At 56.8% G+C, this 112,071-nt stretch carries 117 protein-coding genes and 2 tRNA genes (2 of these 119 cut by a window edge); 66 read left to right on the forward strand and 53 right to left on the reverse strand.

The genetic code is table 11. The features are described 5' to 3' along the window. The 5 genes in view from I9184_RS04830 to I9184_RS04850 are tightly spaced (at most 49 nt apart) and all read left to right on the forward strand, a layout consistent with a single transcriptional unit that may run on beyond the window. Window positions 1-452, forward strand: the 3' end of a protein-coding gene (locus I9184_RS04830) for an alcohol dehydrogenase catalytic domain-containing protein (RefSeq protein WP_209833072.1). The gene continues 529 nt to the left of window position 1, outside the view; 452 of the gene's 981 nt are visible here — the last part of the coding sequence; the start codon falls outside the window, past its left edge; the stop codon is at window positions 450-452. Between the two features lie 23 nt (window positions 453-475). Next, window positions 476-886 carry a universal stress protein gene (locus I9184_RS04835; protein WP_171632352.1) on the forward strand — a complete coding sequence of 137 codons (411 nt, stop codon included), beginning with the start codon at window positions 476-478 and terminating at the stop codon, window positions 884-886. A gap of 49 nt (window positions 887-935) precedes the next feature. After that, window positions 936-1,442, forward strand: a complete 507-nt coding sequence (locus I9184_RS04840) for a sulfopyruvate decarboxylase subunit alpha (protein ID WP_209833075.1) — start codon at window positions 936-938, stop codon at window positions 1,440-1,442. After that, the gene (gene comE / locus I9184_RS04845) at window positions 1,439-1,993 is read left to right on the forward strand and encodes a sulfopyruvate decarboxylase subunit beta (protein ID WP_171228302.1); all 555 of its coding nucleotides are present in this window, start codon (window positions 1,439-1,441) and stop codon (window positions 1,991-1,993) included. The genes I9184_RS04840 and comE overlap by 4 nt, the downstream gene beginning before the upstream one ends. Beyond that, complete coding sequence (locus I9184_RS04850; protein ID WP_209833077.1) at window positions 1,993-3,099, forward strand: alpha-hydroxy acid oxidase; 1,107 nt, start codon at window positions 1,993-1,995, stop codon at window positions 3,097-3,099. Before comE ends, I9184_RS04850 begins: the two co-directional genes overlap by 1 nt. Window positions 3,100-3,151: 52 nt before the next feature. Here the strand turns inward: I9184_RS04850 and I9184_RS04855 are convergent, their stop codons facing one another. Then, on the reverse strand, window positions 3,152-5,197 hold the full coding sequence (locus I9184_RS04855; protein WP_209833712.1) for an ASKHA domain-containing protein: 2,046 nt from the start codon (window positions 5,195-5,197) through the stop codon (window positions 3,152-3,154). 216 nt (window positions 5,198-5,413) lie between these two features. Between I9184_RS04855 and guaB the strand changes: the two genes are divergently transcribed. From guaB to I9184_RS04870, 3 genes are all read left to right on the forward strand, one after another. Beyond that, window positions 5,414-6,862 carry an IMP dehydrogenase gene (gene guaB / locus I9184_RS04860; RefSeq protein ID WP_171632362.1) on the forward strand — a complete coding sequence of 483 codons (1,449 nt, stop codon included), beginning with the start codon at window positions 5,414-5,416 and terminating at the stop codon, window positions 6,860-6,862. 92 nt (window positions 6,863-6,954) lie between these two features. Further along, window positions 6,955-8,112: an RsmB/NOP family class I SAM-dependent RNA methyltransferase gene (locus I9184_RS04865; RefSeq protein WP_209833078.1), complete on the forward strand. Its 1,158-nt coding sequence runs from the start codon at window positions 6,955-6,957 to the stop codon at window positions 8,110-8,112. 110 nt (window positions 8,113-8,222) lie between these two features. Continuing rightward, the gene (locus I9184_RS04870; protein WP_209833080.1) at window positions 8,223-10,514 is read left to right on the forward strand and encodes an ATP-binding protein; all 2,292 of its coding nucleotides are present in this window, start codon (window positions 8,223-8,225) and stop codon (window positions 10,512-10,514) included. 5 nt (window positions 10,515-10,519) lie between these two features. On the opposite strand, the gene I9184_RS04875 is transcribed toward I9184_RS04870, so the two are convergent. Beyond that, window positions 10,520-11,113 carry a sulfotransferase family 2 domain-containing protein gene (locus tag I9184_RS04875; protein ID WP_209833083.1) on the reverse strand — a complete coding sequence of 198 codons (594 nt, stop codon included), beginning with the start codon at window positions 11,111-11,113 and terminating at the stop codon, window positions 10,520-10,522. Between the two features lie 192 nt (window positions 11,114-11,305). On the opposite strand from I9184_RS04875, the gene recA reads away from it, so the two are divergent. The 4 genes from recA to I9184_RS04895 all read left to right on the forward strand — a co-directional run bounded on the left by recA (window position 11,306) and on the right by I9184_RS04895 (window position 16,506). Then, on the forward strand, window positions 11,306-12,373 hold the full coding sequence (recA, locus tag I9184_RS04880) for a recombinase RecA (RefSeq protein WP_209833085.1): 1,068 nt from the start codon (window positions 11,306-11,308) through the stop codon (window positions 12,371-12,373). Between the two features lie 176 nt (window positions 12,374-12,549). Further along, complete coding sequence (alaS, locus tag I9184_RS04885; protein ID WP_209833087.1) at window positions 12,550-15,222, forward strand: alanine--tRNA ligase; 2,673 nt, start codon at window positions 12,550-12,552, stop codon at window positions 15,220-15,222. A gap of 1 nt (window position 15,223) precedes the next feature. Further along, window positions 15,224-15,511, forward strand: coding sequence for a DUF1330 domain-containing protein (locus I9184_RS04890; protein ID WP_152458023.1), 288 nt, complete (start codon window positions 15,224-15,226; stop codon window positions 15,509-15,511). 371 nt (window positions 15,512-15,882) lie between these two features. Then, window positions 15,883-16,506 (forward strand): transglutaminase-like cysteine peptidase, encoded by a 624-nt coding sequence (locus I9184_RS04895; RefSeq protein ID WP_209833089.1) that lies wholly within the window; start codon window positions 15,883-15,885, stop codon window positions 16,504-16,506. Between the two features lie 74 nt (window positions 16,507-16,580). Here I9184_RS04895 and I9184_RS04900 read toward each other — a convergent pair whose 3' ends face one another. The 6 genes from I9184_RS04900 to I9184_RS04925 form a co-directional block, all read right to left on the reverse strand. Continuing rightward, a complete protein-coding gene (locus I9184_RS04900) occupies window positions 16,581-17,078 on the reverse strand; it encodes a hypothetical protein (protein WP_209833091.1) in 498 nt (165 codons plus the stop codon). Window positions 17,079-17,541: 463 nt separating this feature from the next. Beyond that, the gene (gene typA / locus I9184_RS04905; protein ID WP_171632381.1) at window positions 17,542-19,359 is read right to left on the reverse strand and encodes a translational GTPase TypA; all 1,818 of its coding nucleotides are present in this window, start codon (window positions 19,357-19,359) and stop codon (window positions 17,542-17,544) included. A 76-nt stretch (window positions 19,360-19,435) separates the two neighbouring features. Next, window positions 19,436-19,771, reverse strand: a complete 336-nt coding sequence (locus tag I9184_RS04910; protein WP_171632384.1) for an SMR family transporter — start codon at window positions 19,769-19,771, stop codon at window positions 19,436-19,438. A gap of 376 nt (window positions 19,772-20,147) precedes the next feature. Continuing rightward, window positions 20,148-21,311 (reverse strand): HD domain-containing protein, encoded by a 1,164-nt coding sequence (locus tag I9184_RS04915; RefSeq protein ID WP_171723252.1) that lies wholly within the window; start codon window positions 21,309-21,311, stop codon window positions 20,148-20,150. Beyond that, window positions 21,308-21,553, reverse strand: a complete 246-nt coding sequence (locus tag I9184_RS04920; protein ID WP_152458018.1) for a hypothetical protein — start codon at window positions 21,551-21,553, stop codon at window positions 21,308-21,310. Before I9184_RS04920 ends, I9184_RS04915 begins: the two co-directional genes overlap by 4 nt. Next, the gene (locus I9184_RS04925; protein WP_152458017.1) at window positions 21,553-22,206 is read right to left on the reverse strand and encodes an alpha/beta hydrolase; all 654 of its coding nucleotides are present in this window, start codon (window positions 22,204-22,206) and stop codon (window positions 21,553-21,555) included. Before I9184_RS04925 ends, I9184_RS04920 begins: the two co-directional genes overlap by 1 nt. 181 nt (window positions 22,207-22,387) lie before the next feature. Between I9184_RS04925 and I9184_RS04930 the strand changes: the two genes are divergently transcribed. The 13 genes from I9184_RS04930 to I9184_RS04990 all read left to right on the forward strand — a co-directional run bounded on the left by I9184_RS04930 (window position 22,388) and on the right by I9184_RS04990 (window position 33,405). Then, window positions 22,388-22,846 carry an Rrf2 family transcriptional regulator gene (locus tag I9184_RS04930; protein WP_152458016.1) on the forward strand — a complete coding sequence of 153 codons (459 nt, stop codon included), beginning with the start codon at window positions 22,388-22,390 and terminating at the stop codon, window positions 22,844-22,846. Between the two features lie 50 nt (window positions 22,847-22,896). Then, window positions 22,897-23,940, forward strand: coding sequence for a cysteine desulfurase family protein (locus I9184_RS04935; protein ID WP_209833093.1), 1,044 nt, complete (start codon window positions 22,897-22,899; stop codon window positions 23,938-23,940). Between the two features lie 18 nt (window positions 23,941-23,958). After that, window positions 23,959-25,479 carry a Fe-S cluster assembly protein SufB gene (gene sufB / locus I9184_RS04940; protein WP_171204775.1) on the forward strand — a complete coding sequence of 507 codons (1,521 nt, stop codon included), beginning with the start codon at window positions 23,959-23,961 and terminating at the stop codon, window positions 25,477-25,479. Then, window positions 25,479-25,682 carry a hypothetical protein gene (locus tag I9184_RS04945; RefSeq protein WP_152458013.1) on the forward strand — a complete coding sequence of 68 codons (204 nt, stop codon included), beginning with the start codon at window positions 25,479-25,481 and terminating at the stop codon, window positions 25,680-25,682. The genes sufB and I9184_RS04945 overlap by 1 nt, the downstream gene beginning before the upstream one ends. A gap of 49 nt (window positions 25,683-25,731) precedes the next feature. Continuing rightward, window positions 25,732-26,487, forward strand: a complete 756-nt coding sequence (gene sufC / locus I9184_RS04950) for a Fe-S cluster assembly ATPase SufC (protein ID WP_152458012.1) — start codon at window positions 25,732-25,734, stop codon at window positions 26,485-26,487. Beyond that, window positions 26,487-27,767 (forward strand): SufD family Fe-S cluster assembly protein, encoded by a 1,281-nt coding sequence (locus tag I9184_RS04955; protein ID WP_209833095.1) that lies wholly within the window; start codon window positions 26,487-26,489, stop codon window positions 27,765-27,767. Before sufC ends, I9184_RS04955 begins: the two co-directional genes overlap by 1 nt. Further along, window positions 27,767-28,252 (forward strand): YIP1 family protein, encoded by a 486-nt coding sequence (locus I9184_RS04960; RefSeq protein WP_171723257.1) that lies wholly within the window; start codon window positions 27,767-27,769, stop codon window positions 28,250-28,252. Before I9184_RS04955 ends, I9184_RS04960 begins: the two co-directional genes overlap by 1 nt. Next, the gene (locus I9184_RS04965) at window positions 28,249-28,815 is read left to right on the forward strand and encodes a YIP1 family protein (RefSeq protein WP_171632402.1); all 567 of its coding nucleotides are present in this window, start codon (window positions 28,249-28,251) and stop codon (window positions 28,813-28,815) included. The genes I9184_RS04960 and I9184_RS04965 overlap by 4 nt, the downstream gene beginning before the upstream one ends. Window positions 28,816-28,827: 12 nt before the next feature. After that, entirely contained in the window at window positions 28,828-30,048 is a 1,221-nt protein-coding gene (locus I9184_RS04970) for a cysteine desulfurase (RefSeq protein ID WP_209833097.1), read from the forward strand. Window positions 30,049-30,125: 77 nt separating this feature from the next. After that, window positions 30,126-30,202, forward strand: a tRNA-Arg gene (locus I9184_RS04975). A 199-nt stretch (window positions 30,203-30,401) separates the two neighbouring features. Next, window positions 30,402-31,097: a hypothetical protein gene (locus I9184_RS04980; protein WP_209833099.1), complete on the forward strand. Its 696-nt coding sequence runs from the start codon at window positions 30,402-30,404 to the stop codon at window positions 31,095-31,097. Window positions 31,098-31,102: 5 nt separating this feature from the next. Further along, complete coding sequence (locus tag I9184_RS04985; RefSeq protein ID WP_209833102.1) at window positions 31,103-31,690, forward strand: hypothetical protein; 588 nt, start codon at window positions 31,103-31,105, stop codon at window positions 31,688-31,690. 26 nt (window positions 31,691-31,716) lie between these two features. Then, window positions 31,717-33,405: a hypothetical protein gene (locus I9184_RS04990; RefSeq protein ID WP_209833104.1), complete on the forward strand. Its 1,689-nt coding sequence runs from the start codon at window positions 31,717-31,719 to the stop codon at window positions 33,403-33,405. Window positions 33,406-34,321: 916 nt separating this feature from the next. Here the strand turns inward: I9184_RS04990 and I9184_RS04995 are convergent. From I9184_RS04995 to I9184_RS05020, 6 genes are all read right to left on the reverse strand, one after another. Further along, window positions 34,322-35,935, reverse strand: coding sequence for a phage/plasmid primase, P4 family (locus I9184_RS04995; RefSeq protein WP_209833106.1), 1,614 nt, complete (start codon window positions 35,933-35,935; stop codon window positions 34,322-34,324). Further along, on the reverse strand, window positions 35,935-36,216 hold the full coding sequence (locus I9184_RS05000) for a hypothetical protein (RefSeq protein ID WP_209833108.1): 282 nt from the start codon (window positions 36,214-36,216) through the stop codon (window positions 35,935-35,937). The genes I9184_RS04995 and I9184_RS05000 overlap by 1 nt, the downstream gene beginning before the upstream one ends. Before the next feature lie 266 nt (window positions 36,217-36,482). Further along, window positions 36,483-36,839: a hypothetical protein gene (locus I9184_RS05005; protein ID WP_209833110.1), complete on the reverse strand. Its 357-nt coding sequence runs from the start codon at window positions 36,837-36,839 to the stop codon at window positions 36,483-36,485. Beyond that, window positions 36,836-37,072, reverse strand: coding sequence for a hypothetical protein (locus I9184_RS05010; RefSeq protein WP_209833112.1), 237 nt, complete (start codon window positions 37,070-37,072; stop codon window positions 36,836-36,838). Before I9184_RS05010 ends, I9184_RS05005 begins: the two co-directional genes overlap by 4 nt. Window positions 37,073-37,216: 144 nt before the next feature. Further along, window positions 37,217-38,341, reverse strand: a complete 1,125-nt coding sequence (locus I9184_RS05015) for an integrase arm-type DNA-binding domain-containing protein (RefSeq protein WP_209833114.1) — start codon at window positions 38,339-38,341, stop codon at window positions 37,217-37,219. After that, window positions 38,332-38,658, reverse strand: coding sequence for a hypothetical protein (locus I9184_RS05020; RefSeq protein ID WP_209833116.1), 327 nt, complete (start codon window positions 38,656-38,658; stop codon window positions 38,332-38,334). The genes I9184_RS05015 and I9184_RS05020 overlap by 10 nt, the downstream gene beginning before the upstream one ends. A 604-nt stretch (window positions 38,659-39,262) precedes the next feature. Between I9184_RS05020 and I9184_RS05025 the strand changes: the two genes are divergently transcribed. Continuing rightward, window positions 39,263-39,595, forward strand: coding sequence for a hypothetical protein (locus I9184_RS05025; protein ID WP_171723259.1), 333 nt, complete (start codon window positions 39,263-39,265; stop codon window positions 39,593-39,595). 55 nt (window positions 39,596-39,650) lie between these two features. Here I9184_RS05025 and I9184_RS05030 read toward each other — a convergent pair whose 3' ends face one another. Further along, on the reverse strand, window positions 39,651-40,220 hold the full coding sequence (locus I9184_RS05030) for a DUF882 domain-containing protein (protein ID WP_171632409.1): 570 nt from the start codon (window positions 40,218-40,220) through the stop codon (window positions 39,651-39,653). 417 nt (window positions 40,221-40,637) lie between these two features. Between I9184_RS05030 and I9184_RS05035 the strand changes: the two genes are divergently transcribed. The 4 genes from I9184_RS05035 to I9184_RS05050 are packed head-to-tail and all read left to right on the forward strand — an operon-like array spanning window position 40,638 to window position 44,813. Beyond that, on the forward strand, window positions 40,638-42,179 hold the full coding sequence (locus I9184_RS05035; RefSeq protein ID WP_245217975.1) for a L,D-transpeptidase family protein: 1,542 nt from the start codon (window positions 40,638-40,640) through the stop codon (window positions 42,177-42,179). 34 nt (window positions 42,180-42,213) lie between these two features. Beyond that, window positions 42,214-43,305, forward strand: coding sequence for a UDP-3-O-(3-hydroxymyristoyl)glucosamine N-acyltransferase (gene lpxD, locus I9184_RS05040; protein WP_171632414.1), 1,092 nt, complete (start codon window positions 42,214-42,216; stop codon window positions 43,303-43,305). 32 nt (window positions 43,306-43,337) lie between these two features. Further along, entirely contained in the window at window positions 43,338-43,595 is a 258-nt protein-coding gene (locus I9184_RS05045; RefSeq protein ID WP_171723262.1) for an acyl carrier protein, read from the forward strand. Window positions 43,596-43,604: 9 nt separating this feature from the next. Then, window positions 43,605-44,813: a beta-ketoacyl-[acyl-carrier-protein] synthase family protein gene (locus I9184_RS05050; protein WP_171723263.1), complete on the forward strand. Its 1,209-nt coding sequence runs from the start codon at window positions 43,605-43,607 to the stop codon at window positions 44,811-44,813. 56 nt (window positions 44,814-44,869) lie between these two features. Here the strand turns inward: I9184_RS05050 and I9184_RS05055 are convergent, their stop codons facing one another. Next, window positions 44,870-45,478: an invasion associated locus B family protein gene (locus I9184_RS05055; protein ID WP_209833120.1), complete on the reverse strand. Its 609-nt coding sequence runs from the start codon at window positions 45,476-45,478 to the stop codon at window positions 44,870-44,872. Window positions 45,479-45,926: 448 nt separating this feature from the next. Between I9184_RS05055 and I9184_RS05060 the strand changes: the two genes are divergently transcribed. After that, window positions 45,927-47,474: a helicase HerA-like domain-containing protein gene (locus I9184_RS05060; protein WP_209833122.1), complete on the forward strand. Its 1,548-nt coding sequence runs from the start codon at window positions 45,927-45,929 to the stop codon at window positions 47,472-47,474. A 32-nt stretch (window positions 47,475-47,506) separates the two neighbouring features. On the opposite strand, the gene I9184_RS05065 is transcribed toward I9184_RS05060, so the two are convergent. The 8 genes from I9184_RS05065 to I9184_RS05100 all read right to left on the reverse strand — a co-directional run bounded on the left by I9184_RS05065 (window position 47,507) and on the right by I9184_RS05100 (window position 54,459). Beyond that, complete coding sequence (locus I9184_RS05065) at window positions 47,507-47,761, reverse strand: hypothetical protein (protein WP_171115893.1); 255 nt, start codon at window positions 47,759-47,761, stop codon at window positions 47,507-47,509. Window positions 47,762-47,942: 181 nt separating this feature from the next. Then, window positions 47,943-49,256 carry a branched-chain amino acid ABC transporter permease gene (locus tag I9184_RS05070; RefSeq protein ID WP_209833124.1) on the reverse strand — a complete coding sequence of 438 codons (1,314 nt, stop codon included), beginning with the start codon at window positions 49,254-49,256 and terminating at the stop codon, window positions 47,943-47,945. Beyond that, window positions 49,253-50,263 (reverse strand): branched-chain amino acid ABC transporter permease, encoded by a 1,011-nt coding sequence (locus I9184_RS05075; protein ID WP_209833126.1) that lies wholly within the window; start codon window positions 50,261-50,263, stop codon window positions 49,253-49,255. The genes I9184_RS05070 and I9184_RS05075 overlap by 4 nt, the downstream gene beginning before the upstream one ends. 208 nt (window positions 50,264-50,471) lie before the next feature. Then, window positions 50,472-50,801 carry a hypothetical protein gene (locus I9184_RS05080; RefSeq protein WP_209833128.1) on the reverse strand — a complete coding sequence of 110 codons (330 nt, stop codon included), beginning with the start codon at window positions 50,799-50,801 and terminating at the stop codon, window positions 50,472-50,474. A gap of 277 nt (window positions 50,802-51,078) precedes the next feature. After that, entirely contained in the window at window positions 51,079-51,531 is a 453-nt protein-coding gene (locus I9184_RS05085) for a hypothetical protein (protein WP_209833130.1), read from the reverse strand. A 5-nt stretch (window positions 51,532-51,536) separates the two neighbouring features. Beyond that, the gene (locus I9184_RS05090) at window positions 51,537-52,367 is read right to left on the reverse strand and encodes an ABC transporter ATP-binding protein (protein WP_209833132.1); all 831 of its coding nucleotides are present in this window, start codon (window positions 52,365-52,367) and stop codon (window positions 51,537-51,539) included. After that, complete coding sequence (locus I9184_RS05095; RefSeq protein ID WP_152457994.1) at window positions 52,364-53,152, reverse strand: ABC transporter ATP-binding protein; 789 nt, start codon at window positions 53,150-53,152, stop codon at window positions 52,364-52,366. The genes I9184_RS05090 and I9184_RS05095 overlap by 4 nt, the downstream gene beginning before the upstream one ends. A 125-nt stretch (window positions 53,153-53,277) precedes the next feature. After that, complete coding sequence (locus I9184_RS05100; RefSeq protein WP_152457993.1) at window positions 53,278-54,459, reverse strand: ABC transporter substrate-binding protein; 1,182 nt, start codon at window positions 54,457-54,459, stop codon at window positions 53,278-53,280. Between the two features lie 153 nt (window positions 54,460-54,612). On the opposite strand from I9184_RS05100, the gene I9184_RS05105 reads away from it, so the two are divergent. Beyond that, the gene (locus tag I9184_RS05105) at window positions 54,613-55,710 is read left to right on the forward strand and encodes a PQQ-dependent sugar dehydrogenase (RefSeq protein WP_209833134.1); all 1,098 of its coding nucleotides are present in this window, start codon (window positions 54,613-54,615) and stop codon (window positions 55,708-55,710) included. A 96-nt stretch (window positions 55,711-55,806) separates the two neighbouring features. Next, the gene (locus tag I9184_RS05110; RefSeq protein WP_209833136.1) at window positions 55,807-56,334 is read left to right on the forward strand and encodes a GNAT family N-acetyltransferase; all 528 of its coding nucleotides are present in this window, start codon (window positions 55,807-55,809) and stop codon (window positions 56,332-56,334) included. A gap of 9 nt (window positions 56,335-56,343) precedes the next feature. Here I9184_RS05110 and I9184_RS05115 read toward each other — a convergent pair whose 3' ends face one another. Continuing rightward, window positions 56,344-57,348, reverse strand: coding sequence for a GlxA family transcriptional regulator (locus I9184_RS05115; RefSeq protein ID WP_171632453.1), 1,005 nt, complete (start codon window positions 57,346-57,348; stop codon window positions 56,344-56,346). Window positions 57,349-57,517: 169 nt separating this feature from the next. On the opposite strand from I9184_RS05115, the gene I9184_RS05120 reads away from it, so the two are divergent. Next, the gene (locus I9184_RS05120) at window positions 57,518-58,888 is read left to right on the forward strand and encodes a 3-deoxy-7-phosphoheptulonate synthase class II (protein ID WP_171115908.1); all 1,371 of its coding nucleotides are present in this window, start codon (window positions 57,518-57,520) and stop codon (window positions 58,886-58,888) included. A 68-nt stretch (window positions 58,889-58,956) separates the two neighbouring features. On the opposite strand, the gene I9184_RS05125 is transcribed toward I9184_RS05120, so the two are convergent. Next, on the reverse strand, window positions 58,957-59,631 hold the full coding sequence (locus tag I9184_RS05125; protein WP_171632459.1) for a PAS domain-containing protein: 675 nt from the start codon (window positions 59,629-59,631) through the stop codon (window positions 58,957-58,959). Window positions 59,632-59,875: 244 nt separating this feature from the next. Here I9184_RS05125 and I9184_RS05130 point away from each other — a divergent pair, with 244 nt between their 5' ends. The 11 genes from I9184_RS05130 to I9184_RS05180 all read left to right on the forward strand — a co-directional run bounded on the left by I9184_RS05130 (window position 59,876) and on the right by I9184_RS05180 (window position 70,325). Next, complete coding sequence (locus I9184_RS05130) at window positions 59,876-60,766, forward strand: YicC/YloC family endoribonuclease (RefSeq protein WP_209833138.1); 891 nt, start codon at window positions 59,876-59,878, stop codon at window positions 60,764-60,766. 17 nt (window positions 60,767-60,783) lie between these two features. Then, the gene (gene gmk, locus I9184_RS05135; protein WP_152457986.1) at window positions 60,784-61,425 is read left to right on the forward strand and encodes a guanylate kinase; all 642 of its coding nucleotides are present in this window, start codon (window positions 60,784-60,786) and stop codon (window positions 61,423-61,425) included. After that, complete coding sequence (locus tag I9184_RS05140) at window positions 61,422-61,946, forward strand: gamma carbonic anhydrase family protein (protein ID WP_171632463.1); 525 nt, start codon at window positions 61,422-61,424, stop codon at window positions 61,944-61,946. The genes gmk and I9184_RS05140 overlap by 4 nt, the downstream gene beginning before the upstream one ends. 27 nt (window positions 61,947-61,973) lie before the next feature. Further along, complete coding sequence (locus I9184_RS05145) at window positions 61,974-63,014, forward strand: ATP-binding protein (protein ID WP_171632465.1); 1,041 nt, start codon at window positions 61,974-61,976, stop codon at window positions 63,012-63,014. 193 nt (window positions 63,015-63,207) lie between these two features. Then, the gene (locus I9184_RS05150) at window positions 63,208-64,248 is read left to right on the forward strand and encodes a substrate-binding domain-containing protein (RefSeq protein ID WP_171632468.1); all 1,041 of its coding nucleotides are present in this window, start codon (window positions 63,208-63,210) and stop codon (window positions 64,246-64,248) included. A 92-nt stretch (window positions 64,249-64,340) separates the two neighbouring features. Next, a complete protein-coding gene (pstC, locus tag I9184_RS05155; RefSeq protein WP_171632471.1) occupies window positions 64,341-65,813 on the forward strand; it encodes a phosphate ABC transporter permease subunit PstC in 1,473 nt (490 codons plus the stop codon). After that, window positions 65,810-67,141: a phosphate ABC transporter permease PstA gene (gene pstA / locus I9184_RS05160; protein WP_209833140.1), complete on the forward strand. Its 1,332-nt coding sequence runs from the start codon at window positions 65,810-65,812 to the stop codon at window positions 67,139-67,141. Before pstC ends, pstA begins: the two co-directional genes overlap by 4 nt. Before the next feature lie 12 nt (window positions 67,142-67,153). Continuing rightward, window positions 67,154-67,951 carry a phosphate ABC transporter ATP-binding protein PstB gene (gene pstB / locus I9184_RS05165; RefSeq protein WP_152457980.1) on the forward strand — a complete coding sequence of 266 codons (798 nt, stop codon included), beginning with the start codon at window positions 67,154-67,156 and terminating at the stop codon, window positions 67,949-67,951. Between the two features lie 16 nt (window positions 67,952-67,967). Next, window positions 67,968-68,669, forward strand: a complete 702-nt coding sequence (gene phoU / locus I9184_RS05170) for a phosphate signaling complex protein PhoU (RefSeq protein ID WP_171632476.1) — start codon at window positions 67,968-67,970, stop codon at window positions 68,667-68,669. A gap of 12 nt (window positions 68,670-68,681) precedes the next feature. After that, window positions 68,682-69,371, forward strand: coding sequence for a phosphate regulon transcriptional regulator PhoB (gene phoB, locus I9184_RS05175; RefSeq protein ID WP_152457978.1), 690 nt, complete (start codon window positions 68,682-68,684; stop codon window positions 69,369-69,371). Window positions 69,372-69,557: 186 nt separating this feature from the next. Beyond that, entirely contained in the window at window positions 69,558-70,325 is a 768-nt protein-coding gene (locus I9184_RS05180) for an SDR family oxidoreductase (protein WP_209833142.1), read from the forward strand. On the opposite strand, the gene I9184_RS05185 is transcribed toward I9184_RS05180, so the two are convergent. Together I9184_RS05185 and I9184_RS05190 are read right to left on the reverse strand one after the other, a co-directional pair. Further along, window positions 70,301-71,191, reverse strand: coding sequence for an acyl-CoA thioesterase II (locus I9184_RS05185; protein ID WP_209833144.1), 891 nt, complete (start codon window positions 71,189-71,191; stop codon window positions 70,301-70,303). The two genes, I9184_RS05180 and I9184_RS05185, sit on opposite strands and share 25 nt — an antisense overlap. 51 nt (window positions 71,192-71,242) lie before the next feature. Then, window positions 71,243-72,475: a serine hydrolase domain-containing protein gene (locus tag I9184_RS05190; protein WP_209833146.1), complete on the reverse strand. Its 1,233-nt coding sequence runs from the start codon at window positions 72,473-72,475 to the stop codon at window positions 71,243-71,245. A gap of 198 nt (window positions 72,476-72,673) precedes the next feature. Between I9184_RS05190 and I9184_RS05195 the strand changes: the two genes are divergently transcribed. Next, complete coding sequence (locus I9184_RS05195; protein WP_209833148.1) at window positions 72,674-73,303, forward strand: 2-hydroxychromene-2-carboxylate isomerase; 630 nt, start codon at window positions 72,674-72,676, stop codon at window positions 73,301-73,303. 28 nt (window positions 73,304-73,331) lie between these two features. On the opposite strand, the gene I9184_RS05200 is transcribed toward I9184_RS05195, so the two are convergent. Then, the gene (locus tag I9184_RS05200) at window positions 73,332-74,150 is read right to left on the reverse strand and encodes an SDR family NAD(P)-dependent oxidoreductase (protein WP_209833150.1); all 819 of its coding nucleotides are present in this window, start codon (window positions 74,148-74,150) and stop codon (window positions 73,332-73,334) included. A 456-nt stretch (window positions 74,151-74,606) separates the two neighbouring features. Here I9184_RS05200 and aroQ point away from each other — a divergent pair, with 456 nt between their 5' ends. Then, window positions 74,607-75,056, forward strand: a complete 450-nt coding sequence (gene aroQ / locus I9184_RS05205) for a type II 3-dehydroquinate dehydratase (protein ID WP_171632493.1) — start codon at window positions 74,607-74,609, stop codon at window positions 75,054-75,056. Next, window positions 75,053-75,808: an autoinducer binding domain-containing protein gene (locus I9184_RS05210; RefSeq protein ID WP_171632496.1), complete on the forward strand. Its 756-nt coding sequence runs from the start codon at window positions 75,053-75,055 to the stop codon at window positions 75,806-75,808. Before aroQ ends, I9184_RS05210 begins: the two co-directional genes overlap by 4 nt. Before the next feature lie 366 nt (window positions 75,809-76,174). On the opposite strand, the gene tsf is transcribed toward I9184_RS05210, so the two are convergent. The 5 genes from tsf to I9184_RS05235 form a co-directional block, all read right to left on the reverse strand. Continuing rightward, entirely contained in the window at window positions 76,175-77,050 is an 876-nt protein-coding gene (gene tsf, locus I9184_RS05215; protein ID WP_171723283.1) for a translation elongation factor Ts, read from the reverse strand. A gap of 77 nt (window positions 77,051-77,127) precedes the next feature. Then, on the reverse strand, window positions 77,128-77,931 hold the full coding sequence (gene rpsB / locus I9184_RS05220; RefSeq protein ID WP_171723284.1) for a 30S ribosomal protein S2: 804 nt from the start codon (window positions 77,929-77,931) through the stop codon (window positions 77,128-77,130). Window positions 77,932-78,097: 166 nt separating this feature from the next. Next, window positions 78,098-78,952 (reverse strand): 1-acyl-sn-glycerol-3-phosphate acyltransferase, encoded by an 855-nt coding sequence (locus I9184_RS05225; RefSeq protein ID WP_209833152.1) that lies wholly within the window; start codon window positions 78,950-78,952, stop codon window positions 78,098-78,100. Then, entirely contained in the window at window positions 78,939-79,694 is a 756-nt protein-coding gene (locus I9184_RS05230) for a GNAT family N-acyltransferase (RefSeq protein ID WP_171632503.1), read from the reverse strand. The genes I9184_RS05225 and I9184_RS05230 overlap by 14 nt, the downstream gene beginning before the upstream one ends. A 108-nt stretch (window positions 79,695-79,802) precedes the next feature. After that, window positions 79,803-79,985 carry a DUF3553 domain-containing protein gene (locus I9184_RS05235; protein ID WP_050602459.1) on the reverse strand — a complete coding sequence of 61 codons (183 nt, stop codon included), beginning with the start codon at window positions 79,983-79,985 and terminating at the stop codon, window positions 79,803-79,805. A 43-nt stretch (window positions 79,986-80,028) separates the two neighbouring features. Between I9184_RS05235 and I9184_RS05240 the strand changes: the two genes are divergently transcribed. Beyond that, window positions 80,029-80,625: a histidine phosphotransferase family protein gene (locus tag I9184_RS05240; protein WP_209833155.1), complete on the forward strand. Its 597-nt coding sequence runs from the start codon at window positions 80,029-80,031 to the stop codon at window positions 80,623-80,625. Here the strand turns inward: I9184_RS05240 and I9184_RS05245 are convergent. From I9184_RS05245 to I9184_RS05290, 10 genes are all read right to left on the reverse strand, one after another. Further along, window positions 80,622-81,884, reverse strand: coding sequence for a glutamate-5-semialdehyde dehydrogenase (locus I9184_RS05245; protein ID WP_209833157.1), 1,263 nt, complete (start codon window positions 81,882-81,884; stop codon window positions 80,622-80,624). The two genes, I9184_RS05240 and I9184_RS05245, sit on opposite strands and share 4 nt — an antisense overlap. A 32-nt stretch (window positions 81,885-81,916) precedes the next feature. Then, the gene (proB, locus tag I9184_RS05250; RefSeq protein ID WP_209833159.1) at window positions 81,917-83,023 is read right to left on the reverse strand and encodes a glutamate 5-kinase; all 1,107 of its coding nucleotides are present in this window, start codon (window positions 83,021-83,023) and stop codon (window positions 81,917-81,919) included. Continuing rightward, window positions 83,011-84,045 (reverse strand): GTPase ObgE, encoded by a 1,035-nt coding sequence (obgE, locus tag I9184_RS05255; protein ID WP_209833161.1) that lies wholly within the window; start codon window positions 84,043-84,045, stop codon window positions 83,011-83,013. Before obgE ends, proB begins: the two co-directional genes overlap by 13 nt. A gap of 38 nt (window positions 84,046-84,083) precedes the next feature. After that, window positions 84,084-84,620 carry a GNAT family N-acetyltransferase gene (locus I9184_RS05260; protein WP_152457964.1) on the reverse strand — a complete coding sequence of 179 codons (537 nt, stop codon included), beginning with the start codon at window positions 84,618-84,620 and terminating at the stop codon, window positions 84,084-84,086. After that, entirely contained in the window at window positions 84,617-85,225 is a 609-nt protein-coding gene (locus tag I9184_RS05265) for a LysE family translocator (protein ID WP_171723291.1), read from the reverse strand. The genes I9184_RS05260 and I9184_RS05265 overlap by 4 nt, the downstream gene beginning before the upstream one ends. Next, window positions 85,222-85,725, reverse strand: a complete 504-nt coding sequence (locus I9184_RS05270; protein ID WP_171723292.1) for a GNAT family N-acetyltransferase — start codon at window positions 85,723-85,725, stop codon at window positions 85,222-85,224. The genes I9184_RS05265 and I9184_RS05270 overlap by 4 nt, the downstream gene beginning before the upstream one ends. 84 nt (window positions 85,726-85,809) lie before the next feature. Beyond that, window positions 85,810-86,079, reverse strand: a complete 270-nt coding sequence (gene rpmA, locus I9184_RS05275; protein ID WP_058271644.1) for a 50S ribosomal protein L27 — start codon at window positions 86,077-86,079, stop codon at window positions 85,810-85,812. A gap of 11 nt (window positions 86,080-86,090) precedes the next feature. Next, window positions 86,091-86,702: a 50S ribosomal protein L21 gene (locus tag I9184_RS05280; protein WP_171632514.1), complete on the reverse strand. Its 612-nt coding sequence runs from the start codon at window positions 86,700-86,702 to the stop codon at window positions 86,091-86,093. Window positions 86,703-86,921: 219 nt separating this feature from the next. Further along, window positions 86,922-87,722, reverse strand: coding sequence for a DUF2059 domain-containing protein (locus I9184_RS05285; protein WP_171632517.1), 801 nt, complete (start codon window positions 87,720-87,722; stop codon window positions 86,922-86,924). Next, on the reverse strand, window positions 87,722-88,564 hold the full coding sequence (locus tag I9184_RS05290; RefSeq protein WP_171632520.1) for a DUF2059 domain-containing protein: 843 nt from the start codon (window positions 88,562-88,564) through the stop codon (window positions 87,722-87,724). Before I9184_RS05290 ends, I9184_RS05285 begins: the two co-directional genes overlap by 1 nt. 123 nt (window positions 88,565-88,687) lie before the next feature. Between I9184_RS05290 and I9184_RS05295 the strand changes: the two genes are divergently transcribed. From I9184_RS05295 to I9184_RS05335, 9 genes are all read left to right on the forward strand, one after another. Then, window positions 88,688-88,777: transfer RNA gene (locus I9184_RS05295), tRNA-Ser, on the forward strand. Between the two features lie 259 nt (window positions 88,778-89,036). Then, window positions 89,037-89,594 (forward strand): hypothetical protein, encoded by a 558-nt coding sequence (locus I9184_RS05300; protein ID WP_171632522.1) that lies wholly within the window; start codon window positions 89,037-89,039, stop codon window positions 89,592-89,594. Between the two features lie 201 nt (window positions 89,595-89,795). Then, complete coding sequence (locus I9184_RS05305) at window positions 89,796-90,824, forward strand: alcohol dehydrogenase catalytic domain-containing protein (RefSeq protein WP_209833163.1); 1,029 nt, start codon at window positions 89,796-89,798, stop codon at window positions 90,822-90,824. A 75-nt stretch (window positions 90,825-90,899) separates the two neighbouring features. Further along, entirely contained in the window at window positions 90,900-91,775 is an 876-nt protein-coding gene (locus tag I9184_RS05310; protein WP_171168199.1) for a branched-chain amino acid ABC transporter permease, read from the forward strand. 3 nt (window positions 91,776-91,778) lie between these two features. After that, a complete protein-coding gene (locus I9184_RS05315) occupies window positions 91,779-92,876 on the forward strand; it encodes a branched-chain amino acid ABC transporter permease (protein ID WP_209833165.1) in 1,098 nt (365 codons plus the stop codon). Then, window positions 92,873-93,637, forward strand: a complete 765-nt coding sequence (locus I9184_RS05320; RefSeq protein ID WP_209833167.1) for an ABC transporter ATP-binding protein — start codon at window positions 92,873-92,875, stop codon at window positions 93,635-93,637. The genes I9184_RS05315 and I9184_RS05320 overlap by 4 nt, the downstream gene beginning before the upstream one ends. Continuing rightward, entirely contained in the window at window positions 93,634-94,407 is a 774-nt protein-coding gene (locus tag I9184_RS05325) for an ABC transporter ATP-binding protein (RefSeq protein WP_171723298.1), read from the forward strand. The genes I9184_RS05320 and I9184_RS05325 overlap by 4 nt, the downstream gene beginning before the upstream one ends. Before the next feature lie 5 nt (window positions 94,408-94,412). Continuing rightward, on the forward strand, window positions 94,413-96,299 hold the full coding sequence (locus tag I9184_RS05330) for a long-chain fatty acid--CoA ligase (RefSeq protein ID WP_209833169.1): 1,887 nt from the start codon (window positions 94,413-94,415) through the stop codon (window positions 96,297-96,299). 25 nt (window positions 96,300-96,324) lie between these two features. Then, window positions 96,325-97,485 carry an ABC transporter substrate-binding protein gene (locus I9184_RS05335; protein ID WP_152457952.1) on the forward strand — a complete coding sequence of 387 codons (1,161 nt, stop codon included), beginning with the start codon at window positions 96,325-96,327 and terminating at the stop codon, window positions 97,483-97,485. Between the two features lie 70 nt (window positions 97,486-97,555). Here I9184_RS05335 and rpsI read toward each other — a convergent pair whose 3' ends face one another. Both rpsI and rplM read right to left on the reverse strand, forming a co-directional pair. Next, complete coding sequence (gene rpsI, locus I9184_RS05340) at window positions 97,556-98,041, reverse strand: 30S ribosomal protein S9 (protein ID WP_152457951.1); 486 nt, start codon at window positions 98,039-98,041, stop codon at window positions 97,556-97,558. Between the two features lie 6 nt (window positions 98,042-98,047). After that, a complete protein-coding gene (gene rplM / locus I9184_RS05345; protein ID WP_152457950.1) occupies window positions 98,048-98,506 on the reverse strand; it encodes a 50S ribosomal protein L13 in 459 nt (152 codons plus the stop codon). A gap of 243 nt (window positions 98,507-98,749) precedes the next feature. Between rplM and I9184_RS05350 the strand changes: the two genes are divergently transcribed. Then, window positions 98,750-99,115, forward strand: a complete 366-nt coding sequence (locus tag I9184_RS05350; protein ID WP_171632540.1) for a nuclear transport factor 2 family protein — start codon at window positions 98,750-98,752, stop codon at window positions 99,113-99,115. Window positions 99,116-99,118: 3 nt separating this feature from the next. Here I9184_RS05350 and I9184_RS05355 read toward each other — a convergent pair whose 3' ends face one another. Beyond that, window positions 99,119-100,522 carry a PLP-dependent aminotransferase family protein gene (locus I9184_RS05355; RefSeq protein ID WP_209833171.1) on the reverse strand — a complete coding sequence of 468 codons (1,404 nt, stop codon included), beginning with the start codon at window positions 100,520-100,522 and terminating at the stop codon, window positions 99,119-99,121. Between the two features lie 99 nt (window positions 100,523-100,621). On the opposite strand from I9184_RS05355, the gene I9184_RS05360 reads away from it, so the two are divergent. After that, window positions 100,622-100,849, forward strand: a complete 228-nt coding sequence (locus I9184_RS05360) for a DUF1127 domain-containing protein (RefSeq protein ID WP_171632546.1) — start codon at window positions 100,622-100,624, stop codon at window positions 100,847-100,849. A gap of 61 nt (window positions 100,850-100,910) precedes the next feature. Here I9184_RS05360 and I9184_RS05365 read toward each other — a convergent pair whose 3' ends face one another. After that, window positions 100,911-101,354 (reverse strand): PaaI family thioesterase, encoded by a 444-nt coding sequence (locus tag I9184_RS05365; protein WP_171723302.1) that lies wholly within the window; start codon window positions 101,352-101,354, stop codon window positions 100,911-100,913. Window positions 101,355-101,412: 58 nt separating this feature from the next. On the opposite strand from I9184_RS05365, the gene I9184_RS05370 reads away from it, so the two are divergent. From I9184_RS05370 to gluQRS, 4 genes are all read left to right on the forward strand, one after another. After that, the gene (locus I9184_RS05370; protein ID WP_209833173.1) at window positions 101,413-102,198 is read left to right on the forward strand and encodes an enoyl-CoA hydratase; all 786 of its coding nucleotides are present in this window, start codon (window positions 101,413-101,415) and stop codon (window positions 102,196-102,198) included. Between the two features lie 253 nt (window positions 102,199-102,451). Then, window positions 102,452-103,792 carry a methylenetetrahydrofolate--tRNA-(uracil(54)-C(5))-methyltransferase (FADH(2)-oxidizing) TrmFO gene (gene trmFO / locus I9184_RS05375; protein ID WP_209833175.1) on the forward strand — a complete coding sequence of 447 codons (1,341 nt, stop codon included), beginning with the start codon at window positions 102,452-102,454 and terminating at the stop codon, window positions 103,790-103,792. Between the two features lie 37 nt (window positions 103,793-103,829). After that, entirely contained in the window at window positions 103,830-104,444 is a 615-nt protein-coding gene (locus I9184_RS05380) for a methyltransferase domain-containing protein (protein WP_209833177.1), read from the forward strand. Further along, window positions 104,441-105,322 carry a tRNA glutamyl-Q(34) synthetase GluQRS gene (gluQRS, locus tag I9184_RS05385; protein ID WP_209833179.1) on the forward strand — a complete coding sequence of 294 codons (882 nt, stop codon included), beginning with the start codon at window positions 104,441-104,443 and terminating at the stop codon, window positions 105,320-105,322. Before I9184_RS05380 ends, gluQRS begins: the two co-directional genes overlap by 4 nt. Window positions 105,323-105,332: 10 nt before the next feature. On the opposite strand, the gene hisI is transcribed toward gluQRS, so the two are convergent. Further along, window positions 105,333-105,722, reverse strand: coding sequence for a phosphoribosyl-AMP cyclohydrolase (hisI, locus tag I9184_RS05390; protein WP_209833181.1), 390 nt, complete (start codon window positions 105,720-105,722; stop codon window positions 105,333-105,335). 48 nt (window positions 105,723-105,770) lie between these two features. On the opposite strand from hisI, the gene I9184_RS05395 reads away from it, so the two are divergent. Together I9184_RS05395 and I9184_RS05400 are read left to right on the forward strand one after the other, a co-directional pair. Then, complete coding sequence (locus tag I9184_RS05395) at window positions 105,771-106,223, forward strand: iron-sulfur cluster assembly scaffold protein (RefSeq protein WP_171723307.1); 453 nt, start codon at window positions 105,771-105,773, stop codon at window positions 106,221-106,223. A gap of 59 nt (window positions 106,224-106,282) precedes the next feature. Continuing rightward, a complete protein-coding gene (locus I9184_RS05400; RefSeq protein ID WP_171632566.1) occupies window positions 106,283-106,921 on the forward strand; it encodes a MarC family protein in 639 nt (212 codons plus the stop codon). A gap of 183 nt (window positions 106,922-107,104) precedes the next feature. On the opposite strand, the gene I9184_RS21045 is transcribed toward I9184_RS05400, so the two are convergent. From I9184_RS21045 to I9184_RS05415, 4 genes are all read right to left on the reverse strand, one after another. Next, on the reverse strand, window positions 107,105-107,227 hold the full coding sequence (locus I9184_RS21045; protein ID WP_280922462.1) for a hypothetical protein: 123 nt from the start codon (window positions 107,225-107,227) through the stop codon (window positions 107,105-107,107). Window positions 107,228-107,339: 112 nt separating this feature from the next. Further along, entirely contained in the window at window positions 107,340-109,430 is a 2,091-nt protein-coding gene (recG, locus tag I9184_RS05405; protein ID WP_209833183.1) for an ATP-dependent DNA helicase RecG, read from the reverse strand. Further along, window positions 109,427-111,679, reverse strand: a complete 2,253-nt coding sequence (gene ligA, locus I9184_RS05410; RefSeq protein WP_171723309.1) for an NAD-dependent DNA ligase LigA — start codon at window positions 111,677-111,679, stop codon at window positions 109,427-109,429. The genes recG and ligA overlap by 4 nt, the downstream gene beginning before the upstream one ends. Window positions 111,680-111,802: 123 nt before the next feature. Then, a protein-coding gene (locus tag I9184_RS05415) for a response regulator transcription factor CtrA (protein ID WP_152457936.1) crosses the window boundary here: on the reverse strand, window positions 111,803-112,071 show its end. Its footprint extends 448 nt past the window's final position; only the last 269 of its 717 coding nucleotides appear in the window; its start codon lies beyond the right edge, outside the window; its stop codon occupies window positions 111,803-111,805.

The raw sequence follows: 112,071 nt of genomic DNA on the forward strand, positions 1-112,071 counted from the left end.
TGGTCTTGCGGGCAATGGGCGTTGACGATGTGACCATCGCGGAACCAAACCAGCTGCGTCGCAACTACCTGGCGAAAATCGAAAGCTTTGCGCTGGTGGAGTCAGCCAAAGGGACTTACCCGTTGGTCATAGATGCCGTGGGTTACGCTGCGACGCGGTCGGTTGCCTCGGCCAAGGCCGAACCGGGCGGCGTGATCGCGCATGTGGGTTTGGGTGAGGATACCGGTGGTCTGGATGTTCGCCGGATGACCTTGCAGGAAATCACATTCATAGGGACTTACACATACACCGCCAAAGACTTTCGTCAGACGGCTCAGGCGATCTTTGACGGGCGGCTGGGGGCTCTGGACTGGATAGAAGAACGCGCCCTTGCCGACGGAGCGCAAGCGTTTTGCGATATCCGGTCTGGCGCCGTGGCCGCACCGAAGATTATCCTGAGACCCTGGGGATAGAACTGACAGAACTGGAGACCTTCATGTACACGAAAATACTGGTCCCGTTAGCTTTGGATCACGGCATATCGCAACACACGCTGGAAATCGCACGGGCCTTGTCAGGAGAGGGCGCAGAAATAATTGCGCTGCATGTCTACGAGATGCCTCAGGGATCGGTCAGCGCCTATCTGGACAAATCGGTTGTCGCCGAAGGGTTCGAACGGGCCCGTTTGCAACTGTTGCAAAAAGTCGAAGGGCTTGAAGGGGTGAGGGCCGAAATCGTCAAAGGCCATACCGCGCGGTCAATCATCGACTATGCCAGCAGCAAGAATGTCGACTGTATCGTGATCGGCTCGCACAAGCCGGACCTGAGCGACTACTTCCTGGGATCGACCGCTTCGCGCGTCGTCCGCCATGCCCCCTGTGCCGTACACGTGCACCGAAGGGCCTGAATTCCTCAATCGCGCGTCTAGCGCCCCAAACAGGACCAAAAGCTGGATCATGAACATAGACAAAAAGATCACCGACGATCTGCTGGCCAACGATATCTCGTTTGTCACCACTGTCCCGTGCAAGCAATTGGCAGGTGTCATCGCGGAAATCGACGAGCGCGAAGGCATCTATCACATCCCGTCCAACAAGGAAGACGAAGGGATGGGCCTGTGTGCAGGGGCGTGGATGGGCGGCAAGCGGCCCGCGATCATCATGCAGAACACAGCCATTGGCGTGACGATCAATACGCTGGCGACGCTGATCCAGTATTACCGGATGCCGCTGCCGATGCTGATATCGTACCGGGGGGAACTGCGCGAACCGATTGCCTGCCAGGTTGAAATGGCGGTTCACACCAAGGCGCTGCTGGCTCAGCTGAACGTCCCCACCTACCACTTCCACCATCAGGCCGACGTCGAAGAGCTCGACGCGATCCTGAAATATACCTTCATGTGCAACAAGCCGGTCGCCATCCTGACCGACGCCAATTTCTGGGGAGGCTATGGCGACCAATGATCCGTTCTGAAATCCTGAAGGAAATCGCCCCGATCCTGCGTGATCAACTGGTTGTCTGCAACATCGGCATCCCCAGCCAGGAACTGCATGCCATCGACGACCAGCCAACCAACTTCTACATGCTTGGCACCATGGGGCTTGCGTCCTCGATCGGTCTGGGGTTGGCGCTGTCACAGCCGAAGCCGGTGATCGTCATCGACGGCGACGGCTCGATCCTGACCAATCTGGGCACCCTGCCAACGATCGCCAACAACGTGGCGGACAATTACATCTTGCTGATCGTGGACAATGGCTCGTACGGCTCGACCGGCGATCAGCCGACCTATGCGGGGCAGAAAACCTCGCTTGCGAAAATGGCCGAGGCCGCCGGGTGTGAGCGCGTGATCGAATGTGCCGCCGAAGACACCGGGCGCGTACTGCAAGAGGCGCTGGATGCCAAACAGATGACCATCATCGTCAGCAAATGCGAAAGCGGCAATGCCAAGATGCCGCCGATCACGATGGATCCAGTGGTCATCCGCGACCGCTTCATGAAGGCCGTTCAGGCCTGATGGGCACAAGCGCCATCCACAGCGCCGAGGACGCCCGCCGCCTGGCGCGGCGGCGTCTTCCGTGGATGGTGTTCGACTATATTGATGGTGCAGCCGGGGCCGAGATGGGAGCCGGTCGCAATCGGTCCGCTTTGGATGCAATGACTTTGCGCCCGCGTATCCTGCGCGACGTCAGTGAAAGATCTCTGGCAAGTTCGCTGTTCGACCGGCCCGCGAAACGCCCGTTTGGTATCGCGCCGATGGGCATGTGCAATTTGTCCGCGCCGGGTGCCGACTTGATGCTGGCCCGCATCGCGGCACGCCACGAGGTGCCGCTTGGGGTTTCGACTGTGGCCTCGACCGCGATGGAGGATCTGATCGTCGAAGCGGAAGGCCATGCCTGGTTCCAGCTGTATTTCAGCGGCGATGGCAGCGGCACGTTCAAGTTGGTCGATCGCGCCAAGGCAGCGGGGTACGAGACACTGGTGCTGACCGTGGATGTGCCCGAGGTTGGCCGACGCCCGCGCGAGTTGCGTCATGGGTTCAAGATGCCTTTCAAAATGGGGCCAAAGCAGGTGATGGATTTTGCCCTGCACCCCCGGTGGTCCTTGCCGGTCCTGCTGAAAGGCAAGCCGGAAATGGCGAATTTCCGGATGGATGGCTACGACTTCGACCGCACCGAAAGCCGCGCCAAGGCCACGTGGGAGACATTGGCCCGTCTGCGCGACCAGTGGACCGGAAAACTGGTGGTCAAAGGCGTATTGGATGCAGACGACGCGCAAAGGCTCAAGTCAGCGGGCGTGGACGCCATTCAGGTCTCAAGCCATGGTGCGCGCCAGTTGGAAAGTGCGCCCGCGCCAATCACGGTTCTGCCCGAGATACGCAAGGCCGTCGGTCCGGATTTTCCGCTTTTCTACGACAGCGGGCTGCGTTCTGGTGAAGACGTCCTCAAGGCACTTGCGAACGGGGCGGACTTTGCCTTTTTCGGCCGTATCCTTCAGTTTGCAATTGCGGCCGAAGGCGAAAAGGGTCTGGCGCAGCTATGGTCGGTACTCAGCGAAGAAATCAGCATCGCCATGGCCCAGCTGGGCGTCACGTCGCTGGACGAGGTCCGACGCAACGCCTGATGTGGGTGACGGCAATGACCCGAGGTTTCCCACGGGGCATTGAACTGTCGGTTTAACCGCGGCGCCTGCGACGCCGCCCGCCGCCTGCTTCGGTTTCGCCGCCGGTGTTGAAGCTTGGGTTGGGCAGTGTGACAACCTGGGCCAGTTCCGGAAACGGATCCGTCTTGTGCGGGATCGCATTGGCGGCCACGAAATGATCCTGAAACTTCGGCTCAATGGCGGTTTCGATCTTGGTGATCTCGCGCACGACGCGCTCGATCTCGGCGCGCGATCCGATATTGCACAGCGCGATACGTGCGCCGGTGCCTGCGGCGTTGCCCGCGCTCGAGACTTTTTCCAGCGGCGCATCGGGAATCATTCCCAGCACCATGGCGTGTTTGGTCGAGATATGCGCGCCGAACGCACCGGCCAGAACCACGCGATCCACTTTTTCGACCTTCATTTCGTCCATCAGCAGGCGTGCACCTGCGTACAATGCGGATTTCGCAAGCTGAATGGCACGGATGTCACCCTGCGTGACCGTGATGCGGGGGCCGCCTTCGGCGCTGGCATCGTGGATCAGATAGGCGTGTGTGCGACCTTCGGGCACGCAGCGTGCAGTGCCGGTCTGTTCCGCCGATCCGATCAGGCCGCCTTCGTCCAGCAGGCCTGCGATACGCATCTCGGCCACTGCTTCGATGATACCGGATCCGCAGATGCCTGTGATCCCGGTCGTGGCGATTTCCTGATCAAAGCCCTCTTCGTCGGACCATTTTTCAGACCCGATGACGCGGAACCGGGGTTCCTTGGTGACAGGGTCGATCTCAATTCTCTCGATCGCCCCGGGTGCGGCGCGCTGGCCTGAACTGATCTGAGCGCCTTCGAAAGCAGGCCCGGTGGGCGAGGAGCAGGCGAGCACGCGGCTGGTATTGCCAAGCAGGATTTCGGCGTTGGTGCCCACGTCGACGATCAGAACCAGATCCTGCGACTTTCCGGGTTCTTCAGACAGGGCCACCGCCGCGCAGTCCGCGCCCACATGGCCTGCGATACAGGGCAGGATATAGACCTGCGCGCGTGGGTTCATGGTTGTCAGATCCATGTCGCGGGCGGGCAGGGACATGCTTTCCGACGTTGCCAACGCAAACGGGGCCTGACCCAGTTCAACCGGGTCCAGCCCCAGCAGCAAGTGATGCATAACCGGGTTGCAGACGAACACAGTTTCCACGATCAGAGAGGCATCGATGCCTGCCTCTTCGGCAATCGACGTGGCCAGGTCATTGATTGCCTCGCGCACTGCCTTGGTCATCTCTTGATCGCCGCCGGGGTTCATCATGGAATACGAAACACGGCTCATCAGGTCTTCGCCGAACCGGATCTGGGGATTCATGAGGCCGGAGGATGCCTTGACCTCGCCGGTTTCCAGATCGGTCAGATGCGCGGCGATGGTGGTCGATCCGAGGTCGATGGCCAGACCATACAGCCCGCCTTCATGCAGGCCGGGCCAGATTTCGACGATACGCGCCACGCTGTCCTTGTGACCTTTGTGGACCGCCACGGTGACTTCCCATTTACCCTTGCGCAGAACCGGTTGAAGTTTGGACATCAGTGTCAGGTCCGCCGTGACGGCTTCGATGTCCCACTGTTCGCGCAACGCGCGCTCGAGCCGTTCCAGATCGCCGGTGGGCGAATGCATGTCGGGTTCTTCCACCACAACGAAGAAAAGGCGCGTGGCCGGATCCATCGTGATGGCACGCGCGGCTGCCGCCTTGCGCACGACCTGCCGGTGCACCTGGCTTTCCGGCGGTACGTCGATCACCACGTCGCCCTGAACCGAGGCCTGACAGCCCAGACGGCGGCCCGGTTTCAGACCACGTTTGTCCTCATAACGCTGTTCGACGGCGTTCCATTCGCTTAACGCATCCTCTGACACCGTGACGCCGTGCTTGGGAAATTCACCATAGCTGGGTGTGATCTGGCACTTTGAACAGATGCCGCGGCCCCCGCAGACCGAATCCAGATCCACCCCCAATTGACGGGCTGCCGTCAGAATTGGGGTGCCGACGGGGAAGTGCCCGCGTTTGCCGGAAGGGGTAAAGACGACAAGAGGGTCGGTGGTCATCAGTGACATACCTTTTCATATTCGCGCGTATGCCGGGCAAGATATGGGTTTGCGCGAAAAGGGAAAGACCATCTGCGGCACGATCTGCACAACGAGCGTCGTTTTCTTCCACTGCAACGACAACCAGAGCCAAAGAGTTGCCCCCAAGGGCTTTTCCTTTGGTTCAATCCATGTAATAGGGTCACCGCCAAACGGGCTTTTGCATGGGGTATTCAGATGCAGATTCGTGAGGCACTTACCTTTGACGACGTTCTCCTGGTTCCGGGCGCATCTTCCGTGCTGCCGGCAACGGCGGATACGACCACGCGTGTGACGCGCGAAATCACCATGAACATCCCATTGCTGAGTTCGGCCATGGACACCGTGACCGAGGCGCGCATGGCCATTGCCATGGCTCAGGCGGGCGGCATCGGTGTGGTACACAAGAACCTTTCGGTGGAAGAACAGGCCCGCGAAGTCCGCCGGGTCAAGCGGTTTGAGTCCGGTATTGTCTATAACCCGGTGACATTGCGGGTGGATCAGACATTGGCGGACGCCAACGCGCTGGTACAGCGCTACAACTTCACCGGTTTTCCGGTTGTCGACGAGCAGGGCCGCGTGGTGGGTATTCTGACCAACCGCGACATGCGCTTTGCGAACTCGGACGATACGCCGGTACACGCGATGATGACTTCGGAAAACCTGGCGATGCTGCAGGAACCGGCCGATCTGGAAGAAGCCAAAAGCCTGATGCGGGCGCGCCGTATCGAAAAGCTGCTGGTCGTGGATGGTGGCGGCAAGCTGACCGGTCTACTGACGCTTAAGGATACAGAGCAGGCCGTTTTGAACCCAACCGCCTGCAAGGACCGCCTGGGTCGCCTGCGGGTCGCTGCGGCGACGTCAGTCGGGGATGCCGGGTTCGAACGATCCGAGCAATTGGTGGATTCGGGTGTCGACATCATCGTCGTCGATACGGCGCATGGTCATTCTCAGGGCGTGCTGGACGCTGTAAAGCGGGTCAAGACCCTGTCGAACGAGGTTCAGATCATTGCCGGGAACGTTGCAACAGGAGAAGCGACCAAAGCCCTGATCGATGCTGGTGCCGACGCGATCAAGGTGGGCATCGGCCCGGGATCGATCTGTACCACACGGATGGTGGCGGGGGTTGGCGTCCCGCAGTTGACCGCGATCAGCGATTGTGCGGCGGCAGCGGGCGACGTTCCGGTCATCGCGGATGGTGGCATCAAGTTCTCGGGTGACTTTGCAAAGGCGATCGCGGCCGGGGCGTCCTGCGCCATGGTCGGGTCGATGATTGCGGGCACCGACGAAAGCCCGGGCGAGGTGATCCTGTATCAGGGCCGTTCGTTCAAATCCTATCGCGGGATGGGCAGCCTGGGTGCAATGGCGCGCGGTTCAGCCGACCGCTATTTCCAGAAAGATGCAGCCAATGACAAACTGGTGCCCGAAGGCATCGAAGGGCAGGTGCCCTACAAAGGCTCGGCCAGTGCCGTGATCCACCAGCTGGTTGGCGGCTTGCGTGCGGCGATGGGGTATACCGGCTGCGCCACTATCGAAGAGATGCGCAAGAACTGCAATTTCGTGAAAATTACAGGCGCTGGTCTGAAGGAAAGCCACGTCCACGATGTTCAGATCACCCGCGAAAGCCCGAACTACCGGGTCATGTAAGCCATCCAGCAAGACACATGGCACCCGTATACTGGTGCCTATTTGCCACTTGGATCGGCCAGCCGGGCCCATTTCCGCCGAGGTATTCCACAATGACACCCGCCGCCCGTGTTCAGGCCTCGATCGAAATTCTGGATGATATTCTGGCTGGCGCGCCGGTCGAAAAAGCACTCACCGGCTGGGCTCGGCGCAGTCGCTTCGCCGGATCCAAGGATCGGGCAGCCATTCGCGATCACGTATTCGACGCGCTGCGACGCAAGCGCTCGTACGCTGCGTTGGGAGGGTCCGACACCGGGCGCGGTTTGATGATCGGTGCGACCCGTGCGTCAGGCGGGGATCTGGCCGAGTTGTTCACCGGCAACCGTCACGCTCCGATGCCGGTTCAGGAAACGGAAACGGCGCGGGATTTCGCGTCCGAGGCCGAGAGATATGACATTCCGGAGTGGCTGTGGCCTCGGTTCGTTGACTCTCTGAAGGATGCCTTGGTTCCTTGCGCGATGTCATTGCAGAACCGGGCACCCGTTCACCTGCGGGTCAACTTGGGAAAAACCGATCTGGGCGAGGCCATCGACGCCTTGAAGTCCGAGGGTATTGTCGCCCATCCGGTTCAGGTATGCCAAACCGCCCTTGAAGTGACAGAGGGGGCCCGGCGCATTGCCCAAAGCCAGGCCTATGCCCGGGGCCTGGTCGAACTTCAGGACGCTGCAAGCCAGGCGGTTGTGGCCGCGCTGGATCTGCGGCCGGGAATGCGCGTTCTGGATTATTGCGCGGGTGGTGGCGGCAAGGCGCTGGCGCTTGCAGCGCACGAGGGCGTCGAAGTGTACGCCCATGATGTGAATTCCGGCCGCATGAAAGATATTCCGACGCGGGCGGAACGAGCAGGCGCAAAGATAACCATCCTCAACACCGATGACCTTTCAGGTGTTGATCCGTTTGATGTTGTTTTGGTTGATGCGCCGTGCTCTGGCAGCGGATCTTGGCGAAGGGCGCCGGCCGGGAAATGGGCCTTGACCGAGGATCGCTTGCGGGACCTCACCACCATTCAGGCCCGTATTTTATCCGACATTGCGCCTTTGGTGCATCCGGGCGGCCGGCTGGCCTACGCAACCTGTTCGGTTATGAACGATGAAAACGGCGCGATCATAGACGATTTTCTGGATCACTTTTCCCAGTGGCGGGAAACCTTCCGGAAAACGTGGCACGTTACACACGAATCTGACGGGTTCTTTACGTCGCACTTGACGCGCTGAGCTTTTGGCAAATAACAACCTTGGGTAGATTGCTGATTTCCGAACGCCGTTAAGCGGGAATTAACCAATTTTGGCCGTTATAGCCGATAACTTTGCGCCCGAGCCGTTTTATGTCTGACACAGTAGAATTTTTCAGCGACCCATCTCTTGTCCACACGCCCTCGGCATCTCGTCTATGGTCGTTGGTGGCGGTGGCATTACTGATCAGCATTGCCCCCATGGTCGGGTTGTTGCCACCGGATTGGACCATGGGCATGATGGTCGCGGGAACTTCGCTTTTGATTGTGGCACTATGCGTCGTGATCAAAGGCCAGGTCGACGTCAGACATGCGCAACAAACCACTGCCGTCATGGCCGCGTTTGCAGAACAGGACGAGTCACCTTTCCTGATCGCAAATGCCTATGGCGACATTCTGGCATCCAACGCACCAGCGCGGGAACAATTCGGCGCGGCGAAAGGAGCCAGCCTTGAAAACTGCCTCGGTTCGACGTTCTCGACGCCTCAGGTGATTTTGTTGAGGTTGCAATCTCAGGCCCGATCATTCGGTCGGGCCCGGGAAGACTGCGTGATCAGGGGAAACACAAGCAGTGTAACCGTGTTTCAATTGGCTTCCGACATTTTTTGCTGGCGGTTTCAACAGTCAGAACAGGAAAGCTGGCAGTCTCTCAACCTGCCGGTCCTGACCATCGGATGCGCGGATGATGTGGTGTGCCCGAATCCGGCGGCGAAAAAGTTGCTTGGGCTGCGTCCCGGTCGGGTTCGCGACGTCTTCAGTGATGCTGACCCCCGGGTCGGAGCCTCAAACATTATCAAGTCACAGGACGGAATGATACCGGTCGCTGTGACGGAGCTTTCCCGATCCAGCAAGGAACGAAGCCTTGGTTTGGTGCCGCTCATTGAAACTCCGGCGCCCGGGGCCAGCACGTCTTTTGCAGATCTTCCGGTTCCGGGTCTCACCCTGTCTCCGGCGGGGGCCATTCTGAATGCCAACAGGCTGGCGAATAAGTTGCTTGGAAATGAAAGCCTGGAAGGCACGAACATAGCCGACATCATGCGGGGTATGGGGCACCCCATTCTGGATTGGCTGGCGCGGACGGCCGCGCAAGAAGATGCGCAACGATCCGAGTTTCTTCAGTTGACCCGAAAAGACAAGGAAGTCTTCGTACAGGTCACGCTGAGCCGTGTCGTTGTCGATGGCAAGATCTGTCTGATCGCGGTTCTGAATGATGCGACCGAGTTGAAGACTCTGGAGGCTCAATTCGTCCAAGGGCAGAAAATGCAAGCTGTGGGTCAATTGGCCGGCGGGGTCGCACATGATTTCAACAACCTGCTGACGGCCATTTCCGGGCATTGCGACCTGCTGTTGTTGCGTCACGATCAGAATGACCCGGATTATGGGGATCTGGTTCAGATCAATCAGAACGCCAACCGGGCCGCTGCGCTAGTCAGCCAGCTTCTGGCATTCTCGCGCAAACAGACTCTCAGGCCCGAAGTTCTGGATTTGCGCGACACGATCTCGGATCTCATTCACTTGTTGAACCGGTTGGTGGGCGAAAAAGTTCTGCTGACCCTCAGTCATGATCCGGTGTTAAAGCCGGTTCGGGCGGACAAACGGCAGTTGGAACAGGTGTTGATGAACCTTGTCGTAAACGCGCGCGATGCCATGCCAGACGGGGGCGAGATCCGTATCGAGACCGAGGTATTGAACCTGTCGCAACCGCTCAGCAGGGACAGGGCGACCGTCCAGCCCGGCGAATACGTTACGGTCAGGGTCATGGACAGCGGTGTGGGAATACCTGCCGACAAACTGCAAAAGGTTTTCGAGCCGTTCTATACGACAAAGCGTACGGGTGAGGGCACAGGGCTTGGGCTTTCAACAGCGTATGGCATCGTCAAGCAGACGGGCGGTTTCATCTTTGTCGACAGCACGGTGGGTCGAGGCACCGAGTTCACCGTTTTTCTACCGGTTTGCGCCACGGTGGCAGAGGCTGAACAGGACATTCCGGCCCAGCCCGAAACCGAAAGCGCCCGACAAGGAGAGGGCGTCGTGCTTTTGGTTGAAGACGAAGCGCCGGTCCGCGCCTTCGCAACCCGGGCCCTGCGTCTCAAGGGCTATACCGTGCTGGAGGCGGATTCGGCCGAGGAAGCTCTGCGGCTTCTGGAGGATCCATCTTTGAACGTCGACGTATTCGTAACGGATGTGGTCATGCCCGGCATGGATGGTCCGACCTGGGTGCGTAAAGCTCGGGAATCACGCCCGGATGCCCGCGTGGTCTTCGTATCCGGTTACACGGAAGGTGCCTTTGGCGATTCAGAACCCGAGATCGCCAACTCGACCTTCCTGCCCAAGCCGTTTTCCCTCACCCAGTTGACCGAGGCGGTTTTCCAACAGCTGAACTGAGCACCCTACAAGGCTGCATCGTGGAGCGCGAATTCCTCTACGTGTCTTTTGCGAAATTTTTGCCGTGTTTCGGGCGTCAGCGTCAGATCACCCGGTGGTGATACATTCTCTCGTGGCAGGTCGATCTGCATATTCAGTCGCGCTTGCAGGAAGTCGAGAATTTTGTCCTGGTTTTCGTATTTGAAAATATGCGTGGCGCCGCGACCATTGCTGCGGGTACGGAAAAACTGGCTTTGGCTACCAACATCGGCAAAATCCGGACGCGGGTTTGTGATATAGGCCTGCACAAACGTGTCGAAACTCATGTCTCGGGTCGAATGGACGTGACCGATCAGGTCGGCGCGGCTGCGAAATCGATACCAGCTGCCCAGCCAGTCAACGGGTTCGCGAACAACTGCCAGGATCTCCATCTCGGTATCGTACATTTTCCGAAAAATGTTCTGGAAGAACCGATCATACCTGCGCACCGGAGCATGTTTGAGCTCGGGAGGATGAGTGACGACGATATCAGCGCGATCCCGCAACGCCGTGTGATAAGCCGTGCTGCCGGTTTTCGGAACGGCAAGGAAGGCAAGGCGTTCCTCATAGAAAACAAGCATTTAATTGCTCCAATTGTCATCCGGCTATGCGCGCAGATTGTCGTAAAGGACTTCTTAATACAATTGCTGAAGACTAAATCCCGTAAGTTTTTATTGAAATGTTCTTCTTTTGGTCCCATAAGGAACAAGAGGCGAACAAAGCAGCGATTGCCGCCCGATCAAGGGTGTGACAAAAGGGAAGGCGACAGGACAATGGCGGATCTTCTGACAATGAGCGACAAGAAAAACGCAGATAAGCAAAAGGCGCTCGACAGCGCGCTGGCCCAGATCGAACGGCAGTTCGGCAAAGGCTCTATCATGAAGCTTGGCGAAGGCGCCAAACAGGACATCGATGCAAGTTCGACAGGCTCGCTCGGGTTGGATATTGCGTTGGGAATTGGTGGTCTGCCAATGGGGCGGATTGTTGAGATTTACGGCCCGGAAAGCTCGGGGAAGACGACGCTGACGCTGCATTGCATTGCGGAACAGCAGAAACGCGGCGGCGTCTGCGCCTTTGTTGACGCCGAGCACGCGCTGGACCCGCAATATGCGCGAAAGCTTGGTGTTGATCTGGACGAGCTTCTGATCTCGCAGCCCGATACCGGAGAGCAGGCGCTGGAGATCACCGATACGCTGGTGCGCTCGGGCGCGATCAACATGGTCGTGGTCGATTCGGTTGCGGCGCTGACGCCGAAATCCGAACTGGAAGGCGACATGGGTGACAGCAATGTTGGCGTTCAGGCCCGTCTGATGAGCCAGGCGATGCGGAAACTGACGGGTTCGATCAGCCGCTCGAACTGCATGGTGATCTTCATCAACCAGATCAGGATGAAAATCGGCGTGATGTTCGGCAGCCCCGAAACCACCACCGGCGGTAATGCACTGAAATTCTACAGCTCGGTTCGTCTGGATATCCGCCGCATCGGCGCGATCAAGGACCGGGACGAAGTTGTCGGCAACCAGACGCGCGTCAAGGTCGTCAAGAACAAGGTTGCACCCCCCTTCAAGCAGGTGGAATTCGACATCATGTATGGTGAAGGCATCAGCAAGATGGGCGAATTGCTGGATCTGGGTGTCAAAGCCGGTGTGGTCGAAAAGTCAGGGTCATGGTTCAGCTATGGCGACGAACGGATCGGGCAGGGGCGTGAGAACGCCAAACAATATCTGCGCGACAACAGTCGCATTGCCTTTGAGATCGAAGACAAGATTCGGGCGGCTCACGGGCTGGAGTTCGACATGCCTCCGGGCGCAGCCGAGGATGATGACATCCTTGAAGCCTGACGGCCGCTGACGGGGTGCGATACGTTCCCGGTCCGAGGTGTTGTGTTGAAAATACTATGAACAAGGCGGTCCCCCGGGTCGCCTTGTTTCGTTCGGACACGCCTCTGCTGTGGACACTCGTTTGACAGGGGGATAAACCTGCGGGGACCAAGTTTTTTGTGCGCCGAGAGAGCCCTATGCCAACCCTGAACGACATCCGATCGACCTTTCTGAATTACTTTGAAAAACAGGGGCATGAGGTCGTGGCGTCCAGCCCGCTGGTGCCGCGCAACGACCCGACGCTGATGTTCGTCAATTCGGGCATGGTGCAGTTCAAGAACCTGTTCACAGGATTGGAAACACGTGACTACAAGCGCGCCACCACGGCGCAGAAATGTGTGCGTGCCGGCGGCAAGCACAACGATCTCGACAATGTGGGTTACACAGCGCGCCACCATACATTCTTCGAGATGTTGGGGAACTTCTCGTTTGGTGATTACTTCAAACACGAAGCGATCCCATTCGCGTGGGAGCTGATCACTAGGGAATTTGGGATCGACAAGAACCGCCTGCTGACAACGGTCTATCATACCGATGACGAGGCGTTTGAAATCTGGAAAAAGGTCGGTGTTCCCGAAGACCGGATCATCCGCATCGCCACCAGCGACAATTTCTGGCAGATGGGCCCGACCGGCCCCTGCGGCCCGTGTACCGAGATCTTTTATGACCACGGAGACCACATCTGGGGCGGTCCTCCGGGCTCTGCCGAGGAAGACGGCGATCGGTTCATTGAGATCTGGAACGTGGTCTTCATGCAAAACGAGCAGTTCGAAGACGGCTCGATGGTCGAGCTCGACATGCAGTCGATCGATACGGGCATGGGTCTCGAGCGGATCGGTGCATTGTTGCAGGGCAGCCATGACAATTATGACACCGATCTGTTCAAGGCACTGATCGAGGCATCAGCCGATGCAACTGGCGTGGATCCTTACGGGGATCAGAACGTGCACCACCGCGTGATCGCGGACCACCTGCGTTCGACTTCGTTCCTGATTGCTGATGGCGTGATGCCCAGCAATGATGGCCGCGGCTATGTTCTTCGCCGCATCATGCGTCGTGCCATGCGTCATGCGCATCTGTTGGGCGCCAAGGATCCGGTCATGCATCGGCTTGTCCCGTCTCTCGTTCAACAGATGGGCGGTCACTATGCCGAATTGACCCAGGCACAGCCATTGATCGAAGAGACCTTGTTGCTTGAAGAAACGCGTTTCAAGCAGACGCTGGACCGGGGGTTGAGGCTGCTGGACGATGAGGTGTCCGGCCTTTCCGAGGGGGCGCCTTTGTCTGGTGAGGCGGCATTCAAACTGTATGACACCTACGGTTTCCCACTGGACCTGACACAGGATGCGCTGCGCGAAAAAGGCCGGACAGTTGACACCGAAGGCTTTGAAACGGCGATGGCCGAACAAAAGGCCAAGGCGCGGGCTGCCTGGGCCGGGTCAGGTGAAGCTGCGGATCAGGCGGTATGGTTCGATGTTCTGGACAGCGCCGGGGCGACCGACTTCCTTGGCTATGACACCGAGAAAGCCGAAGCTCAGGTTGTGGCACTGGTTGTTGACGGTGCTTTGGTTGACAAGATCGAAGCGGGCGACAGCGGCTGGGTCGTGGTGAACCAGACGCCGTTCTATGGCGAGGCTGGTGGCCAGGTGGGCGATACTGGCGAGATGCGGCGCCTTGAAGATCGCGATCACCTCAGCCGAGTGGAAGACACCAAAAAATTCGCTGATGGGAAGGTCTATGCGCATAAGGTGACGGTCGTCAGCGGTGCCGTTTCAAAAGGCGATGCTGTCGAGCTCGAAGTCGATCATGCGCGCCGGACCGCAATCCGGGCCAACCACTCGGCCACGCACTTGCTGCATGAAGCACTGCGGGAAACGCTGGGCGACCATGTGGCGCAACGCGGCTCGCTGAATGCGGCGGATCGTCTGCGGTTCGACTTCAGCCATTCCAAAGCGCTGAGCCTGGAGGAAATCCGGAAGATCGAGCGTGAGGTGAACGATTTCATCCGCCAGAACTCGGCTGTCGAGACACGGGTCATGACACCGGATGACGCGCGCAAACTGGGCGCGCAGGCACTGTTCGGCGAGAAATACGGTGACGAGGTGCGTGTTGTTTCGATGGGCAAGGCACCTACGGGCAAGGGCCATGATGGCGAAACCTGGTCGATCGAACTGTGTGGCGGTACTCATGTGCGTCAGACGGGTGATATCGGCACCTTTGTCATCCTGGGTGACGGCGCAAGCAGTGCCGGAGTGCGCCGCATCGAAGCACTGACCGGGGATGAAGCGTTCCGTTACCTTTCGGCACAGGATCATCGTCTCGCGCAGGTGGCTTCGGAACTGAAGGCGCAGCCGGATGATGTGGTGGCCCGCGTGAAAAGCCTGCTGGAGGAACGCAAGTCATTGCAGAACGAAGTGGCTCAACTGCGTCGAGATCTGGCGATGGCCGGCGGGAGCGGGCAGGGCGGCGGTGCCGAAGCGCGTGATGTGAACGGTGTGAAGTTCATAGCGCAGGCCCTCAGCGGGGTGTCCGGCAAGGATCTTCCGGCATTGATCGACGAACACAAGGCGCGTCTTGGGTCGGGGGCGGTTTTGCTCATCGCGGATACCGGCGGCAAGGCCGCGGTTGCGGCTGGCGTCACCGAAGACCTGACAGGAACCGTTTCGGCGGTCGATCTGGTCAAGGCCGCAGTAGTGGAATTGGGCGGTAAGGGCGGCGGCGGCCGCCCGGACATGGCCCAGGGCGGTGGACGGGATGCGTCGAACGCGGATTCGGCGATCAAGGCTGCAGAACAGGTTTTGGGAGGGTAAGATGGCTGCACTTTGGATTGCACACGTGACGGTGACCGATGCCGAGGCGTATGGAAAATATGCCGAATTGGCCGGGCCAGCCATTGCCAAGCACGGGGGCACTTTCATCGCCCGTGCGGCGCGTTACGTTCAGTTGGAAGGCAAGGAACGGCCACGCAACGTTGTTGCCCGTTTCCCGTCGCTAGAAGCAGCCGTCGAATGCTACAACTCGGATGACTATCAAGAAGCATTGAGTCATGCGCGCGACGCCAGTGAACGTGAATTGGTTGTGGTTGAAATCACGGAGTGAACGACTGCGTTCACGACGTGTAGCGCGGTTTGCCCGGTAAAGGGGCAGCCAATAGGCAATCATTGGCTTATACCACCACTCGGCCAAGGGAACTCAGCCCGTCAACAGGGGGCTGAGTTTAATTTTTAATTATTTCAATCACTTAACAGGCCACGCTGTCGCGTATTTGCGCGATCGGCACCCGAATTGTGGCCGCGCCACCCAAATTCTTGCGCAAAAAGGTCAGATTGACGGACGAATTTCCGCCCTTTTTCCCCTTCAACTTTTTAGGTGATTGCCTGGGCGGGGTTATTCGCGGATAGTTTCACGAATCGGAATGCGACCCTGTTTGACGTGCAATCGTGCGAAGAACATCGGATTGGGGTACAGGCATGAAACACTTCACAAATCTGGCCAAGCGGTTTGGTGCAAGACTTCTGCCGGTTTCAGTACGGGCCTTCAGCATCAGTTTTTTGGGCGTCTGCACCCTAGCCGTGGCCCCCGTCGCACATGCGTCCGGTAACGGATTTATCCCAAGTGTCGCGGCCTCTCCGCCACCGTCAGGGGCGGCCAATCTGTGCGCTGAGTACAAATGGGCCTGTGCCAAAAAACGCTCCGTATCCCTGTCCAGCCAGCAAGAACTGAAGGTTGTCGAACAGGTAAATCGGCGCGTGAACAGATCGACGCGAGAAGTCACCGATCAATCCCAGTACAAGATGACCGAGCGTTGGGCGCTTCCGACAGCCAGGGGTGGCGATTGCGAAGACTTCGCACTGTTGAAGAAAAGGGATTTGATCCATGCCGGCGTCGATCCAAGTAAACTGTTGATCGCTACGGTTCTGGACACGCGTCGGGTGCCTCATGCGGTGCTGGTGTATCGCTCTTCCAAGGGTGATTTGGTTTTGGACAACCTCACAAACCGTATCAAACCCTGGACGGCAACGCGGTACCTGTTTCTTCGCATGCAAGACCCGAATCGGCCCGGACGTTGGGTTGGTGTGTACGGCCATAGCTGACGAAACCTGGAAATCTTTTTGAGAAACTGAATACCGGTGCAATCGTATCTTGCACCGGTAATATTGCTTCCCAATTAAAACGTTTCGCCGCCGCCTTCGTTTTCGCCGCCGCCTTCGTTTTCGCCGCCGCCTTCGTTTTCGCCGCCGCCTTCGTTTTCGCCGCCGCCTTCGTTTTCGCCGCCGCCTTCGTTTTCGCCGCCGCCTTCGTTTTCGCCGCCGCCTTCGTTTTCGCCGCCACCTTCGTTTTCGCCGCCGCCTTCGTTTTCGCCGCCGCCTTCGTTTTCGCCGCCACCTTCGTTTTCACCGCCAGTGCCGCCACCTTCACCGCCAGTGCCACCACCACCGTCTCCAGCGCCAGTGGTGCCAGCTCCACCGCCTGAACCGCCGCCGCCACCGAAAGCCGGGCTGCTGTCGACAGTCTCATCAGACGGCCCATCTCCGGACCGCTGATCACTTGCGCCGATCGATGCCGTTGGAAAATCAGAAAGCAAGTCTGCAAGTGGTGTGCATTCAGCTCCGACACGCGCCAGAATTTGATCGAAATCGTGCCGGCGCTGAATGTATCGGATCATGCCCGATGTTACAGCGTCGCACTCACATAATACCTGTGCGGATGCTGCGGATTGTCTGGCTGTTTGAACGGTACATGTACCTGCTGCGAAAGCTTCGCCCGCGGGCGAAAACAAAAACGTCGTAGCAACAAAAAACAGCGGGATATTGCGGGACCGGATACCCATTTGGAACTCCTCGAAACTCGATACTTTACTACGTGTTCATATGAACCATCGGAGCGAAGGTGTTTATGAACGACGTCACACAACTGGCACATTTTCACCTTAAACGGGTCTCAATCACAATATGTGGATCGAGGGAGCAGGGGAAAATTAATGCAACCTAAAGAAGAAACATCCCTGTTTTCAGAAGAAAACCGGGCGTATTGCCCGGTTGTCCGTTTTTCATCTTTTGTCCGTTTGGACGCAAAATTGCCACACTTGGGCAATTGTTTCCGATTGCGGTAGCGGTCTGCCAGGTAAATCAGGCCGACTTGGCCATCCGCTTGCGCTCGTGCGGGTCAAGAAAACGCTTGCGCAAGCGCACCGCGTTCGGGGTGACTTCGACCAGTTCATCGTCGTCAATATAGGCAATTGCCTCTTCTAGCGAGAACTGAACATGTGGCGTCAGACGAACCGCGTCGTCCGAGCCACTGGCGCGTACGTTTGTCAGTTTCTTGCCCTTCAGCGGGTTCACTTCCAGATCATTGTCACGAGAATGCTCGCCAATCACCATACCTTGATAGACATCCGTTTGAGGACCAACAAACATCCGGCCACGCTCCTCGAGGTTCCACAGAGCATAAGCGACGGCCTGACCGTTCTCCATCGAAATCAGAACCCCAGCCCGGCGGCCCGGGATCGGGCCTTTGTGCGGCGCCCAGTCATGGAACACGCGGTTCAGAACGCCTGTGCCGCGGGTATCGGTCAGGAATTCGCCGTGATAACCGATCAGGCCACGGGACGGTACATGCGCGATGATGCGGGTCTTGCCTGCACCTGCCGGGCGCATCTCGACCAACTCACCTTTGCGGGCCCCAGTGATCTTTTCGATCACGGCGCCCGAGTATTCATCGTCTACGTCAATGGTGACTTCCTCGATCGGTTCCAGCCGCTGGCCGTTTTCCTCGCGGAACAGAACCTGAGGGCGCGAGATGCTGAGCTCGAACCCTTCGCGACGCATGTTCTCGATCAAAACGCCCATCTGCAATTCGCCACGGCCGGCGACCTCGAAAGCCTCGCCGCCGGGTGTGTCGGTGACGCGAATCGCTACATTCGATTCGGCTTCTTTCATCAGACGATCACGGATGACGCGTGACTGAACTTTCTTGCCGTCACGACCGGCCAACGGTGAATCGTTGATACCGAAAGTTACGGTGATCGTCGGCGGGTCGATGGGCTGTGCAGGCAGGGCTTCTTCGACCTGCGGAGCAACCAGAGAATCCGCCACGGTGGCTTTGCTCATGCCGGCGATGGTGACGATGTCACCGGCTTCGGCCACATCGATAGGTTGCTGAGCCAGCCCGCGGAATGCCAATATTTTTGAGGCGCGAAAGTTTTCGATCAACGATCCGTCACGGCTCAGGGCTTTCAGGCTGTCGCCAGCTTTCAATGTGCCGCTTTCCACACGACCCGTCAGAATGCGGCCGATGAATGGATCGCTGCCCAAAGTGGTAGCCAGCATCCGGAACGGCTCACCCTTATGCGCGATCTGTTTCGGGGCAGGAACGTGATCGACGATCAGATCAAACAGTGCGCTTAGGTCCTTGCGCGGGCCGTCCAGCTCCATATCCGCCCAGCCTGAACGGCCCGAGGCATACATGGCCGGGAAATCCAACTGATCATCATCGGCGCCGAGGTTGGCAAACAGGTCAAAGCATTCGTCCAATGCGCGATCAGGCTCCGCATCCGGCTTGTCGACCTTGTTCAGAACCACGATCGGGCGCAGGCCCAGCGCCAAGGCTTTCGACGTCACGAACTTGGTCTGCGGCATCGGGCCTTCGGCCGCGTCAACCAGCAGGACAACGCCATCGACCATGCTGAGGATACGCTCGACTTCACCACCGAAATCGGCGTGGCCCGGCGTGTCGACGATGTTGATGCGCGTGTCTTTCCATTCGACCGAAGTTGCCTTGGCCAGAATGGTGATGCCGCGCTCGCGCTCCAGATCGTTGCTGTCCATGGCGCGTTCCGCCACGGCCTGGTTTTCCCGGAACGCGCCGGATTGTTTGAGCAGCTCATCCACCAGGGTCGTCTTGCCGTGGTCCACGTGAGCGATGATTGCGATATTGCGCAGGTCCATGAGAGGTCAGCCTTTGAACGGGAAGTTGCCGCGCGCATAGCGCGGCGCGACAAAATATACCAGCCCTAACCGTGGATCAGTGACCGGCAGTCTTGGAAAAGAGGTGAATGATCAGGATTCCGGACAAGATCAACGTCAATCCCAGGATTGCAGGCCAATCCAGCCTTTGGCCGAACACGATGAACCCAATCACGGCGATCAGAAAGATGCCCAGACCGGACCAGATTGCATAAACGATACCGACAGGCATGTATTTCAGTGTCAGCGCCATGAGATAAAATGCGACTCCGTACCCCACGACCACAAGGACGGACGGCCAGAACCGCGTGAATTGCTGACTGGCCTGCAAGGCCGTGGTGCCGATGGTTTCCGCAACAACAGCCAGCATCAGATACAGATACGCTTGGGGCATTTTGATCCTCGAAACAGGAAAGATACCCCGCGTTGAGCATGAAACCGAAGGAGTGGGCAAGGCAATTTTGGATCTGAAGATGGAAGAAAACCACCTGAGGTCAGGTATACCTGACTATTCAGAGAATCGAATTAGTGTAATCTTCTCAGCGTATTTTAGGATTTGTTTTTGAGTATTGAGTTATGACGACATTTTCGAAATCCGTAATATTTGCTGCGGGTCTGATAGTGGTGATTGGGTGGCTTGCTGACGGGGGGTCCGTCGAAGTTGAAGCAGCCAACATGGTTCAACAGTTTGATGGTAGTAGTGTTTTTTAAATACCACGTAGAGCTTAGCAGGGAAAAAGGAGCCGTCGGGCTCCTTTTTTCTTTTCTGTCTAGGGGTGTACAACCTCGACGCTTTGGAAGTGTGCAGCCAGTTGCGGTTGCAGCCAATCCCACAGCCGAGGGGAACCTGCTGCAATCGCAGGCTGAACGCGCGCCTCAAGCTGGGCATATGTAACCTTGTAATCGACCCACGACCCGCCGCCGGTTTCCAGATTGGCGACAGGTGTCTGAAACCGATCAACGGCTTTGGCGAACCTGGCGTCCGGGCTGTCTGCCGCTTCAAATTCCTGCCACAGGGCAGTGAAAGTGTTGCATAGGGTGTCGGGCAGCAGTCCGAACAAGCGCTTGGCCGCCGCTTGTTCCTTGGCTGCTTGCGCTGCGTGATCGACCTGCCCGTGGATCGGATTGTCGCCGGCGTCGATTTCGACGATATCGTGCAGCAACAGCATCTGAAGGACCCGATCAACACTGATCCCGGGGGGCGCATTTTCAGCCAGGACCCAGGCGTAGAGCATGATGTGCCACGAGTGTTCTGCCGAGTTTTCGAAACGATCACCCGCCATCAGCCGCGAGGCACGAAGAACGGACTTCAGCTGATCAGCTTCGGTCAGAAACGCCAGCCGTTGCGTAAACGCGTTGGCCTGCGTATTTGCACCAGCCAGCAGGTTTGCGGCGTGCTCGTAGGCCAATGGAAAAACCTGTTCCAGATAGGCGGCGCGACCGCCCTCGAGATTTGAACGCGCTATGTCCACGTGATCCGGATCGGGGTTCGGGGCACACAGAACCTGAAACAGTGGCTGACAACGATCCAGAACCTTGGCAAATCGGGCGTCGGCGGTCTGATCCTCTTCAAATTCACGCCAGACAGCGTGAAACGTATCGGCCTGATCCTTTGGCAACAGCCCAAACAGATCTTTGGCTGCAGCTTGCTCGGCCTTGGCAACCGAGGTCCAATCGGTCTCAAGGTGAATTGGGTGGTCGCCGACAACGATTTCAACCAGGTCATGCAGCAATAGCATACGTATGACCCGATCAATCGAGACATCCGGCCCTGCCAACGGGGCCATGACCAGGGCCCACAAGGCCAGATGCCAGCTGTGCTCTGCCGAATTTTCGGGTCTGGACTGGTCAAGCAGGACATTTGCCCGCTCGACCATTTTCAGTTCGTCGGCCCGTTTCAGAAACGCGATTTGCGCCGACATACGGTCGGTCATTGCTTTTCGATCGCCTTCTGCTTTGCGCGATGCGCAGACAAGCGTTTGATCACGAACTGCCTGGCTTTCCGCTCAGCCAACCGAACACGAATTTCCGTCAGAAACGCCTCTTCCAGAGACTGAGAAGCGGCCCCGAGCACTTCACCAACTTCGACAAAGAACCTGTCTTCGCCTGTCTCATCCATAACCTTCATCGTATCTTCGGCCAGTTTGGCGGCAAGAGATGTGATGGTGTCGGACATCAGCGGGTGTTCTCGGTCAGGCGGCGTTTCACATAGTCGCTGACATTGGTGATCAGCGTGTCCATATGACGATCCTGAAAGAAGTGATCTGCACCTTCCACTTCGGTGTGCGTGATGGTAATTCCCTTCTGCTCGTGCAGCTTGTTCACCAGCGAGGTCGTGTCAGCCGGTGGCGCCACCCTGTCAGCCGTGCCGTTGATGATCAGGCCGGAAGACGGGCAGGGCGCAAGGAACGAAAAGTCATACATGTTTGCAGGGGGCGATACACTGATGAACCCCGTGATTTCAGGGCGGCGCATCAGCAGTTGCATACCGATCCACGCACCAAACGAGAAACCTGCGACCCAGCAGTGTTTCGAATTGTTGTTCATCGATTGCAGGTAATCCAGCGCCGACGCCGCATCGCTCAGCTCGCCCACGCCCTGATCATACTCGCCCTGGCTGCGACCGACACCGCGGAAGTTAAAGCGCAACACGGTGAAGCCCATGTTGTAGAAGGCATAGTGCAGGTTGTAGACCACCTTGTTGTTCATGGTCCCGCCGAACTGAGGGTGCGGGTGAAGCACGATGGCGATCGGTGCGTCTTTTTCCTTTTGCGGGTGGTAGCGGCCTTCCAGGCGGCCTTCGGGTCCGGGAAAAATCACCTCGGGCATGTGTGCTTTGGTCCTGTCTTTTTCGTGCCGATGCCCGGATATACTTGACGATAATCGTCGGGCACCTTAGAACGGTTCTAATTACATTGCTTGGCGCATACCAGCGCTGTCAGTCGGAGATACGCACTGGCAACGTCGGCGTCAATGATTTCGCGCAAATCCTGCTGAAAGGGGACATGGAATGAAGCTGTCGACCAAAGGGCGTTACGCAATGGTCGCCCTGGCGGATATTGCGCTCCAGCCGACGGAACGACTGGTGACGCTTGGAGAAATCTCCGAGAGGCAGGACATTTCGTTACCATATCTCGAGCAGCTCTTCGTCAAACTGCGCCGGGCGGACTTGGTGTCTTCCGTGCGGGGGCCCGGCGGCGGGTATCGACTGGCACGCCCGGCATCCGAAATTCGTGTCGTCGAAATTCTGGCCGCCGTGGACGAAACCGTTGATGCGCTGCAAAAAGGGGCAGGCGCGTCCGGGGCCTCGTCCGGCAGCCGCGCTCAATCATTGACCAATCGGCTTTGGGAAAGTCTCAGCGCGCATGTCTATGTGTTCCTGCATCAAACCCGTTTGTCAGATGTGATCAAGAACGACCTCGCCCCGTGCCCGGCCGTGCCGAGCCTGTTCTCTGTTGTAGATGAATGATCTGAACGGGCGGGATATGAAATGAAGTCTGCTGGCAAAAAGATGTATCCATGAAACGTGTTTATCTGGATCACAATGCAACAACGCCGCTGCGCCCCGAAGCGAGGGACGCGATGATTGCGGCGATGGATGTCTGCGGCAATCCCTCGTCGGTTCATGCGGAAGGTCGGGCCGCCAAAGCTCTGATCGAGCGCGCCCGGGCCCAAATTGCATCGGCCTTTGGGGCGGATGGGGCGGATATCGTCTTTACATCAGGGTCAACCGAAGGTGCGGCGCTGGCATTGTCGGGGCGCCAATTGCACGGCGCGGCGATTGAACATGACGCGGTAAGATCTTGGATCAATGAGGATCTTACGGTTTCCGAGGCCGGAGACGTGCAGGTAATCGCGCCTGAAATGTCGACATTGCAACTGGCAAACTCAGAGACGGGGATTGTTCAAACACTGCCGTCCGGCCTGGCCGTGACAGACGCCACACAGGCTTTTGGAAAGCTGCCCGTCGCGTTCAACTGGATGAATGCCCAGATGGCTCTGGTCTCGGCGCATAAACTGGGCGGTCCAAAAGGTGTCGGTGCCGTTGTGATGCAACGCGGAACCGATCTGGCGGCACAGATCAAGGGGGGCGGCCAGGAAATGGGCCGCAGGTCAGGAACCGAAAATGTCATTGGTATCGCAGGGTTCGGCGCCGCAGCTGAAGCTGCGATGCGGGATCTGGCCAATGGCGTTTGGGAGCAGGTCGAGGAATTTAGAAATATTCTAGAAAACGCTCTTGAGGCTGCTGTAAAATCACCTATTTTTGTCGGGAAAGGGCGGCAACGCCTGCCGAACACCCTGTGTTTTGCCGCCCCCGGCTGGAAAGGTGAGACCCAGGTCATGCAGATGGATCTGTCGGGTTTTGCGGTCAGTGCGGGCTCTGCCTGTTCAAGCGGCAAGGTTCGTGCCAGCGCGGTGCTCACCGCAATGGGATACGACGAGGTGACAGCCAGCAGCGCAATCCGCGTATCGCTGGGACCTCGGACAACGGAAGAAGATGTGCTGCGTTTCGCCGAAACGTGGCTTGAGAAAGAGAAAAAGCATCGCGCGCGCGCCGCGTGATCTGACGGAGGGCAAGTTATGGCCGCTTTGGACCAGACCCAGGTGAAAGAGGGTGTCGATCAGGAAACCGTGGATGCGGTGCGCGAGGTCGGAACCTATAAATACGGCTGGGACACGGACATCGAAATGGAGTACGCGCCGAAAGGTGTGAACCCGGACATCGTTCGTCTGATCTCGGAAAAGAATGAAGAACCGGAATGGATGACCGAGTGGCGTTTGGCCGCGTTTGAACGCTGGACCAAGATGGAAGAACCGAAATGGGCCATGGTCACTTATCCAAAGATCGATTTTCAGGACCAGTATTACTATGCGCGTCCGAAATCGATGGAAGAGAAACCCAAGTCGTTGGACGATGTCGACCCCAAGCTGCTGGCCACATACGAAAAGCTTGGTATCCCTTTGAAAGAACAGATGATTCTGGCTGGTGTCGAAGGTGCTGAGGATGCTCCGGCCGAGGGGCGCAAGGTTGCTGTGGACGCGGTGTTTGACTCGGTGTCCGTCGGCACGACCTTTCAGGCCGAACTGAAAAAGGCCGGTGTGATTTTCTGTTCGATTTCCGAAGCGATCAAGGAACATCCTGAGCTGGTCAAGAAGTATCTGGGCACTGTGGTTCCGGTGTCGGACAACTTTTATGCGACTTTGAACTCGGCCGTGTTTTCGGATGGGTCCTTCGTCTACATTCCGCCCGGTGTCCGCTGCCCGATGGAGCTGAGCACCTATTTCCGTATCAACGCCGAAAACACCGGCCAGTTCGAGCGCACGCTGATCATCGCCGACAAAGGTTCGTACGTGTCCTATCTGGAAGGCTGCACCGCGCCCCAGCGCGACACCGCGCAGCTGCACGCGGCCGTGGTCGAGATCATTGTCGAAGAAGACGCCGAAGTGAAATACTCGACCGTTCAGAACTGGTTCCCCGGGGATGAGAACGGAAAGGGTGGCATCTACAACTTCGTGACCAAGCGCGCCGATTGCCGGGGCGACCGGTCCAAGGTGATGTGGACGCAGGTCGAAACCGGCTCGGCCGTGACGTGGAAATACCCGTCCTGCATCCTGCGCGGCAACGAAAGCCAGGGTGAGTTCTATTCGATCGCGATTGCCAACAACTATCAGCAGGCCGATACCGGCACCAAGATGGTTCATCTGGGCAAGAACACCAAGTCGCGCATCGTATCCAAGGGCATCAGTGCGGGCAAGGCGCAGAACACCTATCGCGGTCTGGTCTCGATGCATCCGAAGGCCAAGGACAGCCGCAACTACACCCAGTGTGACAGCTTGCTGATCGGCGACAAATGCGGCGCGCATACGGTTCCGTATATCGAGGTCAAAAACAACTCATCTCGTGTCGAGCACGAGGCGACGACATCCAAGGTGGATGACGATCAGCTGTTCTATTGCCGTCAGCGCGGCATGGATGAAGAAGAGGCCGTGGCTTTGGTGGTCAACGGGTTCTGCAAAGACGTTCTGCAAGCACTGCCGATGGAGTTCGCCATGGAAGCGCAGCAACTGGTGGCAATCTCGCTGGAAGGGTCGGTTGGCTGATGACGCGGGCGTCACGAAGCGGCATCCGGAAAGAAGACGTGTTGACCTGGCTGGGTTACGCGTTGCCGGTTCTTGGCGGTCTGCTGGGTATGGCTTACGTCAACATCAACCACATGGAATTCATCAACCCGGTTTGGGCGGTTGGCGGAGGGGCGATCCTGGGTTGGATCGTCGCGCGTCTGATCCGCAAGTTGCTGGGATAAGAAGGTTTCGGGGCCACGGTGCCCCTTGCGATACGCAAAAGGATAAAAAATGCTGGAAATCAAGAATCTGCACGTGAAGCTTGAAGAAGAAGACAAGCAGATCCTAAAGGGTGTGGACCTGACGGTTGAAGCCGGCAAGGTACACGCGATCATGGGGCCGAACGGGTCAGGCAAGTCAACACTCAGCTACGTGCTGTCGGGCCGCGACGGGTACGAAGTGACCGAGGGTTCTGCCACGCTGGATGGCGAGGACCTGCTGGAGATGGAACCGGAAGAGCGCGCCGCTGCCGGCGTGTTTCTGGCTTTCCAGTACCCGGTCGAAATTCCGGGCGTGGGCAACATGACCTTCCTGCGCACCGCCGTGAATGCACAGCGCAAGGCGCGGGGTGAGGACGAGCTGTCCGCCGCTGATTTCCTCAAGGAAGTGCGTGCCAAGGCCAAGACGCTGAAGATCGACGCGGATATGCTCAAGCGTCCGGTCAATGTGGGCTTCTCGGGCGGTGAGAAAAAGCGCAATGAAATCCTGCAAATGGCCATGCTGGAACCCAAGATGTGCATCATGGACGAAACCGACTCGGGTCTGGATGTGGATGCGATGAAGCTGGTCGCCGAAGGTGTGAATGCGCTGCGCGATGAAGGTCGCGGGTTCTTGGTCATCACCCATTACCAGCGCCTGCTGGATCACATCAAGCCCGACGTCGTGCACATCATGGCCGATGGCCGCATTGTCAAAACCGGAGGCCCAGATCTGGCGCTCGAGGTTGAAAACAACGGTTATGCCGACATTCTTGCCGAGGTGAACTGATGGCCTTGCCCGAAGTCAAACAAACCGCGACCGAGGCCCGGCTGTCTGCCTTGACCATGCCCGACGCGGGATGCACCCGCGCCGCGCGCGAAGACGCGCTGGCCCGTGTTCTGGAAACTGGTCTGCCCGGACGGCGTGACGAATATTGGAAATACACTCAACCGGACACTCTGGTCTCGCCGGACGCGCCTCCGGCTGCGGTGTTTGCCGATGATGAGCCGTTGATGTTCAGCGGACTCGACCGGCTGAACATCGTCTTCGTGGACGGTGAATTCAGCGCCGAAGAGTCGGACGACCTGACGCTGGAAGGCGTGACCATCGACCGGCTCGAGGATATCTGCTGCAAGGACATTCATTGGGCGAAAGACCTGTATGGCGTGCTTGAGACGCGCGGTCAGTCTCCGGTCCAGCGTCCGCTGGCGGCGCTGAACACGGCTTTTGCGTCGGATGGTGTGGCCATCCATGTCACCGGCAAACCGTCCAAACCGATCAACCTGGTCTATCGTCATGCATCGCCGACCTCGGATGCGATCCTGCACCACGTCATTCGCGTGGAAAGCGGGGCCGAGGCCACCATTCTGGAAACCGGCCCGGCTGCGTCACGCTTCAACAAATGCATGGAGATCGACATCGCCGACAAGGGCACGCTGCACCATGTGCGCGCCCAGGGCAGGGACCATGAACGCCGGGCCGCGACCCATATGTTTACCCGTCTGGGCACGGAGTCTGTCTATAAATCCTTCACTTTGACAGTGAATGGCGTGCTGACCCGCAATGAGCAGGTCGTCGAGTTGACAGGAGATGACGCGGTGGCCCATGTGGCCGGGGCCTGTGTTGGCGATGGAGACTTCCATCATGACGACACGGTTTTCATCGCCCATGATGCGGTAAACTGCGAAAGCCGTCAGGTGTTCAAGAAAGTGCTGCGCAACGGGGCGACCGGCGTGTTTCAGGGCAAGATCCTTGTGAAGGAAGGCGCACAGAAAACCGACGGTTACCAGATCAGCCAATCGTTGCTGCTGGATGATGACAGCCAGTTCCTCGCCAAGCCCGAGCTTGAGATCTATGCCGATGACGTGGCGTGTTCGCATGGCTCGACCTCGGGTGCGATCGACGAAACCGCGCTGTTCTATCTGCGGTCCCGTGGCGTGCCGGTCAAGGACGCAACCAATATGCTGACTTTGGCCTTTCTTGCCGAAGCGGTGGATGAGATCGAAGACAGCGCCTTGGCGGAAGAGATCGTAAGCCGTCTGGAAGGGTGGCTGGCGCGTCGTAGCTGATGGCCGTCTCGTCTGACATATTGGCCACATACCGGGGGCCGGGGCGCGTGGTGCGCCGGCTTCTTGAAATGGGTCAGCGGGAAGACAGGGCACTTGTGTTTGTCATGGCGTTTTGCGTTGTGGCCTTTGTCGCGCAAATGCCCAGCCTTGCCCGCAAAGCGCATCTTGAAGGCGTCGAGCTGAACATGCTTCTGGGCGGTGCTTTGCTGGGGTCGGTGTTCATACTGCCGTTGTTTTTCTACACGCTGGCGCTGATTTCCTATTGGGCGGCGCGGATGGCGGGCGGGCAGGGCACTGCTTATGGCGCACGACTTGCCCTGTTCTGGGCGTTGTTGGCATCCGCCCCCCTGGTCTTGTTGAATGGTCTGGTCGCCGGGTTCATAGGGCCCGGGCCTGCTTTGACAATTGTGGGCATCGCCTGGGTTGCTGTTTTTGTCTGGTTCTGGTTATCCGGTCTGAGACAAGTACAAAGGTCCGCTGCATGACTATCAATTCCCTCGGCGCTCTGGCGGTTCTGACGATCAGAAGCCCCGACCAAGCCGCCCGCCAGTTGTTGTCCTTGAAACCGGGGCGGGAAGGGTTGTGGTTGGCCTTTGCGCTGGCAGTGGTTTTGAACTGTCTCGTCCAGTTGGGAATCGATTTGTCGGTCCCCGTGCCGCAAGGTCAGATCGCACCGCCTCCCGAAAGTATCCCCGTTGTTTTGCTGCGATCCGCCGGAGCAATGCTGCTGAGCATCCTTGCGTTCTTCGTCGTCGGAAAAGCAATAGGCGGCAAAGCAAGCTTTGACGATCTGATGGTCCTGACAGTGTGGTTGCAGTTCCTGCAAATCGTCGCCCTTGTCATGACCCTTGTTCTAAGCCTGACGATGCCGTTTCTGATGATGATAATGCTGTTCGCGACGGCGATCCTGAGCCTTTACATCACGCTTCATTTCCTGAACGAAGCGCATCAATTCGGATCCCTTTGGAAGTCCTTCGCCGTAATTCTGTTGTCAGCCCTGATTGCGGTTCCCTTCGTCCTGTATTTAACACCGGCCGCGCCTGTCTAGGAAAACCGTATCATGTATGATGTGCAGAAAATTCGCTCTGACTTTCCGATCCTGTCACGTCAGGTGAATGGCAAGCCGTTGACCTATCTGGACAACGGTGCGTCGGCTCAAAAGCCTCAGGTCGTCATCGATGCGGTGACCCGTGCCTATTCCGAAGAGTATTCGAATGTTCACCGTGGATTGCACTATCTGTCCAATCTGTCGACCGAGAAATACGAAGCTGTTCGGGGGATCATCGCCCGTTTCCTGGGGGCATCGAACGAGGATGAGATCGTTCTGAATTCAGGAACGACCGAAGGGATCAATCTTGTTGCCTATGGCTGGGCCATGCCGCGCCTGGAAGCCGGGGATGAGATCGTCCTGAGCGTCATGGAGCATCACGCCAACATCGTGCCCTGGCATTTCCTGAGGGAACGGCAGGGCGTTGTTCTGAAGTGGGTGGATGTGGACGCTGACGGGGGGCTGGATCCGCAGGCGGTAATCGATGCGATCGGCCCGAAAACCAAACTTGTGGCCGTGACGCAATGTTCCAATGTTCTGGGTACCGTCGTGGATGTCAAAGCCATCACCGAAGGTGCACATGCCAGGGGCGTCCCGGTGCTGGTTGATGGCAGTCAGGGCGCGGTGCATATGCCGGTAAACGTGCAGGACATCGGTTGCGACTTTTACGCCATCACCGGCCACAAGCTGTATGGCCCGTCGGGGTCGGGTGCGATCTACATCAAGTCCGAACGCATGGCCGAGATGCGCCCCTTTGTCGGTGGCGGTGACATGATCAAAGAGGTCAGCAAGGATCAGGTGATCTACAACGACCCGCCGATGAAGTTCGAGGCCGGAACACCCGGCATTGTCCAAACCATCGGCCTGGGCGTTGCGCTGGAATACATGATGGATTTGGGAATGGACAACATTGCCGCCCATGAATCCGGCCTGCGGGACTATGCCATGCAGCGCCTGAGCGGTCTCAACTGGCTTCAGGTTCAGGGCACGCGGCCAGACAAGGCAGCCATCTTCAGCTTTACGCTGGACGGGGCCGGCCATGCCCATGATGTATCCACGATTCTGGACAAAAAAGGGGTTGCCGTCCGCGCCGGGCATCACTGTGCGGGCCCGCTTATGGATCACCTGGGCGTCACGGCGACCTGCCGTGCCAGCTTTGGTCTCTACAACACGACGGATGAGGTCGACACACTGATCGAAGCGCTTGAATTGGCGCATGATCTTTTCGCCTGATTTTGGTTTCAAAGAGGGTGCAACAATCACGATTTTCAGTTGCACCCGGATTGGAACAAGGTTAGCTAACGGCCAAGGCACCTGTAGCTCAGCTGGATAGAGCGCTGCCCTCCGAAGGCAGAGGCCAGAGGTTCGAATCCTCTCAGGTGCGCCATTTTCATTTCTAAGTATTTGTTTTTAATGTAATATTTTGGGAGAGGTGTCGATGATTTGTACACCTTTACGCCTAGTTGCAGATTGGGTCAAATCTCGCACCGTGTCACAGTGATATAACCGGACCGACGCTTTAAAGTGTGTCATCTGCCTTCGGTCTCTACTAAATCTAAGTTGTTTCGAAACGGTCTTTATTAGTTATGACAAATTTAGAAGCGATCAAAATGAACTTATCTAGATGGCAAGAGACCAGCCTTACGAGCCTCTCAATCGCCGGTTTGTTTTCTCGCAACCCGACAGCTTACAAATGGAAGGCACCTTTTAGAAGTTGGATTCTGCGAGAGGCGGTTTGCTGGCGCTTACAGGACCTTCTCCATCAGTCAGTCGTACTCTACGAACTGAATCACGGACTTGGTTCGCGTGTCCTTCTACGCAGCGGCTTCGAAACACTGGCTGTGCTAATCTACCTGAACCACATCACGCGACAAGTGTTAGACAGGGAGTTGAATTTTCATGATTTCAGTGAAAAAACCACTTCCCTTACGACCGGATCAAAAGATGGCAGCACAGAAACGAGTGCGATCAATGTTCTGACGATGTTAGATCGGACTGATAAAAGATACCCCGGCATACGAAAAGTTTATGACTCTCTTTCCGAAAGCGCACATCCAAATTGGGAAGGGTTGTGTTGGGGGTACTCAAAGATCGACCACGACGAGTATGAAACGCATTTCGTGAACCGTTGGATGGATTTGTATGGTGCGCAGCATCTGGATTCCGTCGAACTTTGCATGCAGACCTTTCACTATGAGTACAACGAAGTTTGGACAGAGTTGATGGGAAGGCTCGAAATCTGGATCGAGACAAATGACGCAGAATTGGAAACGACAAAGTAATAGCCATGGGCGACGAAAACTACTTTTACACAGATGAGGCCCATGACGTTTTGATTTCGCTAAGCGAAGTCGTGCATCAGATGGAGCGGGTCGCGCAGGGCGACAAGCATTGTTGGAAATGGGTCGTAATAGCCATGGCCAGCGCTATTAACGGCGCGTTAACCTGTCACTTGTCTGGTAATATTCAGGTCGGTGCGTTGACGAAAATTGATGCAAGGGCAACTATCGATGCCCTGCAAGACCATAATCATGATGAATTACCCAAAAAGCCGAAGCTGGCAAATCCTCGTGAACTCTTCGTACGGGCAAGGCGAGAAGATAAACGTTTGGAACCAGCTGGTTGCATTTTGACACTAAGCTCAGTTCAGAAACGTGCTTTTGATAAATTGTTCGAACTTCGCAACAGCTTTTCACATTTCGAACCTAGGGGTTGGGGTATCGAAGTAAGTGGCATGCCTTCGATAATGCTCAACCTTCTGAATATCATTGAACAGATTTATGACGACTGTTGGGCGTTTCGTCACCTCAGCGACAATGACTATGAAGATTTTAACCGGTTGTTGGGCGCATTAAACAAGCAGCTTACTAAATAAGTATTTTAACAGTGGGAGAACAAAAATTGTCATTGAAGTATCTTGAGGCAGCTATTCAAGAGTTTTTAGCTTCATGTGATCCGGAAGTGATTTGTATCACTGGGAAATGGGGTGTTGGGAAAACGTTTGAATGGGATAGGCTATTTAAACAATCGGTCAAAGACGGAACGATTGCATTCAAGAGGTACTCTTACGTAACTCTATTTGGTCTGAACTCGTTGAGCGATGTGAGAAACTCCGTTTTTGAAAACACTGTAAGTGGCACAAGTATAGCAACGCCCTCAGACACTCAGAGCTACAAAGATCGCCTCGAGGAACTCAATAACCTCGCTAGTTCGTCCGGATTAAAGAATATCTTTTTCGAGTCCATTCGCGGAAACAAATTTTCACAAACCATTTTCAGCGCAGCTTTTCTAACAGTTCGCAATCAATTTGTATGTTTCGACGACCTTGAACGAGCAGGTAAAGATTTAAGCCCAAAAGACATTTTGGGTTTGGCATCGTTTTTGAAAGAACAGCGAGGGTGTAAGATTGTCTTACTACTGAACCAAGACGAACTCGGTGACAACGAAGCCGAGTTTAAGGCAAACCTTGAAAAGGTTGCTGACGCATCTTTCGAGTTCAAACCCACCGCACACGAAGCGGTCGAAATTGCTCTAAACGATGGCAGTGAAGCATCCGAGCTTGTGACGCCGTACATTATAAAGCTTGATATAACCAATATTAGGGTAATTAGAAAAATATTTCGTCTAGCTGAGCAAATGGTTGACCTGCTCCAAGCCTCAGATGATGCGATCAAAAAGCAAGCGGTCTCTACGTTAGTTTTAGGCGGCTGGTCTGTTTTCCTACCACGCAATGCGGTGCCCATTGAGTTCATAAGAACTTACGATTCCGTCGACTACATGATGCCAAAATCAAAAGTTGACGCTTCAGGTGAGGGCTATCAACATCACTTAGTGTTGAGGGACTATTCGTTTAACAAAATGGATGAACTCGATAGCGTTGTTATTGATGCTGTTATGACGGGTTACCTAAAAGAAGAGCAACTCATCGAAGCTGTTGAGATTGTACAAAATCGGTCTCTAAAACTGGCTGAAGGGCATAAGTATTCCCAAGTCTGGGCAAACTTATATCACGGAAGTTTGGTCACAGAAGATAAAGAATTCCTTAATGCGTTATTCGATGCTGCAAAGCTGGAGGTAGAGTACATTTCTCTTTCAAATATCAACGTTGCAATAAAACTCTTGAAAGAGTTCGGTTACCCAGAGAATGCTGAAACGCTCATTGCAGCCTTTGTTGAAGCAAACCAAAAAAAGGGTTTAGAATTTTTAAATGTTGAAAATCACCCATTTACAAATCTTGAAAAGCTAGATGATCAATTAGCTTCCAAGCTTCAACAACGTTATGACAGCTACGTCGATGAGCGTGATCCGTTCGGCGTTCTGGTGAAAATTGGCGAAGAGAGAGCATGGAACGAGGCTGATGCTCGGTTATTGGCCATGCAGTCCGTTGATCAGTTGGTGGAGCTTCTGGAGAAGTTGCGTGGGAAACAAGTGATGGATTCCATTGATACTCTACTACGGCTCAGCAAATCTAAAGGGGCCGCAAAAACACATAACTTAAAGACAAAAACCCGAGATGCGCTTAACAAAATCGCCCTAAAGTCACCTTTGAGGGCCAAAAAGATTGCCGCACTTGACGTTAAATACTTTTAAAGCTTGAGCATTTAACCATGCTGGTTAATCCATTGTTCCAGAATTTGTTTGCTGGACCGTACGTCACGTCGGACGGTGATGAAATTACCCCCGCAAGCTATCTCGTGTAAACCGGGAGCGTGGAAGTGTTCCGTGGACTTACCTGTATGTCGGGCGATGCAGCGCCGTGCGTGTTGGATCATCCGTCCGATGCGTTCGTCATTCAGGGCCGTTTCAAGTGGGTCTGTCATCGTCTCACCAGCAAAGACCGCGCCGGGACGGGCGCGAGACTAAGGGGTATTTTAATACCTCCTCACGTTTCGGCAAGACTCTTTCGAATTTGGCGTGATCACCGATGACAAGTTGTCATTCTTCACAAACCGCACGTGATCGGACTTAATTGGATAGCTGTTACGCACCGATTTAGACCGGTTTTTATAGCTTTTTACCGAAGGTCATTTTTGGGGTTAGTTATAAAAATTCAGTCCCCGGCGCGGTGCTGGCCCCCCGAATTCCGTTTGGCGATACCCTCCCCACTGTTTGATCACCCACGGTCGCCATCACACGCAAAGTCTGTCCCTGAAAAAAACAGGGACATACATTCGTTCCAAATCTGTCTGTGCAAAATGTACAGACATACTTCGCACCAAGTATGTCCTTCCAAAATGGAAGGGCAGACTATAGCGATCCGATTATATGATAGCTGGTCGTGGTTGGTTGCTTGGTCTGTTGGTGGCAGTGCTGTGAGACTAGAGAATTCACGCTACGTGCGGACTATAGCGTCCCGTCTACAGACGCCCGTCGTTGGGGGGTGTTCCAAGTGTTCCAGTGTTTCCCTTATCCAACGTATATGTATGTGCGCGTGACATGTGCGCACGTACACACGCATATACGGTAGATAAGATAGCTATTGGAACACTTGAAACACCCATTGATTTTAATGGATTTTTTTGGGCAGTGGTGTGCAGCCGGGTGGCATCGTAGGCACCGACGGCATTACGCCGGGGGGTGTCACCACACCAGCAGGTCGCAACTCAACACCCTTAAAACACGCAATTGGGCTGTCGTTTTTCGTCATCTGACCAATACGCATCTTGGCATCCACGTACCCGTGGCTTTCCATATCCTTCTTGATCTGTGGTGCAGACATTACACGCATGCCCTGTTCCACACGCCATGCATTGTACCGGCTGACGAAGTGGTCCTTTGGTGTACCGCAACGGGTGTCCGTCAGGTCAACACGCCCGTTCTCACGAATGAACGTACCCAGCACATCTTCGTCTGCCATGTAGTCATCGACCGCAGCCGTAACAGCTTCAGGCGGCTTGAGACCGTCACGTTGCCACGCAAGGCAACCGTCGATGAGCCAACGCAGGATCGCTGGACCTTCCTGTCTCAGCTTGTCGGGCAAACCAGGATCGCGCTTGTCGGGTGTAATATAGATCGTGAACGGGATCATCAGGATACGATCACGGATCGCCGGGTCCACGCCACGCAGCGCCGGTTTGTTGTTGCCCGCGATGGCCAGCAGGAACTGCGGCATGAAATCGAAGAAGTCGCCACGCATGAACCGTGCGGTCAGTGTATCGCCCCCGGTCGCATCCTTTAGCTGCACTTCGTTCCAGAACGCGCCGCGCGGTATCTCCGACCCAAACACGAACCGCTTGCCCACCAGACCGGCCAGATTGGTTGAATGTTCGGCCACTTTGGATTCCAAGAATACACTGGATGGTGCCTTGCGTGCGTACGGCCCCAGAATATCCATCACCGTATTCAGGAACGTACCCTTGCCGTTGCGGCCTGTGCCGTACAGGAAGGCAAACTTGTGTTCCGATACCAAACCAGTCAGTGCGTAACCGAATAGCCGCTGGATGAACGCTATCAACTCATCGTCGCCATTCAGCACCACACGCAGGAACTGATTCCACACTGGTGCCAAACTACCAGGTGCCGCAGGACTTACCGTCACGCAGCGTGTGATCAGGTCTTTGGGGTCCGATACCCTGTGTTCCCCGGTACGTAAGTTGATCGTGCCTGTCGGGGTTCCCAGCAGCCAAGGGTCTCTGTCCAGATCGTCCGACAGCACCACCTTGTCGGGGTTGGACTTCATCATTTCGCGTACGCTGCTGACAGTCGCTTTGTTGGTCAGTTCCTTTGCGGCCTGTGCGGCCCATTTCAGCGTCTTCTCGGCCTTCTTGGTGTCCGTCTCGGCCTGTGCCACCCCAGCGGCCCATTCCTGTATCTGTCGGGCCTTGAGACGCAGGAAAGCGCGGACATAGGTGAAACTGGCCAGCTTGTCGTCTTCGGCCCAATGCGATCCGTTCCAGAACAGGAACCGTTCGCGTTCCGGCCAGTACCGTGCGGCCCGATCCCAACCGATCATGCCCAATTCCAACGCCATTGTGTCGTGCGCCAGATCAGGCACCTGACCGTCCGACAGCGGGGGAATAGGCTGGACCTGCAATTCTTCAAACCGGATCGCAGCAGCCTTGATGTGGATCACTTCGGCTTCAGTGAGGTTTTGCGGGGCCGGTGGTATTGGTTTGCTCATCATTGGCCCTCTGTCGGTAGTGGAAAGGTCGCGGCCAGTTCCGGTGCAAGCTGATGCAGGTCAGACCGCAGGATCATGGTGAACGCATAGGTTTCGTTGTGGTCGCCACTGACACGCACATTCAGAAACTTGTCGTCCCGCTGGTTGGGGTAAATCCCGGTAATGCGGTCGAAGCGCTCCGTGCCGATGAAATCACCAAACTTAGCCTGACCTGTTATCTCGACCCAATTGCCATCAAGATCGCGGTATTCGTGACCTGCGGTAAAAACGCGAATCCACATGGTTTGCCGTCGGCAGTTGCAATTGCTATTATTGGTCATCTTTTACTGACACCTATATTGGCCTGGTCTGCACATACGCGTGCAACCGGGTCTTTTCTTGCCGGTGGATCGTGTCAGTTCACGTGCGTAACAACGTGCCACCACCGGCTTTGCGTTTTATGTAACGTCGTCTAGCACCAGTTTGCACTTCAATTGATACTTGCCGGTAATTACTTCGACCCGTTCGCGCGGCAATGCACCTGGGCGGGAATGATCAGTCTCGTCTGTTAGGACAACCGCCCCGCATCGCGCAAAATGTGTCCCGTCAGGATCGCTTCGATCCGTTCGTGGTGTTCGTGCAGATCGGCCCGATCGATGAAACCTTCATCGTCCACAGTGATCCCCTCCATCTGTTCCGGGTGCATCCGTTTCAGATGATGCACCAGCACGCGGGTCAGGTTGGCTTCGATTTCTTCATGCAGCCTGTGGCCATCCAACTTGCGATCTTCGTTATTGTAGACAGCCAGTTTGATTGCCTGATCCAGTTCATCCTGCCACGAGGCTAGCTGTCCGATTAAGCTGCCAAGATTGCGGTACAAGTCACGTTGGAGCTTCTTCGGGTTTACAAGCGGTGGCATTGTCATGCTGCATCACCGACAATCGATCGCAGATAGGCCAGTTGTTCCAGTCGCGTGCGACCGTCAGCCCAATAGCGGAACGTCTTCGGCCCGATCTGCACAAATGCAAACCCGGTATCCTGACGACGATGTTTGGCAAGTGCAGGCGGTTTGGTGTTCGATGCTGCGCACTTGGCACCGGGCGCAAGCGTGGCTGGTTCAGTCCAGTCCCACTGCTTGTATGTCTGGTCTGGTGTCATTTCTAAACGCTCCAATTCGTTACGGATTCGAACATAGAAGCGATAAGAGTGAGTCGTAAATACATGAAAAACAACAATAAATATATAAAAAAAGTCCTATAGGATATAACGCAATAACTTCAAACCGATACCGGAAAGCACTACCTATGAGCGTAAGTATTTTTCCCACGCCAATAGAACGGCCCGACGCTGTTCCAGCAGGTCTGACCGGGCATAGGCTTCCCGTTTAGCCTCTTTCTTGTGGCTCAAAAGTAGGTCGATCATTTCCTCACTGATGCCCCGCGTCTCACGCGCCCAATCGACCAATGTAGATCGCCACCCATGAACCGTAACGTCCGTGCCAAGATTGCGCAGAACTTTCAGCATCGTCATGTCACTGATCGGCTTGCCGGGTTTCTGACCTGGGAATAGGAGTGGGTCTGCGACACACGAATAGCGATCCACGATAGCTTTGGCGGTCGGCACCAAGGGGAAGGTGACAACACGTTCCATCTTCACAATGTTGGGCGGTGGGTTCCAGTTATCGCCGGTGATCTGGTCGGGCGTCATTAACCGCACTGATCCGCCCCGGCTGTTGGTCAGGATCGTGACGGTCAGGGCCGCAGCACCCACGGTGTCGATAGCTGCCACACGCTTGAACAGGGCAGGGGCTTCCTGCCACGGAACGGCCTTGTGGTGCTTCACCACCTTGGCGGGCCACGGGGCCGCAGAACGTACCGCAGGGGCCGGGTTTACCCCAACCAGACCCAACGCCATAGCGTAGTCGAATGTTGCCCCCACGCGGCCTATCACCTTGCGGGCTGTTTCGGTCTTCGACACCACCAACGGCGACAACTGATCCAACAACATCGGGGCCGTGATCTGCTGGATAGGCTTGTCCCACAGCGTCCCAAGGTGGGACTCTAAGCTGGTCAACCATTGCGACTTCTTCGCGTCCTTCAACCGGCCAGCACGGGCCGCAAAGGCGCGGTGCGCCACGGTGCTGAACAGATCGCCGGTTCTGCCTCTGGTTTTGATTGAATCAATGTCCTCGCCCCGACGCACACGACGCCGGATCGCCAACCATTCGTCGCGGGCTTCATCCAACTCCACATCGCGCAGACTTCCAAGTCCAAGTTGATGCGTTCGACCGCCAACCTTTATTCGACCGACCCAACTGCGGTACCCAGTGTCGGTGACATTGAGGTATAAACCGATTGTACCGTTCTGGCCGCTGTCAGCGTGTCTGCCGGGGGGTAGCTGTCTGAGATTGCGCTTCGTTAGAGCCATTTAAAAAACGGCTCCCAATCGTCGTCCGGCTCAGTTTCCAAGGTCATCTTGCTGACTTGAGTCTTTAGTTTACCTTCGACATAGCAAAGGCATTCGATCCACGAGGCCCGCAATTCCTTTGAAATCTCCACTTCCACTTCGGTGTCGGCAAGATAACCAGCGTACCGCTTTGCTGTTTCGATGGCGGCTTCTTTGTTGTCGAAAACATAGGGAACGCCAACTCCGCTGCGTTCACCAGTTTCCTCATTATCTTCATGACTGATCGAAATGACGATATAGACATACTTAAGTTCGCTTGGTCGCTCATACGCAGGCATTACGAGTCACATTTGTTTGTACACCTTTGATCAAAAAAGATCGTAACAGAACGTAACTATTAGGCAATAAAATAAGGCGTTTCGTAGCGTTATGTTGCGAGGCGAGATGGAACAGCAGCGCATCTCAGGTGCGCCACCATCGCTATATTTCTAAGGTTTATTGGGCAAAGCAGGAACTTCCGCACCAAATTGGGAGAAGTTCCCGAGCCGCATAGCTATCGCTAATGAAGGACAAGGGTCTTGCGCTGCTCCGGGGATATGCCGCAGCATAGCGTTATTCAACATCTGCCCCGGTCAAGCGCTTCTTTAGTTTTCGCGTTTTCGGTTTCCAGCGCTCGAAACATCTTGGCTTACAACAGTTCCAAACAGCATCTAGTGTTGAAACTACGAAAGGTGCCCTGGCTGATCCCCTCTCGGGATATTTTCCATGCGAATACCCTTTCGGGCCATGGATAGTGTCTGCACGCCTCCGTTTTTCGCCTGCTTGCCACCACGCGAACAATCCTGACAATCATTTTGAGGCTTAACCCCTCAAGCAGTGGTTTTTTTGATGTACACTTTCCGAACGAGGCTGGCGCGCGTCAGCTCAAATGGAGGAAGGAATGTGAAAGTCATCTCTTCAAATAAGAAGTTGATAATCGTTGTAGTGATTGTAGCACTATTGGGTAGCGCGATTACCGGGGTTTCAGCTTCAAGCGTTTTAGGTTGGATCTTGGTCGCAGTAATTCTGGCGTTTATCCTTGGAAAGCTGACCGATGATGAAGAACCCGAAAGCGATGATGATTCAGAAAGCGACAATGCTTCCGGTTCCAGTGTTCCCGCTGACGTCGGCGATGAAAAGTCTCGTGAGACCAGCAATTCCACTGCGGCGACAGCATCCAGCAATGACACCGGAGGCGGTGATGCCGGCGGCGGAGGGGGAGACGCGGGGATGTAACTGGCCGCCCCCGTCAAACCCCTGTCATATAAGCCGAGATCGCGAAGTCGCTGTCTTAGCCGCGCCAGGTGCGGACGACACCGCAGTCCATATGCACGAAATTGGACCCGTTATATTGACCGACACCGCCGGCCCGGCATGACATAGCAGCCTTAGCCATCTGCGAGACGGAGCGGGAAGACAGGCGCAGGTCTGCCGCTTGTCCCTTCATATGAAGCGACTTCCGGGCAACGCCGCGAGAGCGGGCGCGGAGCATGGCGTTGGTCTGGGGGGAGCGATAGCCCGACAGCAACATGTAAGGTTCGTTGACATCCAGAAGGTTGTGTGATGCCGCCATGATATCAATCGTGCGTAAATCGATGGATTTTACGTGATCCGTGCGCCAATCGCGCATGAAATGGTTCACTTCTTTGACTGCGTCCTTGATATACTTACCATCGACCCAATAAATCATGTCCAACCGTTCGCCCGTGCGACCGGAATACATGCGAATGCGACGGATATCGCCGCCGCCGCGCAAAAAGCCTGCTGCTTTGGAGTAGGTGGGTGCTGCTGCGACTGCTGTTGCTGCAAACGCACCCAATAGGGCACGTCGGGTCAAGCCCGAGGAACTGCTCTTGGTCATTTTGGTTCGTCCCGTACTGTTCCTGCCTGCGCACGATGTTACGCGCGCTGTCTTAATTTTTTCCCATCCCAGATGCGGAATTTATGACACAATCGGATTCGACGGCCAAGAAGTGTTTCATAGGCACCTTTTTAAGGGGGAATTTTCGGCAGATTTTTGCGCAAATGTCACAGCCGAGCGCAGAATATTTGCAGGTGTGGGCTGCACATCACCGGGCCGATGCAAACGCGCATCAGACGCCAACAGAAGCAATTCGGTAAGGAATTTGTGAATAGACAAGTCTGCGCAGCCAAACTCATAGTTGTTCGACGCACATATCACCAACCAAGCCATTGATTCCAAGGCCATCCAATGCTTTCTGTATTCCGAACCTGTACCAGTATCCTGCTTGCCGGCTGTTTTGCGGCCACTGCGAGTATGGCAAACACCACTTCTGAACCTGCGCACAACACGGCGTTTCAGATGGCCGTTGCAGAACATACCCCACGGGAATCGCAGATCGCAGAGTTTTACCGGACAACCGGGTTTTCGCCGATTTGGGTGGGTGAATCCGATGAGCATATGCAACGCCGGGCCGCATTGATCCAGGCACTGTCACATGCGCATCTGCACGGTCTGCCGAGGGCCGATGCGACAGTTTCATCCTTGATGCAGAAAATGCAGGATGCACGCTCGACACGCGATCTTGGCGCGGTTGAAGCGGAACTGAGCCAGGTTTTTGTGGATTTTGCCGACGCATTGTACTCGGGTTTTATTCGGCCCGGAAACATCGACGACGGGCTTGTTCGGTCGGTGGATCGTCGCAGCGCGGCCGAGCATCTGAACGCCCTGAACACACATGGCGCCGCGTATCTTGCGCAATTGGCTCCTCAAACCCGTCAGTACCGGGCTCTGATGAAACAGAAGCTGGCGCTTCAGGATTTGGTAGATCAAGGCGGTTGGGGGGCGACAGTTCCGGAAACTAAGTTGGAATTCGGGGATACCGGGCCCAATGTCGTGAAGCTTCGCAATCGGCTGGTGTTAATGGGCTACATGAAACCCTCGGCCAGCCCGTCGTTCGACGCCGCGTTGCTGGAAGGGGTCAGGGCCTTTCAAATCGCGCATGGGTTGGAACCCGATGGCGTTGCAGGCAATGGCACGATTGCCGAGTTGAATCGCCCCGCCGTGGACCGGCTCAAGGCTGTTTATGTCGCTTTGGAACGGGAGCGCTGGTTGCCTCGGGAACGCGGCGCACGTCATATCCTTGTCAACCAGACAGATTTTTCGGCAAAGATCGTGGATGACGGGCAAGTCACCTTTGAAACCCGTGCGGTGATCGGCAAGAACACGCATGATCGCCGCAGCCCAGAGTTCTCGGATGTGATGGAACATATGGTGATAAACCCCAGCTGGTATGTTCCGCGCTCGATCATCACCAAGGAATACCTGCCGAAGCTGAAAGCGAACCCCAACGCGGTCGGTCATATTCAGATCACGGACAGCAGGGGGCGGCAGGTCAATCGCGGTGCGGTTGATTTCAATCAGTTCACCGCGCGAAGCTTTCCTTTTGCGATGCGCCAGCCGCCCAGCAAAAGCAATGCTTTGGGGCTGGTCAAGTTCATGTTCCCCAACAAGTACAATATCTATCTGCATGATACGCCTCAGAAAAGCCTGTTCGCGCGCGAGGTGCGGGCGTTCTCGCACGGCTGCATCCGGCTGGCGCAGCCTTTCGAATTTGCCTATGCGTTGCTGGCCAAACAGGAAGAGAATCCCAAGGCATTCTTTCATCGTGTTCTGAACACAGGAAAGGAAACCAAGGTCAATTTGGAACAAACAGTTCCGGTTCATCTGATCTATCGAACGGCATATGTCGGGCCAAAAGGCGAGGTGCAGTATCGCCGTGATGTCTATGGCCGGGACGGCAAGATTTGGGAGGCCCTGCAAAAGGCAGGGGTGGCCCTGCCGGACGTTCAGAGTTAAGCACAGGGCAAATCCTGCCAAAAGGAAGCCCGAGATGCAGTTTACCATTCAACAAATCGCCGACGCTTTGGGTGCTGAATGCCAAGGCGACGGTGGCCTGACGATCGTGCGGGCGGCCGAACCGGGCGATGCTGACCCAACCGATCTGGCCATGGCCATGTCTCCGAAATACGCCGAAGCGCTTTCGAAAGGGCGCGCGCGCGCCGCCGTTCTGTGGGAGGGCGCGGATTGGCAGGACATGGGGTTGCGCGCGGCCATATTCGTGAAGCGTCCGCGCATGGCGATGGCGGGGATCACCTCAATGCTGGATCGCGGGCAAGGGATTGAACCGGGCATTCATCCTTCCGCAGTGATCGATCCAACGGCCGAAATTGGACCAGATGTGGCGATAGGACCTCTGACTGTTGTGGGTGCGCGGGCGCGAATAGGTTCGGGCTCGGTCATCGGAGCACACTGCGTGGTGGGAATGGACGCCATTCTTGGAGAACAGGCCCTGTTGCGTGAAATGGTCAGCATTGGCGCGCGTGCGCAAATCGGGGATCGGTTTATCGCGCAGCCGGGCGCAAGGATTGGTAGTGACGGGTTCAGTTTCGTGACCCCCGAGGTTTCTGGCGCTGAGAACGCCCGCAAAACGTTGGGCGATCAGGGCGATGCCAAGGCCCAAAGTTGGCTCCGTATCCATTCTTTGGGCGCGGTTGAGATCGGTGATGATGTCGAGGTTGGCGCCAATTGCACTGTCGATAATGGAACAATTCGCAACACGCGGATCGGTGATGGCACCAAGCTGGATAATCTTGTCCATGTCGGGCACAACACCCGCGTCGGGCGGGATTGTCTGCTGTGCGGTCAGACAGGTGTCTCCGGCTCGGTCGAGATCGGCAACAACGTCGTTCTGGGTGGTCAGACCGGAGTGGTCGACAACATTTTCATAGGGGACGGCGTTATTTCGGGTGGGGGCACGAAGATTCTGTCAAATGTGCCCGCCGGGCGCGTGATCATGGGGTATCCGGGCATCAAAATGGAGACCCACACCGATGTCTACAAGGCGCAGCGCCGACTGCCCCGAATGGCACGCGACGTTGAGGCATTGAAAAAGGCTGTTTTCAAACAGACCCCAAGCGATTAAATCATCGTCAAACTGAAAATCAGGGGATCGACATGAGCATCAGCGACCGCGTCATCGCAATCATTGCAGAGCAGGCCGTGCTGGAGCCATCGGATGTGACGCCCGAAAGCACGCTGGAAGATCTGGGAATCGACAGCCTTGGTCTGGTGGAAAGCATATTCGCCATCGAGGAAGAGTTCGACATTTCAATTCCCTTCAACGCCAATGAACCCGAGGCCAACGATTTTGACATATCCAATGTCGCTGCGATCATTTCCGGGATCGAAAAGCTCGTGTCGGAAAAGGTCTGACTGACGCTCATGAAACGTGTTGTCATTACCGGCGCAGGTACGATCAATTCACTGGGCCATTCGGTTCCTGACACGCTGGAAGCCATGCGCGAAGGCCGTTGCGGCATCTCGGAACTGGAATTTCGGGACGTTGATCGGTTGGCCATCAAGATCGGCGGGCAGGTTCGCGGCTTTGAGGCTGAAGGTCGGTTCAACCGTCAGCAGATGTCGCTGTATGACCGGTTCACTCAGTTCACTCTGACCGCCGCCAAAGAGGCCATCGATCAGTCCGGCATCGAGTTTCACGGAGAGTTGGCCGCAAAATCAGGTGTTGTTCTGGGGACCGCCGGCGGTGGCGTATCGACCTGGGATGACAATTATCGCTCGGTTTATGAGGACGGAAAGAATCGGGTACACCCGTTTGTTGTTCCCAAACTCATGAACAATGCGGCGGCCAGCCATGTTTCCATGGAACACAACCTCAAAGGCCCCAGCTTCACCGTGTCGACTGCCTGTGCGTCCTCGAACCATGCCATGTCTCAGGCCTTTCAGATGGTCCGAAGCGGCATGGCCCCGGTCATGATCACAGGCGGGTCCGAATCCATGTTGTGCTTTGGAGGCGTCAAGGCCTGGGAAGGGTTGCGCGTCATGTCCAAGGATGCGTGCCGACCGTTCAGCGCCAATCGCAACGGAATGGTACAGGGCGAAGGGGCCGGGGTCTTTGTTTTCGAGGAATACGAACACGCCCGCGCCCGTGGCGCCGAGATCATGTGCGAAGTCGTTGGTTTTGCCATGTCGTCGGATGCGGCCGATATCGTGATGCCCAGCAAGCAAGGGGCTTCACGGGCCATGTCAGGTGCCTTGGCTGATGCCAGATTGAATGCAAGCGATGTGGGTTATATCAACGCGCATGGCACCGGGACGGCTGCGAATGACAAAACCGAATGTGCCGCCGTGGCGGATGTTTTCGGGCCCCATGCTGACGACCTGATGATATCGTCGACCAAATCCATGCATGGTCACCTGATTGGTGGAACCGGTGCGGTGGAACTGTTGGCATGTATCATGGCGCTGCGGGACGGTGTGATCGCACCCACCATCGGATACGAGGAACCCGATCCGGAATGCGCGCTTGATGTTGTGCCGAACGAAGCTCGGGAAGCCAAAGTTGACGTCGCGCTCAGCAATGCGTTTGCCTTTGGCGGGCTGAATGCGGTTTTGGCGCTGAAGCGGGTTTAGCGAACAACGTACGAAACAAGGCCGCCGCATTCAGAGCGGCCTTTGTCTGCGATCTGTCAGTTTTGCAGGACTTCCAGCTGATCGTAGCCACTGGTAAATCCAGCCAGCGACATTTCGATTTGCAAAAGTTGACTCGGGGCCAGAATTGACACCAGCGAGATTGTTGCCGCACTGCCCGCTTTCATGGCGTCTATATCGCCTTGCGTAAAGCCCAATTGTGCGACGCAGCCTACCGGGTTGCAGTGATGATAGTTGTATCTTTTACCCGGTGCGCCGTCTATGGACACAGCAATTTGTGCTTGCAGCATGGTCTCCAGCGGCACAGTCAACCTAGCTCCGGCAACGGCCTCCGCTCCTTCGGGAAGCTTGTTGATCGAGATTTCCGCAATCGGCTGGCCCTCGGCGCCGGAAAGAACTTGACGCAGCAGGCAAGGATCTTCGCCTTCTTCGGTCCGTAGACAGGTTATATTCCAAGCACCGCTTGTTTCTTTGACGTATTGCTCGCCGATACGTGGGCCAGTCTCTCCCAGATCCAGTTCTTGCGCGGCTTCGGTTTGGGCGGGCTCGGCCTGCTGCGGGCTTTCGTCGTTGGCCTCTTGGGCATAGACTGCGCTGCTAAGAAAGGCGACGGCCACTGTATTTGCGGTTAGAAGTTGCTTGATCATGAATGCCTCGACTTGATGCTTGAGCTTTTTGCTTCGTTTAACACTCTTCTGAACTGGTGTCAGGCACTAACAGAACGGCTGGTCTGAACGTGAACGGATTCTTGCCAGAACACCAGAAACCAACTGCCCTGAGACAGAAAAAGAGAGCTGCATAAGCCAGCTCTCTTTTCCAAAAGGTTCTCCCCGTCGGACTGGCCGACTTATTTATGCGCAAACCCTACGAGAGGGTCGCAGACGGGTCAACAGCTATCCTCAAATTTTAATACTGCGGTCAGAGCTTTGAAACCATTTTTGAACCTGCAAAAAAGCCGTGCCCGAAGGCACGGCCAGTCGACAGGGAGGAAGTCTGCCCCACGTGAAGGAAACAAACGCGGGGCAAATTGACTATCGCAGTCAAAGGTTAACTTTGTATGCTGGTCAAGGATCGGTGAAACATAAGGCAATGTTAATGGGCAAGAATATATTTTTGGGTGGCGGAGGCGAAGGCTATGGCCAGCCGCAGGAACTGGCACTGAAATATGCCAACCGCCATGGGCTGATTGCCGGCGCCACTGGGACCGGTAAGACCGTAACGTTGCAAATCCTCGCGGAAGGGTTTTCCCAAGCCGGAGTTCCGGTGTTTCTGTCCGATGTCAAAGGTGATCTGTCGGGCCTGGCTTTGCCCGGAAGCGACGCGCAAAAACTGCATCAGGCATTTATGGATCGTGCCAAACGCATAGGGTTCGACGATTTTGCTTATTCCGCCTGCCCGGTTACGTTCTGGGATCTTTTTGGTGAACAGGGCCATCCAGTGCGGACGACGGTCACTGAAATGGGCCCGTTGCTGCTGTCCCGGTTGATGGAATTGAGCGAAGCGCAGGAAGGTATCCTGAACATCGCGTTCCGCGTGGCCGATGAAGAGGGAATGCCTCTTCTGGATCTCAAAGACCTTCAGGCGCTGCTGGTCTGGATCGGCGAGAACCGGGCCCAGCTTTCATTGCGATATGGCAATGTATCGACATCTTCGATCGGTGCGATCCAGCGGCGATTGCTGGTATTGGAAAACCAGGGTGGAACAAAACTGTTTGGCGAACCCGCGCTGGATCTGTCCGATCTGATGCGCACCGATGAAAACGGGCAGGGGATGGTGAACATCCTTGCTTCGGACAAACTGATGGCAGCGCCACGGCTTTATGCGACATTCCTGCTGTGGCTGCTGAGCGAATTGTTTGAGGAGCTTCCCGAAGTCGGTGATCCTGACAAACCCAAGCTGGTGTTCTTCTTCGACGAGGCGCATCTGTTGTTTGACGGCGCTCCGAAAGTGTTGGTGGACAAGGTTGAACAGGTTGCGCGCCTGATCCGGTCCAAAGGGGTGGGTGTCTATTTCATCACCCAGAATCCCGCCGATATTCCCGAGGATATTCTGGGGCAGTTGGGCAATCGCGTTCAACACGCTTTGCGGGCCTTCACGGCGCGTGACCGAAAGAACCTGCGTCTGGCGGCGGAAACCTATCGCGAAAACCCCGCCTTTGACACCGAAGCCGCAATTCGCGAGGTGGGCGTTGGTGAGGCTGTCACGTCGATGCTGCAGAAAAAAGGTGTTCCCGGAATTGTCGAGCGCACATTGATTCGTCCGCCGGGTTCCCAGTTGGGGCCCATTTCTGATGCGCAGCGGAGGGCAATTCTCGATGCCTCGCCGATGGCGTCTAAATATGACGATGGTATTGATCGAAAATCGGCCTTTGAAATCCTCCAGGCTCGGGCCGAGGCGGCCGCCAAGGCCGCTGAACAGGCAGAGGCCGATGAAGTTCTAGAGGCACAATCACCGATGGAACGAGAGTATTCTTCGGCTCGCAGATATTCGGGAAGCCGGGTCGGCAGATCCTCGTCCCGGGTGCAACGGCGGAAAGACACGTTTGCATCGGCGATGACCGACGCAGTTATCAAAGAACTGAAAGGAACGACCGGACGCCGAATCGTTCGTGGTATTCTGGGTGGATTGTTCCGCAACAGATGACGGAACGGCGCCCATCACGGGCGCCGCAATGTTTACTTCAGACGACGCTGGCCTTCCTGACGGCAGTAGGCGTCAGCCTCCGGCACGGACATTTTCGAAGCCGGGAAGTCAATCGCCCGGTCCCAGGTCACCCGGTCGTGACGATATAGCTGACAGGTTACGACACCTTTGGGCGTTTGAACTTTGACGGGAGTTGTTTCAAGTTCTTCCGGAGTGGGAATGCAGGCGGTTGTTACGATGGCAACAACCGGAAATAGAAGCAGTGTCTTGAACCGTGGTGCTTTCATTTTTGACTCTTTTCAAAACGTGTAAATGATCGTTACAGATCGGCGTAGACGGATGTGAGTGCCGGCGACATACCGCAAAAAGAAATCACTGCGGTGTGTCCGTTTATTCAAAAAATCGTTAAGAATCAAGAAACCGCGCCGGATAAGAGGCGCGGTTTCGCATATTGAAGGTGGAAGCGATCTATTTCTCTGGGATCAGCCCTCTTGGGCTGAATCTGAGAACAATCAACAGGATCAGACCCATCGTGAACAGACGCATATGTGCGGCGCTGTCCAACAGGTGGACTTTCAATGCACTTCCGTCCGGCAAGCCGGCGGTAATGACATTCATCAGCCACAAGCCGATCGGTTCAACCTGAACCCACAGGAACCAGATGAGGAATGCGCCCAGAACGGCCCCGAAGTTGTTGCCCGAACCACCCACGATCACCATCACCCAGACCAGAAAGGTAAAGCGCAGCGGTTGATACGCGCTTGGCGTCAACTGGCCGTCCAGCGTTGTCATCATCGCACCCGCGATACCGCAAACAGCCGAACCCAGTACGAATATTTGCAGATGACGACGGGTGACATCCTTGCCCATGGCCTCAGCCGCCACTTCATTGTCACGGATTGCGCGCATCATCCGGCCCCACGGGCTTTTCAGCGCCATCTGAGCCATCCAGAGTAGAACCAGAAGCACAATCAGGAACAGCAGCGAATAACCGAGTTTGACCGAAAGGGTGGATGCGGTGACGGGGTCCAACCCCAACCATTCGGCCCGCGCCAGAAAGGCCGGGTCGTTCTGCAAATCCACTTCGTAGCCCACAACAGGGGACGGGCGTGGGATGCCGTAGACATTCTTGACGCCCCGGGCCAGCCAGTCTTCGTTTTTCATGACCGCGATAATGATTTCGGCGATACCCAATGTGGCAATCGCCAGATAATCCGAGCGAAGGCCCAGCGCCGTTTTACCGATCAGCCACGCAGCACCCGCCGCCAGCAAACCACCGGCCGGCCAGGCCAGCAGAACCGGCAGATTCAAACCGCCAATATTGCCGGCAATCGCCGGGTCGATGGCCTCGACCGCCGCAATGCTGGGATCGAACACCGCGCGATAGACAAAAAAGCCCACGACAAGAACGGCGATGATCGTCAGGGTTTGCACACGGCCTTTCGGCAGTTTCGTTGCCACCAGAACGGCGGCAACCACTGTCGCGGCACCCAGCAGCAAAGACAGAACGATGCCATAACCTCCGGCAGCCCAGGCACCGGGCGTGGGCGGCGTTGAAACCAGTACGACGGCCAGACCGCCCAGAGCGACAAAGCCCATCACGCCCACATTGAACAGACCGGCAAAACCCCATTGCAGGTTTACACCGATCGCCATGATGGCGGAAATCAGCCCCATATTCAGGATCAGGATCGCGGTGTTCCAGCTTTGCGTGAAACCGGTCAACAGGACTAGGCCGCCGACAATTGCGAAGAGCAGCGTATTTTTGACAGCGTCGGTCATACTGCTTTCCCCTTGAAAAGGCCCGTGGGCTTGAACAGAAGCACGATCAGCAGGATGACAAAGCTGACGGCGAATTTGTAATCGGTCGAGAGGAGTTGCACCAATCCTGACGGCTCAAGGTTTTCCGGCGCAAGATAGGTCAGCACCTTCTTCCAGGCGTATGTTATCGTCACTTCGGAAAACGCGATGATAAACCCGCCTGCGATGGCGCCCAGAGGATTGCCCAAACCACCCACGATGGCCGAGGCAAAGATCGGCAGCAGAAGCTGGAAATAGACGAAGGGTTTGAAGCTTTTGTCCAGCCCATAAAGTACGCCGGCAGTTGTGGCCAGCGCCGCAACGATGATCCATGTGATCATCACCACACGTTCCGGGTTGATGCCTGACAGCAGCGCCAGATCCTCGTTGTCCGAATAGGCCCGCATCGACTTGCCTGTGCGCGTCTTGTTCAGAAACCAGAACAGCAGCGCCACGGCAACAACGGCCACGATCACCGTGATACCTTGCGACGTCTTGATGGCCAGACCCTCGCGCAGACCGGTCATCGCCTTGAAATCGCGCGCCGAAACAATGAACCGAGCCCCATCCGAGAACCTTTGGTCGTCTGGCCCGATGATAAACCGGACAAGGCCGTTCATGATGAACATCACGCCCATGGAAACGATCACCAGAATAACGGGCTTCGCCTTTTGGTCACGGTAGAATTTGTAGACCAGCCTGTCGGTGATCAGCACCAGCACGATACAGCCCAGTATGGCAAAGGGCAGGGCGAGCAGGGCGGTTGGCAGCGGTCCAAAGCTGATCCCGGCGGCCTGCAACCCCCATGTGACCAGCACGGCGATCATCGCGCCAAAGGCCATTGTGTCGCCATGGGCAAAGTTCGAAAATCGCAGAATGCCGTAGATCAGGGTCACGCCAAGCGCGCCCAACGCCAGTTGACTTCCATAAGCGACCGCAGGCACCAACACAAAATTCGCAAGCGCAACAAGCGCGTTGAGTAGATCCATTATTTATTCTCACTGTCCGGGTGCGGTCTTATGGCATGACGGTCCGCGCAGGCACAATGTTTCCTGCGCTGTTTTGCGTCATATTTTTCTGCTGGTTGTGAAAAAAAGCCACGAGAAAACCGGAAGCAGGCAAGACTATTCAATTTTGGCCTGGCTCAGTCACGCACCGGCCAATTCCGGTGGGTGACTGAGATGGAAAGAAGCGGGATCAGGCGTCCGTCTCGGTGCAGGTGCCGTGATCGGTTCCCGCGTGGGGACCCTTGACCGAGAGGTCAAAGGACATGTCGTCATAATGCACGACAAAGGTCATGACATCTTCGCCCTCAATATGGACAAACGTCATGTTACCAACGCCTTTGAACACCATCGCGTCGCCAGAAACATTCGCAGTTTCGATGTTACCCTTGTCTCCTTCCGGTGCCCGGTTGAGGCGCACTTCGCTGCCGTCACGATCCGAAATGCAGACGAAGTGGCGTTCTTCCGCAATTGCGGCGGTCGCGCACAAGGTGGCAATGGCCACACACATCCATTTTTTCATGTTTTGTCCTGAATAGTGTTTTTCATTCAGAAGGTTCGTTTGCTTCGTGGAGAAAGCCTGTGCAATCCCGAGAAACCGTTTCCTTCATTCACGCCCGCTAAATGCACAATGTGACCGGATTGCAGCCGAGGCGTGGAAATCTTGGGAAGGTGGGTAAAGTCCGGTGAACTTTGCATATAGCAAAAAGTCGAAATGTCTTGTCAGAAAGCTCGGGCTCTGGCGTTTGCGGGAACAAAGACGACGTTGGAGAGCGCCACAAGGGCGTTGAGGAAGTCCTTTAGTTGTCTTCTCCGCAGTGGCCGTGAAGCACAGAGATTTGGACCAGCGAACCTCTAGTTTGGGTTGTGATCGTTACGTCGGTTAGTTGCCCCTTGTTTAGCTCGACCTGAATGAAGGCTATTTCTTCATCATTAGTTCGGCTTGCAACTAGGTCGCCATCTGTCGAAAGCTCTGAGTCGAACTCAAACCCGGCCATTGGAATTTTGGAGTCCTTGTCTGGTCCGACGGCAAAAGTGTTCAACTGGTTACCGATAGAAGAAAGCTCCATAGTAAAGCTGCCTTCTAGACACTCGACGGCATCACATTCGTTCGAGATGCAGTGTGCGCGAACTTCACACATTTTCACACGGCAATAGCTCTGGGGAATGACTTCGGCATAGGCCATGTCTGTCAGGCTTAGCCCAGCGGCAGTCAAAATAGCAGCGTGTTTCAGTCTTTGAAGAGTAAACACCTTACTCACCCCCCCAAGAAGCTCTTCCGAACCTCCGGATCGGCCAGCAGTTCCTTGCCCGTGCCGGTATAGGCATTGCGCCCCTGAACTAGAACGTACCCCTTGTCGGCAATCTCCAGAGCCTGGCGGGCGTTCTGTTCGACCATCAGGATCGGCAGGCCGGTGCGGGACACTTCGATAATCCGGTCGAACAGTTCATCCATCACGATCGGCGAAACGCCTGCCGTGGGTTCGTCGAGCATCAGCACCTTGGGCTGGGTCATCAGCGCGCGGCCAACTGCGACCTGTTGGCGTTGTCCGCCCGACAACTCTCCGGCGGCCTGATTGCGCTTGTCGCGGAGGATCGGGAAGAGGTCATAGACCTGCTCCATCGTCTGGCTGATGTCGTCGCGGCGGATGAAGGCACCCATTTCCAGGTTCTCTTCCACCGTCATCGAGGTAAAGATGTTCTGTGTCTGCGGCACGAAACCCATGCCACGCATGACCCGGTCCTGCGGGGAGAGGTTGGTGATATCCTCGCCATCCAGACGCACGGACCCTGAACGGACATCCAGCATCCCGAACACAGCTTTCATCGCCGTCGACTTGCCCGCACCGTTTGGGCCGACGATGACTGCGATTTCACCCTTGTCCACGGCGATGGTGCAATCATGCAGAATGTCCGGCCCTTTGCCGTAACCACCCGTCATGGTGTCGCCGATCAGAAACGGGCCGCCTTCGACCTTATGCGTCGCACCACTTTTGCGATGGGCCGGGGTCATGGTGCCGACACCATGCGGATTGGTGATCGAGGCGTCCTTGTTGCCCTTTTCATCCTGATAGGGGTTGTCGCTCACGCGCCTGCCTCCAGTTTGTCTTTGTTCTTCAGGCCGGTGCCCAGATAAGCTTCGATCACGTGCTCGTTCGCCTTGATCTCGTCCAAGGTACCCTCGGCCAGTACCTTGCCTTCGGCCATGCAGATGACCGGATCACAGATCTTGCCGATGAAATCCATGTCGTGCTCGATGACGACGAAGGTGTATCCACGCTCCTTGTTCAGACGCAGGATCGTGTCGGCAATAGTCATCAACAGGGTGCGGTTCACACCCGCGCCGACCTCGTCCAGAAACACGATCTTGGCGTCCACCATCATCGTGCGGCCCAGCTCCAGCAGCTTTTTCTGACCACCCGAGACCTGACCCGCCTTGTGATCGGCCAGATGTTCAATCGTCAGAAACTCCAGCACCTCATCGGCCTTGGCCTTCAGCGCGCGTTCTTCATCAGCGATGCGTTTGCGGCCAAACCACGTGTTCCACAGCGACTCACCTGATTGCGCACCGGGCACCATCATCAGGTTTTCGCGGCAGGTCATCGACGGGAATTCATGTGCAATCTGAAACGTGCGCAACAGCCCCTTGTGGAACAGCTCATGAGGGGGCAGACCGGTGATATCCTCGCCGTCCATCACCACCTTGCCGCTGGTCGGCGGCAAAACACCTGCGATCACATTGAACAGAGTGGTTTTTCCTGCCCCGTTGGGCCCGATCAGGCCGGTGATCGACCCTTTCTGGATTTCCAGCGATGCCCCGTCCACCGCATGAAATCCGCCGAAATGCTTGTGCACGTCCTCGACGACGATCATCTTTTCCCCTTGCCGCCTGTTCGGCGCTGTTGTCTCGACCCCGTTTGCCGGGTGCGGTCTTTTTTCATTGAAACAGCCCGGACACAAGGCCCGGGCTGCTTGCATTCATGGCTTTTGGCGATCAATCAACGGAAGTTGACGGTCTTGTTTTCACCGTCGGTCACTTCGATCTCACGATAGGACCCCGCGCTTTCGCCGGGGCCGATCAGCTCGACACCGGACGCACCGACATAGTCGATGTCCTGACCGTTTGCCAGCAATTCCAGACCCTTGGCCAGTTCGCCGGGATAGATCTTTTCGCCCGGAGCGTTGGCGACGTCCATGATCTTGCCGCCATAGTCGGCCGGATTGGTCGATCCGGCAGCCTGCATGGCCAGCATGAACAGAGCAGCAGCGTCATAGGATTCGGGCGAATAGGGCGACGAACCGTCGAACCCTGCGGCTTCGGCCATGGCGAAGTACTTTTCGGCGCCTTCACCGCCCGAACCGGCGATCTGACCGAACGAACCGTTCAGGTCGGGGCCGACATTGGCCGGCAGCGAGTCACCGATCATGCCGCCGGGCAGGCCAAAGGTGTCAAACGCACCGCTGTCCAGCGCCGACTGGATGATCCCCAGACCGCCCTGATCCAGATAGCCCGCAACAACCAGAATGTCGCCACCGGCCGAGGCCAGAGCACCAACTTCGGCCGAATAGTCGGCCTTGCCATCCTCATGCGCTGCAACGATGGTCACTTCACCACCTGCTGCCTCGAAAGAGGTTTGGATCGCGTCCGCCAGACCCTTGCCGTAGTCGTTGTTGGTATAGGTCAGAGCGATCGAGTTGATGCCGCGATCCTTCAGGATATCCGCCATCACCTGGCCTTCGCGCGCATCTGATGGCGCGGTCCGGAAGAACAGGCCGTTGTCTTCCATGGTCGACAGGCCCGGCGAGGTCGCCGAGGGCGAGATCATGACCATGCCATTCGGAATCGCGACATTCTGAAGGATCGCGCCGGTCACGCCCGAGCAATCGCCGCCGATGATGCCGGCAACACCGTCGGCAATCATGCGTTCGCCGTTCGAAGTGGCCAGACCGTTATCAATGCAGCCGGTGTCGGCGCGCGATGCGGTCACTTTGGATCCATCCAGCAGTTTTCCGGATTCGGTCACTTCCGCCATCGCCAATTCAGCGCCCGAACCCATTGCGGGTGCCAGCGATTCAATTGGGCCGGTGAATCCGAACAAAACACCAAGCGTAATGTCTTCGGCCAGCGCAGGTCCGGCCAGCAAAGCGGATGCTGCAGTTGCTGTAAGCAGCTTTTTCATATGGTTACTCCCTATTGTGAACGTATTCGTTCTGGCCACGAACCTAGGCAAGCTGCCCGGAAAAGAAAAGTCCTAACGCAATCGTGTTTTTATCGATCGGAAATCTATCTGTTTTGTTAGGGTTTGCCTAAGATTGTCCGGAGAAGTGTCAACATGCTCAGAGCTGCCGCGATTCTGTTCTTCACTATTTACAGTGAAAGCGCCTTGGCACAGGCGTTGTCGACCTCGGTCGGGAAAATTGAACTCACCGAAATGGCAGGTGGGCTGGATACGCCCTGGGCCGTCGGCATCTTGCCTGACGGCAGTTTTCTTGTCACCGAACGCGATGGAAACCTGTTGTATGTTCAGGGCGGAGAGGCGAATGCCATATCCGGCGTTCCCAAAGTCGCAGCTTCGGGGCAGGGCGGATTGCTGGACGTTACGATCCCGCGCGATTTCAATCAAAGCCGCGAGGTCTTTCTGACCTTTTCAAAACCGCAAAAGGGTGGCGCGGGCACGGCTGTCGCGGTGGCGCGCCTGTCCGAAAACGGCACGCGCCTGACGAATATGCGGGTCATTTTCGAGGCTTCCCCCGGCGGATCAGGCGGGCGGCATTTCGGCTCACGCGTTGTAGAAGCCAATGACAGCACTCTTTTTGTAACCATCGGAGATCGAGGGGATGCGCCACAGGCGCAGGATCGCTCGAACGCCATGGGTTCCGTGATCCGTATCAACCGCGACGGCTCGGTGCCTTCAGACAATCCTTTCATCGGGCAGGCAGATATCCGACCTGAAATTTGGACCTATGGGCACCGCAACCCACAGGGGGCCGATTTGGATACGCGCGGCCGATTTTGGGTGTCGGAACACGGTGCGCGCGGCGGTGACGAGGTGAACCTTGTCAAACCCGGCGCCAATTACGGCTGGCCGGTTATCTCTTACGGCACACATTATTCCGGAGAGAAGATCGGCGAGGGCACCAGCAAGCCCGGTATGGAACAGCCGCGCCTGTACTGGGACCCGTCGATCGCGCCGTCGGGGTTGATGGTCTATTCCGGCGACATGTTTCCAGAATGGCGGGGCGACATTTTCGTGGGCTCGCTGAAATTCGACTATATCGCGCGGCTGTCCGAAGATCCGCTGCGCGAGGTCGAGCAGATCAAGGGCCCCGAGACCGAACGGGTCCGTGACATCGTGCAGGCCCCGGATGGGGCGATCTGGTTCATTTCAGTCGGGCAGGGCGCGGTTTACAGGATGTCTGTCAAACAGTGACATACGAAGCATGCCAGCAGACTTTTCAATTCCATTTGCGCGTTTCCATCGTCGCAGTCACTCTGTCCAACAGGTTACACGGTTAAGGGGATATTAATGAGTGATTTCGACATTGAATTGTGCACAAGTATCCCGCCAAGAACCGAGCTGAATATGATTTTGGAGCAATATTATGCTCTTATCGCTCAAAGAATGCAGGGTATGGGGTTCGAATTGGATCCTTCCGCGCCGCAAAGCGCACTGGAGGAATTCTGGGCGAACACGGATGACTACATGCCTCCGAACGGATGCCTGATCGTCGCAAGAAACCACGGTGGCAAAATCGTGGGGTGTGGAATGATGAAACGGTTTGATCAGTCTACCGGCGAGTTGAAACGTGTATTTGTAACCGAAGACGCTCGGGGCACCGGAGTGGGGCGCGCATTGATTCAAGCACGAGAACAAGCCGCCAGAGCTATGGGGCTGAAGCGGTTGATCGCAGATACACTCACCCCAAATGTGGAAATGAGATCTTTGTATCCCAAGCTCGGGTTTGTGGAACTGGACTCTCCGATCGAGACAACAACCTACAAAGATCAGCCCATGCTCCGACCGTACTTGCACTATTTCGTCAAAGAGCTTTGACGCTGGACCTTAGACTGACAGTCTTCCACTTTGCGCACCACGTTCGCGATAGGGCGTGGTGTTGTAATGCGCCCGGTAGCATTTTGAAAAATGGCTGGGCGAGGCGAAACCACAGGCCAGCGCCACGTTGATGACGCTCATATCGGTCTGCATCAGCAGGTTGCGGGCTTTGTGCAGGCGCAGTTCCATGTAATAGCGCTTGGGGGAACGGCTGAGATACCGGCGGAACAGACGCTCCAGCTGGCGGGTTGACATACCCACTTCCTTGGCAAGGATCGAGGGCGAGATCGGTTCTTCGATGTTCTTTTCCATCATCAGTATAACCTGGCTCAACTTCGGATGCCGCACACCGATTCGGGTCGGAGTTGACAAACGCTGCGTGTCCTGGTCGGTTCGAATCGAGGAATAGATCATCTGATCCGCCACCGCGTTGGCCAGATCCTCGCCATAGTCATCTGCAATCAGTTTGAGCATAAGGTCAATCGACGAGGTGCCGCCCGCAGTCGTCATGCGACTTCCATCGATCTGAAAGACGGCTTTGGTCAGTTTGACCTCGTCGAACTCTTCGATGAAACTGTCAGAGTTCTCCCAATGGATCGTTGCCTTCTTATTGTCCATCAACCCGGCCTTTGCCAGAGTATAGGCCGCAGTGCAGAGGCCACCGATCCGCAATCCCCTTCGCGCTTCACGCCGCAGCCAGTTCAGCACGCGCTTGGTGGTGGCCGCTTGAACGTCCACGCCACCGCAAATCAGAACAACGTCATCTCGCTGCAACTCCACCAGATCACTGTCAAGACTGAACTCGGTCCCGGCCGAGCAGGTTACCGTTTCTCCGCCTTCTCCTATCAGCTTCCAGGTGTAAAGCTGTCTGTTCGCCATGCGGTTGGCGATGCGCAGACTGTCAAGCGCCGAAGCAAAAGACAGAAGCGAGAATTTGTCCAAAAGGACAAACACGAAATTCCGGGGTGGGGCCGCAGTGTCTTCCACCGTGACAACTTGGCGTTGCTCTTGCATGGCGAGATGTCCTTGCTTCGCTGCTGGACGTGTGATTATCCAGCCGCAGATTTGACAGCCACCATGATCAAAGCTTGTTTGCGTCGTCAAGAGGCGCAAATGGGATATGGTCACTCTTCATTGCATTTTGTATAGAGACCACCTGAAAACTTCAGCGGAGATCAAAGCTATGACCGAATGGCAAAAATCGAACTGGCGCAACAAGCCCCGGGTTCAGATGCCAGATTATACCGACGCGGCCGCGCTGGCCAAGGTCGAGGCTCAGCTTTCAAAGTATCCCCCGCTGGTCTTTGCAGGCGAGGCGCGGCGTCTCAAACAGCATCTGGGTGCCGCCGGGCGCGGCGAGGCCTTCCTTCTGCAAGGTGGGGATTGCGCTGAAAGCTTTGAACAATTCAGCGCTGATGCGATCCGTGACACTTTCAAGGTGATGCTGCAAATGGCGATGGTTTTGACTTATGGCGCCAAGGTGCCAGTGGTCAAAGTCGGTCGTATGGCCGGGCAATTTGCCAAACCACGCAGTGCCCCGACCGAAGTCGTGAATGGTGTGGAACTGCCAAGCTACCGCGGCGACATCATCAACGAATTGGCCTTCACGCCCGAAGCCCGGATTCCGAATCCCAACAAGATGTTGCAGGCCTACACGCAGGCGGCGGCGACACTGAACCTGCTGCGGGCGTTCTCAACCGGCGGCTTCGCGGATATGAGCCGCGTGCATGCCTGGACTTTGGGTTTCGCGGATGAACAGGACGTTCAGAAATATTCCGAGGTTGCCGATCGTATTCAGGACACCATCGACTTCATGGAAGCCGCTGGAATCACTGCGGAAACAACCCATGAATTCTCGACAGTCGAATTCTACACCAGCCACGAAGGGCTGTTGCTGGAATACGAAGAGGCACTGACGCGACTGGATTCCACCTCGGGCAACTGGCTGGCTGGCTCCGGTCACATGATCTGGATCGGCGACCGCACCCGTCAGCCCGACGGCGCGCATGTCGAGTTCTGCCGCGGGGTACTGAACCCGATAGGTCTGAAATGCGGCCCAACCACTACGGCCGAGGACCTCAAGGTTCTGATGTCAAAGCTGAACCCGGACAACGAAGAGGGGCGGCTGACCCTGATCGCGCGCTTCGGCGCGGGCAAAGCGGGCGAGCATCTGCCGCGTCTGATCAAGGCGGTCAAGGAAGAGGGCGCCAAGGTCACCTGGGTCTGCGACCCCATGCACGGAAACACGATCAAATCGGCCACGGGCTATAAAACCCGCCCGTTTGATTCTGTTCTGCGCGAGGTGCGTGACTTTTTCGGAGTGCATCAGGCCGAGGGAACCATCCCCGGCGGTGTGCATTTCGAAATGACCGGGCTGGATGTGACCGAATGCACCGGCGGTGTACGTGCCGTGACCGAAGAAGACCTGTCGGACCGCTACCACACCGCCTGCGATCCGCGCTTGAACGCATCGCAGTCGCTGGAACTTGCGTTCCTGGTGGCGGAAGAGCTGACCAACCTGCGTCGCAACGGCTCGAAACGCGCGGTAAGCTGAGCGCATCCGAAACACTGACAACAGCGGGCCATCGGCCCGCTGTTTCTGATCAAGGCAATTGGCGGGTCTCAATCGTCGCGAGACACCACCAGATGTAGATGGCCGGCAGAGCGCTTGAGTTCGCGTTGTTCCTCGGCAAAACCTTCCACAGGGCGGCGCAGTGTGGGCGCGGGAACCTGAATTTCAGAAACCGGTTTGATCCGCGTATCGGTCAGTGAAAACCGGCGCGGTGTCTTGCCGATTGCGCCATCGGCGATCATGACCCCCAAAATACGGCTGACATCCCCAAGGTCACTTTTCAGCGGCAGAAGGATCATCCGGGCCTGCATCCGGGTACGTCCCAACACCCCGTCCGAGTTCAGACTCAATTCGGCAACAGCAGGGGACGCAAATACCTGTTCCAGTACATCCTTGGTCTGCGCGCGGGCATCGGGTTGAAAGAACGCGGTCAACGGCATCCCCCGCACTTCCATCCCTGCAAGCGCGTTCAGATGGCTGCCTGCCAGACGAAAACGGGCCAGGCCGGGTGCGATGCGTTCCAGGATGAAAGTATATTCAAGAACATTCTCAAGACCGCGCGGGTCGATTTGAGACCGCATCGGCACGCTGTCGCCGCTCAACAATGCGGTCCAATACGCCTCGGCCTGGCGGATCGGCGATAGGCTGCGCCCACTGTCAAAGCGATCCATTGCGACGATCTTTCCAAATTCTGACCCGGAACCTATCCCGAAAAAGGTTTTCATTTTCATCACCCTACCGTCAATTGGCCGCCTTTTTCATAAAATGCAACACAATGGAAGCATCTACGGCCCGCAAACCATTGCTAAGGGTATTTTGACTCGGGTTAATTCAATTTTGGAGCAATTCTTTAACGAATGGTTAACTTGCGCCAAACAAATGCGTCTTCAGCAAACTCTTGCTCTGCACCAGTCAATGGCATTAGGTGCGCACATGCTCGAAACAGCTGGGGAACAGGAAAGGGCCATCATGATCAGATCCATGACCGGGTTTGCCTCGGGGAAGGGAACTTTTGGCCCGCACAGCTGGTCGTGGGAACTTCGCAGCGTAAACGGTAAGGGGCTGGACATGCGTCTGCGCGTGCCCGATTGGTTGACCGGTCTCGAAGTCGCGTTCCGGGCGTCCCTGTCCAAATCCCTGAGCCGGGGAAACGTGACCCTGTCGATGCGCTTGCACCGCGAGGATTCTGCCCCGGAACTGGCCTTGAACGAAACCGCGATGGCTGCGGCCCTGACGGCTCTTGAGCGAACGGAAGCGCTGGCAGCTGCGCGCGGCATCACGCTTGCGCCGTCGCGTGCGTCAGATCTTTTGGCGCTCAAGGGGATGATGGACGCAGGAACTGAGGCCGACGATCCGGCTCCGCTTGTTGCTCATCTGACGTCCGAATTCAAAGATCTTCTGGCGGCGTTCATAGATATGCGCAAAACCGAAGGGGCAGCTTTGGCCGCGGTCTTGAACACGCAACTGGATCAGGTCGCGGAACTGACGGCGCAGGCCGCAGAGATTGCCGAGCAACGCAAAGACAAGATGACCGAGGGGCTGCGCGAGAATCTCGCGCGGGTGCTGGAGAATGCGCAGGGCGCGGATCCCGATCGTGTCGCGCAAGAGCTGGCGATGATCGCGGTCAAGGCGGATATCACCGAAGAAATCGATCGCCTGACCGCGCATGTAGGGGCCGCTCGTGAGTTGTTGGCACAGGAAGGGGCCGTGGGCCGCAAGCTGGATTTTCTGATGCAAGAGTTCAATCGCGAAGCCAACACGCTGTGTTCCAAGGCGCAAAGCTCGGACCTGACATCGGTCGGGCTGGAACTGAAAGCGGTGATCGATCAGATGCGCGAGCAAGTGCAGAATGTGGAGTAAGAATGGGAACGACTGACATGGCGGACCGCCGAGGCCTACTAATCATCCTGTCTTCTCCGTCCGGAGCGGGCAAATCGACCCTGGCCAGACGGCTGATGGCCTGGGATACGGATCTGGAATTCTCGATCTCGGCGACGACCCGTGCCCCGCGCCCCGGGGAAGAGCATGGGCGCGAGTATTTCTTCCTGTCCGAGGACGAGTTCAAACAGCAGGTCGCTGATGGGCAGATGCTGGAACACGCCCATGTATTCGGAAACTTCTATGGTTCGCCTGCCGAGCCGGTCAAAAATTCGATCAATGCCGGTAAGGACGTATTGTTCGACGTCGATTGGCAGGGCGAAGTGCAGATCCGGAATTCGGATCTGGGCAAACACGCGTTATCGATTTTCATTCTGCCGCCGTCCATCCCCGAGCTGCGCCGCCGGCTGGAAACGCGCGGGCAGGACAGTGATGACGTCATCGCCCGTCGGATGCTCAAAAGCTGGGATGAAATCAGTCACTGGGGCTATTACGACTACGTCCTGATCAACGATGACCTCGAGGCAACCGAAGAAAAGCTGAAAACCATCGTCAGCGCGGAACGGATGCGCCGCATTCAGCAACCCAGGTTGCAACAGCACGTCCGCAAGTTGCAGAGAGAATTCGAGGGACTGTCATGACAGTTTACGCTTTGGGCGAGCACGCTCCGCACATTCACGACGACACCTGGGTCGCGCCGGATGCCAATCTGATTGGGAAGGTTGTGCTGGAGCAGGGAGCCTCGGTCTGGTTCGGCTGCACGATTCGCGCGGATCACGAAGAAATCCGGATCGGCGAGGGCAGCAACGTTCAGGAAAACTGCGTGATGCATATCGACGCCGGTTTTCCCCTGATGATTGGTCGAAACTGCACCATCGGCCACAAGGTGATGCTGCATGGCTGCACCATAGGCGAAAACACGTTGGTCGGAATGGGCGCAATCGTCCTGAACGGGGCAAAGATCGGCCGGAACTGTCTGATCGGAGCAGGGGCCCTGATCACCGAGGGCAAGGAAATCCCCGACAATTCGCTTGTCATGGGATCGCCGGGCAAGGTCGTACGCCAGCTTGATGAGGCTGCGGCGCAAAGGATCACGTTCAGTGCGCTGCACTATCAGGAGAACATGCGCAAATTCCGCGATACCCTGAAACCTGCGCTTTGACGCGGCGGAATGAGTGGGTTTTGACGCATGACCGAAGACGTTCTTAAGGACATTGTTCTTGCGATCCCGTTGCCGGCGCTGATGGTGGATCAGACCGAACGGATCATTGCCGCGAACACAGATGCAACGTCCCTTCTGGGCCAGAACATTGTTGGACGTCATTTTGCGACCATATTGCGACAGCCACAGGTTCTGGACGCGATTGAGCAAAGCCTGACAAGCAGAAGCGCAAAGAAAGCACGTCATCTGTCCAATGACGGTGCGCAGGACACAACATACGCAGTTGAATGCAGATACATGAACGGGGTCGCTTCCGAAGGGGCCGTCATGGTCACGTTTCAGGATACCACCCATCTGGAGCACGCCAGCCAGATGCGGCGGGATTTTGTGGCCAATGTCAGTCATGAATTGCGCACACCGTTGACCGCTTTGATGGGGTTTATCGAAACCTTGCGCGGTCCGGCCCGGGATGACCCCGCCGCGCGTGACCGGTTCCTCAAGATCATGGCCGATGAGGCCAACCGGATGAACCGTCTGGTCGGGGATCTGTTGTCGTTGAACCGGGTCGAAAGCGAAGAACGTGTTCGACCCAGACAACAGCTGGAACTTACCGGTCTTCTTCAATCCACGATAAACTCGCTGAGGCCCCTTGCCGAAGACGCCGGTGTGGTTTTGTCGCTGGACGTGAAAAACGGCCCGCTTTCAGCCACCGGTGACGGCGACCAGTTGCGACAGGTTTTCACCAATCTTATCGAGAACGGGATCAAGTATGGTGCCAGTGGCGGTAGTGTTACGGTACGTGTCCTGCCGGTGGACAGGGATCCGGCGATGCGCGGCCCGGCGGTCCGAATCCAGTTCATAGACAAAGGCCCCGGCATAGATGCCGTTCACCTGCCGCGCCTGACAGAGCGATTCTATCGCGCCGATAGCCACAGGTCGCGGCAGCTGGGCGGAACCGGGCTTGGCCTTGCGATCGTGAAGCATATCGTCAATCGCCATCGTGGAAGACTACGTGTCGAAAGCGAATTGGGAAAAGGCTCTGTTTTTACGGTTATTTTGCCCCGTTGAAACAGCTTGGAATGCAAGTCTGCTTTTGATCTGACCCCGTGGGGCATTGGCGTTTCATTGGAAAAAACGCAAATAAACCCCTGCTGTCATAAAACCGTTACGCATGTGTCACAAAAGGCTTACGCACGCGCCATAGGGGTCCCCGCAGGATCATCATGGTGGTGATCAAGCACATCTTTTCAGGGAGACTGAAATGTCCTTTGTAAAACTGTCGGCATCTGCGCTGGCTATCGCTGCCGTCTCGGCGACCACTGCTGCGGCGCGTGACAATGTTCAGATCGCCGGTTCGTCGACCGTTCTGCCTTATGCCTCGATCGTAGCCGAACTGTTCGGTGAAAACACAGACTTTCCAACTCCGGTTGTTGAATCCGGCGGTTCGTCGGCTGGTCTGAAGCGGTTCTGCGAAGGCGTTGGCGAAAACACCATCGACGTTGCAAACGCATCCCGCGCGATCCGTGAAAAAGAGATCAAAGCCTGTGCCGAAAACGGTGTGACCGACATCATGGAAGTCCGCATCGGTTATGACGGCATCGTATTCGCAAGCCAGCAGACCGGGCCTGCCTTTACCGCGTTCGAACCGTCCGACATTTTCAACGCTCTGGGTGCAAAAGTTCTGAAAGACGGCCAGATCGTTGACAACCCGTACAACACCTGGGCCGAGTTCAACCCGGAACTGCCCGATGTTGAAATCGCAGGCTTCATCCCGGGCACCAAGCACGGCACCCGCGAAGTATTCGAAGAAAAAGTTCTGCTGATCGGCTGTGAAGAAACCGGCGCCATGGAAGCCATGATCGCGGGCGGTATGAGCGAGGACGACGCTGAAGACGCCTGTCTTGCGGTTCGCACCGACGGCAAATCGGTCGATATCGACGGTGACTACACCGAAACCCTGGCGCGTATCGACACCAACCCCAACGGTATCGGCGTGTTTGGTCTGGCGTTCTACGAGAACAACACCGACAAGTTGAAGGTTGCCACCATGTCGGGTGTCGCACCGTCGACCGAAACCATCTCGACCGGCGAATATCCGGTTTCTCGCCCGCTGTTCTTCTACGTGAAGAAAGCTCATATCGGCGTGATCCCGGGCCTGAAAGAATACGCGCAGTTCTTCACCCATGACGAAATCGCCGGTCCGTCGGGCCCGCTTGCCAACTATGGCCTGGTCGCCGATCCCGAACTGGCAAAAACTCAGGACGCGATCTCCAACGAAGTCACCATGGGTTCGGGCAGCTGAGCCTGACGTCAGTTTAACGCAAATAGGGGCGACGGATCAGTCGCCCCTTCACTGTCTTTTTACTACACGCAATCGAAGGCAATGGGGGTGTTATGCCGATACTTTGGCTCTTTCTGATCGTTTCGGCGATCGCGGCTGTCGGCTATCTGTTGGGACGCAAACGCGCGCTGCAAAACGCTGGTGGTGACAGTCGGAATCTGCATTCCCTGCCATCATTTTATGGTGCAAACGTTGCGCTGAAGACGCTTGTGCCGGCCTTCGGCCTCTTGATCGTGTGGCTGTTGGCGCAGCCTTTCTTTCTCAATGCGCAGGTGTCGGGCATGATATCCGACTCCGTGATAAAGGAAGGTTCCTCTCGCAGCCTGGTGATGGCCGAAGTACGCCGCACAGCCGCCGGGCTGGACAATGCGGTTGCGCAAGGAAACCTGACCGAGAACGCCGCCAGTGATGCCGATGCGAATGTCGCCGAGATCACCCAGCTTTTGAAGGACGCGGGGCAGGTGGTGACCTCGGACATCACTCAACCGGTATTGCGCGCTGCGCAGAGCTATCGCGCCATGAGCTCGACCGGGTATGCGATCATGTCCATTGCCGTTGTCGCGGTTGCCTTGATCGGTGCCGTAGCGGGCTGGTTGCAAACCAACGCCGAATACCGTGCGCGCAACGTTGTGGAACAGGGGGTTCGTGTCCTGCTTATGGCGGCCGCGTCGGTTGCCATTCTAACAACGGTGGGCATTGTCCTGTCTCTTGTGTTCAACACCTGGGAGTTCTTCAAACTATACCCGGCGTCAGATTTCTTTTTCGGCATGACCTGGGCGCCCAGCTTTTCGGGCCGCGGCGGGTTGTCCGAACTTGGTATCTTGCCGCTGCTGTGGGGGACGCTCTACATCTCTGTCGTGGCGTTGCTGGTTGCAGTGCCGATCGGGTTGTTTGCCGCGATCTATCTCAGCGAATACGCTTCGCCCCGCTTGCGCTCTGTCGCCAAGCCGCTGCTTGAGGTGCTGGCCGGTATTCCGACCATCGTTTACGGTCTCTTCGCTTTGTTGACCGTTGGTCCGCTGCTGTTGGATGTTTTTGGTGAAAATGGCCTGGGCTGGATGAAAGCCGGCACCGCCGTCATGACTGCGGGTCTGGTGATGGGGATCATGTTGATCCCGTTTGTCTCATCGCTGTCTGACGACATCATCAACGCCGTGCCGCAGGCAATGCGCGATGGTTCCTACGGTCTTGGCGCCACGCAATCGGAAACCATCCGTCAGGTCGTTCTGCCCGCCGCGTTGCCCGGTATCGTCGGCGCGATCCTTCTGGCGGCATCGCGCGCCATCGGCGAGACCATGATCGTGGTTCTCGGGGCAGGGGCCGCGGCCCGCCTCAGCCTGAACCCGTTCGAAGCCATGACAACCGTGACAGCCAAGATCGTCAGCCAGTTGACGGGGGACGCCGACTTTGCCTCGCCCGAGGCGCTGGTCGCCTTCGCACTTGGCATGACCCTTTTCATTCTAACCTTGGGGCTCAACGTGTGTGCCCTGTATATCGTGCGCAAGTATCGGGAGCAGTACGAATGACCGACACCAGTATGCAAAGCCCCCAATCCGGTCGCCATATGATCTCGCTTACGGCTCCGGATGAACGTACGACGAAACGTGCCAAAGCCGAGAAACGGTTCCGCGCTTATGGCATCGCCGCAATCGCAACCGGTCTGTTCTTTCTGGTTGTTCTGTTCGCTTCGATCCTGTCGCAGGGGATTCCGGCCTTCCAACGCACGGTCGTAAGCATTGAATTCACACTGACCGAACCGCAGCGGGACGAGGCCGAAGGGGCCCTGTTCAAGACAAAAGTCTATTCCGACTTGTTCGTCGCCCAGTTGAACAGTGAACTTGCTGAACGCGGAATCAGCGTTGATTTTGATGAGGCCGCGATCGAGCGTCTTTTGGGTAAAGTCGGCGGAACGATCCGGACCTTCTATACAGAAAACCCTGACAAGCTGGGCCAGCCGGTTCAATTCGATCTGGCAGCATCCAGCCGGGTGGACGGATACTTCAAAGGCCGCGTATCCCGCGACACGATACAAGACAGCCGGTTTCTGCAAAAAAGCGATCTTGATCTGGTCGATGCGCTGGAACAGGCCGGCATCATCAAGCAGGCATTCAACTGGCCCTTCATCACCGGAGCGGACGCAGGCGTGGACAACCCCGGCGGCGCAGGCATCGGTGTCTCGGTTGTGGGATCATTCTTCATGATGCTGGTCGTTCTGTGTCTGTCTCTGCCGATTGGCGTTGCAGCTTCGATCTATCTCGAAGAATTTGCGCCGCAGAACAAGTTGACCGACCTGATCGAAGTGAACATTTCGAACCTGGCCGCGGTTCCGTCCATCGTCTTCGGTATTCTGGGCCTGGCCGTTTTCATTCAGTTCATGCACCTGCCGCAATCGGCACCGCTGGTCGGCGGTCTGGTTCTGACCCTGATGACGCTTCCGACGATCATCATCTCGACCCGCGCGTCTTTGAAGGCCGTGCCTCCGTCGATCCGCGACGCGGCGCTTGGGGTAGGGGCGTCAAAAATGCAGGCGGTGTTTCACCACGTGCTGCCGCTGGCTGCGCCGGGCATTCTGACGGGTACCATCATCGGTCTGGCGCAAGCCTTGGGAGAAACCGCACCTCTTTTGCTGATCGGCATGGTTGGATTTGTCGCGCGCGGTTATCCTGACGGCTTTCTGGCAGGCTTTACCGAGCCGAATTCAGCCATGCCCGCCCAGATCTATACATGGGCCGCACGTGCTGACGTTGGCTTTTACGAGAAGGCGTGGGGTGGGATCATCATACTTTTGATGTTCCTGCTGACCATGAATATCATCGCAATCATCATGCGCCGCCGCTTTGAACGCCGCTGGTAAATGGGGGCTGGAATGAACGACATGACACGAGTGGAGAGAACCGTGGACTCCAAAGACATCAAGATCAACGCCAAGAACGTACAGGTTTTCTACGGTGAAACCCACGCCATCAAGGACGTGAGCGTTGAGATCGAAGACAAGACCGTCACGGCCTTCATAGGGCCATCTGGTTGTGGCAAGTCCACCTTCCTGCGCTGCCTGAACCGGATGAACGATACCATCGATATCTGCCGCGTCGAGGGCGACATCCTGCTGGATGGTGAAGACATCTATGACAAGCGTGTCGATCCGGTCCAGTTGCGCGCCAAGGTCGGGATGGTGTTCCAAAAACCCAACCCGTTCCCGAAATCGATCTATGACAACGTGGCCTACGGCCCGCGCATTCACGGCATGGCCCGCAACAAGGCGGAACTGGATGAAATCGTGGAAAAATCCTTGCGCCGCGGCGCGATCTGGGATGAGGTCAAGGATCGTCTGGATGCACCTGGAACCGGCCTGTCCGGCGGCCAGCAGCAGCGTTTGTGCATCGCCCGGGCCGTCGCCACCGAACCCGAAGTTCTGTTGATGGACGAGCCGTGTTCGGCCCTTGATCCGATTGCGACCGCACAGGTCGAAGAGTTGATCGACGAACTGAGGTCGCGGTTTTCCGTTGTGATCGTCACCCACTCGATGCAGCAGGCGGCACGGGTCAGTCAGAAAACGGCCTTTTTCCACTTGGGCAACCTGGTTGAATTCGGTGAAACCGGGCAGATTTTTACCAATCCGATAGATCCGCGCACGGAAAGCTACATTACCGGCCGCATCGGCTAAGCACAGGTATCTGACAATGAGCGAACAACATATTGCAACTGCTTTTGATCGCGACCTCGAGGCGATCCAAGCGCATATCATGAAGATGGGCGGGCTGGTCGAGGCCGCCATCATAGGCGCGGCCCGCTCGCTGGAAACCCGCGATGAAGAGTTGGCGCAAGAGGTGCGAAAAGGCGACAAAGCCATCGACGCGCTTGAAGAACTGATCAACGAAGAAACGGCCAGGTTGATTGCGCTGCGTGCACCCACCGCCGGTGACTTGCGGCTGATCCTGTCGGTTCTGAAGGTATCCGGCAACCTTGAGCGTATTGGCGACTATGCCAAGAATATCGCCAAACGAACCACGGTTCTGGTCAATGCCAGCGAGATCAACGGAAGCGCTGCGGCCCTGCGCCGTATGGCACGCGAGGTCGAACGGATGCTGCGTGATGCACTGGATGCCTATATCCAGCGCGATGCGGAACTGGCCACAGACGTCATCAACCGTGATGAAGAGGTTGACCAGATGTATAACGGGCTGTTCCGGGAGTTTCTGACGTTCATGGCCGAAGACCCACGCAATATCTCGGCCTGCATGCACCTGCATTTCATTGCCAAGAACATCGAACGCATGGGCGATCACGTAACCTCGATCGCCGAACAGGTCGTGTATCTGGTCACCGGCGACCGCCCGGCCGAAGCCCGGCCCAAGGCTGACAACACGTCGCAAACCGTGTAGGAGACGAGTGAGATGTCCGCAGATCAACCTACCGTTCTGGTTGTAGAGGATGAAATGGCCCAGCGTGAAGTCTTGGCCTACAACCTTGAAGCTGAAGGGTTTCGGGTTTCAAAGGCTGGCAACGGCGAAGAAGCCATGCTGTTGGTAGACGAAGACTGTCCGGACATCATTGTTCTGGACTGGATGATGCCCAATCTGAGCGGTATCGAGGTCTGCCGACGCCTGAAAAGCCGCCCGGACACGCGTTCAATCCCGATTATCATGTTGTCGGCCCGGACCGAGGAAGTCGACAAAGTTCGCGGTCTCGAAACCGGCGCGGATGATTACGTGGTCAAGCCATATTCCGTGGTCGAGCTGATGGCGCGCGTTCGCACGCAATTGCGCCGCGTCCGTCCTTCGACCGTTGGTTTGCGCCTGGAATTCGATGACATCATTCTTGACTCCGAGACGCACAAGGTTAGCCGGGACAACAAACCCCTAAAACTTGGGCCGACCGAGTTCCGGCTTCTCAGCACATTCATGGAGAAGCCGGGCAGGGTCTGGAGCCGCGAGCAATTGCTGGACCGGGTTTGGGGTCGCGACATCTATGTCGATACGCGAACCGTTGATGTGCATATCGGGCGATTGCGCAAAGCTCTGACGCAATATGGCGGGACCGACCCAGTACGAACCGTCCGCGGCGCTGGATACGCCTTGGGGTAACCACATCCTGCGCGCATGACGCCAAAATCGTTTGAATTTTGGCAGGAGCCGTATTTGTGGGTCGCGCGCACCGTGGCGGCATTAGATATCGCATAATCGGTATTATGGTAATTAGTAGCTCCTTGTAACTTGGCCGCAAAGTGAACACTCTGCCCAGAACACGCAATACTAGTTTTGGAACGCGCCATGGAGCTCAGAGATAAAACTGTCATCGTGACCGGTGCCGCAGATGGCATTGGCCGGGGTTTGGCGGAACGTTTTGCTCAGGAAGGTGCGCGCGTCATCTGTTCGGATATTGACGAGGCCGGAGCCCGTGAAGTCGCAACCCAAACTGGCGGCGTTACCTTCACATGTGACGTTTCGGATGAGGAACAGATCAAAGCGTTGATTGATTCCACCGAAGATACTGTTGGCCCAATTGATCTGTTCTGTGCAAATGCCGGAATCCTGACGCTTGGCGGTCTGGATGTTCCCAATGATCAATGGGAAAAAATTTGGAAAATCAACGTGATGTCCCACGTGTGGACCGCGCGCCATTTGGTGCCTCGTATGATCGGTCGCGGCGGCGGATATATTCTGACGACGGCCTCTGCGGCAGGTTTGCTAAACCAACCCGGTGCGGCGCCCTACGGTGTCACGAAACACGCGGCGGTCGGATTTGCCGAGTGGCTGTCGCTGACATATGGCGCCAAAGGTCTGCGGGTTTCGGTTCTTTGTCCTCAGGCGGTTCGGTCGAAAATGACTGAAGGACATGAGGTCTCAGTAGCATCGATCGACGGAGTGCTGGAACCCGAAGACGTCGCTGAAACCTGCGTACAAGCCATCCGGGAAGAACGATTTCTGGTTCTTCCGCATCCGCAGGTGTTGGATTACCTGCAACTCAAAGCGGCCGACTACGATCGCTGGCTGGGCGGAATGCGAAAGTTGAATCAACACTTTACGCCGGATACTTGACGTTTTCTCTGAACCTTCCTCATAAGACCTTCCTGAGCTACCGACGCGACCAGGGTTCCGTCTTCTGAATAGATCGATCCGCGATTAAAGCTGCGTCCCTGCCCCGTCCACGGAGAATCCATCACATACAGATGCCAGTTTTGAAATTTCACAGGTGCATGAAACCACAAAGCATGGTCCAGACTGGCGCCGTTGAACTCTCCGGAAAACCAGCTTAGCCCGTGCGGTCGCAAACCTGACGACATCAGGTTCATATCAGACGCATAGGCCAAAAGCAGGTGTTGAGTTTTTGCGTCCGCAGACGCGGCAGCCGCCATGCGAAACCAGGTTTTGTTGCGGTCATCCGACACTTCGGGGTTGAACGGATCCAGATGGTCCACCTCGCGGACTTCGATCGGGCGTTCACGCAGAAGCTCACCGCGAAAACCTTCGGGCACGCGATCCACATATGCGTGTCGAAGCTCGGATCGCGATGGGTACGTCTGCGGAGGATTCACGGTTGGCATCGGATGCTGATGATCCCAACCTTCATCCTGAACGTGAAAGGAAGCTGACATGTTCAGGATCTGCTTTCCATTTTGAATGGCGACAACGCGACGGGTTGTGAACGACCCGCCGTCACGCGCCCTATCCACCTGATAAATAACAGGTTTATCTGGATCCCCGGGGCGGATAAAATAGGCGTGCAGGGAATGGCACAACCGTTCTTCCACGGTTTTGTATGCTGCGGCAAGGGCCTGCGCGATGACCTGACCGCCGAAAATTCGGGTCGGTGTTTCTCCACCCGATCCTGTGCCGCGGAAAAGATCGACTTCAAGCCGTTCGATATCCAGAAGGTCCAATAAGATGCGTTCCGCTTCGGTCATTGTCTGCTCATGGGCTAATTGATCGAAACCCGGGTATCAGCCTAAGCAATATCATTCAATCATGGCGGCGTGCACCAAGGCCTTGAGTTCAGCCCGGGATGGATAGGAACTGGACGGCGACAATTGCGTGAAGAACACAGCCGTCAGATCGTTCTGCCAGTCGATCCAGAAATAGGTCGAGGCCATGCCACCCCAGCTGAAATCACCGACGGACCCTGGCACGCGCACCCGACCCGGGTTGAGGACAATCGACCCTGCAAGGCCAAATCCCATGCCTTCCATGGGCTGTTCCGCAAAGCTCTTTGGTCCCATCGAAGCGATATCACCCGGCAAGTGGTTGCGCATCATGAAGTCCACCGTTTTCGGGCCAAACAGTTGATGCCCGTTGCCGGACCCGCGATTGCGAAGCATGTCAACGAACTTGACATAGTCATCGATTGTGGAAACCAGCCCACCGCCGCCCGAGAACGTTGTCGCATTCGCGAATGGAGAGGTTTCGTGGGCATCCACCAGCCGCAAGGTATCGCCTCCTTGATCCGCGGAATTCAACGCCATCGCGTCGCCAGCCAGCGGCGTATAAAGCGAGGCGAACCGGTCCCCTGCCCCGGCCGGCACGGAAAACCCGGTTTCGCGCATCTCGAGGGGCGCCAGGATTTCCTGCCGGAAGAATTGTTCCAAGGTCTGTCCCGAGACGACCTCGACAACGCGCCCAAGCACATCGATTCCAACCGAATACTCCCACCGTGTTCCGGGCTGGAAAGCCAAGGGTAACTCTGCCAGTTCACGTACGCGATCTTTCAGAAGGCCCTGATTTGGTTTGAAAATAAGGTCCTTTTCATCCATCGCCTCCGGTAGTATCCCGGGATTGAACGGATAGCTGAAACCGCCAGTATGGGTCAGCAACTGATGAAGGGTCGGGCTTGCCGCGTCCTCGGTTTGATCCAGCTTGTCCGCGCCGGGTACCAGAGCCTGCATCTGTTTGAACTCGGGAAGGAAATCCGACAGCGGCGCGTCGAGGTGAAACAGCCCACGTTCCGCCAGCATCATCAAGGCAACAGACGTGACGGGTTTGGTCATCGAGTAGATGCGTACCAGCGCGTCGCGTTGGAACGGCAAGTCCTGTTCAAGATTTCGCAGGCCGCTGGAGTGGAAAAAGACCTCATCCCCCTTGTGCTTCAGCAAAAAGGACGAGCCCGCGTATTTGCGCTGCTCAACATAGCGGTCCATCCAGATGCGAATCCGGTTCAGGCGCGTTTCATCGAACATGACTTGTTTTCGAAGCATTTTTTGAGTTCCACCAGAAGTTGACTAATATCGAGCATACGCAGGGCCTGAAACAACCGCATAACCCGGGCTGAAATGAATGGTTATACAAGCACAGCCAAGAGGCACGCCTTAAATTCAAGTGATACAGTGAAACCGATACAGATTCGCTTGTAAATTGTTGGACGGCGACGTGCCGTATTGGCCGGGAGGAATAGCATGACGCAAAGCATAGATTTCGTTTACGATTTTTGCAGCCCAAATGCCTTTCTGGCCCACAAGATGCTGCCAGAGCTGGCCGCGCGGCATAATGCCAAGATCACGTATTCCCCCGTCCTTCTGCCTGTTGTTTTCAAGGCAACGCATAACCAAAGCCCGTTTCAGGCGTTTTCCGAAAACCGCCAGAAAACCGCCTATCTTACCCACGACTTGCATCGGTTCGCGCGGCGTCGCGGGCTGAGCTTTCACATGAGCCCGCATTTTCCGATCAATACGAAATTTGCGATGCGCGGCGCCCGGCTCGCCAGCGGTAAATCATGGGAAATCAAGTACATAAACGCCATATTTGATGCCATATGGGTGCATGGGCAAAAGGCGGATGAGCTGGCCGTTCTGATTGACATTCTACACGAAAACGAACTGCCGGTTCGCAAGTTGCGCGAGGCCATGACAAGCCCTGAAATCAAACAGGACCTGAAGGATCAGACCAAATCGTTCGTGCGCCGCGGCGTTTTTGGCGTTCCCAGCCTGTTTTACGGCTCTGAAATGTTCTTTGGCAAGAACAGCTTGCCGAACCTGGAAATTGAGCTGTCGAAAAACAAGAAACGAAACAAATCCAACACGTTGTGAGCAGGAGCGGCTTTGACCGCAGCGCGACTCAGAAGGCTTCGGCGAAGATATTGCCCGATGTTACAACGTTGATCCCACCAGAAACCGGGATAATCGAACCGGTTACATAACTGCCCCCTCGTCCGCACAGAAACAGCACGCACCCCGCTATATCTTCGTCACAGCCGACGCGCCCAAGCGGCACTGACTTGCCGACCTTTTCACGCTTGTCCTCATCCGCCGTAGCAAAGGCTGTCATCCGCGATACGAACGGCCCCGGAGCCAGCGCGTTGACCGTTACGTGGTAGGGCGACAGTTCCTTGGCCATGATTTTTGTCAGATGCAGTACCGCAGCCTTGGAGGCTGAATAGCTATAGGCGCCATCCCCCATGGGAACCTCTCCCATCACGGACCCGACGTTCACGACCCTGGCCGGATCGTCTGCGGTTCCGGATTGCATCAACATCGGCAGCAGCCTCTGGGTAAGCTCGAATACCCCGGCCACGTTGACCGACATCACCTTGTCCCACGCGTCATACGGAAACTGGCCCATGGGTGCTCCCCAGGTCACGCCAGAATTATTCATAAGAATATCAATCCTTTCCGTCCGGTCCTGAATGTCCGAAACCAGTTTGGCTATACTTGCCTCGCTGCCGATGTCTCCGGCAAACCCTTCGGCACTTCCCGGTGCCTCCAGTGCATTCAGATCGGCGGCGGCCGCGACACACGCGTCCCCGTTCCGAGAAGCGATCAACACGCGCGCGCCGGCCCTGACCAACGCCTCTGAGGCCATCCGACCGATACCCGTGGCGCCTCCGGTAACCAATGCGGTTTTGCCGGGCAGCGAGAAAAGGGTATCGGGGGTCATTGTCGTGTTCCTCTGCTAAATCTGATTTCGGTTGCATTCCGACCAGATTCAAAACCTTGTTGTCTTTACAGCAATTAGCCGTCCGCTGCGTTGGCGCGAAACCGGGTTGCACCAAAATTCCACATGACAATCTTCAATCGCATCAGACACGGTTTGCAAGGATTACTCAGCGTCGCAAAGGGCCGGCCGATAAGCCCGGATAGTTTCAATGTTCGGATACTGAAACCGACGACAATGCGCCCGAAAACCTGTTTTCCCGCTAACGAAAAGCGGATGTAGATGTGCGGCCCAAGTCCAAACGGACGCGCGGCGTCGTCATGTCGAAGGACTGAACTTGGTTTACTCTTCCATCTCAAGGTCTGTTTTCAGGGCAACTGTCTGTATTCAATCCACCAAAGTCAGGTAGACAACCCGGCCTTTTCGCGTCTATGAACCAAGTATGGGGATCGTGAAAACATGCATAACGTTTTGGTATTGAATGGCCCAAACCTCAATCTGCTTGGCACACGGCAGCCCGAGGTTTACGGCAGCACGACACTACATATGATCGAGGACCGTTGCGTTCAGCATGGCGCCTCCATTGGGCTGGACGTCACCCACCTGCAATCCAATCACGAAGGTGTGCTGCTTGACGCCATTCACGCGGCCCGCGGTGTTCAAAGCGGGCTGATACTGAACGCAGGCGCGTTCACGCATACGTCGATTGCCCTCATGGATGCGATTGCATCGGTGGAACTGCCGGTTGTCGAAGTGCATCTTTCCAACATTCATGCCCGGGAAGCCTTTCGGCACAGGTCCTACATAGCCCCTGTCGCACTGGGTCAGATCTGTGGCTTCGGTGCCCACAGCTATATTCTCGCGCTGGACGCGCTCGCGGCCCATCTGAAGGCGGGCAGCGCGACATGAAGCTCAAGGAATATCTTCGCTTTGTCAGCTACGCCAAAACCCTGGAAGACCTGTGGGATGCACATTGCCGCCAAATGGCCGAGTTCGGATTTACCCGCCTGATCTATGGGTACACGCAATTCCGGACGGCCACGTCCTTGGGTGACCCGGAAGATTTCGTAATCCTGACGAACCACAAACGGGCTTATGTGGACGGGTTCATCAAGGATGGTCTGTATTTTCACGCTCCGATGTTGAAGTGGGCCTTGGACAACGAAGGCGCCGCCAGCTGGAAAATGTTGCAGGACATGAGCTCGGGCGGAACGATGACCGCGAAGGAGCGCGAAGTTTTCGAGTTCAACAAATCCATGGGCGTGGTTTCCGGCTATACCGTAAGCTTCAACTCGGTTTCCATGCGCTCGAAGGGGGCGATTTCCCTGTCGGCCAATGATGGGCTGAGCCAGGAAGATGTGGATGCGGTCTGGGAAGAGCACGGCGACGACATTCTGCTTATGAACAATGTCGCCCACCTGAAAATCCTGACATTGCCGTTTCTTCCGCCGAACCGGGCACTTACCAAACGCCAACGCGAAGCTTTGCAGTGGGTTGGTGACGGGAAAACCACTCAGGATATCGCGCTGTTGATGGGACTGACATCTGCAACGGTAGAGAAGCACCTGCGACTCGCGCGTGAGGCGCTTTCGGTCGAAACGACGGCACAAGCGGTTCTCAAGGCGTCACTGCACAACCAGATGTTCATTATGGAAGCATAACCGCAATATTTTGACGCTATCCCGCGTCAGTTTACCCTAGGTAAGGAAATCACTACTTTTCAAACTAATCGTAAAAGTTGCAAAGTGAGAGTGTTCCGTGAGTGGTGGCTTTAGCCAGGGAACATTGGATTGGATCTTTGCAATAACAAAGCTCTCCGATCACTCTGACAAGGGGGCGCTTATTTGTCCGCGTACCGGTGTCGGAATTTTGGGGGGCCTCGACCATCCCCATCATGCGGGGCCCTCCAATCCTTCTCTACTTATGGAAGTATGCTTTTTGCCGGTGGCAGAAAAAAAGGGTTACGCAGTGCGTAACCCTTTAGATTTGTTGGGAAAGGCCGTTGCCGGTACTTTCCCTGTAACGTTTTAGCCTTGCGCGGCTTTGGCGACTTCAGCAGCGAAATCTTCTTTTTCAACCACGATACCTTCGCCAACTTCCAGACGGATGAAGCCGGTGATGGTTGCGCCGGCTTCCTTGGCCGCTGCTTCGACGGTCAGGTCAGGGTTCACGACAAACTGCTGGTTCAGCAGAGTCGATTCCGCGACGAACTTCTTCATACGGCCTTCGATCATCTTTTCGATCACTTGCTCCGGCTTGCCGGATTCGCGGGCGATGTCCATCTGGACCTGCTTTTCTTTTTCGACAATTGCCGGGTCCATGTCTGCTTCGGACAGGGCCGCCGGGTTCACAGCGGCGATGTGCATTGCAACCTGCTTGCCGATCGCTTCGTCGCCACCGGTCAGGGCAACCAGAACGCCGATTTTGCCCATGCCGTTGGTGGCTGCGTTGTGGACGTAGGACACAACAGTGTCGCCCGACAGTTTGGCCATGCGGCGTACCGACATGTTCTCGCCGATGGTGGCGATCTTGTCGGTCAGGGTGTCGGCAACGGATTTGCCACCCAGATCAGCAGCCAGCAGCGCGTCAACATCTGCAACGCCTTCTGCGGCAAATGCGATCTTGCCAACCATTTCCTGGAACTCGGCGTTTTTCGCAACGAAGTCGGTTTCCGAGTTCACTTCGACAGCAACACCGTTGCCACCGTTGACGTGGACTGCAACCAGACCTTCTGCTGCGGTACGGCCCGATTTCTTGGCCGCTTTGGCCAGACCTTTGGTGCGCAGCCAGTCAACGGCTTCGTCCATGTTGCCGCCGGTTTCGGTCAGCGCTTTTTTTGCGTCCATCATGCCTGCGCCGGTCGAGTCGCGCAGTTCTTTAACCATTGCTGCTGTGATTGCCATCTTTAGGCTCTCCTCAATTCAAACGGAATTGGGGCAGGTCATACCCTGCCCCATATGTCATTTACGTGACGGGCAGCTTACGCTTCGGCTTTGGCTTCCGGTGCGGCTTCTGCTTCGGCGGGCGCTTCTTCTGCAACGACTTCTTCAACCGGTGCTTCTTCGAATGCGCCAAGGTCAACGCCTGCCGCACCCATCTGAGCGGTCATGCCGTCCAGAGCGGCACGTGCGGCCAGATCACAGTACAGCGCGATGGCGCGGGCTGCGTCATCGTTGCCGGGGATGATGTAGTCAACGCCGTCGGGCGAGCAGTTGGTGTCAACCACAGCCACAACCGGGATACCCAGCTTGTTGGCTTCGGCGATGGCCAGTGCTTCTTTCTTGACGTCGATAACGAACAGCAGGTCAGGAACGCCGCCCATCTCGCGGATACCGCCCAGCGAAGCCTGCAGCTTGGCCTGGTCACGCTCCATGCCCAGACGCTCTTTCTTGGTCAGGCCTTCGGCGCCCGATTCCATCGCTTCGTCGATCTGGTTCAGACGGTTGATCGACTGGGAAACGGTTTTCCAGTTGGTCAGCGTGCCGCCCAGCCAGCGGTGGTTCATGTAGTACTGAGCCGACTTTTCAGCCGCTTCCGCGATCGGGCCAGCAGCCTGACGCTTGGTGCCAACGAACAGAACGCGGCCGCCTTTGGCAACGGTGTCACGAACGGCCTGCAGCGCCTGGTCCAGCATCGGAACGGTCTGGGTCAGGTCCATGATGTGGATGCCATTGCGCGAGCCGTAGATGAACGGGCCCATGCGGGGATTCCAACGCTGTGTCTGGTGACCGAAGTGTACGCCAGCTTCCAGCAGCTGACGCATGGTGAACTCGGGAAGAGCCATGCTATGTTTTCCTTTTCCGGTTTTCGCCTCGGCGGGGGTGAAAGAAGCGAATGCTCCAACCGGCGGGCCAGATAGGGATGTCTCCCCTACAAGGCCCAAACCCCGCCTGCGGGTTTGAATGGCGCGCGTATACGGCAGGTTTGAAGGCAGCGCAAGGGTCAAACCCTTATTTTTCAAGCCGCGCCAATGCATGCGCGTGGCGCACTGCTGCCTCGCAATGGGCCGCCAGTTCCTTGCGGTTGGCGAAATCCCTGACCCGGGCGGGTGCGTGATAGATCAGTTCGACAGACCCCTGCCTGCGAGCGCCCAATGTCTTGAGCAGATGGGGCGCGAAATCCATATCACCCCACCAGCCATAGAACCGGTCAGGCTGACCTTTCGGCGCGTGAAACACCACCGAGACCGGTTGAACATACATGAAATCCCGCAGCTCGTCCGCGAAGAAAGCGGCAAAGAGCGTTGTTTTAAATGGCAAAACACGCAATCCGTCGGTCGAGGTGCCCTCGGGAAAAAACAACAGCTTATGTCCGGCCTTCAGACGTTCTTCGAAGATCGCCGTCTGCTCGCGGGCCTTTTTGCGATCCCTCTCGATGAATACGGTCCCGGTGGCCCGTGCCAACCATCCGATACCCGGCCAGTTCGCAACTTCTGCCTTGGACACGAAGTAGACCCTTTTGCGGGCGTTCAAGGCAAAGATATCCAGCCAGGATGTGTGATTGGCGACAACGGCACCGTGTTCCTTCATCAAAGCGCCCGAGCAACGAAATCCGATTCCCAGGATTCGGAACGCGTTTCGGCACACGAACTGGCTGATGAACGGTGTGACGGGGCGACGAACACCACAAAGTGGCAACTCGATCAGTCGAATGGCCAATAAAACTATCAGCCCACCGAACACAAGGATGGCCAAGGGCAAGCCCCTCAGGATCACCAGAATCCAGCCGACAAAACCCAGTTCGATCGGATCCGGCGCATCCTCACTGTTCCAAAGCGGATCATTCACCGGATCAAGCTCCGCCATAGATGCGCTTCTGCCGCTCGTTCATACGGCTCGTATCCAGGATCAAGCACACATCGGTGGTGTTGAAGGAATGATCGATGAACGCCCCCTCACCCACAAACCCGCCAAGCCTCAGATAGGCTTTGATCAGGGCTGGAACCTGCACCATGGCACGGCGACGATCCAGCGCGTCCGGTGCGACAATATCCATGGTCTGAAACACGCTCGGCTGGGCGCGCACCCGCAGGTCTGGCGGCGCCAGATGATTGTGATGCAGCATCGACAGCGGCTGGGCCAGTTCCTGAACATCCGTGCCGTGAAAGCTGGCGACGCCGAACAGAACTTCGATCTGGCGTTCGGCCACATAGCGAGAGAGACCATTCCAGAGATGATACATGGCCGTACCGCCCCGGTAGTCCCTGTGCAGGCACGACCGGCCCAGTTCCAGCAACTTGCGGCCACTTTGCTTGAGAATGCTCAGATCGTATTCGTCTTCGGAATAAAACTGCCCCAACTCAGCGGCGCGATCCCCCGGTAACAGCCTGTAAACGCCGACAACTTCTCCGGTCGCATCATCACGGGCCAGCATGTGATCGAAATAGGGATCAAACCGGTCCCGTTCCAGCCCGGCCACATGATCGACCAGCGCCCCTCCTCCGCCGAGTTCGCGCACAAATACGTCATAACGCAACCGCTGCGCTGCGCGCAGTTCGTCCTGGGTTTCCGCCAGTTTGATCGTGAACGAGGGGCCAGCGTCCGGCATGTCAGACTAATCAATCCTGTTTTATCAACGCGGCTGATACCTCAGTTCTTCGGGGGAAGGCAACAAGTGGGAATCTGGTCTTTTCCGTTAACTCTTCTTAAACCAGTTTCACGGATCAAAGACCGGCATCAGGGCGATGCGTGTTCCGTCGATTACCACTTTCCCCTGCTCGCGAAAGTTTACGGTGATCTTGCCTGCGATGTTGGACTGAACCTGTCCGACACCCCATTCGGGGAAATCCGGGTGGCGAACAAACATGCCCGGTGCAAGAATAGCATTCATGTCTGTCATTTGGGGCTTCCGGTTCCTGCGGCAGATACCGCAGGAGGTATGCATGGGCAACACGAACGTCAACCTGGCTGAATTGATCGGCTCACGGATCTGCCACGATCTGATCAGCCCGATCGGGGCGATCACCAACGGGCTGGAGCTGTTGGACATGGTTGGTGCTGTCCAGGGCCCCGAGATGGAGTTGATCTCGGGCAGCGTCGGCAGTGCGGGCGCGCGTATCCGGTTTTTTCGGGTTGCCTTCGGATCAGCAGGAGAACAGCCGCTGGGCCGCGCCGAAGTGGCCGAACTGCTCAAGGACATCGAACGCACCGGACGGGTGCGGGTAAACTGGTTTATGACCGAGCCCATGCCGCGCAACCAAATCAAGCTGGCGTTCCTTGCGCTCATGTGCTGCGAAAGTGCCATGCCGATGGGCGGAGAGGTTGAGATCGAGAACCAAGGCGCCAATTGGACAGTGACCGGAACTGCCGACAAGTTGAACGTAGACAATACCGTATGGAAACACGTTGCAACCGGCCGGTTCCCCAACAAGATTACCCCCGCACAGGTCCAGTTCGCTCTGCTGCCGGAAACGGCAAACGCGATGGGTCGGCGCGTTTCCGTGGAAGCCGCTGCGACCCGCCTTGTGCTGCGTTTTTAATCCCGAATCGTTCCGTTCCCGCGCACCAGATATTTGAAACTGGTCAACTGGGCGGCCCCCACCGGGCCGCGGGCATGCATTTTGCCCGTGGCGATACCGATCTCGGCGCCCATCCCGAATTCACCACCATCGGCGAACTGAGTCGAAGCGTTGTGCATCAGAATCGCGCTATCCAAGCGCTCAAAGAAACGGGCCGCGGCCCTGTCATCCTCGGTCATGATACAGTCGGTATGGTTCGACCCGTAATGTTGGATATGCGCGATGGCGGCGTCGATATCGACGACGGGCTTGGCCGCGATCACGCTGTCCAGAAACTCTTTTCCCCAATCCTCCGCCGTCGCGGGAATTGTACCCTCGACCGCAGGTGCGCCTTCGGCGTGTACCTCGACCCCTGCTTTCAGCAGCGCGGCGATCACGTCACGCCCCAGCGTTTCGGCGATGTCCTGATGGATCAGCAGGCATTCGGCAGCGCCGCAAATCCCGGTACGGCGCGTCTTGGCGTTCAACACCACGTCCAGCGTTTTCTGCGGATCAGCGGCCTTGTCGACATAGATGTGCACGATGCCTTCAAGATGGGCAAAAACAGGCACACGGGCCTCACGCTGGACCAGCCCGACCAACCCCTTGCCGCCGCGCGGAACGATGACGTCGACATAGTCGGTCATGGTCAGCAATTCCTGAACCGCCGCACGGTCACGCGTCGGCACCAGTTGAATCGCATCTTCCGGCAGATCGGCGGCCTTCAGCCCCTCGACCAGGCAGGCATGAATAGCAGTCGAAGAATGAAAGCTCTCGGAGCCGCCGCGCAGAATGACGGCATTTCCGGATTTCAGACACAGCGCACCTGCGTCGGCCGTGACATTGGGGCGGCTTTCATAGATCACGCCGATCACACCCAGCGGGGTGCGTACGCGTTGGATTTTCAATCCGGTCGGGCGGTCCCATTCGGCCAGCACTTCGCCCACCGGATCGGTCTGTTCAGCCACCGCGCGCAGACCATCGACTATGCCCTGAACACGCGCCTCATCCAGCATCAGCCGATCCATCATCGCCGGGCTCAGACCTTTTTCTCGGCCGAACTCCAGATCCTTCCGGTTGGCTTCGATGATCTGCGCCCGATTGACCCAAACCGCGTCGGCTGCTGCAATCAGGGCGGCATGTTTGCGTTCTGGGCTCGCAAAAGCCAGATCGCGCGATGCCGCTTTGGCACGTTTCCCGAGATCAGCCATCAGAGCGGGAATGCTGTCGAAATCTTTCATGTCGCGTGCCTTTCAGGTCGTCTTTTCAGTATTTACAGGGCCAGATCATCCCGGTGAATCAAGGCCGCACGGCCGGGATATCCAAGGGTCGCCTCGATCTCGGACGACTTGCGCCCCTTGATCGCGTCAGCCTCCTGCGCGGTGTAACGGCTGATCCCCTGCGCAAGCCGGCGGGCTTTGGAGTCAAGGATCGCGACAGGGTCGCCGCGCCCGAAATCGCCGGTCACTTCAACAATGCCCGCGGGCAACAGGCTTTTGCCATTTGCCAGGGCGTTGGCAGCCCCTTCATCGATGGTGATTTCGCCACGCGGTTTCATGGCTGAAATCCAACGCTTGCGCGCAGCGTGCGGATCCAGCGTTGCGGTAAACCACGTACAGTTTGCGCCATTTTCCAGCGTTTTCAGAGGGTTCAGAACCGACCCTTCCGTGATCGCCATCGCACATCCGCCCGCGGTGGCCATCTTGGCAGCCAGCAGCTTTGTCTTCATTCCGCCCTTTGACAAGCCAGAGCCCGCATCGCCCGCCATGGCTTCGATCTCGGGCGTGATCTTGTCGATTGTTTCGAAACGCGTGGCCGAGGCGTCCTCGTTGGGGTTGCCCGAATAGAAACCATCGACATCCGACAGCAGGATCAACTGGTCCGCCCCCACGGTCACCGCGATTTGCGCGGCCAGACGATCATTGTCGCCATACCGGATCTCATCCGTTGCCACGGTATCGTTTTCGTTGACGATCGGCACGACACCCAAACCCAGCAGAGTTTCCAGGGTCGCGCGCGAATTCAGATAGCGGCGGCGATCCTCGCTGTCCTCCAATGTCACCAAAACCTGCGCCGTGGTGATCCCATGAGGCGTCAACGCCTCTTCATATGCGCGCGCCAGACGAATTTGCCCGACGGCAGCGGCGGCTTGCGACTTTTCCAAAGGCAATGTCGCCATGGACAGCCCCAAAACGCCGCGGCCCAGTGCAATCGACCCGGACGAGACGAGGATTACATCTATCCCCTGCCCCTTGAGCCATGCGACATCCTGCGCCAACGAAAACAACCATTCCTTGCGCAACAGGCCGGTTTCGCGATCAACAAGCAAAGCCGACCCAATTTTGACAACCAATCGGCGCGCTGAAGTCAGGGTTGCCAAGGCTGCGTCTCCTCAGCGGGTTTCTGACGAACACGATTGTCATCGATCTGGCCGCGCAACGCACGCAAAACCTCGGTTACACCTTGATGAGCAACACCGGACATCATCATCACAGGGCCGCCAACGGCCTCTTCAAGCTCGGCTTTGGCCAAATCACGTTCTTCGTCATCCAGTGCATCGACCTTGTTCAGGACGGTGATCCGGGGTTTCTGGGCCAGTTCGCCACCATAGGCCTCAAGCTCGTGGATAATTGTGCGGTAATCATCGGCAACCGTTTCCGAGGTACCATCGACAAGATGCAGCAGCACGGCGCAGCGCTCAACATGACCAAGAAAGCGGTCGCCTATCCCGCGTCCTTCATGCGCGCCTTCGATCAGGCCGGGGATGTCAGCCACCACGAATTCCACGTTGTCGACCCCCACGACACCCAGATTTGGGTGCAGCGTGGTAAACGGATAATCCGCGATCTTGGGCCGCGCGTTTGACGTGGCTGCAAGAAAGGTCGATTTGCCTGCATTCGGCATGCCCAGCAGGCCCACATCGGCGATCAGCTTCAGACGCAGCCAGATCGTGCGGTCAATGCCCGCCTGCCCCGGATTTGCACGCCGGGGGGCCTGGTTGGTGGCCGATTTGAAGTGCAGATTGCCGAAACCGCCATTGCCCCCTTTCGCCAGTAGAACGCGCTGTCCCACCTCGGTCAGATCGCAGATGACGGTTTCTTCATCCTCATCCAGGATCTCGGTGCCAACAGGCACACGCAGGACAATGTCATCGCCATCCTTGCCGGTACGTTGCTGCCCCCTGCCCGGCTGGCCGTTCTTGGCAAAGAAATGCTGCTGATACCGGAAGTCGATCAGGGTGTTCAGCCCGTCCACGACTTCGGCCCAGACAGAACCGCCCTTACCGCCGTCCCCGCCATCAGGGCCGCCGTATTCGATGTATTTTTCGCGTCGGAAGCTGACGCAGCCGCTACCGCCGGCCCCGGACCGGATGTAGACCTTTGCAAGATCGAGAAATTTCATGGTCTGTCCCCTACTGCAAAGGCCCCATCGGCCACAAGTCAGAGTTTTTTACTGTATGTCCAGGTGGGCACATTCGCATCACGCGCCACCGAATAGCTTTCTGCATCGCCAAGATACTGGAACCCGCAATGAGTCAGGACCCGGGCCGACGCCGGATTGTCTTGAAACACGCTGGCAAACATCGTCGCGTTTTTCAGCGGGTTGGCATTTACCAGTGCTTCGACAGCCATCGACGCAATGCCAGTGTTCCAGTAGATCGGCGCCACCCAATAGCCGACTTCGGACTGGTTCCGATCCAGCCGCTTCAGCGTGATCAGACCAATCAGTTCCGGACCGCCGTCTTTGGTGGCATCCATGACCCATACGTCCTCGTCCCGGTCCTCGGCCATCGAGCGCGTCACAAAGGCCTCGGTCGAGCCGGGGGCCAAAGGATGTGCAATACTCGTCGTCATGCGTGCCACACGCTCATCGCCGGCATAGTGCTCGATCAGCCCCATATCCGACCGGCGCAGAGGGCGCAGATCGAACCGCTCGGTTTCTATGACCGGCTGATTTATTATTGTTTCAAGTTTCATGAGTGTGTTCCTCCTCCGAACAACACGAAAAGTACGGACGCAACAGTGAGACTGGCTAACGTCCACATCAGATATTTTTCCGCGGGCCGACCTTCAACCACGTGGGCAATTCTATCTCCGGCAAAAGTCCAGATCGGGTGTAAAATCACCTGGCAAAACAATAAACAGAGAGCGATCGTGAACGTCGCGTTAAGGCTGGACGTGCCAGCCGCGACAAAGCCGGTAAACCCGGCAATGATCATCGCCCAAGCTTTTGGATTAAGGGGATGAACGATCAAACCCGCCCAAAAACCGGGCACCTCTGCGGCGGTTTCACCGCGCGTAAGGCGCATGTTGGCAATTTTCCACGCAAGCCAGCAGATATACGCCGCCGAGGCGTATTTCAGCACCAAAAAGACAAACGGTGCCTGATCCGCAAGCTGCAACAGTCCAAATCCAACGGGCCAGATGATCAGCTGCTTACCCAGGATCACCCCACCCACGAATGGCAGCGCGGCCCGAAAGCCATAGCGCGCACCAGTGCCCAGCAGGACCATATTGGCGGGTCCCGGTGTGCCGATCTGACTGGCGGCGAAGATCAGGAAACTGGTGGTGGCGACCGTCATGTCCGCGCTTCCCATGTGTTCCTCTGCAGTTCCATCCACTGCAGAGCCACAGCTTCGCCGGTCGAACGCACAACGGTTTCAGACCGCGAAGTTGGAACAAAGCCAAGCTTGGACAGCACCAAACGCGAGCGTTCATTGCCAAGATGGTAAGAAGCCTTCAGGCTATTGCTGTCGCCTTTGAAGTGACGGTGAACAACGGCGCCTGCGCTTTCGGTGGCAAAACCTTGCCCCCAATAGGACTGTCCTAACCAATACCCGAGTTCGTCACCTGCAGATACAGTTCCGATCAGTTTGCCGTCTTTTTCAATCGCAAACGCATCGTAAACTTGTGACGCCAAATTGGTGACAAAGTTCTCCGCGTCTTCAATGCTAAAAGGAAACGGAATGCTGGTTACCCAGCGCGCCACATCGAGGTCATTCAGAAGCGTGACCAGACGCGACGAATCCTCACGCCGGAACCGACGCAGGACAAGACGCTCTGTTTTAATCACTTCGGTCATGAGACCACTCCTGAAAACGAGAAAGGGGACCGGCACTTTGTGCCGGTCCCCCATGAATTTTTCTTAAACCTTCTGGGTTTCGGCTTACTCTGCGGCCTCCGCCACTGGCAGGACCGAAATAAAGGTGCGGTTTTTCAGTCCCTTGTGGAACTTCACGGCGCCATCCACAGTTGCAAAGATGGTGTGATCTTTGCCCATGCCTACGCCTTCGCCCGGCCAAAACTTGGTGCCGCGCTGACGCACGATGATGTTGCCTGAAATGGCGGCCTGGCCACCATACAGTTTGACGCCAAGGCGGCGACCCGCTGAGTCGCGACCGTTACGGGAGGAACCGCCAGCTTTTTTATGTGCCATTCTCTCTCTCCTTAGCCTTTGGCCAGCTCTTTGGCCTGCTCAACCCATTCGGGTTTCACTTTGACCGTTTCGATAGCAGCAATCTGCTCGTCCGACAAGGCGGCCAGAGCGGCAAAGCTCTCGATACCGGCTTCAACCAGCTTTTTGGCAGCGGCAGGGCCGACACCGTTCAGCTTGGTCAGATCGTCAGCGGCAGCAGCGGCGGGTGCCTCTGCTTTGGCTGCAGCTTTCTTGGCAGGCTTAGCAGCAGGTGCCGCTTCGCCAGCCGGAGCCGAACCGGTTGCAGCCTTGATGCCCGACTTGTCAGCGCCCGACGACAGGATGTCGGTGATCTTGACCAGAGTCAGCTTCTGACGGTGGCCAACGGTACGCTTCGAGCTGTGCTTACGACGGCGCTTGACGAACTTGATGACCTTGTCACCTTTGATCTGTTCGATCACTTCGGCCTGTACGCCTGCGCCTTCAACGAAAGGTGCGCCAACAACCGGAGCGTCACCGCCCAGCATCAGAACATCGTTGAATTGAACTTTTTCACCTGCGTCGGCAGCCAGCTTTTCAACGCGGAGGATATCACCCGCCTGAACCTTGTACTGCTTGCCGCCAGTCTTGAGGACCGCAAACATGCGTCTTTCCTTTGTCTAACCGCGTTCTGTGGTCCCCTTCCGGGAGTTTTCGGCCCCAAGACACTTGAAAGCCACCTCGAACAGCGCGCCCTTTTCGGGCTGTGTGAATGACCATCAGGACATCCCAAGGGTCAAATAATAACGATACCCGGCACGGAAAACCGGCCGGGATGCGCGCTTATCCATAGATCGCCGGGAAAAGTCAACACCAAAGCGTCGTCAGAGATCAGACGCCCTGAGTGTCTGTGCGACCGTCCGCCCCAATCGGAAAGAGATATCGTTGAACATCCGGTCAAAGCCGTCAAACAGCGCCTCATTCAGGGCGCGCCCGGTTTCGGTTCTGGAAAACGCAATATTCTCGCGCATCTGGGCCTCGTCCAAGGGCCGATAGGCCATCAGAAGAAAAGAATAAAGCCACGCCTCGGTTTCTGCTGCGCGGCTTTCTTTCTGTGAAAGAAGTTCGGCCAGCAATTCCTGATCGTCGCCTTGCGCATCGACATCAAGACCCTGAAAGAAGCTGAAGTCGGAACTCAGCGCCCCATGAACGTTCTTTTCGACAAGGTCATTCGCCTGGATGTACTCATCGACCAACTCGAAACGGGTCGAGTCGCGCTCAACGGACTCGTAAGCTTCGCGGGCCATGTCCTCGATGGCCTGGTCCGACATCGCCTGCCGGGCCGAGTTTTCCAGCGACACGATCGTCTGACCAAGATCGCTTTCGAAAAACAGGATCGCCTGATCAAGCTGGGCAACGGACAGACCCGCCTCAAAGGCATCCGTCAGGAATTCCTGCATCCAGACCGGGTCGTAAATATCTTTGACCTGCGCTTCAAAATAGGCGCCGCCGGTATTGTCCAACAGCGTTTCGTCAAGTTCCTCGCGGTGACCCTGACCTTCCTGTACGAGAATTTCCATCACATGCGACAAGTGCATGGCCTGCGCCAGCCGGTCGACCTTTTGATCGGCCAGCAATTGTGCGCCCCACAGAACAAACGCAATCGTCAGAAAAACGCGGTGCATCAAATATCCTGCGCGGGATGCAGTTCGGCCATTCGGGCCGCAAGTACTTCGAACCGCATGGCCATGATTTCGTATTGGATCGCGTTCAGCAATTCATACACTTCCTGCATCAGGGGTTGTTCCAGCGCCTCGACATACGAGTCGACATCCGCATCGGAAAAGTCCTGATAGGTATAGGCTGCCCCCGCAAGGCTGGACAGTTGCAGTGACTGGCGCATACCGGCTTCGTTCCGCTTCATCAGCGCACGCAATTCATCCGCATCAAGTTGCAGGTCAATGACACCTGAAGCGCTGGCTGCCAGAAGAAAACGCACCTGAATTTCTTGCAGGGCCCGCACTGCGGTACCGGTCGAATCGATCGCCTTGTTCATACGCTTGAAACTTTCGACCCGTTGCGATCCGTCCTTGATCAGGTTTGCGATGATTTTTTGGCCTTCCAGCTGCTTAGCTTCATCGTCCTCAAGCATATGCGAGACGTTCTCGGCCTCTACCAGGCGCTGCCCCAGATCCGACGCATAAAAGTCAACCGCGTGTGTCAGGGCCTCATCACTCAGAGTTTGTTCGAGGATGGAAACCGCGGTCTCATGCATGGCGCCGACGTCAAAGACTTCGTCTGCCAGACGCGTCCAATCCGATCCGAATCCATCCGGGTCAATCCCCAGCATCTGGGGGGCAGACCTCGAGCTTAGCGCGATGCTTTCCAGGGCAACGTCAAACCCGGTCGTGGTCAGAAAGGCCTCTATCCGATCGCGGCTGGCGGCGGAAAGTTCCATGGGGATCAGAACAAGCGCAAAGAGCGGGGCCAGAAACCAAAAGGCGGAGCGGCGTACAAACTGTATCATAGATATCAGACTAGGAGTTTTGCGCTGGCAGGCAACGGAAAATCCCGGGTTTCTTCAATTCCCGAATTTTCTGCTTGCACCCCTGCCCGTTCCTCACTAAATCCCCCCCTCACAGACCCCCGCGGAGAGGTGCCGGAGTGGTCGAACGGGGCGGTCTCGAAAACCGTTGTGGGTGCAAGCCCACCCAGGGTTCGAATCCCTGTCTCTCCGCCACTTTTCCAATGTTGGCTCAATGCTGCCTTTGGCCCACAGGAAGCGCCCGAAAATTGGTTGCGTCTGCAGGCCATTCCCGGCGGATCGCTGCCAAAACCGGTCGCCTCATCTTTGTGCAGGCGTGTTCTTGCCGCGTTTCAAAGGACAATGAGCATAGCCCGGCTTATACTCTATTCTGCTGAGAATTATCGGGAATTCCCCTTTGTACCTGAGTTATTTTTAGCGCATCCCGGCGACACAATTTCCAAAGGAGACACACATGTCGCGTACTCTTATTCTTGCCATCGTCATCGCCGCAATTGGCGCTGGCGGATACTATTACCTCAATCAACCCGAACCCACACCCGCTGAGCGTTTGGAAACTGCGGCAGAAGAAGCCGCCGAAGCGGTGACCGACGCAGCTTCATCTGTACAGGACGCTGCCTCTGACGCTGTCGATGCCGCGACCGAACAAGTCGCCGAAGCAGCTTCGTCGCTGACGGACCAAGCGACAGAAGCCGCGTCATCGGTTGCAGATCAGGCAAGCGAAGCAGCGTCATCGGTGGCGGATCAGGCCTCTGATGCGGCTCAGGAGGCCAGCGATCAGGTGGCCGCGCTGGCCGGTCAGGGGCAGGAGTTGCTGAACTCATGGATTCAGGAAGGCAAGCTGGACCCGACCAACTTCGACTATGATGGCATTATGACATCCATTCAGGACAGCACTCTGGCCACCGATCTGAAAGATCAGGCGATCAAGATTGTGAACGATATCAAGGATTCGCCTGAAACGATTGTTCAGAAAATTCAGGAACTAACCAACCTGCTGACCCAACAGTAAAGTGTTGAAGGCCGATCCACGGGTCGGCCTTTGCCCCTGGGCGCATCTGCGCTGCCCCTACGTTACGGTGTCGTTGAATTGACCTCTTGCGCGGCTTTTGATTGGCTGTGCCTGACAAAATGCCCGCGCCCTGCCCGACTGGTCTGAAGGCTTTTCGGACAAGGCGCGCGCTTTGATTCAGCCAAATTCGAGGATCAACCGATGACCGACCTGCCCCAGACTATGTTCGCCGCAATCCTTAAGCATGACGGGTATTCCGGTACGGCCACCGGACCGGCCATTGAAACCGCCGCCGACTGGCTGGAAGAAGCCGAAGTTCCCACGCCTGAACCCGGCCCGGGCCAGGTGCTGACCCGTTTGCGCGCGGCTTCGGTCAATCCGTCCGATCTGCATTTCATCAAGGGTGAATACGGGCAGCCGAGGGTCAAGGGATCCCCCGCCGGATTTGAAGGATGCGGAGACGTCGTGGCCGCAGGAAAGGGCGCCGAGGCCTTGCAAGGGCAACGCGTTGCGTTCGTCGCCGACGGATCGGGGGCCTGGGCGGAATATGTCGTCACACAGATGCAGATGTGCATCCCTCTGCGCCCTGATATCTCGGACGATGACGGGGCCGCCCAGATCGTCAATCCAATGACGGCGATGGCTATGGTGGATATGGCCAAGGCCGACGGCGATGCCTTCGTGGTATCAGCCGCGACCAGCCAGTTGGGCAAGCTGATGTGCAGCCTTGGTCGGGATCTGGGTTTGAAGCCGATCGCTTTGGTACGCCGGGCCGAGACGGCAGGGATGTTGAAAGACCTTGGCGCGGTCGAAGTGCTTGTGACAACCGACGAAAACATTGTCGCAAAGTTTGCGGATCTGAGCGCGCAGTTGAAACCGCGCGTGTTTCTGGATGCCGTGACGGACCAATTGTCCGAACAATTGTTCTGCGCCATGCCCAACCGGGCGCGCTGGATCAGTTATGGCAAGCTTTCTACCGAGGCGCCGACACTGACTCAGACAGGGCAGTTGATTTTCATGGGAAAGCGGATCGAAGGGTTCTGGCTGACAAGCTGGATGATGTCGACCCCGCCCGCCGATCAGATGCGAGTTGTGGCCGAAGTTCAGGCCCGGTTTGCCGACGGGCGCTGGAAAACGGATGTTTCTGAACACCTTACACTCAGAAATCTTGTGCCAAACCTGGCTGATGCGCTGAAAAAGAGTGACGGCAAGGTGATAATAACGCCATAGTAGAACAAACCCGCGTCACCGGAGGATGCGCGCGGGCGGAACGCGACACCGGCAAACCGGTCGAGGGAGGACAGTTTGGATAACGCGCAGCTGCTGATCAGCGGACTGGCAAACGGGTGTGTCTATGGCCTGATCGCGCTTGGCTTTGTTCTGATCTACAAGGCGACCGAAGCGGTGAACTTCGCACAGGGCGATTTCATGATGCTGGGGGCCTTTGTCACCATCGGCCTGACCAACACCGAATATATGGGCCTGCCGTTCTGGCTGGCCCTGCCGATCTCGCTGGGGATCATGGGGGCATTGGGATATCTTCTGGATCGCCTGATCATCCGTCGCCTGTTTGGCGAAAGTCAGACCGCCGTCGTTATCCTGACCATCGCCCTGGGCTTTGTGATCCGTTTCGTGGCCGGATTGATCTGGGGGCACGAACCGCAAACGCTGCAAAACCCGCTTGCGGGGAAAGAGCTGCGCTTTGGCGGCCTTGTACTGGGGCTGGAGGATGTCGCCGTGATCGTCGTCACCATCCTGCTGACATGGGGCCTTTACGTCTTTTTCAACCGTTCCAAACTCGGGCTGGCGATGCAGGGGGCGTCGCAAAACCAGCTGGCGGCGTATTACATGGGCGTGCCTGTCAAGCGGGTTCAGGGGTTCATCTGGGCGCTGGCCGGGATCGTTGCGGGGATTGCAGGAATTCTGTTCGCCGCCAAGGGCGCCGTGGATCCGACAACGGGATTGCTGGGAATCAAGGCATTTGCCGCCGCCGTCATCGGCGGGTTCGGAAGCCTGCCCGGGGCGCTGGCCGGCGGTCTTGTCGTCGGGGTGATCGAGCCCTTCGCCAGCCGCTATATAGCGGCGGGTTACAGCCAGATCGCGCCATACGCCCTGCTGCTGGCGGTGCTGATCTTTCGCCCCAACGGGTTGTTCAGTCAGGTTCGGGTCAAAAAGGTCTGAGCCATGCGGATCATCTTCAAAACCGACTACATGCAGGATATCCGCCCGTGGAAAGACCGTTACCAGCTTGTCCTGTATCTGATCCTTCTGACAGTCGTTGCCGCAGCCCCCTGGTGGCTGGATGAGTTCTATCTGGGCGAGCTGACCAACGTCCTGATCTGGGCCATCGCCGGGTTGGGTCTGACGGTCCTGACCGGGCATACAGGGCAAGTCAGTCTGGGCCACGCAGCCTTTCTGGCTTTTGGCTGCTATGCCAACGTTGCCCTGATTGAAGCCGGGGTGCCCTTTCTTATCGCTTTTCCGCTGGCCGGCATCCTGACGGGGATCGCGGGCGTGACCGTTGCGATCCCTGCCCTGCGCCTGCATGGCATCTATCTGGCCATCTTCACCATGGCTCTTTCGATCCTGATGGACGACATCATCGTTTTGTCCGAACCCATCACCGGCGGCGTTGCAGGCAAATATGTCGGCGGGGTCGAAATCTTCGGCCATTTGGTGGACCGCTGGGGAACGCCCGATCAGTTTTTCTGGCTGGTCCTGACCGTCGCCGTGCTGGTCACACTGGGATATATCAACCTGCTGCGCGCGCCTTTGGGGCGCAGCTTCATCGCGGTGCGCGACTCGGAGGTTTCGGCCCAGGCGATGGGCATCGACATCGCGCGGACAAAGATGATCTCTTTCGCGTTGTCCTGCGCGGTGACGGGCTGGGCCGGGGCGCTGATGGGATTGTTCGCCGGAGCGTTTAACAACGAAACCTTCAGTGTTCTGATCTCGATCCAACTGCTTATGATGATCGTCATCGGCGGGCTGGGGTCGATCCACGGCGCGTTTCTGGGCGCGATCGTGATCGGGTTCCTGCCGCAGTTTCTGTCGATCTCAAAAGAATATGCCGGCGCCCTGTTCGGCGGCAATACAGTCGCCATTCCGGGGTTGGAGTTCGGCATCTTCGGCATGATCCTGATCGCTTTCATCCTGTTCGAACCCATGGGCATCTATGGCCGCTGGCTGAAAATCCGCACCTGGTTCGAGCTGTTCCCCTTCTATCGAAAAGACATGTTCAAACGGCAGAAATCCTATCTCAAGACGGAGCGTCTGAGATGAGCTTGCTGGAGTTCGAAAATGTCACCCTCAAGTTCGGCGGCCTGACGGCGGTGGATAACCTGTCATTCGACGTTCGGGATGGTGAAGTCTTTGCCATCGTCGGCCCAAACGGTGCGGGCAAGTCCACTGTTTTCAACCTGATTTCCCGGTTCTACGATCCCGTTGACGGGGCGATCCGGTATGACGGTCATGATCTGCTTCGGGTCAAACCGTCCGGTGTCGCCGCCTATGGCGTCGCGCGGACATTTCAGAACATCGAGCTGTTCGAACACGCAACCGTCCTGCAAAACCTGCTGGTCGGACGCCACCGCCACCGCTGGACAAACCTGATTTCCGAGATTCTTTTCACCCCGTCGGCAAAGCGACAGGAACTGGAAAACCGCGAGAAAGTGGAACGGATCATCGACTTTCTCGACCTGCAAGCCTATCGCGACAAGATGATATCGGGGCTGCCCTACGGCGTACGCAAAGTGGTCGAAGTTGCACGGGCTTTGGCAACTGACCCAAAACTCTTGCTGCTGGATGAGCCGGCCTCGGGGTTGTCCGTGGAAGAAACAACGGACATGCGTTGGTGGATCAATGATATCCGACGGCAGATGGGCATCACCGTTTTGATGGTAGAACATGACATGGGCCTGGTCTCGGGCGTGTCAGACCGGGTTCTGGCCATGGCAGACGGCGCAAAACTGGCGCTTGGGACCCCGGCCGAAGTTCAATCGCACCCGGCAGTGATCGAAGCCTACCTTGGGAAAGCTTCATGAGCGCGCCAATCCTGAAAATCCGCAATGTCGAAAGCTTTTATGGCCCGATAATGGCCATTCGCGGTGTTTCACTGGACGTTCACGAAGGTACGATTGTCTCGATCCTTGGCGCAAACGGTGCCGGCAAGACGACGTTGATGAAAACCGTCTCGGGGGTGATGGACCCGGAAAAAGGCACGGTCACCTTTGATGGAGACGACATTCAGGGGGCCGAGCCGCATACCGTCGTCCAGCGCGGGATCGTGCATGTACCCGAAGGGCGCGAGGTGTTTCCTCTGCTCACCGTCGATGAAAACCTGAGCCTCGGCGCGTATACCCGAACGGACAAAGTGCAGATCGACCAGGATCGCGAGCTTGTTTTCAGTTACTTTCCCGTTCTCAAAGATCGTCGCACGCAAGAGGCCGGTACCCTTTCGGGCGGGCAGCAACAGATGCTGGCAATCGGACGGGGGCTGATGGCCCGTCCCCGCATCATGCTGCTGGATGAGCCGTCACTGGGTCTGTCACCGCTTTTGGTGCAGGAAATATTCGCCATTCTGAAACGTCTGAACGAAGAACAGCATATGACGATGCTTCTGGTCGAACAGAACGCCAATGCGGCGTTGCGGTTGGCGCATCATGGATACGTGATGGAGGTAGGCCGCATCGTCATGGACGGTGCCGCGGATACGTTGCTGAAATCCGAAGACATCCAGAACTTCTATCTTGGCGTGCAGGAAGAAGGCGCACGCGAAAGCCGCCGTTGGAAACGCAAGAAGACGTGGAGGTAAGCAAGATGGATGCCACGCCCCTCGCCTCGCAGGTCAAGATCAACGGCGTTGAACTGAATGCAACCCCCGGACAACGCCCGTTGCGCGTGGATGGGTGCACCACCATCAGCATGCTGTTTCAACACCGTTGCGCGGAACTGGGGGATCGTACAGCCCATCGCGAAAAGGATTTGGGCATCTGGAAGTCATATTCCTGGGCCGACTACTGGCAGCGCGCCAAGTGGATCGGGCTTGCCCTGCGCAAGCTGGGCCTGGAACGCGGTGACGTTGTTTCGATCCTGTCCGAGGACCGCAAGGAATGGATGTGGTTCGATATGGGCATTCAGTGCGTCGGGGGCATTTCTTCTGGCGTCTACACCACGGATTCGGCCAATCAACTGCAATATCTGGTCAACGACAGTAGCAGCAAGTTCCTCATCGTCGAGGACGAAGAGCATCTGGACAAATTTCTGGAAGTCGAAAATCAAGTTTCGGATCTGATCAAGGTGATCATTCTGGAAGACGAAGGCTTGCACGACCTGACCCATCCGCGCTGCATGATGATCGACGATCTTTACGCTTTGGGCCAGCAGGCCGAACAGGAAGATCCGGGACGGTTCGAAGCCGAAATCGCATTGGCCAAACCTCAGGACACAGCATTGCTGGTTTACACATCCGGCACCACCGGCCAGCCCAAGGGTGCTATGTTAAGCCATGAAAACATCCTGGCCGGCATTGAGGCCGGTGCCTGGTCATTGCCGACGCAGGCCAGTGACGAACAACTGTGTTTCCTGCCCCTCTGCCATATTCTTGAACGCGACGTATCTGTCTATTTCCCGCTGGCCGCCCGCTGCACGGTGAATTTCGCGGAAAGCCCCGAGACGGTCTTTGCAAATCTGCAAGAGGTCTCGCCTTCGACCTTCACGGCGGTGCCGAGAGTCTGGGAAAAGATCTATGCGCATGTGCAAATCCTGGCGCAGGATGCAACGCCGTTGGGTCGAATGGCATACGGTCTTGCCCTGAAGGCCGGCGCACGGCGGGCCGATTATGTGAGTTCGGGAAAACCCGTTCCCGCCGCCATCGCGGCCCGGTTCTGGTTTTGGGATCAGTTGGTTCTGAAAAATCTGCGCCGGATGCTCGGTTTGGACAAACTGCGCCGGGGTGGCACGGGTGCTGCGCCTATCTCGGCGGATTTGTTGAAATGGTACTGGGCCATCGGCGTGCCGATCGTCGAGGGCTTCGGCATGACCGAAACGTCCGGCCTTGCAACACTCAACACCGTGGAAAGCAACAAGATCGGAACCATCGGCAAGGTCGTCCCGGGGTGCGATATCCGCATCTCGGACGAGGGTGAAATTCAGCTCAAAGGCATGAACATCTTTCAGGGCTATTGGCAAAACAACGCAAAGACAGCGGAAAGCTTTACCGCCGATGGCTGGCTGCGCACCGGCGATATGGGGCGTATCGACAAGGACGGGTACGTTACCATCACCGGCAGGTTGAAAGACATCATCATCACCGCCGGTGGCAAGAACATCACCCCGGCCGAAATCGAAAGCCGGCTGAAGTTCAGCCATTACATCTCGGACGCGGTGATCATCGGCGACCGGCGCAAATACCTCACGGCGCTGATCATGATCGATCAGGAAAATGTCGAGAAATATGCGCAGGACCAGAAAATCCCTTTTTCGAACTTTACCTCGCTTTGCGCCGCGGCCGAAGTCAAGGAGTTGATCGGCGCCGAAGTGGCCGCAGTGAACAAGGAATTCGCACGGGTCGAGCAGATCAAGGATTTTCGCCTGATCGACGTTCTGCTGACCGCCGAGGATGACGAGCTTACCGCCACGATGAAGCTGAAACGCGGCCTGGTCGAAAAGAAACACGGACATCTGATTGAAGACATGTACACTTAGCCAAAGAGTTTTCGGGAGGAGAAAGATGAAGAAGTCATTCAAATGGCTGGCCGCCGCCACAGCGTTGACCGCCTCGGCAAGCATCGGTTGGGCTCAGACGCAGGGCGTGACGGATGATGAGATTGTCATCGGGTCCGTCAACGACCTGAGCGGCATCTTCGCCGCGGTGGGTGTCCCGGCGACCAAAGGTGCGAATGTGGTATTCGACCGGGTGAACGAAGCCGGTGGCATACACGGGCGCAAAATCCGCTATGTGGTCGAGGACAACGGATACCAGATGCCGCGTGCGATGCAGGGCTACAACAAACTGCTGAACCGCGACAAGGTGTTCGCCATGCTGCAATCGCTTGGCACGCCGATGAACATGGCTGGGTTCAAGCTGTTGGATCCCAAGGGAATTCCCAACGTGGCACCTCTGACCGCTGCGCGTCAGATGTTGCAAGAGCCGATGCGAAACAAGTTCACGTCTTTCTCGACCTACTATGATCAGGCGCGTGTCGGTGTGAAATACCTGGCCGGAGAATTTGGATCAAAGACGGTCTGCACCATGTATCTGCCAACAGATTTTGGCGAGGAAATTCTTGAAGGCAGCAAGGCCGGTGCCGAAGAAGCCGGGATCGCTTTTGGATCTGAAACAACCCACAAACCGGATGAGACGGATTTTGTCGGGTCGCTCAGCAAGCTCAAGGAAGAAGGCTGCGATATCGTCACCATGGCGCTTGGGGTGCGTCAGGCGATCACCGTAGTTGGCACGGCCAAGAAGATGGGCCTGACGGACATGAAGTTCCTTGGGACTTCGGCCAGTTTCCTGACAGTCGTGGCACAGGTTCCCGGTGGAGTGACTGACGGGTTCTATGCAGCAGCCTCGTGGCAGGATCTTTGGGCGCGTGCGGATCAACCTGCCCCGGCGGCATTTATCGAAGAATACAAGGCCGCGACCGGCGAAGATCCGGTTGGATTTGCCATGTTGGGCTATTCCGCTGCCGAAATGATGGTCAAAGCGCTTGAAGCCGCGGGCCCTGACCTGACCCATGACAGCTTTATCGAAGCGATGGAGTCACTGGACTATCAGGATGACCTGGTCGGCAATCACATCACCTATGGTCCTGACGACCATCAGGGCGCGGATACGGTTTTCGTCAATGTCGTTGAAAACGGCGCGTGGAAGCTCGTCTACGAAGAATAAGATTTCCCGCAACACAATGCAAAAGGGCTCGCAATTGCGAGCCCTTTCTTTGTTGGGTTTTCCCGGCGAATTAACGCTTGGAGAACTGGAACGAACGGCGGGCTTTGCGCTTACCGAATTTCTTGCGTTCCACAACGCGGCTGTCGCGGGTCAGGAAGCCAGCAGCTTTCAGAGCGCCGCGCAGGTTGGGATCGTACAGTTGCAGCGCTTTCGAGATGCCATGCTTGACCGCACCGGCCTGACCGGTCAGGCCACCACCTTTGACAGTGGCGACAACGTCGAACTCGCCTTCGACACCAGCAACCTGAAACGGCTGGCGCAGGATCAGTTGCAGAACGGGGCGTGCAAAATAGACGTCTTGGTCTTTGCCGTTCACGGTGACCTTGCCGGAACCCGGCTTGATCCAAACGCGGGCAACAGCGTCTTTACGCTTGCCGGTGGCGTACGAACGGCCCAGCTCGTCACGTACGGGTTCACGCACGATGACTTCTTCGGCCACGGTTTCAACGCCTGCGACGGCGCTCAGCTCTTCGAGAGTATTGATCTGATCAGCCATCGGTCATTAGCTCCGGGTGTTTTTCTTGTTCATGGACTTGACGTCCAGAACTTCGGGCGCTTGCGCCTCGTGGGGATGCTCGGCACCGGCATAAACGCGCAGGTTGGTCATCTGCTTGCGCGACAGGCGGTTGCCCGGCAGCATGCGCTTGACCGCCTGGGTCACGACGCGCTCGGGGTGTGCGCCCTCAAGGATCTGCTGTTTGGTGCGCGACTTGATGCCGCCCGGGTGGCCAGTGTGCCAGTAGAAGTTTTCTTCGCGCTTCTTGCCGGTCATCTGGATCTTGTCAGCGTTGATCACGATGACGTTGTCGCCCATGTCCATGTTCGGGGTGAACGACGCTTTGTGCTTGCCACGCAGACGCATGGCGACGATCGACGCAAGACGGCCCAGAACAACGCCCTCGGCGTCGATCAGGATCCATTTCTTGTCGATGTCTGCAGGTGTTGCAGAAAAGGTTTTCATGGCAGGATAGTCCTGTTTGATGTGAAAGACCGCCCCAAGCGAGGCGGCCCGAATTCGATGGATGCGTATCTAGACACCCATGACCGCCACGTCAAGCGACCAAACGCCATTTAAAACGTTTTAAAACAATGGCTTGTTAAATAGGTATTATTTTACCCCACGCTTTCAGCACCGAGATCGCCCAAATTTCGACACTCTGATACACTCGGTTGGAATTGATCATGCCCAACCACGGAGGGTCGAATGCAGGAATTGATGCGCACGATTGAAAACTATGGCGCGGCCTGGCAGGAAAAGTCGGCCGAAAAACGGCTTGCGCTTCTGACCCAGTGCTTTGTGGAAAACGGTCGGTACGTGGATCCGACAGCCGATGTTTCAGGCCGTGAGCGGTTGAGTACACATATCGGCGAAGTCCTTTTGAATTCGAATGGGCGTGTCGAAATCACCAGCAGCCCTGTGTCGCATCATGATGTCGTCCACTTCACTTGGCATATGGTGGCCCCGAACGGCGCAATCATGGTGGCCGGGCATGATTTCATTCGATTGGACGAGGACGGAAAAATTGCCCATCTGGCCGGATTCTTTGGCGACCCGCCGCCGCTGAGTTGAATGCTAGACGCTGATCTGTTCAGGCGGATTGTCCAGCAAAGCGCGCAACCTCAGCATTGCGTCCTCGAACCGTTCCAACGAAACGTGACCATTCATTGCGATGCGCACTGCGTTTGGAGCGCGCCCGTCGCGCAGGGCAAACTCATCCGCTGATCTGAGCTGAATGCCTTCCCGCTCTGCCGCGCGGCTGAACGCGGCAGACCGCCACCCCGATGGCAGGTTCAGCCAGACAAAAGGCACATCCGGTGCCCAGTTCAGATCGAACCCACCCAGCGCGTTGACGGTGATCCGAACATAATCGCCCATCCGTTTGCGCACATCCTGTGCAATTTGGCGGGTACGCGGATCCGACAGCAGCAGCCGGGTCAGTTCGGCCAAGGGTTGAGCCAGGCCAAAATACCCATATTCGGCCGATCGGCGCAGATCGACGCTGCGATCCCTTGGGGCAATGGCAAAGCCAACGCGCAAAGCGGGTGTGAGTATCTTTGAAATGGACGACACGTGCCAGCCCCGCTCGGGGGCGAGCGCGCGGTAACTGGGTTCACGCGCCTCTCCCATGCGATAGCAATCGTCTTCCACGATCTGAAGGTCGAAGCGCCGGGCGACGTCCACGATCTCTTTCCTGCGTTCCAGCGGCGTGTGGATGCCGGTGGGGTTCTGAACTTCTGGCGAGACGCAAACGGCCTGAGCATTGGTTTGCCGCAAGACATGCTCCATCGACACCGGATCGATGCCCCATTTGTCCATCTTGACGCCAATGACTTCGGCGCGCATCAACTCTCCGGCCCGACGAAACCCGGCGTAAGAGAGGTCTTCAACCAACACGATTGGTTTGGGTCCGCGCAGGATGGTCTGGAACACCAGACACAATCCGTTCTGCCCGCCATGGGTCAAGACTATGTCGTCATGGGTCAGCGGGCCCAGCGGCAAATCCGACAGCCAATCCACGACCGATTGCCTCATGGGTATATACGCGTCCCGCGTGGGGTAATTCAGAAACAGGCCGGGATCAGCTTGCGAAACCTTTTGCAGGCATTCCCGGATAAGCGCGACCTGCCCCGCATCCGGCAAACGCGGGCTGAACAGGCTGACATTGGCGTTGTACTTGTCTTCCCTCAGATGCAGTTGCCTGGCCCAGACATCATCCAGAATCGGTGATTTCGGCGGGGCCACAAATGTACCACGCCCAACCTCGGCGTGGAGCAAGCCCTCGTCGGTCAGGATCGTATAGGCACGTGCGACTGTACCAGGTGTGATTTGCAGGCGATACGCCAGCTCACGAACCGGCGGAAGCTTGGCGCCAACATCTAATTTCCTGTCACCAATAGCTTTTCTTATTGCGTCAGCAACCAATGTGTATTTCGGACCCTTGGATTTTGGCAGAGCGTCCGGCCAAATTGTATCCATTACAATTCTTCCTTTGCCTTTGACACAATTTCGAATGTATCAAACTTATGTACCAAGCAATACTGTTTTGTGTCAATACAATTTGAAAGGAATTCCGAGATGACACGCACAATGCACACCCCAGCCCTTCTGCTGCTGAACGACAGCCCACGGCTGCCTCTGCTCGCGGCTCTGGCCGTGCGGTTTGCGGCGGCGGTCACTCAATGGGAACGCCGTCGCCGCAGTCGCGTCAATCTGAGCTATCTGGATGACCGTCTGCTTCAGGACGTCGGGCTGACCCGCCATCAGGCTGGCTGGGAAACAAAGCGCTTTTTCTGGCAGCCCTGACTGATCCCCAGTCCCAATTATTGGGACCTCTTCCTGGGCCGGGGCCTGTCCCCGGCCTTTTTTATCCGAAATTCGCGGCAGCGGACCCTGCTGGCGGCAGGGAATAGGTCATCGTTGCCCGTGCAACCGGAAGATCACTGCCTTCCGAGTATAAAAGCACATCCCCAACGGCCAGTGTTTTTCCCAGCTTCAACAAACGACAGGCCGCAATCATATCGGCGCCGCCTTCCGGCTTGCGCAGGAAATCAAAAGAACTGTTGGTGGTAACAGCCAGTGACTGGCGCCCTTTCCGTGCCAAAACCATCGCATAGACACTGACATCGGCAAGCCCGAACATCGACGGGCCGGAAACCGTGCCCCCGGGGCGCAGATGTTGATCCTGAACCACTAGGCGCATGGTGATCGTATCTTCGGTCAAATCTTCAACGACGAAATCCTTGTGCACCTGCGGGAACACCCGTTTGAGGTATTGTGACAGTTCGTCCCGGTTCATTGCCAAAGCCATACTTCCCCTCCTGCTCTTGCCGACCTAGAGTTGGCCCAACTTGGGAATGGAGGGCAAGATGGCAATTCTGGAACGTTACGACACGGGCGCGGTGGCACGGCTGACACTGAACGCCCCGGACCGGCTGAACGCATTAAGTGATGAGATGCTGGCTGCACTGCAAGCCGAACTTGATTCACTGCGCGACGACAGCTCGATCCGGGCCGTGGTCCTGTCGGGGGCAGGAAAGGCGTTTTGCGCCGGGCACGACCTGAAGCAGATGACGGCCGGACGCCAATCCGAAGATGGTGGCAAAGCCTATTTTCAAGATCTCTTTTCCCGTTGCGCCCGGATGATGATGTCGATCCAGTCCCTGCCGCAACCCGTTATCGCGCAAGTCCATGGCATTGCGACCGCCGCCGGATGTCAACTGGTTGCAACCTGCGATATGGCGGTGGCCGCAGAAGGAACACGGTTTGGTGTCAACGGGGTCAATATCGGCCTGTTCTGTTCCACGCCGATGGTTGCTCTCAGCCGCAACATCCCCAGAAAGCAGGCATTTGAAATGCTGACCACCGGCGAATTCATTTCAGCAGAGCGCGCCGCCGAATTGGGGCTGGTAAATCGCATCGTTCCTGAAGCGCTGCTGGAACAAGAAGCCAACGGGCTTGCGGAACTGGTCGCATCCAAGCTTGGCATGGCCGTGAAGATCGGCAAGGAAGCGTTCTATCAACAGCTGCAAATGCCTTTGGATCAGGCTTATGCCTATACCGGAGACGCAATGGCGCAGAATATGTTGTACCGCGATACAGAAGAAGGCATTTCCGCCTTTATTGAAAAGCGCCCCCCGAATTGGACCCAATGACGCAATTGTTTTGAACATTTTTTGCCACTGTCTTCATTTTTGCACTTTTCAAAAGGGCAACTCTGTGGCAAAGCTGGGTCGAGGCCAAGGCCTCAAGACACTTTTGGGTCGCCGTGGGCGGAAGGTCCCTCCAGCTGGTCTCTCTCACCAGCGCTGACATTCCCGCAGCGGCGACCCCAAGACCCCTCCAGCAAATCAGTCAGATACAATACGGCAGTTGCGCCTGTGTGTGCGGTGCCCTATGTGGCTGCACATGACACAAGTTTTGCATATCGTCGGCGGTGGAATGGCCGGGTCCGAAGCGGCCTGGCAAGCCGCTGAAATGGGCGTTGACGTGATCATTCATGAAATGCGTCCCACCGTTGGCACCTTCGCACATCAGACAGGAAACCTGGCGGAAATGGTGTGTTCGAACTCGTTCCGATCGGATGATGATGAACAGAATGCTGTCGGTCTGCTGCACTGGGAAATGCGAGCAGCCAATGGGCTGATCATGACAACCGCCGACGCACACAGGCTTCCTGCCGGGGGGGCGCTGGCCGTGGATCGCGACCCGTTTGCCGAAACGGTCACCGCAAAACTCCGCGCCCACCCACGAGTGAGCGTCACCGATCAGGAAGTCACCTCGCTGCCTGATGACGGCCATTGGATATTTGCGACCGGCCCGTTGACCTCACCCGCATTGGGGGAAGCCATCCGGGCGGAAACGGGATCGGACGCGCTGGCCTTCTTCGATGCAATCGCGCCCATTGTCTATGCCGACAGCATCGACATGAGCAAAGCGTGGATGCAATCCCGATATGACAAAGGCGAGACCGAGGAAGAACGCACGGCTTACCTGAACTGCCCGATGGGCCGTGATCAGTACGAGGCTTTCATCGACGCCCTTCTGGCAGCGGAAAAAACCGAGTTTCACGAAGGTGAGACCGCAGGCTATTTTGATGGCTGCCTTCCCATTGAAGTCATGGCCGAACGCGGGCGTGAGACACTGCGCCATGGTCCGATGAAGCCTGTTGGGCTGACAAACCCCCATGCGCCTGACGTCAAACCCCATGCCGTGGTTCAGTTGCGGCGCGATAACGCATTGGGCACATTGTTCAACATCGTGGGGTTTCAGACCAAGATGAAATACGGCGCCCAGACCGACGTGTTCCGCATGATCCCCGGCCTGGAAAACGCCAGCTTTGCCCGGCTGGGCGGCATCCACCGCAACACATTCATCAACTCTCCTACCCTGCTCGATGCACAGATGCGCTTGAAGTCCAAGCCCAACATCCGCTTTGCCGGGCAGATTACGGGCGTCGAAGGCTATGTTGAAAGTGCCGCAATGGGATTGCTTGCCGGTCGCATGGCCGCCTCGGAAATACAGGGGCGTGACTTGCCCGAAGTGCCCAAAGACAGTGCAATGGGTGCGTTGATCCATCACATTACCGGCGGGGCCGAAGCCAAGACGTTTCAGCCGATGAACGTAAACTTTGGCCTGTTCCGCCCCGTGGACGGCCTGAAAGGCGGGCGGCGCGGCCGAAAGGACCGGTACAAGGCCTATACCGATCGTGCCAAGGCTGAATGGCAAATCTGGTTGGATCAATGCTGACTGGACGCGCGGCGTGATCTCGGCCTAGCATGACGGGATGAGCGACAAGTTCCTGGACAACACCTACAATCTCGACACGCCTGAAGACACTGAAACGCATTATCAGAACTGGGCGGCGACCTACGAAAAAGAGGTCGCGGAACAGGGATATGCAACCCCGGGACGGGTGGCCGCGGCTTTGTGGCAATTCCACCCTCACCCCCAAACGCCGATTCTGGACTTCGGCTGCGGAACGGGGCTTTCCGGTCTCGACTTGCGGGCGGCGGGATTTGAGGTCATCGATGGTATCGACCCCACCCCCAAAATGCTGGAAGAGGCAGCGGCCAAGAGTGTTTACAGAACCCTGACCGGGTTTGACATCACCAAACCGGCTCCGCTCAGGCGCGGTGCGTATTCGGTGATCACCGCCATCGGTGTCATCGGTCAGGGCGCAGCCCCGCCCGAGACATTCGACCAGTTGATGCACGCCTTGCCCAAAGGTGGGTTGCTGGCGTTTTCCCTGAACGACCATGCGCTGAAAGATCACAAATTCACCTGCCGACTGACGGATTGGGTCGACATGGGTGCCGCACGTTTGCTATTTCGTGAACACGGGCCGCACTTACCCGGCATCAACCTTAACTCTGACGTGTATGTATTAGAAAAAGCGTGACTTTCGTAACGCGTTTCGCGCCATCCCCGACTGGCCCGCTTCACCTTGGGCACGCGTATTCTGCGATGATCGCCAGCGACATGGCCAGATCCGAACACGGTCGGTTCTTGCTGCGCATCGAAGATATCGATCGGTCCCGCTCGCGTCCGCATTGGGAGGATCAGATCTATGATGACCTCAATTGGTTGGGGCTGACATGGCCGGAACCGGTGCTGCGTCAATCAGACCGGCTGAGTATCTATGATCGCGCGTTGGAGCGGTTGTGGATGAAGGGTCTTCTGTATCCCTGCCTGTGCAATCGCAAAGATATTTCCGCCGCCGCAAGCGCCCCCCAGGAAGGCGCGCCATTGCTTGGTCCAGACGGAATTATCTATCCCGGAACGTGTCGAAAAATTAACCAGGGCATAGACTTAAGTCAAAACCCTCACCCAAGGGACAAAGTTTTGCGACTGGATATTGCCAAGGCCTGTCAAACAATCCACGATCCGGCCAGACTCCAATTCTTGGAACTGGGCTCCGGCCCCGGTGGTGAAACAGGAACAATTTCTTTTACCCCGGATGAGATGGAAACCAGTGTCGGCGATATCGTTCTGGCTCGCCGCGACATGGGCACGTCCTACCATTTGTCCGTCGTTCTTGACGACGCGGCCCAGGGGATCACCCATGTGGCCCGAGGTCAGGATCTGTTCGAAGCCACCCGCATCCATGTGCTGCTTCAGGTGCTGTTGGACTTGCCGACGCCTGCGTATTACCACCACGATCTGATCCGCGACAATGCCGGCAAACGACTGGCGAAACGTGACGATGCGCGTGCCATCGCGAAATTCCGGGCCGATGGTGCCAGCCCGGCAGACATCCGACAAATGGTGGGGCTTTGATCTGTCTCGGTTACGGCATCGGGGCCATCAGTTCGGTCTCGGCCCCGTCCCGCACCGCAGTATAAAAGCACGTCCGGCGGTTGGTGTGACAGGCAGCACCGGTTTGACGCACCAGAACCAACAGGCAATCGCGGTCACAGTCGATGCGGAAATCCACCAGTTCCTGCACATGGCCCGAGGTTTCACCCTTGATCCAGAAAGACTGACGCGAGCGCGACCAATAGGTCACCTTGCCCGTTTCCAGCGTCTTTTCAACGGCCTGTGCGTTCATCCATGCCATCATCAGAACTTCGCCCGACACCTCATCCTGCGCAATTGCCGGAATCAGTCCCGCCTCGTTATATTTCAGAGTCGATGGATCAAACGCGACGGGGTGAGACATGACAAAAACCTTTTGCATCCGTTGGGCTGGCCACTATGTATGAGGAACACACGACGAGGGAAAGCCATGAGCGGCGAGAACGACCTGATCAAGCTGTATTCCGGACGCATTCTGGCGTTGGCGGCGGACATCCCGCATCTGGATCGGCTGGAAAACCCGGATGCAACGGTCAAGAAACGCTCGCCTCTTTGCGGCTCTACCGTGACGGTTGATCTGAAGGTTCAGGATGGACGTGTCAGCGCCTTCGGGCAGGACGTCAAAGCCTGCGCGCTGGGACAGGCCTCTGCTTCGGTGGTTGGCGACGCGATCATTGGTGCCACGCGCGCGCAGGTCGAAGCAGCGCGCGATCAGCTTGCGGCCATGTTAAAAAAGGATGGCCCCGCCCCGGATGCGCCGTTTGACGGTCTTGAGGTCTTGATGCCGGCGCGGGACTACAAGAACCGCCACGCTTCAATCCTGCTGGTGCTGGATGCCGCCGTCGAAGCCATGGCGCAGGCCGAGCAGGCAGATTGCGCCTGATCATAGCTATTTGATGTAAACCCGTTTACCTTCCGCTTAAATTTAAGGAGGGATGGGTTTTGGAAAATCTACTCGAGCATTTTGTCACTCTTTGGGTCGTGATTGACCCGATTGGAACTATTCCCGTTTTTATTGCCGTCACTGCGGGGCTAGAGGCCGCCGCCCGTCGCAAAACAGCGCTGTTGGCGTCATTGATAAGCGCCGGTGTCCTTTTGTTCTTTCTCGTGTTTGGGCAATTGCTGATCGAGGCGCTGGATATAGGACTGAATTCATTTCAGGTCGCAGGCGGCATCATCCTGTTTCTGTTCGCTCTGACCATGATCTTTGGTGAAAGCAAACAAGACATAGAACAGCGTCAGGCCGAAGAGGATCAGGAAGATAAGTATCACAAGCAGAATCCCGCGATATTTCCTCTTGCTGTTCCATCTCTGGCCTCGCCCGGCGCGATGCTTGCAGTGGTGATCCTGACGGACAACCATAGATACAGTGCAGCCGATCAGGGGATTACCGCATTGGTCATGCTGTCGGTTTTGGTAGTCGCCTTTGTTCTCATGCTTCTGGCCGAACCGATCATCCGCCTGATTGGCCATTCAGGAGCAGCGATCATCAGCCGTATCATGGGGATGATCCTGGCCTCGGTCGCGGTCAATTCGGTTCTGTCCGCATTGCTTGAGATTTTCAAAACCGGCCAGTTGTAAAAAAACCGCCGCACCTTCCGGGCGAAAGGGCGGCGGCAGGCATTGCGTGTCTCGCGTGGGGTCCGGATTACCGCACGGGGCCGAGGCAAGGCCCCTCAAGGGGTTTGGGACAGGCAGGTCACCCTTGACTGAAATTGGGATGACAGCGCGGTTTTTTCGGCACGAGATCGCAGGCAGAAAGGTTCAGAAGCCAACCGGCAGGTGCAAGGCGACCATCAGCATCACGACCAGGGACATCACGCCCACGGCATCCTGCAGGATCGTCGATTGCGAGCGGCTGAATACGGTCTTGATCTGGGTCAGCATAGGGTCACCTCCGGTCAGAGCTTTAATCCTTTGTTGACCTTTTGTTCTCATATTTACCCGAGTCGGTAAAGAACTTTTTGAGAACATTTGTGAACTTTCTGGAACTTTTTGCCTAACCCACTGAAATCAAACGGATCGCCTGATCCTGCTTCATCAGCCACAAAAGTACGCGCGCCGCGCGCCCCCGTTCCGAGGTCAGCTTGGGATCCGCATTCAGCAATGCCCGGGCATCGGATTGGGCCACGGCCATCAATCCGGCCTGACGCTCCAGATCCGCAATGCGGAACTTTGGCAGACCGGACTGCGCAGTTCCGATCAGATCCCCGGCACCGCGCATCTCAAGATCGGTTTCCGAGATACGGAACCCGTCTTCGGTTTCACGCAGAACCTCCAGCCTTTTGCGCCCCCCTTCGCTGAGCGGCGGCTGATACAGAAGCAAACACGTCGATTCCGCATCACCCCGGCCCACGCGGCCGCGCAATTGATGCAGTTGGGCCAGACCAAAGATTTCGGCCCGTTCGATGACCATGATCGTGGCATTGGGCACATTGACCCCCACTTCAATGACGGTCGTGGCCACAAGAACCTTGGTGTCCCCGTTCTGGAATGCGGACATTGCCGCGTCTTTTTCCGATGGCGGCATTTGCCCGTGAACCAGCCCGACCACACCTTCGCCCAATATGGCACGCAATCGTTTGAACCGTTCTTCAGCTGCCGTCAGGTCTGAAACTTCTGATTCATCGACCAAGGGGCAGACCCAATAACATTGCCGCCCCTCATCAATCGCCCGACGCAGATGCGACACGACCTCGTCCATGCGCTGCGTACTGACAATCGCTGTCTTGATCGGTTTGCGCCCCGGCGGTTTTTCGTCCAGCACCGACACATCCATATCGCCATATTGCGCCAGTGCCAGACTGCGTGGAATCGGGGTGGCGGTCATCACCAATACATCCGAGCCCTGCCCTTTTTCTGACAACTCCATCCTCTGGCGCACGCCAAACCGGTGCTGTTCATCAACTATGGCCAAGCGTAGCGCTTTGAATTCCACATCACTCTGAAACACGGCATGGGTGCCGACCAGAATTTGGATATTGCCATTTTTCAAAGCCTCAAGCTTGGCGCGCCGCTCTGCGCCCTTGTCACGCCCGGTGAGCAGCTCCAGCACCACTCCGGCCTCTTCCGCCAACGGGCGCAACCCTTCCAGGTGCTGGCGGGCGAGTATCTCGGTCGGGGCCATCATCACGCCCTGCCCTTTGGCCTCGACTGCAATCAGAAGGGCCATGAAGGCCACCAATGTCTTGCCGGCCCCCACGTCACCCTGCAACAATCGGTTCATGCGGGAATCAGATGCCATATCGACCGCGATTTCCTCGATTGCGCGGCTTTGTGCGCTGGTCGGACGATAAGGAAGACTGGCCAACACCCTGGATTGCAACGCGCCTGTCCCTACGCTGACGACACCACGGGATTTCCGCTCTCGCTGACGCGCCAGAGCAAGCGTCATCTGATGCGCGAACAGCTCGTCATAGGCCAGACGCTGACGCGCGGGCGCAAATGGTGAGACATCATCAGCCCCCTGAGGATTGTGGCCGGCACGAATTGCCGAAATCCAATCCGGCCAGTTTTGCTGTGCCATCTGCGCCGGGTCGATCCATTCCGCCAGCTCTGGCGCCCGCGCCAATGCGCTGCGGGTAGCCTTGAAAGCCGTCTTTTGAGTCAGCCCCTGTGTCAGATGGTATACCGGTTCGAATTCCGGAATTTCACTGGCTTGCTCGACCGGCAACATATGATCCGGATGCACCATCTGAGCCATACCATCGAACAGCTCCAGCTTGCCCGAGATCACGCGGCGTGCGCCCTGAGGCAGCACTTTCTTCAGATAGTCCCCGCGCGCGTGAAAGAAAACCAGCTGAAAATCGGCCTGGCTGTCTTCGACATGCACCCGATACGCGCCCCCCTTGTTTCGAGGCGGCCTGTGCGGGCCGACCGTTACTTCGACCGTCAACGTCGCAGGCAGATCGACACCCTGAATCGTCTCTCGTCGACGTCGGTCGACGACCGCGTAAGGCAGGCCGAACAGAACGTCGCGTGGGCTCTCAACGCCGGCCTGTTGCAGGACCTGAGCGGTCTTGGGGCCGACGCCATCGAGTGTTTCAAGCCCCGCAAACAGCGGGAACAGCTGTTCCGGCCTCCCGCTCATGCGCCTTCGATCAGCTGCAACCAGCCATCCTCATCCAGAGTTTCGATACCCAGCTCTGCGGCTTTCCTGGCTTTCGAACCCGCACCGGGCCCGGCGACCAGAATGTCGGTTTTCTTGCTGACGGAACCAGAAACCTTCGCACCCAACGCCTCGGCCCGTGCCTTTGCCTCGGCTCGAGTCATCTTTTCCAGAGTACCGGTGAACACAACCGTCTTGCCAGCCACCGGGCTGTCTGAGGCAGGCGCATCAGGTGCGACGATTGTCAGTTCCTTGCGCAACGTATCGAACGCGCGCCTCTCTTCCACGTTCGAAAACGCATCGGACAGGGACAGACCCAGCGTTGCGCCGATCCCGTCTATTCCGATCAATTCAGCCCAGGCGGCATTGGCATCGGGCGGAACACGCGCCGCGGTTATGGCCGCATCCCGCACTTCCTTGACACGTGCCCGACGACCTTCTGCCAGCGCGGCCGCCCGTTCGGCATCCTCGGCCTCATCTGCTTGCCGCTGCGCCAAAGCCGCAGGGCGGGCCGTGTCCAGGGCTTGCGTCATGGTCTCCCAATCGCGGTAAAACAGCGCCAGATCGCGCGCTCCGACCTCGCCGACATGTCGAATGCCCAAAGCGAACAACAGGCGCGCAAACGGAATGGTCCGCTTTTCGTCGATCGCGGCAAACAGATTTCTGGCCGAGGTTTCCCCCCACCCATCCCGGTTTTTCAGCCGTGCCAGATTGGTCCTGTCACGCTGCTCCAGTGTAAAGATATCTGCCGGAGTCTTTATCGGAAGGATCGGATCATCATAGAACATCTCGATCTGTTTTGCACCAAGGCCTTCTATGTCAAACGCCTTGCGTGAGACGAAATGTTTCAGTTTTTCAACGGCCTGCGCGGGGCAAATCAAGCCACCGGTGCAGCGGCGGACCGCATCACCTTCTTCACGGATCGCCTCGCTTTGACATTCCGGACAGCGCGTCGGAAAGATAAACGGCTGCGAACCGGCCGGGCGCTTGGACAGATCAACATCTGACAGTTTCGGAATCACATCCCCGGCGCGGTATACCTGAACCCAGTCACCGACACGAATATCCTTGCCATCGCGGATCGTGCCGCCCTTGGCATCGCGTCCCGCGATATAGTCTTCGTTGTGCAATGTGGCGTTGGACACAACAACACCGCCCACCGTCACCGGATGCAACCGTGCAACCGGGCTAAGCGCGCCTGTACGACCGACCTGAATGTCGATCGCCTCCAGCCTCGTCCAGGCCAGTTCGGCCGGGAACTTGTGTGCGATCGCCCATCGCGGCGTGGTTGAGCGGAACCCCAAACGCGCCTGAAGCGATAGATCATTCACCTTGTAGACAACCCCGTCGATGTCATAGCCCAAGGTGGAACGTTGCGCCTCGATATCCTGGTAATGCTCCAGCATCTCTTGCGTCGTTTTGCACAGGCGGGTCAGGGGGTTCGTCGAAAATCCAAGTGATTTCAACCGCTCGACCGCCCCTATCTGCGAGTCGGACAATGGCTCTGAAACCTCTCCCCAGGCGTAAGCAAAGAAACGCAACGGGCGCGAGCGCGTGATTTCCGGATCCAGTTGCCGCAAAGACCCCGCCGCCGCGTTTCTTGGATTGGCAAAGGGTTTGCCGCCGCGCTCTGCCTGCCGCGCGTTCAACGCCTCGAAATCCGCGTGAGACATGTAGACCTCACCCCTGACTTCCAGAACCTCTGGCGCGTTTTTCAGGTGCTGCGGGATATCGGAAACCGTGCGGGCATTGGCCGTTACGTTTTCACCGATTTCGCCATCTCCGCGCGTGGCAGCCTGAACAAGCTGTCCGTTTTCATACCGCAATGACAGCGACAGGCCATCTATCTTGGGTTCGGCGGTGTAGGCCAGACTTTCACCAGCCCCAAGGCCCAGGTATTTCCGGATCGACCTGTCGAAATCGGCCACGTCGTCATCATCGAAAGCGTTGCCCAGCGACATCATGCGCACGGCGTGCGTGACTTTCGAAAAACCATCGGCAGGCTTTGCACCCACTTGATCCGTCGGGCTGTCGGTACGCTTGAGATGAGGGAAACGCGCTTCTATCTCGGCATTGCGCCGTTTGAGAGCGTCATAGTCGGCATCCGACATGTCAGGCGCATCAGCCGTGTGATACAGCGTGTTTGCCTTCGACAATAGTTCGGCCAGACGTGCAAGCTCGGCACGCGCCTCATCTTCCGTCAGCTCGGATATGGAAATTAAGTTGCTCATGGCCTCGCCCTGTCACGCGTACTTGGACCTCAGTGATAGGGCGAGGCCATGGCCAGGTCCAGACGTGCTGAGCCGTGAGTGCAAAGTGCCGCCCTGGACCACCGGCGGCACGGGTGGTTCAATTCAAAGCCCGACTGCCATCCGTGTTTCGTCCAGCGTGTTGCTTTGCGGGTCTCGCAGCACATAGCCACGGCCCCAGACGGTTTCGATATAGTTCTCTCCACCGGTCGCATTGCTGAGCTTTTTGCGCAGTTTGCAGATGAACACATCGATGATTTTCAGCTCAGGTTCATCCATGCCGCCATAAAGGTGGTTCAGAAACATTTCCTTGGTCAGAGTCGTCCCCTTGCGCAGGCTGAGCAACTCGAGCATCTGGTATTCCTTGCCGGTCA

It is taken from the genome of Ruegeria sp. HKCCE3926, from assembly GCF_017872515.1.
GTDB lineage: Bacteria > Pseudomonadota > Alphaproteobacteria > Rhodobacterales > Rhodobacteraceae > Ruegeria.

What these genes read in the sequence shown, in the direction of transcription:
- I9184_RS04835 (WP_171632352.1), top strand. Translation starts at nt 476, where the DNA reads ATGTACACGAAAATACTGGTCCCGTTAGCTTTGGATCACGGCATATCG.
- I9184_RS04840 (WP_209833075.1), top strand. Translation starts at nt 936, where the DNA reads ATGAACATAGACAAAAAGATCACCGACGATCTGCTGGCCAACGATATC.
- comE (WP_171228302.1), top strand. Translation starts at nt 1,439, where the DNA reads ATGATCCGTTCTGAAATCCTGAAGGAAATCGCCCCGATCCTGCGTGAT.
- I9184_RS04850 (WP_209833077.1), top strand. Translation starts at nt 1,993, where the DNA reads ATGGGCACAAGCGCCATCCACAGCGCCGAGGACGCCCGCCGCCTGGCG.
- I9184_RS04855 (WP_209833712.1), bottom strand. Translation starts at nt 5,197, where the DNA reads ATGACCACCGACCCTCTTGTCGTCTTTACCCCTTCCGGCAAACGCGGG.
- guaB (WP_171632362.1), top strand. Translation starts at nt 5,414, where the DNA reads ATGCAGATTCGTGAGGCACTTACCTTTGACGACGTTCTCCTGGTTCCG.
- I9184_RS04865 (WP_209833078.1), top strand. Translation starts at nt 6,955, where the DNA reads ATGACACCCGCCGCCCGTGTTCAGGCCTCGATCGAAATTCTGGATGAT.
- I9184_RS04870 (WP_209833080.1), top strand. Translation starts at nt 8,223, where the DNA reads ATGTCTGACACAGTAGAATTTTTCAGCGACCCATCTCTTGTCCACACG.
- I9184_RS04875 (WP_209833083.1), bottom strand. Translation starts at nt 11,113, where the DNA reads ATGCTTGTTTTCTATGAGGAACGCCTTGCCTTCCTTGCCGTTCCGAAA.
- recA (WP_209833085.1), top strand. Translation starts at nt 11,306, where the DNA reads ATGGCGGATCTTCTGACAATGAGCGACAAGAAAAACGCAGATAAGCAA.
- alaS (WP_209833087.1), top strand. Translation starts at nt 12,550, where the DNA reads ATGCCAACCCTGAACGACATCCGATCGACCTTTCTGAATTACTTTGAA.
- I9184_RS04890 (WP_152458023.1), top strand. Translation starts at nt 15,224, where the DNA reads ATGGCTGCACTTTGGATTGCACACGTGACGGTGACCGATGCCGAGGCG.
- I9184_RS04895 (WP_209833089.1), top strand. Translation starts at nt 15,883, where the DNA reads ATGAAACACTTCACAAATCTGGCCAAGCGGTTTGGTGCAAGACTTCTG.
- I9184_RS04900 (WP_209833091.1), bottom strand. Translation starts at nt 17,078, where the DNA reads ATGATCCGATACATTCAGCGCCGGCACGATTTCGATCAAATTCTGGCG.
- typA (WP_171632381.1), bottom strand. Translation starts at nt 19,359, where the DNA reads ATGGACCTGCGCAATATCGCAATCATCGCTCACGTGGACCACGGCAAG.
- I9184_RS04910 (WP_171632384.1), bottom strand. Translation starts at nt 19,771, where the DNA reads ATGCCCCAAGCGTATCTGTATCTGATGCTGGCTGTTGTTGCGGAAACC.
- I9184_RS04915 (WP_171723252.1), bottom strand. Translation starts at nt 21,311, where the DNA reads ATGACCGACCGTATGTCGGCGCAAATCGCGTTTCTGAAACGGGCCGAC.
- I9184_RS04920 (WP_152458018.1), bottom strand. Translation starts at nt 21,553, where the DNA reads ATGTCCGACACCATCACATCTCTTGCCGCCAAACTGGCCGAAGATACG.
- I9184_RS04925 (WP_152458017.1), bottom strand. Translation starts at nt 22,206, where the DNA reads ATGCCCGAGGTGATTTTTCCCGGACCCGAAGGCCGCCTGGAAGGCCGC.
- I9184_RS04930 (WP_152458016.1), top strand. Translation starts at nt 22,388, where the DNA reads ATGAAGCTGTCGACCAAAGGGCGTTACGCAATGGTCGCCCTGGCGGAT.
- I9184_RS04935 (WP_209833093.1), top strand. Translation starts at nt 22,897, where the DNA reads ATGAAACGTGTTTATCTGGATCACAATGCAACAACGCCGCTGCGCCCC.
- sufB (WP_171204775.1), top strand. Translation starts at nt 23,959, where the DNA reads ATGGCCGCTTTGGACCAGACCCAGGTGAAAGAGGGTGTCGATCAGGAA.
- I9184_RS04945 (WP_152458013.1), top strand. Translation starts at nt 25,479, where the DNA reads ATGACGCGGGCGTCACGAAGCGGCATCCGGAAAGAAGACGTGTTGACC.
- sufC (WP_152458012.1), top strand. Translation starts at nt 25,732, where the DNA reads ATGCTGGAAATCAAGAATCTGCACGTGAAGCTTGAAGAAGAAGACAAG.
- I9184_RS04955 (WP_209833095.1), top strand. Translation starts at nt 26,487, where the DNA reads ATGGCCTTGCCCGAAGTCAAACAAACCGCGACCGAGGCCCGGCTGTCT.
- I9184_RS04960 (WP_171723257.1), top strand. Translation starts at nt 27,767, where the DNA reads ATGGCCGTCTCGTCTGACATATTGGCCACATACCGGGGGCCGGGGCGC.
- I9184_RS04965 (WP_171632402.1), top strand. Translation starts at nt 28,249, where the DNA reads ATGACTATCAATTCCCTCGGCGCTCTGGCGGTTCTGACGATCAGAAGC.
- I9184_RS04970 (WP_209833097.1), top strand. Translation starts at nt 28,828, where the DNA reads ATGTATGATGTGCAGAAAATTCGCTCTGACTTTCCGATCCTGTCACGT.
- I9184_RS04980 (WP_209833099.1), top strand. Translation starts at nt 30,402, where the DNA reads ATGACAAATTTAGAAGCGATCAAAATGAACTTATCTAGATGGCAAGAG.
- I9184_RS04985 (WP_209833102.1), top strand. Translation starts at nt 31,103, where the DNA reads ATGGGCGACGAAAACTACTTTTACACAGATGAGGCCCATGACGTTTTG.
- I9184_RS04995 (WP_209833106.1), bottom strand. Translation starts at nt 35,935, where the DNA reads ATGAGCAAACCAATACCACCGGCCCCGCAAAACCTCACTGAAGCCGAA.
- I9184_RS05000 (WP_209833108.1), bottom strand. Translation starts at nt 36,216, where the DNA reads ATGTGGATTCGCGTTTTTACCGCAGGTCACGAATACCGCGATCTTGAT.
- I9184_RS05005 (WP_209833110.1), bottom strand. Translation starts at nt 36,839, where the DNA reads ATGACAATGCCACCGCTTGTAAACCCGAAGAAGCTCCAACGTGACTTG.
- I9184_RS05010 (WP_209833112.1), bottom strand. Translation starts at nt 37,072, where the DNA reads ATGACACCAGACCAGACATACAAGCAGTGGGACTGGACTGAACCAGCC.
- I9184_RS05015 (WP_209833114.1), bottom strand. Translation starts at nt 38,341, where the DNA reads ATGGCTCTAACGAAGCGCAATCTCAGACAGCTACCCCCCGGCAGACAC.
- I9184_RS05020 (WP_209833116.1), bottom strand. Translation starts at nt 38,658, where the DNA reads ATGCCTGCGTATGAGCGACCAAGCGAACTTAAGTATGTCTATATCGTC.
- I9184_RS05030 (WP_171632409.1), bottom strand. Translation starts at nt 40,220, where the DNA reads ATGACCAAGAGCAGTTCCTCGGGCTTGACCCGACGTGCCCTATTGGGT.
- I9184_RS05035 (WP_245217975.1), top strand. Translation starts at nt 40,638, where the DNA reads ATGGCAAACACCACTTCTGAACCTGCGCACAACACGGCGTTTCAGATG.
- lpxD (WP_171632414.1), top strand. Translation starts at nt 42,214, where the DNA reads ATGCAGTTTACCATTCAACAAATCGCCGACGCTTTGGGTGCTGAATGC.
- I9184_RS05045 (WP_171723262.1), top strand. Translation starts at nt 43,338, where the DNA reads ATGAGCATCAGCGACCGCGTCATCGCAATCATTGCAGAGCAGGCCGTG.
- I9184_RS05050 (WP_171723263.1), top strand. Translation starts at nt 43,605, where the DNA reads ATGAAACGTGTTGTCATTACCGGCGCAGGTACGATCAATTCACTGGGC.
- I9184_RS05055 (WP_209833120.1), bottom strand. Translation starts at nt 45,478, where the DNA reads ATGATCAAGCAACTTCTAACCGCAAATACAGTGGCCGTCGCCTTTCTT.
- I9184_RS05060 (WP_209833122.1), top strand. Translation starts at nt 45,927, where the DNA reads ATGGGCAAGAATATATTTTTGGGTGGCGGAGGCGAAGGCTATGGCCAG.
- I9184_RS05065 (WP_171115893.1), bottom strand. Translation starts at nt 47,761, where the DNA reads ATGAAAGCACCACGGTTCAAGACACTGCTTCTATTTCCGGTTGTTGCC.
- I9184_RS05070 (WP_209833124.1), bottom strand. Translation starts at nt 49,256, where the DNA reads ATGACCGACGCTGTCAAAAATACGCTGCTCTTCGCAATTGTCGGCGGC.
- I9184_RS05075 (WP_209833126.1), bottom strand. Translation starts at nt 50,263, where the DNA reads ATGGATCTACTCAACGCGCTTGTTGCGCTTGCGAATTTTGTGTTGGTG.
- I9184_RS05080 (WP_209833128.1), bottom strand. Translation starts at nt 50,801, where the DNA reads ATGAAAAAATGGATGTGTGTGGCCATTGCCACCTTGTGCGCGACCGCC.
- I9184_RS05095 (WP_152457994.1), bottom strand. Translation starts at nt 53,152, where the DNA reads ATGATCGTCGTCGAGGACGTGCACAAGCATTTCGGCGGATTTCATGCG.
- I9184_RS05100 (WP_152457993.1), bottom strand. Translation starts at nt 54,459, where the DNA reads ATGAAAAAGCTGCTTACAGCAACTGCAGCATCCGCTTTGCTGGCCGGA.
- I9184_RS05105 (WP_209833134.1), top strand. Translation starts at nt 54,613, where the DNA reads ATGCTCAGAGCTGCCGCGATTCTGTTCTTCACTATTTACAGTGAAAGC.
- I9184_RS05110 (WP_209833136.1), top strand. Translation starts at nt 55,807, where the DNA reads ATGAGTGATTTCGACATTGAATTGTGCACAAGTATCCCGCCAAGAACC.
- I9184_RS05115 (WP_171632453.1), bottom strand. Translation starts at nt 57,348, where the DNA reads ATGCAAGAGCAACGCCAAGTTGTCACGGTGGAAGACACTGCGGCCCCA.
- I9184_RS05120 (WP_171115908.1), top strand. Translation starts at nt 57,518, where the DNA reads ATGACCGAATGGCAAAAATCGAACTGGCGCAACAAGCCCCGGGTTCAG.
- I9184_RS05125 (WP_171632459.1), bottom strand. Translation starts at nt 59,631, where the DNA reads ATGAAAACCTTTTTCGGGATAGGTTCCGGGTCAGAATTTGGAAAGATC.
- I9184_RS05130 (WP_209833138.1), top strand. Translation starts at nt 59,876, where the DNA reads ATGATCAGATCCATGACCGGGTTTGCCTCGGGGAAGGGAACTTTTGGC.
- gmk (WP_152457986.1), top strand. Translation starts at nt 60,784, where the DNA reads ATGGCGGACCGCCGAGGCCTACTAATCATCCTGTCTTCTCCGTCCGGA.
- I9184_RS05140 (WP_171632463.1), top strand. Translation starts at nt 61,422, where the DNA reads ATGACAGTTTACGCTTTGGGCGAGCACGCTCCGCACATTCACGACGAC.
- I9184_RS05145 (WP_171632465.1), top strand. Translation starts at nt 61,974, where the DNA reads ATGACCGAAGACGTTCTTAAGGACATTGTTCTTGCGATCCCGTTGCCG.
- I9184_RS05150 (WP_171632468.1), top strand. Translation starts at nt 63,208, where the DNA reads ATGTCCTTTGTAAAACTGTCGGCATCTGCGCTGGCTATCGCTGCCGTC.
- pstC (WP_171632471.1), top strand. Translation starts at nt 64,341, where the DNA reads ATGCCGATACTTTGGCTCTTTCTGATCGTTTCGGCGATCGCGGCTGTC.
- pstA (WP_209833140.1), top strand. Translation starts at nt 65,810, where the DNA reads ATGACCGACACCAGTATGCAAAGCCCCCAATCCGGTCGCCATATGATC.
- pstB (WP_152457980.1), top strand. Translation starts at nt 67,154, where the DNA reads ATGAACGACATGACACGAGTGGAGAGAACCGTGGACTCCAAAGACATC.
- phoU (WP_171632476.1), top strand. Translation starts at nt 67,968, where the DNA reads ATGAGCGAACAACATATTGCAACTGCTTTTGATCGCGACCTCGAGGCG.
- phoB (WP_152457978.1), top strand. Translation starts at nt 68,682, where the DNA reads ATGTCCGCAGATCAACCTACCGTTCTGGTTGTAGAGGATGAAATGGCC.
- I9184_RS05180 (WP_209833142.1), top strand. Translation starts at nt 69,558, where the DNA reads ATGGAGCTCAGAGATAAAACTGTCATCGTGACCGGTGCCGCAGATGGC.
- I9184_RS05185 (WP_209833144.1), bottom strand. Translation starts at nt 71,191, where the DNA reads ATGACCGAAGCGGAACGCATCTTATTGGACCTTCTGGATATCGAACGG.
- I9184_RS05190 (WP_209833146.1), bottom strand. Translation starts at nt 72,475, where the DNA reads ATGCTTCGAAAACAAGTCATGTTCGATGAAACGCGCCTGAACCGGATT.
- I9184_RS05195 (WP_209833148.1), top strand. Translation starts at nt 72,674, where the DNA reads ATGACGCAAAGCATAGATTTCGTTTACGATTTTTGCAGCCCAAATGCC.
- I9184_RS05200 (WP_209833150.1), bottom strand. Translation starts at nt 74,150, where the DNA reads ATGACCCCCGATACCCTTTTCTCGCTGCCCGGCAAAACCGCATTGGTT.
- aroQ (WP_171632493.1), top strand. Translation starts at nt 74,607, where the DNA reads ATGCATAACGTTTTGGTATTGAATGGCCCAAACCTCAATCTGCTTGGC.
- I9184_RS05210 (WP_171632496.1), top strand. Translation starts at nt 75,053, where the DNA reads ATGAAGCTCAAGGAATATCTTCGCTTTGTCAGCTACGCCAAAACCCTG.
- tsf (WP_171723283.1), bottom strand. Translation starts at nt 77,050, where the DNA reads ATGGCAATCACAGCAGCAATGGTTAAAGAACTGCGCGACTCGACCGGC.
- rpsB (WP_171723284.1), bottom strand. Translation starts at nt 77,931, where the DNA reads ATGGCTCTTCCCGAGTTCACCATGCGTCAGCTGCTGGAAGCTGGCGTA.
- I9184_RS05225 (WP_209833152.1), bottom strand. Translation starts at nt 78,952, where the DNA reads ATGGCGGAGCTTGATCCGGTGAATGATCCGCTTTGGAACAGTGAGGAT.
- I9184_RS05230 (WP_171632503.1), bottom strand. Translation starts at nt 79,694, where the DNA reads ATGCCGGACGCTGGCCCCTCGTTCACGATCAAACTGGCGGAAACCCAG.
- I9184_RS05235 (WP_050602459.1), bottom strand. Translation starts at nt 79,985, where the DNA reads ATGACAGACATGAATGCTATTCTTGCACCGGGCATGTTTGTTCGCCAC.
- I9184_RS05240 (WP_209833155.1), top strand. Translation starts at nt 80,029, where the DNA reads ATGGGCAACACGAACGTCAACCTGGCTGAATTGATCGGCTCACGGATC.
- I9184_RS05245 (WP_209833157.1), bottom strand. Translation starts at nt 81,884, where the DNA reads ATGAAAGATTTCGACAGCATTCCCGCTCTGATGGCTGATCTCGGGAAA.
- obgE (WP_209833161.1), bottom strand. Translation starts at nt 84,045, where the DNA reads ATGAAATTTCTCGATCTTGCAAAGGTCTACATCCGGTCCGGGGCCGGC.
- I9184_RS05260 (WP_152457964.1), bottom strand. Translation starts at nt 84,620, where the DNA reads ATGAAACTTGAAACAATAATAAATCAGCCGGTCATAGAAACCGAGCGG.
- I9184_RS05265 (WP_171723291.1), bottom strand. Translation starts at nt 85,225, where the DNA reads ATGACGGTCGCCACCACCAGTTTCCTGATCTTCGCCGCCAGTCAGATC.
- I9184_RS05270 (WP_171723292.1), bottom strand. Translation starts at nt 85,725, where the DNA reads ATGACCGAAGTGATTAAAACAGAGCGTCTTGTCCTGCGTCGGTTCCGG.
- rpmA (WP_058271644.1), bottom strand. Translation starts at nt 86,079, where the DNA reads ATGGCACATAAAAAAGCTGGCGGTTCCTCCCGTAACGGTCGCGACTCA.
- I9184_RS05280 (WP_171632514.1), bottom strand. Translation starts at nt 86,702, where the DNA reads ATGTTTGCGGTCCTCAAGACTGGCGGCAAGCAGTACAAGGTTCAGGCG.
- I9184_RS05285 (WP_171632517.1), bottom strand. Translation starts at nt 87,722, where the DNA reads ATGCACCGCGTTTTTCTGACGATTGCGTTTGTTCTGTGGGGCGCACAA.
- I9184_RS05290 (WP_171632520.1), bottom strand. Translation starts at nt 88,564, where the DNA reads ATGATACAGTTTGTACGCCGCTCCGCCTTTTGGTTTCTGGCCCCGCTC.
- I9184_RS05300 (WP_171632522.1), top strand. Translation starts at nt 89,037, where the DNA reads ATGTCGCGTACTCTTATTCTTGCCATCGTCATCGCCGCAATTGGCGCT.
- I9184_RS05305 (WP_209833163.1), top strand. Translation starts at nt 89,796, where the DNA reads ATGACCGACCTGCCCCAGACTATGTTCGCCGCAATCCTTAAGCATGAC.
- I9184_RS05315 (WP_209833165.1), top strand. Translation starts at nt 91,779, where the DNA reads ATGCGGATCATCTTCAAAACCGACTACATGCAGGATATCCGCCCGTGG.
- I9184_RS05320 (WP_209833167.1), top strand. Translation starts at nt 92,873, where the DNA reads ATGAGCTTGCTGGAGTTCGAAAATGTCACCCTCAAGTTCGGCGGCCTG.
- I9184_RS05325 (WP_171723298.1), top strand. Translation starts at nt 93,634, where the DNA reads ATGAGCGCGCCAATCCTGAAAATCCGCAATGTCGAAAGCTTTTATGGC.
- I9184_RS05330 (WP_209833169.1), top strand. Translation starts at nt 94,413, where the DNA reads ATGGATGCCACGCCCCTCGCCTCGCAGGTCAAGATCAACGGCGTTGAA.
- I9184_RS05335 (WP_152457952.1), top strand. Translation starts at nt 96,325, where the DNA reads ATGAAGAAGTCATTCAAATGGCTGGCCGCCGCCACAGCGTTGACCGCC.
- rpsI (WP_152457951.1), bottom strand. Translation starts at nt 98,041, where the DNA reads ATGGCTGATCAGATCAATACTCTCGAAGAGCTGAGCGCCGTCGCAGGC.
- rplM (WP_152457950.1), bottom strand. Translation starts at nt 98,506, where the DNA reads ATGAAAACCTTTTCTGCAACACCTGCAGACATCGACAAGAAATGGATC.
- I9184_RS05350 (WP_171632540.1), top strand. Translation starts at nt 98,750, where the DNA reads ATGCAGGAATTGATGCGCACGATTGAAAACTATGGCGCGGCCTGGCAG.
- I9184_RS05355 (WP_209833171.1), bottom strand. Translation starts at nt 100,522, where the DNA reads ATGGATACAATTTGGCCGGACGCTCTGCCAAAATCCAAGGGTCCGAAA.
- I9184_RS05360 (WP_171632546.1), top strand. Translation starts at nt 100,622, where the DNA reads ATGACACGCACAATGCACACCCCAGCCCTTCTGCTGCTGAACGACAGC.
- I9184_RS05365 (WP_171723302.1), bottom strand. Translation starts at nt 101,354, where the DNA reads ATGGCTTTGGCAATGAACCGGGACGAACTGTCACAATACCTCAAACGG.
- I9184_RS05370 (WP_209833173.1), top strand. Translation starts at nt 101,413, where the DNA reads ATGGCAATTCTGGAACGTTACGACACGGGCGCGGTGGCACGGCTGACA.
- trmFO (WP_209833175.1), top strand. Translation starts at nt 102,452, where the DNA reads ATGACACAAGTTTTGCATATCGTCGGCGGTGGAATGGCCGGGTCCGAA.
- I9184_RS05380 (WP_209833177.1), top strand. Translation starts at nt 103,830, where the DNA reads ATGAGCGACAAGTTCCTGGACAACACCTACAATCTCGACACGCCTGAA.
- hisI (WP_209833181.1), bottom strand. Translation starts at nt 105,722, where the DNA reads ATGCAAAAGGTTTTTGTCATGTCTCACCCCGTCGCGTTTGATCCATCG.
- I9184_RS05395 (WP_171723307.1), top strand. Translation starts at nt 105,771, where the DNA reads ATGAGCGGCGAGAACGACCTGATCAAGCTGTATTCCGGACGCATTCTG.
- I9184_RS21045 (WP_280922462.1), bottom strand. Translation starts at nt 107,227, where the DNA reads ATGCTGACCCAGATCAAGACCGTATTCAGCCGCTCGCAATCGACGATC.
- recG (WP_209833183.1), bottom strand. Translation starts at nt 109,430, where the DNA reads ATGAGCGGGAGGCCGGAACAGCTGTTCCCGCTGTTTGCGGGGCTTGAA.
- ligA (WP_171723309.1), bottom strand. Translation starts at nt 111,679, where the DNA reads ATGAGCAACTTAATTTCCATATCCGAGCTGACGGAAGATGAGGCGCGT.